The organism is Mycolicibacterium vulneris (genome assembly GCF_002104765.1).
GTDB lineage: Bacteria > Actinomycetota > Actinomycetes > Mycobacteriales > Mycobacteriaceae > Mycobacterium > Mycobacterium vulneris.
Genome location: NZ_NCXM01000011.1, coordinates 1 through 115,343, shown reverse-complemented (window position 1 = coordinate 115,343; position 115,343 = coordinate 1). Strand labels below are relative to the sequence as shown.

The following is a 115,343-nucleotide window of genomic DNA, read 5'->3' as shown; positions in this document are numbered from 1 at the left end:
CTCAACCGGCAACGCCTCGCGGTGTACTTCCGTCCGGTGCCGGCGAAATTGTGGGTCGATTGCGTCGAGACCGAGGCGGACGAAGGTGAGGCAGTGGAGGGCGACGGAATTCGGGCCGTCGGTGGCCGATGGCCCACCGATGGACATCCGTGGCGGCTGTCGCAGGACGATGCCGTGTTGTTCGTCGACTCCGGCGAATTGCAGCTTCTCGTCGATCCGGGCGGCGCGTCCGGCGCCGAGTTACCCGTCGACGTTGACGCCGGAGACGACGGACGACGCCTCCTGCGGGTGCCGAGCGATCCAGACCTACTGCGTCGACTTCCGCGATGCCGTCGAGAGTCGGACGTCGGCGCATGAACTAGCGGCGCCGCGCCGCTACGGATTTGGTCAGCAGAGGACGGCGGCCGAGAACCACCCACCGGCCACAAGCGCGATGAGCAGCGCGGCGGTGGTTTGTCCCATAGCCGCGGCCGCGATGGCGCCGACGATCGCGCAAACGAGCACTGTGACAGTGAGGAAGGCGACGAGCAGACGGTGCGAATTGACCGCCGCGCCGGCACGGGGCGCGATGACGGACTTCCGAGAGCGATCCACGCCAACCATGAAATCTCCTTAGGTGTGACGCCCGCAACATACCCGGGACATATGTGACCTACGCCACATCATAGTCCGGTAGGCGCTGCCTGTTGTCGCATTGCGGCGTCGTGGCGGTCTTTGGATGCGGTGACGTTTGCTAGATGTTCCGATGGCGGTCATCGGCTGCCTGAAAAGCGCGCGGCGGTTGGACGGTTTCGACGGGCCCCGCTGACGATTGACCCGGACGACCCAAACTCTTCGCACCACCGAATGGTGCGGGGCAACAAGGAAGTCGAGCCCTGCGGCGGGTAGCGAGACGCCATCCGCGGTGAGCGAAGGTTCGCCGTTATCCGGCTGAGACCGCCGATTAGGTTTTCGCCTCGATGCGGATTACTCTTGCCCGCGGTTCGTTCGCGACTCAGGAAAGCAGCCATGTCTGTTCAGCCCACTCTGCTGCGTCGTCAATCGTGGCGCAGCGCCCGCCGTCAGCGGGTCGCTCCCCGCGTGAAGTGTCCGATGGTCGGCCAGTGCTTCGATGTCGAAATCACTCGCGACGCGGACGGATGGATCATCCGGATCCCCGAGATCGGCAGGGCCACCCGCGCCGGCAGCCGGACCGCGGTGGAGTTGGCGGCACGCGAATGCATCGCGACGTGGACGGGCATCCCGATCGGGTACGTCGCGGTCTACGTCGCCAGCGAGACCAGCTAGTTACCTAGCCGCCCGGCGCGATCGCGATCGATTTCGTCTCGAGGTAGCCGTCGAGCCCATCGGGCCCGAGCTCTCGGCCGCCCTGAGCGACGAGGAGAAGGAGCGGTTCGGCACCCTGCGTGTGGTGCACTCGCTGGAAGCCTCCCAGCGCCGCGTCTACACCGACCCGTCGCCGGAACTGGTGCAGCGCTGGCGATCTCGCCGCACCCACGAGCATCCCCTGGTGTGGACACACCGCACCGGCCGCAAGTCGCTGGTGCTTGGCGCCTCCGCGGACTACGTCGTCGGCATGGATCTCGATGAGGGACGCGCCCTGCTGGACAGCCTTCTCGAGCGCGCCACGGTGCCCGCGAAGGTGTACAGCCACAGCTGGTCGATCGGCGACACCGTCATTTGGGACAACCGCGGGGTGCTGCACCGTGCGGCCCCGTACGACCCGGGGTCACAACGCGAAATGCTGCGCACCACCGTGCTCGGCGACGAACCGAATCCAGTGATGACGCCGGCCGACCAGCATCCGCTGCGCCTGACACCGTTGCCCGCCGACGAGTGGGACGAGAGCGCCCGTGCGGCGCTGGCGTCGCTGATCCCGGCCGAGCGGGCGAATCCCGTTGGTGCGGGCAATGTTTTGTCGACCATGGTCCGCCACCCCGATCTGACCGCGGCCTACCTACCGTTCAATGCCTACCTGCTCACCCGATCGACCCTGTCGCCCCGGGTGCGCGAAGTCGCGTTGCTGCGGGTGGTGCACCGCAGCAATTGCGGCTACCTGCGCCGACCGGACCGACCAGGCCGTTATCCGCGCGGTCGATGATCTCACCGGTGACAGCACGATCAGCCAATCTACCTGGTATTTACTGGGCGAGCTGTTCACGCAGCAGCAGTGCATGGATCTGACGTTCACCGTCGGCGGCTACCACTTGCTGGCCTTGGCCGTCAACACGTTCGGCGTCCAGGAAGAGCACGAGTAGGCCCGGCCTGCGCCCGTGCCGGGCCGCAATGCGCGCTAGTCCTCGCGAGACAGGGCAGTGCGCTCCTCTGTTCAATACCCGGAGTTTGTACAGTACTACTTGTGTAAAAGCTAGCCTAGTGCGGCCGGACGGGAAATGACGGGTGGCGACTTCTCAGTGACCTCTCAGTGGCGCAGTCTTACCCTGAGGTCCTGGGTCCGGGAGGTCGATGATGAAGATCGCATCCGTCATCGCGCGCCAGCTGCTGGACTGCAAAGCCCGGCCCCTGCTCGAGGTCGAAATCACCACCGACAGCGGCGTTGTCGGCCGCGGCGCGTCACCAACCGGCAGCTCGGTGGGTTCACACGAGGCGTTCGTGCTGCGGGACGGCGATCGAACCCACTACAACGGGCTGAGCGTGCACCACGCCATCGCCGCGGTGACCGATGTGATCGCCCCCGCCCTCATCGGCGCGGAGCTCGACGATCCGCGGTCACTGGACCGCGTCGTGATCGATCTCGACGGCACCCCGGACAAGCGCCGGCTCGGCGGCAACGCGATCTATTCGTCGTCGGTCGCGCTGCTGCGGGCGGCCGCCGCCGCGGCTGGCACACCCACGTACACCTATGTCGGCGCACTGCTCGGGCTCGAGCCACCGACCACCGTCCCGGTGCCCAGCTTCAACATGATCAACGGGGGCCGGTACGGCGATGTCTGCCAGACATTCAGTGAGTTCCTCGTCGTGCCCTATCGCGCGGACTCGATCGAATCCGCGGTCGAAAAGGGGGTGAGCCTGTTCGAGACGCTCGGCGAGGTGCTCACCGAGCGGCTCGGCCGCGCACCGATGCTGGCGTCGTCGTATGGATACGTCGCGCCGTCCGGCGACCCGCACGTCGTCCTGGAGGTGCTGACCGAGGCCGTCGAGCGCGCCGGCTGCGCCGACATCATGGCGTTCGGCCTGGACTGCGCGTCCAGTGAGGTGTACGACCGCGACACTGCGACATACGCATTCAACGGCGAACGGGTGACGGCGGAGGTATTGATCGACTATGCCCGGGGGCTGTCGCAGGAGTTCCCGATGCTGTTCATCGAAGACCTGCTGGACGGGGATGACTGGCCCGGATTCGCCAAAGCGGTGCAGGCGGTGCACCGTTCGATCATTCTCGGAGACGACCTGATCGTCACCAATCGCGCCCGCTTGCAGCGGGCCGTCGAGACGTCCGCCGTGGACGGCTTCATTCTGAAGCCCAACCAGGTCGGAACCATCGCCGAAGCCTTGGACTGCTTCGAATACGCCGCGCGGAACAGCATTTTGGCGATCCCGTCGGGCCGCTCGGGCGGTGTCATCGACGACGTGGTGATGGATCTGGCGGTGGGCCTGGGGGCACCGTTTCAGAAGAACGGCGCGCCGCGGTCGGGCGAGCGCATCGCGAAGCTCAACTTCCTGCTGCGCGCGGCCGAAGGCATCCCGGACTGCGGGCTGGCCGACGTCCCGGCATTGGCGCGGTTCTGAGCGCGTCTCGGGTCAGCGGGCGGCGTACAACGCGAGCTCGGCCGCCACAGCGGCCCCAGACACCGCCAGCACGATCGAAAGAGCCAGCCAGTCAGCCGGTTTCGGTCGCGACGGGGCCGCGGAGATCTGGCCGGTGCCGCCGCGGGCGGTGATGGCATCGCCCATCTCGTCGGCGCGGCGCAGTGTCACCGTGATGACCGCGACCACCACATCGATCACGTCCGCCGTCGGGCGGCGCAGCCTGGCCCAGCGGGTTTGCTGCGGCCGCTTGGGCCGTAACCGGCGGGCGGCGAAGAGCACCCGGAATTCGTCGATGAGCATCGGGAAGGTGCGCAGCGCGAGCGCCAATGCGACCGACCAGTCGTCGACGGGAATCCGCAGCGGCCGTAGGAAGCGGCCCAAAGTGGCGACCGCCGGGGCGATCTGGGCGACGTTGGTCGTCCACGACACCAGAGCGCCCAGGGCGAGCAACACCACCGACAGCGCGGTAAGGCGGAGAAAGTCCAGCAGGCCGCCGAAGCCCAGCGACATCGTGCCCAGGTGGACCCTCGGGCTCCCGCCGGCGAACGCCGCGTTGACGCCGACGAACACCAGCACGATCCACAGCCAGCGCGGCACCGACGGCAACACCCCCCGGGGAATGCGCGCGAGCCGTATTCCCGTCACCGCCAGCGCGCCCGTGAGCCCGATCGCCACCCAGCCCGGGAAGAACGTCAACAGCAACGAAATACCAAACACCACAAGCAGTTTGGTACCGGCCCACAGCTCGTGGATGGGCGAGCTGCCCGGCACCGGCCGCAGCAGCACGACCGGGCGCCGGCGGCTGGACGCCCGCTTGGCCGGAGCGGCGGTAACCACCGTATTGCTCCGGGCCGCAACCGGTGCCGGCTGCAGTGAACCGTCGTGCAGGTGCAGGGTGCGCGGACACAGCTCCTGGAGCCCGGCGAAGTCATGCGAAATGACCACCACGGTCAGGCCGGTATCGCGGCGCCGCTCGGCGAGCAACTGGACGAGCCCACGCTGACTGGCGGCATCCAGCCCGGCCAGCGGCTCGTCGAGGATCAACACCCGCGGCGATCGCGCCAGCAGCCCGGCCAGCGCCACGCGACGCATCTGGCCGCCGCTGAGCTGGTCGATGCGCCGCTTAGCCAGCCCGGCATCCAGGCCGACGGCGGCAAGCGCCGCGGTCACCCGGGCGTGATCGGCGGGTGAAAACCCGGCCGCCGAAGCCACTTCCAGATCTACCCGGCTGCGCATCAGCTGCAGCCGCGCCGCCTGGAACTGCAGCGCGACCGCGCCCACCTGGTCGGTGGTCGGGCTCCCGTCGAGCAGGCAGGCACCGGTGGCCGGCGCGGTCAATCCGGCCATGATCCACGCCAGTGTCGACTTGCCGGAACCATTTCCGCCGTGGATCAGCACCCCGTCACCCTGGTGCACCGCAAAGCTGACATCGCGCAGCGCGGTCTGAGCCCAGGGCGTGCCGCCGGCGTATTCGTGTCCGACGCCGACGAGTTCGAGCACCGGCGCGCCGGAGGCGAGATCGGTCGTCACCGTCGGCGCCGGGGCGGTGGCGCTCTGCACCAGATCGGTGTCGACCGACGCGTCACCGAGTTTGATTGCTCGGTCGGCGTATTCGGCCTCGTCGTTGTAATGGGTGATGTGTACCAGCGCGGTTTGGTGGCGTTCCGTCAGGCCGGACAGCACGGTGAGCAGTTTCTCCCGGCCCTGCCTATCGACCATGCTGGTGACCTCGTCGGCGATCAGCAACGCCGGCTCGCGCGCCAGCGCCGCGGCCACGGCGAGGCGTTGCAGCTCTCCGCCGGACAGGCTGCCGGTGTCGCGGTCCGCCAAATCGGCCAAACCGACCTCGTCGAGTAGCCGGGGGATGTCCGTGGTCTTGGCGGGTGGCAGTCCCCAGACCACGTCGTCGGCGACCCGCGTGCCCAGCACCTGGCTCTCCGGGTGCTGCATGATGACCGCGGTGCCGCCGAGTTCGCCGAGCCCGACCGCCCCGGGGCGGTCGACGGTGCCCGACGTCGGTTCGCGGCCGGCCAGGATCAGCATCAGTGTCGTCTTCCCGGAGCCGTTGGCGCCGGTGACCGCGATGTGCTCACCCGTGCGCACGTCCAGGTTGACCGCACGCAGCGCGTCATGGTCGGCGTGCGGGTAGCGCAGGCGCACCTGGTCCAGCCGTACCGGGACGGGCCGGACCGGTCCGTCGCCCACGGGGGTGTCCAGCTTGTGCACGTCGGGAATGCCGCGTAGTCGCTCCAGCACCCGCGACAACGCCCACCAGCCGACCAGCGAGGCGCCCACGATGGCGAAGACGGCGTACCCGAGGATCAGCCACTGCCAGTAATGCAACGCCTCGGCGAAGAACGCCTTGAATTGTTGCGCGGCCGGACGCAGCTGTGGCGCCCGTGACACGACCGTCGCGGCGCCGTCCACGGTGGCGCTGGCGGCGTGGAAGGCGAGTTGCCGGAACCGGGTCAGGACCGTCAGCGCGACGACCATCCCGGCGCCGACGACGAGGCCCGCGCCGCAGGACACCAGGATGACGGTGGGCGCGCCGCGGCGGTGCCGCTTGACGGTTCCGGCCAGCCCCCCGACATAGGCGCAGAGCCCGATCGCCCCCAAGCCGCTCAGTCCGACGACCAGGAAGCCGATCACGCCGGCGGCGACCGTCGCGGTGATCAGAACGCGGAGCCGGTAGCGATAGGCGAGCAGCCCGGTCGGCACGCTGCCGAGCAGGCCGAGCCCCCCGCCGTGCGGAAGAACGACCGCGATGATGGCGATCGCCGCGCACAGGGCGCCCATCACCGATGCTTGCGCCAGTTCGCCGGGTCGTAGCGATCCGGCACGCGCTTTCAGCGTTGCAGCGCCGGGTGCCTTCACGACACGATTATGCCGTCGTCGGCGGAGCGCCCGGTGGCTCTCTTATCAGATCTTCAGGTAGCCCTTGTCGGCGGGAATTTGTGCGGCCGTCACCAGTGAGGATGCGTCGCTGGCAAGCCACAAGACGATGTCGGAGACCAAGTTCGGGTCGGCGAGCGAGTCGGTGGGTAAAGCGCCGGGGGAGAAGCTGTGAATGTAGGTCTGGTTGTCGGCGAACAGCTGCCACATCGAGGGGTCGTTGCCCATCGGGGTGTCGGTGCCGTACGGATGCACCGAGTTCACCCGGATGCCGTATCCGCCGAGTTCGACCGCCAGCGAGTTCGTCAGCCCGACCACACCGAATTTGCTGGCGCAGTAATGACCGCAACCCGGGACGGCCTTCACCCCCGCGGCCGAGCTGATGGTGATGATCGAGCCGCCGTTGCCCGCCCGAATCATCGCGGGCACAGTGGCTTTGATGGTGTTCCAGACACCGGTCAGGTTGGTGTCGAGGACGTCCTGCCATTGCTGAGCCGAAATCTCCCAGAGGCGGCCCCAATTCAGCACGCCGGCGTTGGCGACGACGATGTCGAGACGGCCGAACTGGGTGATCGCCTCGTCGACGATGCGCTGCTGCCCGGCGGCGTCGCGGACGTCGACCTGCGCGGCCAGCATCTTGCGGCCTTCGCTCTCCACCAGGTTCGTCGTTTCGGCCAGGTCCTCCGGCGTCGACGCCGGGTAGCCGTTGTTCGCCGCCACCGGGCCGCAGGCGTCGATGGCGACGACGTCGGCCCCGGCCCGGGCCAGCCGCACGCAATGCGAACGGCCCTGTCCGCGTGCGGCACCGGTGACGAACGCGACCCGGCCGGTCAAGGGTTTGTCGTTGTCGCTCATCCGATCTGGGCCTTCTGTGTCGGGGCGGACAGCAACGACGGCGAGACGGTGCGGATCGTCCCACACTGCGTCGTCGTCGACATGTGAGCACATTAACGAGATGTGTTCAACCTGGTCAACGATTCGCCTAAGCGCCTCAGCGCTGTGGCAGCGGGCGGGGACGGACCAGCGTCGGCCACCAGAACCACGGCCCGAGGATCCGCAGGATGGACGGCACGACGAACGAACGCACGATCAGCGTGTCGAGCAGCAGGCCGATGCACACGGTCGATCCCACCTGACCGATCGTTCGCAGATCGCTGGTGAGCATTGCCAGCATGGTGAAGGCGAACACCAGACCCGCCGACGTCACTACACCGCCGGTGCTGCCGAGCGCCCGGATCAGGCCGGTGTGGATTCCGCCGTGCAGCTCCTCTTTGACCCGGTTGATCAACAGCAGGTTGTAGTCCGATCCCACAGCCACCAGGATGATGAATGTCAGCGGCAAGACCAGCCAGTGCAGGTGCAGCCCGACGAGGTGCTGCCAGAAAAGTATCGACAGGCCGAATGCGCCCGCGTAAGAGAACGCGACAGTTCCCGGAATCACCAAGGCCGCCACCAGACTTCGCGTGATGAACAGCATGATCAAGAAGATCAGCACGAAGGCCGCGATGGCCGCGATCAGCAGGTCCGACATCGCGTACTGCTTGATGTCCTTGTCGTTGGACCCCGAGCCGCCGATGTAGACCCGGGCGCCGGCCAGCGACGTCTCCTTCAGGATCGTCTTTATCGCGTCGGGGAACTGCTCGACATGTTCGACGCCTTCGGGGCCCATCGCGTCGCCCTCGTGGGTGACGATGAACCGGGCCGCCTTGCCGTCCGGCGACATCATCAACTTCATGCCCGCCTTGAGGTCCTCGTTGTCGAAGGCCTCGTGCGGGATGTAGAAGTAGTCGTCGCTGCGCGACTTGTCGAAGTCGTTGCCGACGTTGATCGAGTCATCGAACGTCTGCTCGGTCTGGAGGGACTGCAGATCCGCCGATCCGTAACTGTTGACCAACTTCGACTGCAGGGCCTCGGTGTCGTCGGCCGTGGCCTTCAGTTGGGCGATGATCTGCGGGAAAGCCTTGTCCACCTCCGCCAGCGAGATTCTGGCCTTGGTGATGTCTTCGGCCAGGTGGTCGATGTGGTCGATGGTGTCCCACAATGACCTGAACGCCCAGCAGATGGGGATGTCGAAACAGTGCTTCTCCCAATAGAAGTAACTCTTGATCGGGCGGAAGAAGTCGTCGAGGTTGGATACTTCCTCGTTCATCTCCTGGCTGACCCGTTCCAGGTCCTCGACGGTGAGCACGGTCTGGTGCAGTTCGTCGGACACCTTCTGGAAAAAGCCGATCTCCTTGCGCAAGACCGCGACCGAGTGCGCCTGGATTTCGGCCTGCGCATCGGTGTTGGAGTTCTGCTCCCTGTTGAACGGGAGTTGCTGACCGTTGCCGCTGCCTTGCGTGGTGAACAGGTACGGAATGCTGGCGTGCTCGAGGGCCCGGCCCAAGGGCCGGGTCATGCCTTGCACCATCGCCACACCGTGCAGGCGAATCAGCGCTCTGGCGACCCGGTCCAGCGAGATGAAGTCGGCCGAGTTGCGCATGTCGTGGTCCGTCTCGACCATCAGCATCTCGGAGAACAGCTTGCTCTTGGGGAAGTGCCGATCGGCCGCCTGGAAGCCGAGGTTGGCGGGCGCGTCGGCCGGCTGGTACTGCCTGTCGTCGTAATTCTGCCGGTAACTCGGCACGAAGATCGCGCCGAGCATGACGACGGCGGAACTGGCCACCAGGATCGGCACCGGCCAGCGCACCACGCTCGCGCCGATGCGCCGATACAGACGGCCGTGGACGGTGGTTCTCGGATCGAACATCCCGAAAAGGCTGCCGACGGTCAACACCGCCGGTCCCAGCGTCATCGCCGCCGCGATGGTGAACAACATGGTGATGGCGACGGCCGGCCCCATGGTGTGGAAGTAGTTCAGCCGCGCGAATGTCAAGCAGTAACACGCGCCGGCGATCGTCAGCCCGGAGCCGATGATGATTGGCGCGACACCCTTGTACGCGATGTAGAAACTGTCCTCCCGGCTTTCGCCCGCCTGCCGCGCCTCGTGATATCGGCCCATCAAGAAGATGCCGTAATCCGTTCCCGCGCCCAGGGTCAGCGCGATGACGATGTTCACCGCGAACGACGACAACTCGATGTACCCGTAATGCCCGAGGGTCGAGACAATCCCTTTGGCGACAAGCATTTCGATGAGCACGCCGAGCAACGGCACCAGCAGCGTCGACGGGGTGCGGTACACCAGCAGCAGCATCACGACGATCAGGATGATCGTGACGATCGTCACGTTGTTCAGGCTGGCATTGGCGATAGTGAGCGTGTCGGAGGCCAGCGGAGCTGCGCCGCTGACGAAGACCTTGAGGCCGGGTGGTGGCGTGTCCTTCTTGATGATGTCGCGAACGGCGTTCACGGACTGGTTGGCTTGAATCTGGCCGATGTCGCCGGCGAGACGAAGGAGCACATAGGTGCACTTGCCATCGACGCTTTGCGCCCCCGCCGCGGTGAACGGCTTGCCCCACAGATCCATCACGTATTGCACGTGCTTGGTGTCGTTCTGAAGGCGGCGCATCAAATCGTCGTAGTACCGGTGATCCTGGTCTCCCAGTTGCCGGTTCGCCTCGAACACCACCATGGTCAAGTTGGTCGAGTTGGATTCGTGAAACTTTTCGCCGATGTGCAGCAGCGCCCGCTGCGAGGGCGCGTAGTGCGGGACCATCGGCCCGGCGAGTTCTTCTGCGACCCGTTCCACTTGGGGCATAAAGGCATTCGTGGTGACGGCGAGAAGGCCCCAGAAGAAGATGATCGGAATCGCAAGGGCGCGGACCATCTTGGGGATGAGGGGACGCTTGACCCGGGGCTCGTCGACGCGATGCTCGGTCATGCCGACTTCACCCTGCACTGGACGTCGGCATCCTGATGGTCGCCGGTTTGTTGGTCGCGGATAACGCCGTCCACCAGCATCCGGCAACCCACCTGACCGCCATGCACGTGCACCGAGATGCTGCCGGACGCCACCGTGAGCGTGGTGGTCTCCGTGTGGGTCCACGGCAGCGTGGTGATGTCAACCTGGTGCGGATGGCCGTCGATGTCGACGTAGACGAGTTTCCCGCCTTGTCCGACGGAGCCGAACACCTCGTAGGTGATCCGTTTGAGGTTGAACTCCTCGGGTGCCTGCGGACCGTTGACGGTGATGACCGGTTCGGGTTCGGAGAACTGATGCACCTTGTACATGCACAGCAGACCCACACCGACCGCGACGACGGCGACCAGCGGCATCCAGATTCGAGCCAGGACACTCCGCCCGGTTGAACGAGGGCTCATTCGATCACCTCTCGCGACCCGGTCCGGACATCGTGTTCGTGCCCCCCGCCCTCGCCCTGGTGCCCGTCAAATAGTAGACGGTGATGTGCTCAATTGACACATCATTGTGCAAAGGCGAGGGACACCGCAACCCGAACGCGGCTGCGCGGGGCTGCCGGCCCATCCGGCTGCCCGAGGCCGCCCAGAATGCCGGTCCGGTCTTGCGCGTCAGGACACTTTCTTGAGCTGCCGTCTCAGCCGTGCGCTGCGGCGAATCTGAATGGCCAGGTTCGTCGAGGTGAACATGGGGATCACTCCGAGGAAGGTCCGCTCGGAAGGAGTCGCTCCGTGCAAGTGGTAGAGGCTGCCGAAGACGAAAAAACAGCCCAACATGAACAGAGCGCCGGGGATGCAGAGGGTCATCAACGAACCGCGATCCGCAACGACTTGCTTCGCGTAGGCCACCTCGTCCTGTGACATCGGTTCGCGCTTACGCACCTTGTGCAGAACGGCTTTGGCACTACCGATTTCTTCGCTGACCGGTGCAGTCGACCGGCGCTCCAAGCGATTCACGTACACGGCGGCGACGGCGGCCAACGTCAAGGCCAGGACAAGGCTAAGCAGGGTCAACAGACCATATAGAGACGTACTCATGTTCCAGTCCTCGCTCCGCCGTGGGACAACCGAAGGCTCGCGGAGAACGCTACCCCAACGATGCGGGCGTCAGCGCTTTCCGGAGTCCTGGTCCTTGATCACATCCCGAATGATCAATACGACCAGGATGATCAGGGCGAGCGGCACCAGCAGCTTGAAGACGATTGACGCGTGGCTGTACAGCAGGCCGTAAGCGACGGCTCCGATCACCACCATGACGAGCAGGATGGCGCGATTGATCTTGTCCGTACTCATTGAAGGAACCTAACTTCTCGACCCACCCGCACCATGTCAAAACCCGAAGTCGCCGCCACCGCCGGAATCGGATCCGCCGCCGAAGTCCGAACCGCCGCCGAAATCGGAGCCGCTGGAGTTCCATCCGCCACCAAAGCCCACGTCACCGCCGCCGGAGTATGCGGCGTCGCCGCCCGCGAATCCGATGCCGGCGCCGCCCGAATCTTGATAGCCGCCGGTGAATCCCACATCGGCCGGCGGGCTGTCGTAGCCAACGCCCTGTCCGCCGTCATAGCTGTAGCCGTTGGTATCGGCGAAGGCGGAGTCGCGGCCGGCCTCGAAGCCGCGCTCGTAGCTGCCGCCCCAATGGTCGTCGAGCAGCGCATCCATCAGCAGCACGTCGCCCAGCGCCCACGTCCAGCCCGGACCCCAGAACGCGTACGGGTAATAGCCGGGGTAGAAGAACATCCCGTTGTGGTAGCCACCGCCGTAGTAGTACGGGTAGCCGGGCTGCGCTGTGGTGCTGTAGTTGTTGTTGTTGATCGTCACCGATTCGCCGGTGTCGGGGTTCTTGGTGCGCACGGTGGCCTGCTTGCGATCGTCGGCCGGCACCGAAGTCACGGCGGCAACGTCGGGCCCGGGTTGCCGGGGGTCGAGCTTGCGGTTGGCCTTGGCGACCGTGGACTCCACCACCCGAAGATGAGCCCGCGCGGCACCGTAATCACCTTTGTCGTAAGCATTTCGGGCGTCGTACAGGCTGGCGTTGGCTTTCAACGACTCGGCGCTGACATCGGCGCCGCTCTCGTTCAGCACCGCGTTGTCGAGGTCGCTGACACTCGACGTGGCCGCGATCAGCTCCTGCTTGATCTCCTCACGCGCCTCGGAGTTCTTGCGGTGCTTGCGATTTCGGCCCGCGGCGAACCAGAGCAGGCCGGCCATGGCCAGCCCGATGCCGACGATGACCAGCGTCACCTTCAGCCAGGCCCAGTCGTCGTGCTTTTCGTGCGCGACGGGAGACGTGGTCACCGGACCGCGGGAGGCCGCGTTGACGCTCGCCAGCTTGCCGACGAAGGCGCTCGTCGCGCCGTACGGGTCGTTGCGATGATCCTTCGCCGACTGATTCATGAGTTGGTCGACGTTGTCGGCGATGGCCTTGGGCACGTTGTAGGCGCGCACGTGGTAGCCGCGAGAGTCGATCACCAGAATGACTCCGCTGAATCCCGCGTTGCGGGCCAGCATGGCGTCATGGACCGCGTCGGCCGTGGTCACGCCGCTCTGTGCGGGCGATACCGCAGCGACCCAGATCGGAGGTCCCGAACTCCACGTCCACGAGCTGGTGAGGATCTGCTGGTTCAGCTTGTCGGGGTTCTGCAGCGGCGGCCTGGCGCCCGGGTCGACCACCACGTGCGTCTGGGCGTCGAACCTGTTCACCAGCTGGTCTGTGTAGGTGTCGGCCGAGGCGGACGGAGCGAGCAGCAGTGCCAGCACCATGGTCAACGCAGCCAGCGCAAGGCTGCGGAAGCGTGAAGTCACATCTCTCCTGCCGTCGTTGCGTCGATCCTTGCGCGGGCCGCGGAAACGTCCACTTGCGACATCACCCTCAATGTCAGCACCGCCGATACCGCGAGGAATTCCTCAGCGTGAGCGCCCACCCTAGCCCGTTTCCGGCGGATCCGCCGCCGGCGCGGCCCGGCTGGTTACCGCGGCCGGCCAACCACGAGCGCAGCGCCGGAGTTGCCCGGTCACCGCTAGATCTTGACCATCAGTGGCCAGACCGTCCAGCTCTCGTCGCAATACTCCGTGATCGCACGATCCGACGGGAACTTGCCGCTGCGTGCGGTGTTGAGGATCGACATCTTGGTCAACGATTCCCGGTCCTGCCAGGCCGCGCTGACCCGCTCCTGGCAGCCCATATAGGACGCGTAGTCGGCCGCCACACCAGGAAGGGGTCGTCGTAGCGCGGGTTGTCCACAAGGGGCCGGAACACTTCGGTGTCCCCGCGCGAGATCGTCCCGCCGGCAATGAGATCCAGCACCGCGCGCAGCTCGTCGTCGCCGTCGATGTAATCGGCCGGACGATACCCGTTGGCCTTGACCGCCGCGACCTGCTCCTCCGTCAGGCCGAACAGGAAAAAGTTCTCCGGCCCGACCTCGTCGCGTATCTCGACGTTCGCCCCGGTGGCGGTCAGTGCGCGCCGGTCAGATTCAGCGTCACCACCCCGGCGATGATCAGCCCGACGCCGAGAACCTTCGTCACGGATATCGACGAGCCCAGGAACAGCACGGCGATCAGCACGATCAGGGCGGTACCGATCGCGGACCACAACGCGTAGGCGACGTCGGTCTGCATACCGCGCGAAATCGACACCGCCAGCAGCGCGAAGGATACGGCATAACCGATCAGGCACACCACGGTCGGCCACAGTCGGCTGAAGCCGTCGGTGCTCTTGAGCAGGCTGGTCGCTATCACCTCTGCGAATATGGCGCCGAGGAGAAAGAGATAGGTCAAAACGCCTCCTTGAATACCCGGGTACACGTACGTATTTACCTGACAGGGCGGCAACAGACGTCGTCTTCCGCTCGCCGACGAAGGGTTGCGCCGTATGACGCTTGCCGGGCATCCAGTGGAGCTCGATGTCAGCGAGGTTATCGGGGAACGCGCATCACTGGCCGCGACGTACTATCCCGCCCGCGGCGACGAGCGGGCCCCCGCGGTGCTGGTTTGCCTGCCGGGCGGCACCTACAGCCGCGAAATACTGGGACCTCGACATCCCCGGCCACCACGGGTACAGCTTCGCCGGCTTCGCCACCGAGAACGGCTACGCCGTCGTGACGATCGATCCTTTGGGTACCGGCGAAAGCTCGCAGCCCGCAAGCGATTTCGACTTCGGCGATATCGCCGCGACGCTGGCGTGCGCCGTTTCCGCCCTGCCGGACACGATCGGCTGCCACGCGCCGCCGGTCGCCGTGGCGCATTCACTGGGCGGGTATCTGGCCATCACTCAGCAAGCGCTGTTTTCCAGTTATGCCGGGCTGGCGGTGCTGGGTTGCACCAATCAGCACGTTGCGCCACTGAACCTGGATGCCGCGATCATCGCGCGCTGCGCCACCCCACGAGGCCGCACCGAGCTGGCCGCCGAAATCCTGTCCGCCCTTCCGCAGCCGTATTTCGAGGGGCCGCGCGAGCACCTGCAGAGCTGGTTCCACCTCGCCGACGTGCCCGCCGGCGTCGTCGCGGCCGACTCCGTCACCGCCAAGTCGGTCGTTCCCCGGGTGTTCGGCACGGCGATGATTCCCGGCGTCGTCGCCGAGCACGCGGCGCGGATCGACGTCCCGGTGCTCGTCGGTTACGGCGTGGTCGACGTCTCGCCGGATCCGCGCGCCGAGGCCGGCCTGTACCGGAGCAGCCCCGACATCACCACGATCGTGCTGGCCGACAGCGCCCACTGCCACAACATGGCGTCGAGCCGGCATCGGCTGTGGCGTCGCCTGCTCGCCTGGGCCGCCACCGTAACCTTGCCAGCGTGATGAATGGGCTCGACCAGAGACTGGCCCGCTACGCCCCTGCCGTGCTCAGCCTGTTTAGGTGCGTCTACGGTTTGCTCTTTGCCGCGTACGGCTCGAGGAGCCTCTTTGACTGGCCAGTCCGCTCGCCCGTTCATATCGGGTTCGGCGTCTGGCCAGAGTGGTACGCCGGGGTGATCGAAATCGTCGCGGGTTTGCTCATCGCAAGCGGGTTGTTCACCCGCGCCGTCGCGTTCGTCGCGTCGGGCGAGATGGCGGTCGCTTACTTCGCAATTCACCAACCCAAGGCGCTTTGGCCCGTCGCCGATCCGCCCGCCGGCAACGGTGGGGCCCTGGCAATCCTGTTCTGCTTCGCCTTCTTCCTGCTGGTCTTCTTCGGTGGCGGCGCCTACTCGCTCGATGCGCTACGCCGAAAGGCGTAGAGCTGAGGCTTTCCCTCGACCGGCGATAATGGCATTCTCTGATACGGAGAAGCTGTTTCCAGCGGCGGACGGGATCGGAGAGGTTGACGATGAGCGCACAACGCTGCGACGGGACGGTGGCTCTCGTCACCGGATGCAGCCGGGGCCTGGGCAAGGCGATCGCCGTGCGGCTGGCCGAACGCGGGGCCACGGTGGCGTTGACCGCCCGCACGATGGACCCCGATCCGAAGTACCAGGGGTCGCTAAGCCAGACGCGCGACGAGATCGTCGCCGCGGGTGGGAAAGCCATTGCGGTTCAGGCGGATCTGTCGCAATCCGACGACCGGGAGCGGCTCTTCGCCGAGGTGACCGGCGCCGTCGGCGCGCCCGACATCCTGGTCAACAACGCCGCGGTGACGTTCCTGCGGCCCCTCGACGGGTTTCCCGAGCGACGCGCCCGGCTGATGATGGAGATGCACGTGCTCGGGCCCCTGCATCTGTGTCAGCTGGCGATACCCGCGATGCGCGAGCGTGGACGCGGCTGGATCTTGAATCTGACCTCGGTTGGCGGCGACCTGCCGCCCGGGCCGCCGTTCTCGGAGTTCGACCGGACCGCCGGCTTCGGCATCTACGGCACGGCCAAGGCCGCGCTCAATCGGTTGACGAAAAGCCTTGCGGCCGAACTCTACGACGACGGCATCGCGGTGAACGCCGCCGCCCCGTCCAATCCGGTGGCCACGCCCGGCGCCGGCACCCTCGATCTGGCCAAGACCGACACCGAGGACATCGCGCTGATCACCGAGACGGCGTTCCGGCTGTGCACGGGTGATCCGAAGACGCTGACCGGGCGCGTCGCACACACCCAGCCTTTCCTCGCCGAGGTCGGCTGGACGAGGACCGGCCCGCTGACCGGATGAGCCGAGCCGAGCTCGACCCCACCGAGCTGCGCCGGCGACTCGCCCGCGCCGGCGTCACCGATGTCGTCCCGTTGGCCGGGGGAGCCTCCAGCCTGACCTTCGCGGGCACCGGGGACGGCCAACGCGTGGTGATCAAGGTCGCTCCGCCGGGCGTCGAACCGGTCGCGCATCGCGACGTACTGCGTCAGGCCCGCATCATCAAAGCGCTTGCCGCGACAAGTGTTCCGGTGCCGGAGGTGCTGTGGGAAGACGCGGGGGATCCGCCCGGCACACCACCGCTGTATGTGATGTCGTATATCGAAGGCGATTGTGTGGAGCCGTTATTCGACGATTGCCCACCCGTGTCCCAGCTAGGCGATCGGTACCGAAATGCGTGCCGCGCCATGGCCGCGCTGCACAGCCTCGCGCCGGCGGAGCTCGGGCTGGGCGAGGAGCCGATGGTCGACCCGGTCGCCGAAGTAAACCGGTGGTCCGACACGCTGCGGACCGTCGACCCGGCGCTGGTGCCCGACTGGCCGAGAGTGCGCGACGCGCTGTTGGATTGCACGCCGAGCGCGATGGCGCCCCGTGTGGTGCACGGTGACTTCCGGCTGGGCAACCTGCTCGCCGCCGGGTCACGCGTCAACGCCGTCATCGACTGGGAGATCTGGTCGATAGGTGACCCGCGCATCGATGCGGGCTGGTTTTTGATCAACTGCGACCCGGACACATACCGGCGGGTTACCGCACCCGACGGCACGGTGCCACCCATCGCCGAGCTCGCCGAGCTGTACGGGTCTGAGTTAGGTTGCCACGTCAGCGATTTAGGGTGGTTCAACGCGCTGGCGTGCTTCAAGTCGGCGGCGACGTGGTCACTGATCGTCAAACACAATCGCCGGCGGGCTGCACCGCGAGCCGAATTGGACGCCATGGCAGCGGTTTTGCCGAGACTGCTCGACCGAGCCCGGTCGGCGCTGGCTTAGCGTCGGGGATAGGCCTTACTGGCAGCTGACCAAGAGATTTTCACAGATCATTCCGACGTCACCCGTGTCGTTCACAGGCTGGCCCTCATTGGATGGGTTGGTCCAGGTGGTCGGAAACGGGCTCCACACGTCGTCGGACCCCGGCGGTTGAGGGCGCGGATCGACGTTCGGGTCCGCGCGCGCGATGCCGGCGCCGCTCGCCAAGGCGATGGCCGCCGTCGCGCAGACAAGCACTCCGCGAGCGCGCGTGCGAAGCGTCATCGCCGCCTCCTCGGTTTCTGCCGGGATTGTTGGCTTTTCGAAACCCAAAGTCTACCCGTGGCCCGTATCGCGTAACAGTTACAAACACACAACAACTTCGGCCAGCCGTCCAGCAAATTTCGCTACTCGAATTGCCGGATGCGTACGGTGTCGCCCGTGAGGCCAATAGCCGCGGTCGTTCGTCGCGCCCTGGTGGCCGCCGTGTGCCTGGCTGTTTCTTTGCCCACGGCGCCGACGACCGGCGCGGATCCCGATGCCGCCCCGCCCCCTCCGGAGGCGGCGCCGGTGGCCGACGGAGCGTTGCCCTCCAATCCTCCGGTAATCCTCAACACCCCCGACGGCTGGACCCTGGGCCTGGGCGCCAGAGACGAGGCGCAGGTTCCGGTGGCGCCGTTGACCACCGCGGTGTCCTCCCGCGAATACCTCGCCAGCGGGATATTCGTCGGCTCGCTGGTGGGGCCGGGACGGCCCCAGGGTGTGCTCGAGGTGGGTTACGAGATCGGCTGTGGAATCGACATGAGCACGTCCGACGGCGTCACGATCGGCGGCAGCGCGGGCATCACCCCGGGTGTGACGGGACCGGTGACCGGTGTGCCGGGAGACGTGCTTCCGTTGGTCGTTGCTCCGATCGCGGGCGTGCTCAACGTCGGGCTCAAGCCCGGCCTCGTGATCGTGGTGCCCGTGGTCAAGAAACAGTTCCGCGGCCCGAATCCCTGGGTCATGGTCAGCAACTTCCACGTCAAGATCGACGGCTGCGTGGGCCAGTCGTTCATCCGCTCCTATGCGGTGCTCAATCGGGTGACCGACGATTCCGACGTGGTCCTGTCCTACGTCGGCGTCACCAAGGCCGTCTGACCAGGTTCGCGCTCAGCCGCGGGGGATGCCCGCCAGCTTGTCGGTGAACTTAGCCTCGGCGGCCGCCCGCAACCGCGGCAGATGTTCGGAGGGAAACAGATCGGGCGCGGGTTCACGGTCTTTCAGCAACAGCCTGGCCAGCGTGACCTTGTGTACTTCGGTCGGACCATCGGCCAGCCCGAGCACGAACGACTCGACCAGGTATTGCACGAACGGCATCTCGTGGGTGGTGCCCAACGATCCGTGCACCTGAAGCGCCCGCGACGACACGTCGTGCAGGACCTTCTGCATCATCGCCTTCACCGCGGAGATGTCGGCCCGTACGGCCTTGTAATCGTTGAATTGGTCGATCTTCCAAGCCGTTTGAAGCGTCAGCAGCCGGAACGCCTCGATCTCCATCCACGAGTCGGCGACCATCTCCTGCACGAGCTGCTTGTTGGCCAGTGCCTCGCCCTGGGTGTAACGCGAGACCGCGCGCTCGCAGATCATGTCGTAGATCCGGCGGACCAGGCCCACGGTGCGCATCGCGTGGTGAATCCGCCCGCCGCCCAGGCGAGTCTGAGCGACGACGAACGCCCCGCCGCGCGGGCCCAACATGTGATCGGCCGGCACGCGGACGTTTTCGTAGCGGACATAACCCTCACGGCCACCGCCGGCCGGCTGGTAACCCAGCCCGACGTCGCGCAGCACGTTGATGCCGGGGGTGTCGCCGGGAACGACGAACATCGAATAGCGCTCATAGGGCGGCGCCTCCGGGTCGGTCATCGCCATCACGATGATGAACGACGCCATCGAGGCGAACGACGAAAACCACTTCTCCCCGTTGATGACCCAGTGATCGCCGTCCTGCATCGCGGTGGTGCGAAACACCTTCGGGTCGGCCCCGCCCTGCGGCTCGGTCATCGAGAAACACGAGATGATGCGGTTGTCCAGCAGGGGCTCTAGGTAGCGCTCCTTGAGCTCGGGTGTGCCGTAGTGCGCCAGGATCTCGCTGTTACCGGAATCGGGCGCCTGCGAGCCGAAGACGATCGGCGCGCACTCCGAGCGGCCCAGGATCTCGTTGAGCAGCGCCAACTTCACCTGGCCGTAGCCGGGGCCGCCCAGATGTGGTCCCAGGTGGGTGGCCCAGAGCCCGCGCTTTTTCACGACCTCCTGCAGCGGCGGGATGAGCGCCTGCCGCACCGGGTCGTTGAGGTCGTGAGATTCCTTGACAATCAGGTCGATCGGCTCGCACTCCTCGCGTACGAAGCCTTCGACCCACTGCAGTTGTTCTGCCCACTCCGGGTCGGTGGAGAAGTCCCACGACATCTGTTACCCCTTCTCGCTCTGCGCCACCACGCCGGCGTCTTCCAGCTCCCTGATGGCCTGTGTGTCCAATCCCAGTTCGCCCAGCAGCGCGCGCGTGTGATCGCCCGGCAACGACGGGGATGCCGGCGCAGCCGGACGGGTCCGGGAAAAGCGCGGCGCCGGTGCGGGTTGCGTGATGCCGTCGAGTTCGATGAACGTCTGCCGCGCGGCGTTGTGCGGGTGCTGCGGCGCCTCCGCCAGCGAAAGCACCGGTGTCGCGCAGCATCCCGGAGTATCGAGGAGGCGCCCCCACTCGTCGCGGGTCTTCTCGGCGAAGCGCGCGGCCAGCGCGGCCCGGTGGGCGGCCCACGCCGTCGGGTCGGCATCGTCGTGGGCCTCGAGGATCGCGCTGAGCAGCCCGACCGCCAACAGCATTCCGCCGCCGCCATAGTCGCCAACGAGATTCAGCGGCGGGACCGGTGATTCGGCGGTGCCGATGGCATGCAGGGCGCCCGTCAGCGCAAGGTAATTGATGTCGTGACCCGCGTGACCCGCCAGCGGCCCGTCCTGTCCGTAGCCGGTCATGCGGGCATAGACCAGGCGGGAATTGCGTTCCCGCAGCGCATCCGGACCGATGCCGAGGCGTTCGGCCACGCCGGGCCGGTACGACGAAGGCGTCGGCGCCGGCGGCCAGCCGATGGACGAGCTCCCGGCCGCGCGGATCCTTCACGTCGGCGGCCAGTGACCGCTGGCTGCGGCGGACGGTGTGGTCGACGGGCGCCGGGCCGTCAACACCGGCAAGGGCGTCGATGCGGATGACGTCGGCACCCAAGTCTCCCAACAGCATTCCGCAAAACGGTGCGGGCCCCAATCCGCCCATCATGACGATGCGCACGCCGCGTAGCGGACCGGTCATGAAGACCACCTCTTGCGGCGCTCGGCCGCCTCGTCGGTCGCGTGGGAAATCACCTGATTGCGGTTCTCCAGTTCCATGGCCGCCGCCAGGCTGGTGGCGTCGGTGTTGACCTGGAGAGCGCGCTTGGTCAGCTGGGCGCCGAGCGGGGCATGGCTCGCGATCAGCGACGCCAACTCCACCGCGCGGTGGGCCAGCCGGTCCGGCTCGACGATCTCACTGACCAGACCCCGTCGGTCGGCCTCGGAGGCTGTTACGGTGCGGCCGGTGAGCATCCAGTCGGCGGCCACGCTGGTGCCGACGATGCGCGGTAGGTGGTAGCTCATCCCCATCTCGGCGCCCGAGAGACCGAGCAGAATGGCGGCGTTGCCGAAAGACGCCGCGGCCGAACATATTCGGATGTCAGCGGCCAGGCAGAGCGCCAGCCCCGCTCCCACGCAGGGGCCGTTGACGGCGGCGATGACCGGTTGCGGCAACGCGTGCACCGCTTCGGCGAGCGCGGCCATCCGCTCCTGAAAACGCAGCCGGTCCAGCGCGGGCGCGCCGGCCTCGGGCATCGAGGGGCCGAAGTCGCGCATGTCGATGCCCGCGCAGAACCCGCGCCCGGCGCCGGTCAGCACGACGGCGCGCACCGAGCGGTCGATGGTCAGATCGCTCAAGGCCTGCCGCAGTTCGGTTTGCATCGCCTCGTCGATGGCGTTGAGCCGCTGCGGGCGATTGAGCCGCAGAATGACGACTCCATCCTCGGGCCGCTCGAACTCCACGGTGTCCGGCATGGTCACACCCGCTCGATGATCGTCGCCGTACCCATCCCGCCGCCGGTGCACATGGTCACCAGTCCCGTTGTCAGATCCCGGCGTTCGAGCTCATCCAGCACGGTGCCGATCAGCATCGCGCCGGTGGCGCCGATGGCGTGCCCGAGCGCGATCGCGCCGCCGTTGACGTTGACCACCTCGGGGTCGATGTCGAGATCGCGCATGGTCTTGAGCGGAACCGCGGCGAAGGCCTCGTTGATCTCCCAGAGATCGATGTCGCAGACCGTCATTCCGGCCCGCTCGAGGCATCGCTGAGCCGCCGGTCCGGGCGCGGTGAGCATGATGACCGGTTCGCTGCCGATCGCCGCGGTGGCCCGGATCTGCGCTCGCGGCGTCACCCGATGGGTGTGCATCCAATTCGAGGAGGCCAGCGCCACCGCGGCGGCTCCGTCGACCACCCCGGAGGAATTACCCGCATGATGCACGTGATCGATGCGGCAGATGCCCGGATAGCGCTGCAGGCAGATCTCGTCGAACGTGCGCTGCTCACCGTCGGCACAGGCGGCGCCCATCGCGGCGAAGGCCGGCTTGAGGCGGGCGAGCGACTCGGTGGTGGTGCCCGCACGGGGATGCTCGTCACGGTCGACGGAACCGTCCGGCGTCGACACGTCGACCAGCGAACGCGCGAAGCGCCCCTGCTCGATGGCCGCGGCGGCGCGGCTCTGGCTCTGCGCGGCGTAGGCGTCGACGGTCTCGCGGCTGAATCCCTCCAGGGTGGCGATCAGGTCAGCCGAAACACCCTGCGGGACAGTCGGATACAGCGCACGAAGGTCCGGGTTTTTCCCGTCGATGGTCGGGACGCCGGCCGTGACGTCCCAGCGCGACATCGACTCGACGCCGCCGGCGATCACCAGATCTTCGCTGCCCGCGGCGATGCCGGATGCCGCAACGGTCACCGCCTGCTGACCCGACCCGCAAAATCGGCTCAGCGTCATCCCGGGAACGCTCTCGGGCCAGCCGGCCAGCAGCACCGACAGGCGGGCGATGTCGTCGCTGTGGTCTCCGCTGAGGATGCCGTTGCCGGCGATCACGTCGTCGACGTCGGCCGGCTCGAAGCCGATCCGCTCCGCCAGGGCGGTGAGGCACCGGGCGAGCAGGGCTTGCGGGTGCACGCCGTGCAGTCCGCCGTCGGGGCGGCCACGCCCGCGGGGCGTGCGCACCGCGTCGACAATCCAGGCATCGATGATGGACTCCGATCGTCGTGGGCCGGTCGCTAGAGGGTGGGGCGGACGGGCACGGGTCACCCGCGATCGTAATCTGTCTCTCGACTTTGGAGAACAACCTTCTCCAAAATAGCGAAGCTGTTCTCGCTCGCGGTGGGGGCGGCGCCGGGTTGCGCCGCTCTGGTCACACGCGCCCCGTCAGTCCCCCGCTGAAGGGTGATTGGGTGTGTGCCGGGCACTCGGCACTGCGGTCCCGCGGCGTGGTTGGCGACTCGAGTAAGCCTCGAAAGCCATTACTACTCGTCCTCGCACATGCCGCCGAAGTGGAAAGCATTGGCTCGCAGACCGACTGGCGCCACAACGCGCCGGTGGCGGCGGACGTGCGTTCGCCCCTGGCCCCGCGTCCAGCGCGCAATGGGATCGCCGCGTCCGCACGGTGCATAACCGGGTGCTCAGCGGGTAGCCCGGCGCCATGACCAAGATCGGATACTTTCTCACCTGCGAGCAGTTCGGCCCCAAGGAACTCATCGACCAGGCCAAGCGCGCGGAGGACGCCGGATTCGAGGCGCTGTGGATCTCAGACCACTATCACCCCTGGAACGACGAGCAGGGTCAGAGCCCGTTTGTGTGGGGGGTAATCGGTGCGCTGTCGGAGGCGACGTCGCTGCCGGTCAGCACCGCCGTCACCTGCCCGACCGTCCGAATCCACCCGGCGATCATCGCGCAGGCGTCGGCCACCGCGGCCGTGCAACTCGACGGGCGCTTCGTGCTCGGGGTGGGCAGCGGCGAGGCCCTCAACGAACACATTCTGGGCGATCCCTGGCCGTCCGCCGGGGTGCGCCTCGAGATGCTGGAGGAGTCGATCGACGTCATTCGCAAGCTGCACAAGGGTGGTGAGGTGAGCCACCACGGCAAGCATTACGAGGTGCAGGAGGCGCAGGTCTACACCCGACCGGAGCAACCGGTGCCGATCTATGTGTCCGCGTTCGGCCCGCAGGCCGTTGAGCTGGCGGCCCGCATCGGCGACGGCTACAGCATCGCCATGCCCGATGGCGACCTGGTCAAGCAATTCCGGGAGGCCGGCGGGGGTGACAAACCGGTGCAGGGAGGTACGAAGGTCTGCTGGGACGAGGACGCCGACGCCGCCCTGAAGACCGCGCACCGGTTGTGGGCCAACGAGGGCCTGCCCGGCCAGACGTCGCAAATCCTGCCGCGGCCCAAGGATTTCGCGGCACTGCAGTCGCTGGTGCCGCTGGAGACGGTGGCCGACCGCGTCGCGTGCGGCCCGGATCCCGAAAAGCACATCGCGCAGGTTCGCGAGTACATCGACGCCGGCGTCGACGAGATCTACGTGCAGCAGATCGGCCCCGACATGGACGGGTTCTTCGCGGCGTGGGAGCAGGGCGTGCTGCCGGAACTGCGTGCCTAGGATTCAGCCCTCAAAATCGGTGCCGCCGGTGAGCTCTTCCCATTTTCGGATCTCGGCGGCGCGCGCATCCGCTGTGTAGCGGTAGGCGGCCAGCGCGTCGGGCCCGAGCAACAAAAATGCTGGCGGCTCAGGCGATTCAACGGCCGCGATGATGGCGTTGCCGGCCTTGGCGGGGTCGCCGGGCTGATTGCCATGCGTGGTGTCGTTTTCCTTGCGACGCTGTCCCGCGGTGGCAGCGTAGTCATCGATGACGGTGGCCGACTGGGCCAGCGAGCGGCCGGTGAAATCGGTGCGGAAAGCGCCCGGTTCGACGATGGTCACCGAAATGCCCAGCGGGACAAGCTCACCGCGAAGGGCTCCGCTGATGCCTTCGATCGCGGCCTTCGCCGCCGAGTAGTATCCGGACCCCACCGGCGTCAACTGGGCGCCGATCGAGGAGATGTTCACGATGGCGCCGCTGCGCCGGGCCCGCATGCCGGGCAGTACCGCCTTGATCATGGCAACGGTGCCGAAGAAATGCGTCTCGAACAGTGCGCGGACGTCGGCGTCGTCGCCTTCCTCGACCGCGGCGCGATACCCGTAGCCCGCGTTGTTGACCAGCACGTCGATCTGGCCGAACCGCTCGACCGCCTGCTGCACGGCCGAAGCGACCTGCGCGGGGTCGGTGACATCCAGGGCGGCGGTGAGCACCCGCTCGGGTGCGGTCTCGACCAGGTCGGCGACCGCGGAGGGGTCCCGCGCGGTGACGACGGCGTTGTGGCCGGCGCCGATGACGGCCTCGGCGAGCGCGCGACCGAGCCCGGTCGAGCACCCGGTGATGAGCCATGTGGACATGATCGTTTCCCTTCACCTCAGTCGGTCAGTGCCCGGCCCGCAATCAATGGGGCGGGTTCACCCACCACATCCTTTCCTTCGCCGCGGTGTACTCCTTCCACTTCTGCACCGAGGCCATGTCCATCGGCGAGAACTTCCACTGCCGCACCGGGTCGACCAACCGGATGGCAAACCGGGTGCGTTGCTCGGCGGGTGACACCGAAAACCAGACGAACAGCACCATCTCGCCGCTGGACGGCAGGTGGCTGATGTAGCGCTGGAAATAGTGCTTCTGCAATTTCAGCAGCTCAATTTGGAGCCGTCGCTTGAGTCGCTCGTATTCGTCGCGCGACATCCGATGGTCGTAGGGGTATCGCTCGCGCCACGTGTCGATGTGGTTGCCGTCCCGGTCCAGCAGGACCGGGTCGTCGTCATCGTCGTCCACGGTGTATCCGTGTTCGGGGGTCGGCAGAGCGTCCAGATCGATTTCGGTCATCGTTCGACGCTATCGGCCTTGTCGACCCCTTACCCGTCGAAGGCCGGACCGTCGAATCGATCTCGAGTGATGAACTCGGCGACCGGGCGGCGGCGCAATTTGGTCAGCTGCCGCACCGGCTTTCCGAGCGGCACGACGGCGGCCACCGCGTGCCGGTCGGGGATGCCCAGCAGTTCGCGGACGTGTTCTTCGGCCGCGATCGCCATCGTCGTGATGGTGCCGCCGTAGCCCTCGCTACGCGCGGCGAGCAAGATGTTCCAGATCAGCGGGTAGACCGAGGCTCCGCCGGCGATGCCGACGCGGTCCAGATTCTGGTCGATTGCGGCGACAACGGCCAGGTCCACCGAAACCACCAGGACGACAGGCGCTTTGGCGATCGGCGCCACGAAGGTGTCGGGGATCTCGGTCGCGTCGATGACGTCTTGCGGCACGCCGCTGGGATGAATTGAATTCCAAGGGTTTTCATCCGCCTGTAACTGGGCGAAGTAGCGGCGAGCGGCGGGCTTGCCGAGTTCGGCCAGCCGGTGGCGGACCGTTTCGTCGCGCACCACGGTGACGTGGGCGCCCTGCCTGTTGCCGCCGCTGGGAGCGAAACGGGCGTTGTCGAAGATGCGCCCCAGCACCTCGTCGGGCAACGGATCGTCGGTGAATTCCCGTGCCGCGAAAGTTGTTCGCATCACGTCGTATAGCTGCATGGCGGGATGGCTCATCAACTCGCGGACGCGCACCGCTCCAGGCGGAAGGTGCGTTCGAACCCGGCCGGCTTCGTCGTCAACGTCACCTCCACCGCACCGCTGGGGGCGATGACGTAGCGCTCCTCGACGTCGGGCCCGTCCGTCCAGCGACCCACCGGCTGACGCCCGAGGTCGTTGCGGTCGTAGAGGGCCGGGTCGAACGGGAACAGCACCGGGTCATAGGGCGTGACGTCGCCGTCGGGCCGCCCGTTGACCAGGCGGCTGCATTCCACGAACCGGAAGTGCCCGATGTTGTGTGCCGCTCGATATTTTCGCTTCACCACCAGCGGCGATTGCCCGTCGGCCGGAAGCGAAACGTCCTTGCACAAGATCGGGTCGAAGACGACACCGGCACCGGCCTCGGCCTCCCGAAATACCCCGAAGTTCCTCGAGAAGCGTTCGGACAGCGCGAAACCGGACTCCTTGTCCAGAAAGACGGCGAGACCGATGGCGGTGGCGGCGAAGGGGTGCGGCGAGCGTCTCACCCGCTTCTCGCCGAAGGTGCTGCGCAGCATCCGGGACACCAGCGGGAAGCCGCCGGCCCCGCCGACGACGTAGATGCCCGCCACCTCCGACCAGTCCACGTCCTTGCGGCCGCGCGCCGGATCGTGCAGGACCCGGTTGAGCAACTCCGTCGTCTGGTCGACCAGCGGCGCGCACACCGCGTAGACGTCGTCGATGGGGCAGGAGAACGGGGGCCGATCGACCGCAGACAGGTCCACCAGGAAGCGGCGTGTCTGCGGGCCGACGGCCTCTTTACGGGCGGCGCACTCCTCGGCCAGCAGATCGCGCTCGGCGGCGTCGAGGCCGGGCAGGTTGGCGCGGGCCAGCACCAGCTCCACGATCGCCTCGTCGAAGTCGTCACCGCCGAGGCGCTGAATGCCCTCGCTGATGACGACCTCGTTCGCGTGCCCGGTCATCTTCAGCAGCGACGCGTCGAATGTGCCGCCGCCCAGGTCGTAGATGAGGACGTATTCGCGCTTGGCGGTGATGGTGGATCGGTATCGGTGGGCGTATTCGAGGCTCGCGGCGGACGGCTCGTTGAGCAGCGCGACGACGTGAAAACCGGCGGCCACGTAGGCGTCCAGGGTCAGCAGGCGCTGGGCGCTCGAGGCGTTGGCCGGCACGCTGATCGCGGCCTCGATGCCTTCGCCCGGCGCCAGGGTGGCGTTCGAGTGCCGTTGCAGATCGGTTTTCAGCTGGGCCAGGAAGCCGGTGAGGAGGTCGGCCAGGCGATAGTCACGGCCCGCGAGGGTGACCTCGGTCTGGGGGCCGGCGTCGTTGAGCAGGCGTTTGAACGAGCGCAGCACCGACCATCCCGGTTCGTGGCGGACGGCCGCGGCGTCCGCGCCGAAGCGCAACTCCCCGGCGGCATTGGCGGCGATGAGCGATGGCCACGCATCCACGCCCTCGAAGGAGACGACGGGATAGTTGCCTCGGTCGACGGCCGCGACGACAGTGTGGGTGGTGCCAAAGTCGATACCGACTCTCATCGCGCAAGCTTAGGACCGCGACGCGGGCTTGGGCACGACCTTTCTCCGCGGCGTGCCGTACGAGTTCGGTCAGTCCTCGAAATGGCGCTCGTAGTCGTAGCGCTCGAGCCACCACTGCAGGCTGTGGGTCCCCATCGCGAGCAGCGCCATCAACCCAACGCAGACGACGCTGACGATCGCAGTCACAGCCTGTCCATTTCGCGCGCCATGCGGGCGTTCTCGATGTAGGTGTAATGCGTCGGGTAGTGGGGGTGCCGCGGCTGATTCGCGTCCGCGGCCATCCGCCGCAGCGCGCTGGCGATCCGGCCGGCGAGGGGGGCGCGGCGCGTCCCCTGGACTGCGGCGGTGCCGAAGAGCACCTGTTGGGTGCTGATCAGGACCTCTGCGGGTGCCCCTTCGGCCGACGGCGCCGCCGAGAGCGGTTGCGGAATGGGCTGGGTATCGGGTGCGGCCCGGAGTCCCGTTGGCGTGACCAGCATTTCGTCCACCTTCTTCGCGTAGGTCTGCCGGTGATGCAGTCAACGTAAGGTCGGCGATCGCCAGTAGGCACGCGTAGTCGACTACCTGTTTGTGCGCGGGTCGTTACGGCACCTCGGCAGTTACGGGTCAGCGGGCGGTCAACGCTCCTGAACGTCGACGATCCCGGGAGTCGACGTCGGCAGCCCGTCCCACCTGCGTTGCACCTCGCGTTCGGCGGCGGTGGGGATCAGGCCCGAGGGCGCGAACAGCCTCGAGGGCACCGGGTCGTCCTCGGTCAAAGGCCGGCTCAACTTGCTGCCCGGACCGCGAATTGCCCCGAGCGCAACCAGGACTCCGGCGATCAGCACGATGACGACGGCCATCGCGAACAGGATGGACAGGGTGCCCTGGATGGAGGTGTTGCGGATGACCTCGTCGAGCTGATGGGCGTTCTTGGCCGACCCGAACGACGTCTCACCGGCGCTCCTGGCGGCCAGGTACCGGAAGTGTTGCGTCCAGTAGCCGACGGCGGGGTCCGCGGAGAAGATCTTCTGCCATGACGCGCTCAGCGTCACCACCAGATCCCACAGCAGCGGCACCCCGGGAACCCACGCCCATTGCAGCAGGCCCTTCTTGATGACGATCACCGTGATGACGGTCAGCGCGATCGCCGCGAGCAGCTGGTTGGCAATGCCGAACAGCGGAAACAGCGTGTTGATGCCGCCCAACGGATCGGTCACACCCATCAGCAGGATGCCGCCCCACGCGGCGACCACCGCCAGGCTGCATCCCCAGACGCCCGGGCGCCAACTCGGGTTTTGCAGCTTGGCCAGCGGCCCGCCCAGGTTGGCCAGCGCATCGGAGAGCATGAACCGCGCGACCCGGGTGCCGGCGTCGACGGCGGTCAGGATGAACAGCGCCTCGAACATGATCGCGAAGTGGTACCAGAACGCCTTGAGACCGGCGCCGCCGAAGGCCCGATTCAGCACCTCGGACATGCCCACTGCCAGCGTCGGGGCGCCGCCGGTGCGTGACACGATCGATTTCTCGCCGACGCCGGCGGCGGCCTGGTTCAGCTGGTCCGCGGTCGCCGGCCCGCCCGACAACCCGAGGCCGTTGACGTAGTGCGCCGCGGTGGCCGCGGTCCCGCCGGTCTGCGCGGCCGCGGCGTTGAGCGCGAAGTACACGTGTTGGTCGAGGACGGCCGCGCTGATGAGCGCCATGACGGCGACGAACGACTCGGTCAGCATGCCGCCGTAGCCGATGAAGCGCATCTGGCTTTCCTTCTCCAGCAGCTTGGGCGTCGTCCCCGACGAGATCAGCGCGTGGAATCCGGACAGCGCGCCGCACGCGATGGTGATGAACAGGAACGGAAACAGCGAGCCGGCGAACACCGGCCCGTCGCCCCGGTGGGCGAACCGCGAGACCGCCGGCGCCTGGATGAGCGGATGCGCGAGGAAGATGCCGAGCGCCAGCAACGCGATGGCGCCGATCTTCATGAACGTCGACAGGTAGTCGCGCGGCGCCAGCAGCAGCCACACCGGCAGCGCCGACGCCACGAACCCGTAGCTGATGATCAGCCAGGAAACGGTGACCGCCGATAGGTTCAACCACGATGCGCCCCAAGGCGTTTCGCTGACCCAGTTGCCGGAGACCACGGCGAGCATCAGCAACGCGAAACCGATAAGGGAGACCTCGCCTACCCGCCCTGGCCGCAGGAACCGCAGGTAGCAGCCCATGAAGAGGGCGATGGGAATGGTCATGGCGATGGAGAACACGCCCCACGGGCTCTGGGCCAGTCCGCGCACCACCACCAGCGCGAGCACCGCGATGATCATCACCATGATGACGAGCACGCCCACCATCGCGGCGGCCCCGCCGGTGGCGCCCAGCTCGTCGCGCGCCATCTGGCCCAGCGAACGGCCCCGGCGCCGGGTGGAGATCCACAGCACCAGGTAGTCCTGCACCGCCCCGGCGAATACCGCGCCCAGGATGATCCAGATGGTGCACGGCAGATAGCCCATCTGCGTGGCCAGCACCGGGCCGACGAGCGGCCCGGCCCCGGCGATGGCGGCGAAGTGATGGCCGAAGAGCACCCGACGGTCGGTCGGAACGTAATCGCTGCCGTCGTCGAGGATCTCGGCGGGCGTGGCGTGGTCGTCGCGCGGCCGGACGATCTTCACTTCGATCAGCCGGGCGTAGAACCGGAATCCGATCAGGTAGGTGCAGATCGCCGCGACGACGATCCATACCGCGTTCACCGTCTCGCCGCGGGCGAACGCGATGATCGCCCAGGCGACGGCGCCGAGCACCGCAACGATCGCGAACACGATCTTGTGCCGCACGGTGATGGGGGAGCGGTCGACAACCGCGACGGGTGGCAGGTCATCGTCGGTGTGGACGTAGCTGACGTCTGCGCCGTGCTCCGAGACTGCCACGGCGGAAACCCTACGCGCGCTGAATCAATCACGCCTGTTCAGCGGAGCGGGCAAGGCCATGGCCATTACGGGACCACGGCATTACCGTGATTTGGTGCCGTTATGGCGAGTGCGTGACTACAACGACGACGACCTGGACCAGGCGATTCAGATTTGGGACCAAAGCCGCAATCCGGGTTCGGCGGAGCCGGTCTTCGCTGTCGCCGAAGTCATGGCGGCCGCCCGGTCCGGTCAACCGGCGGTAGTCGCCGAGGTGGGTGACGAAGTGGTCGGGATGGCCGTCGCGCGGACGGACGGTGAACGGGCGTGGGTGCTGCTGGTGGCGCTGGCGTCACGGTGGCGTCATCGCGGTATCGGCAGCGCGCTACTGGCCGACCTCGAACGACGACTGCGCTCGGTCGGGGTGCGCAAGATTTGCGCAATCGTTCCGGAGGGCGCGACCGGCTCAGCGGCGCTGGAGAATTCCGGCTACGCGCGCCGCGACGGGCTGGTGTACTACGAAATGGTCGAGCACCTGCGGCCCGATCAGGCCAACATGCTCGCACAGCTGGGCGGGCGGATGCTGCCGCCGGGGTTGTGGCAGGAACTGGCCGGGATGGAGCAGGAAAAGCTCATCATCGAACAGCGCATCATCGCCCCGCTGGCTCACCCCGACATCGCCGACCGCTATGGAGTGCGCCCTCCCAAGGCCGTCATCTTGTTCGGCCCGCCGGGAACTGGCAAAACGAGCTTCGCCAAAGGCATTTCGTCGCGGCTGGGCTGGCCCTTCGTGGAGCTCTTTCCGTCCCGACTGGCCGCGGCGGCCGAGGGCGGCCTGGCGGCTTCACTCCGGGAAGTCTTTGGAGAACTGGCCGAACTGGATGAGTTGGTGCTGTTCATCGACGAAGTCGAGGAGATCGCGGCCGCTCGTGCCGGCGCCAGTACCACTGAAACCGGCGTCACGAACGAGTTGCTGAAACTCATCCCGTCGTTTCGTGAGCACGACAGGCGCCTGCTGGTCTGCGCCACCAACTCGGTCCACACGCTCGACTCGGCGTTTTTGCGGCCCGGCCGCTTCGACTATGTCATTCCGATCGGTCCACCGGACCAGCCTGCTCGCATGTCTGTATGGAAACGCTATCTGGGCGAAGGTGATTCGGGTATCGATGTGGAACAGCTGGTCGCTGCGACCGAACTGTTCACCCCCGCTGACATCGAGTTCGCGGCCCGCAAGGGCGCGCAGGTGGCGTTTGACCGTGAGATGGAGCACGGGCGAGGAGAGCCCGCGACGACCGGAGATTATCTGATGGCCGTCGACGACGTGCGGCCGACGTTGACCGGCGTGCTCCTGGCCGAATTCACTGACGACAAAGCACGATTCGCGAGATTATAGTTCCCGCGTGCGGGCTTAATACAGCGCGCGCACGGCGTCGATGGTGTCGGCCTCGGCGGGGCTCTTGTCGTCGCGATAGCGCACCACGCGGGCGAACCGCAGCGCCAGCCCGCCGGGGTAGCGTGACGATTTCTGCACGCCGTCCAGCGCGATTTCGACCACCTGTTCGGGCCGCACGTGGACGACGTAACCGTCCGTCCCGTCGACCGCGAGTTCGCTGAACCGCGCGGTCTGCCACTCCAGCATGGCGTCGGTCATGCCCTTAAAAGTCTTTCCCACCATGATGAATTCGCCGCTGGCCGGATCACGCGCGCCCAGGTGGATGTTGGAGAGTTTGCCGCGGCGCCGCCCCGATCCCCACTCCACCGCGAGCACCACCAGATCCAGCGTGTGCACCGGCTTGACCTTCAGCCAGCCCGCTCCGCGGCGCCCCGCCGCATACGGTGCGTCGGGCGCCTTGGCCATCACACCCTCGTGGCCGGCGGCCAGCGTCGCGTCCAGGAAGGTGCCGGCCTCCGCGGGGTCGGCGGTGAGCAGCCGGTCGACGCGCTGCGCCGGCGGCACCAACGCGTCGAGGGCGGCCAGCCTCTCGGTGGTCGGGGCATCGATCAGGTCGACGCCGTCGCGATGCAGGATGTCGAAAAAGAACACCGAAAGCCGCTGCGCAGCAACGGCTGCGGCGATGTCGGCGGAGCGGCCGAACCGTGAGGCGGTGACCTGGAACCGGTGGGGACGGTTGTCGGGCCGCAGCGCGATGGCCTCGCCGTCGGCGATCAGGTTGTCGACCGGCAGCGCCAGCGTCGCCTCCACCACCTCGGGCAACCGGGCGGTGACATCGTCGAGGCTTCGGGTGTAGACGGTGACCTCGTCACCGGCGCGGTGAATCTGCACCCGCGCGCCGTCCAGCTTGGCTTCGAAAATCGTCGAGCCGCCGTGGCGTTCGATCGCATCGGCGACGCCCGCCGCGGTCTGCGCCAGCATCGGGCCGACCGGCCGGCCGACCCGCAGGGTGAACGCGTCCAGCGCCGAGGCCGCACCGGATAGGGCGGCCGCCGCCACCGCCGGCAGGTCCCCGCCCAGCATGGCGGCGCGCTGCACTGCTGCGGCCGGGATGCCGGCGGCCTTGGCCACGGCGTCGGCCATGATCCCGGCCAGCGCGCCTTGGCGCAGTTCGCCGCCGAGGAGGCGCAGCAGAAAGGTCTGCTCGGTGTCGGTGGCGGCGGCGAACAGGGCGTCCAGTAGCGCGGCGCGGCGCGCCTGCGCGCCCTTGCCCGACACGGCGCCGATCTCGGAGAAGGTGGCGTCGACGCCGGCGACGGTCAGTGAGGCGTGCGAGGCCGCCGGCGGGCGGGAGCGCAGCGCCGCCCAGCCCACGCCGATCTGGCGTTGCCGCAACTCACCGGAAAGCCACGACACGATGATCGCGATCACCGCGGCGTCGGGTGCGGCGCGGGTCAGCAGGCCGGCGATGTGGGTGACTTTGGTCAGCCGCGAGGACGTGCTCCCGACGTCGGTAGACGTCGTCGCCACGTCGAGGAGGAACACGGTTGCCAGCTTGGCATGGCTCGGTGACAAGGCTGCAGAGCGGACACGCTAGCGTGCCTACGTAACGTTACAGATCGCAGTGATTCTGACAACCACAAAGGAGACGTCCGGATGGAGATCAGTGGGAAGAAGGTCGTCGTCATCGGCGGCGCATCGGGAATGGGCCGTGCCAGCGCCGAGCTGCTGCACGAGCGCGGCGCGGATGTCGCCATTCTCGACCGCGAGGGTTCCGACGGTAAGACCGTCGCCGAGGGCGTGGGGGGCACCTTCTACCCGGTCGACGTCACCGACTTCACCGGCACCGAGGAGGCCCTGCAGGCCGCAGTCGACAAGCTCGGTGGCCTGCACGTCGTGATCACCACCGCGGGTGGCGGTATCGCCAAGCGGACGCTGACCAAGTCCGGTCCGCACGACCTCGAATCCTTCCAGTCGGTGATCGATCTCAACCTGATCGCCACCTTCAACATCAGCCGGCTGGCCGCCGCGCACATGGCCAAGAACGAGCCCGAAGACCCCGACACCGGGGAGCGCGGCGTCATCATCAACACCGCCTCCATCGCGGCCTTCGAGGGTCAGATCGGGCAGGTCGCCTACACCGCCGCCAAGGCGGGGATCGCCGGGATGTGCCTGACCATGGCCCGCGACCTGGGCTCGGTGGGCATCCGGGTGCTGGGTATCGCCCCGAGCCTGTTCGCCACGGGGCTGACCCAGGGCATTCCCGACGAGTTCGCGACGCAGCTGACGAAGGACGCGGCGTTCCCCAAGCGCCTCGGCCGTCCGGAGGAGTACGCGAAGCTGGCCGCCGCCATCGTGGACAACCCGATGCTCAACGGCCAGTGCCTGCGACTGGACGCCGGGCAGCGGTTCGCGCCCAAGTAGACGCCCGCCGTTGGGACCCTTCCCGCATTAAGTACACTCTTTAGGCAGCCGCCCCGCTTCCCCTCGAAGCGGGGCAGGCCACCCAGCTTCAGCTCCGACGACGCGGACCGCACGGCGGTCCGAGCGGGAGCGGGACAATCACACCCGGCTGGCATGCGGCGCGAGGAGGGCCCTCATGGGTATCGCAATAACCGACGACCATCGTGAACTCGCCGAGGTGGCTCGCGGGTTCTTGACCTCACAGAAGGCGCGGTGGGCGGGGCGATCGCTGCTCGACGCCACCGACGAGCCGCGCCCCGGGTTCTGGCAGAACCTGGTCGAGCTCGGCTGGCTCGGCCTGCACGTCGACGAGGAGTACGGCGGCTCAGGCTTCGGGCTGCCCGAACTCGTCGTGGTGATCGAAGAACTCGGTCGTGTGGTGGCGCCGGGACCCTTCGTGCCCACCGTCATCGCCTCTGCGGTGATCGCCAAAGACGGTACCGCCGAACAGAAGTCGCGGCTGCTGCCCGGCCTCATCGATGGAACCGTCACCGCGGGCATTGGGCTGGACGGCCAGGTGCGGGTCAACGACGGCGTGGCCGAGGGTGAGGCCGGAATCGTTTTGGGCGCCGGGCTGGCCGAGCTGCTGGTGATCGCCGCGGGCGACGACGTGCTGGTGCTCGAGCGCGGTCGCGACGGTGTCTCGGTCGAGGTGCCGGAGAACTTCGATCCGACGCGGCGGTCCGGACGCGTCCGCCTGCAGAATGTGCGCCTCTCCGACGATGACGTCCTGACGGGGACGAGGCAATCGGCGCTGGCCCGCGCCCGCACCCTGCTGGCCGCCGAGGCCGTGGGCGGGGCGTCGGACTGCGTCGACACCGCCGTCGACTACGCCAAGGTGCGCCAGCAATTCGGGCGCACCATCGCGACTTTCCAAGCGGTCAAGCATCACTGCGCGAACATGCTGGTGGGCGCGGAGTCCGGGATCGCGGCCGTCTGGGACGCCGCCCGCGCGGCGTCCGAGGACGAGGAGCAATTCCGGTTGATCGCCGCGGTGGCCGCGGCGCTGGCCTTCCCGGCCTACGTCCGCAACGCCGAACTGAACATTCAGGTACACGGCGGCATCGGCTTCACCTGGGAGCACGACGCGCACCTGCACTTGCGCCGGGCGGTGGTGAGCGCCGCGCTCTTCGGCGGTGACGCGCCGGCCGCCGACGTCTTCGAGCGCACCGCGGCCGGCGCCGTCCGCGAGAACAGCCTGGATCTGCCGCCGGAAGCCGAGGAACTGCGCACCAGCATCCGGGCCGACGCCACCGAGATCGCCGCCCTGGGCAAAGAGGCTCAGCGCGACAAGCTGATCGAGACCGGCTACGTCATGCCGCACTGGCCCAAGCCGTGGGGACGCGCGGCCGACGCCGTCGAGCAGCTGGTGATCGAGGAGGAGTTCCGCGCGGCCGGCATCAAGCGGCCGGACTACGGCATCACCGGCTGGGTGATCCTGACCCTGATCCAGCACGGAACGCCTTGGCAGATCGAACGATTCGTGGAGAAGGCGCTGCGCAAGGACGAGATCTGGTGCCAGCTGTTCTCCGAGCCGGACGCCGGCTCGGATGCCGCGTCCATCAAGACGCGCGCCACCCGGGTGGACGGCGGCTGGAAGATCAACGGCCAGAAAGTGTGGACCAGCGGGGCGCACTACTGCGCGCGCGGGCTGGCCACCGTGCGCACCGACCCCGACGCCCCGAAGCACGCCGGCATCACCACGGTGATCGTCGACATGAAGGCACCCGAGGTCGAGGTGCGCCCACTGCGGCAGATCACCGGCGGCTCGGACTTCAACGAGGTCTTCTTCAACGACCTGTTCGTCCCCGACGAAGACGTCGTCGGCACGCCCAACTCCGGGTGGACCGTCGCGCGCGCGACACTGGGCAACGAACGCGTCAGCATCGGCGGCAGCGGATCGTTCTACGAGGGACTGGCCGAACAACTGGTGCAGCTCACCGAGCAACGCGCGGATCGGTTGGCGGGCGGGCGAATTCGAGTCGGGTCGTACCTCGCCGAGGAAACCTCGCTGCGACTGCTGAACCTGCGCCGCGCCGCGCGCAGCGTCGAAGGCGCGGGACCCGGCCCGGAAGGCAACGTCACCAAGCTCAAGTTGGCCGAGCACATGGTGGAGGGCGCCGCGATCATGGCGGCGCTGCTGGGTCCCGAGGTCGCGCTGACCGACGGTGCCGGCGCCCTGGCCGGCCGGCTGATGATGGGGGCCCGCGGGATGGCGATCGCCGGGGGCACATCGGAAGTGGCGCGCAATCAGATCGCCGAGCGGATCCTCGGGATGCCCCGTGACCCGCTGATCAACTAGTAAGGGGCGGTCAGGCCGGCGCGAATTGCGCCGCGCCGCCGCTGCCGCGTTCCGGCCGCAGGGCGACGGGCATGCCGCAGCTCACCGAATCGGGTTCGCAGTCAACGATATTGGCGGCGACCCGTAGGCCGCTCTGTTCGGCGAGCTCGACGATCGCGATCACGTACGGGGTGGGGATCTCCGGGTTGTACGGGTGATGGTTGACCGTGTACGTGAACACGGTGCCCCGCCCGGAAACTTCTCGCGCCTCCAGCGTGCCCCCGCACTCGCGGCATTCGCCGCTGGCCGGGTGCACCCAGCGCGCGCAGCCGTCGCAGTACTCGATGAGCAGCGGCCCGTTCGACACGACGAATACAGTACACTCAATTGATTCGATGCGGTGGCGGGTGTGGTTCCGACGGGCGGTGTAGATGACGCATTTCGAAAAAGACGCGATCTTGTCCGGCATCGGGATCTCACGAATCGGCCGCCGCACCGGCATCCCGGGCCTGGAGCTGACCATGGAGGCGGTGCGCACCGCCATCGAGGACGCCGGGCTGGCCGCCGGCGACATCGACGGCGTCGCTACGCTGGGTGACACACCGGCGGCGGACGTCAACGCCCAGCTGCGTATCGATGCCGCGGACTGCGGGTCGGGCTTCGGCACCGGCGGCCTGCTTTCGCCGGTCATGTCGGCCTGCCGCGCGGTCGCCGAACGCCGCGCCCGCCACGTGGTGGTCTACCGGACGATCCAGATGCTCGGCGGCACGGTCCCGGTCAAGCAGGAAGAGAACGCACCGGCCCCGCCGCTGGCGCGCATGTTCGAGACACCCAAAGGCGAACCGAAGCCCGCCGTCGGGGCGATGGATGACGTCAACGATCTGGTTGCGGCGCACGCCTATTCGGCCGCCAACTGGCTGGCGCTCAACTGCCGCCGCCACATGGATCTGTACGGGACAACGAAAGAACAGCTGGGCTGGATAGCTCTCAACGGCAGGCGCAACGCGGCGTTGAATCCCCGTGCGGTCTACCGGGATCCGATGACTATGGCCGACTACCTGGGCGCCCGGCTGGTGTCCACCCCGTTGGGGCTGCTGGACTGTGACGTCCCGGTCGACGGCTCGATCGCGGTGGTGGTCTCGCATGCGGAGTACGCCGCCGACTGTCCCCACCGCGCGGTGAAGGTGGAGGCGATCGGCGGGTCTGACGGCGCCGGCGGCTGGTTTCACCGCGCGGACTACCCGAAGATGGCGATGTCGGATGCGACGGCCCAGATGTGGTCGCGCACCACGTTGAAGCCCACCGACCTCCAGGTCGCCCAGCTCTACGACGGATTCACCTATCTCACCCTGGCGTGGCTGGAAGCGCTGGGGGTCTGCGGCGACGGCGAGGGTGGCCCGTTCGTCGAGGGCGGGGAACGGATCGCCCGCGACGGGCAACTGCCGCTGAACACTTACGGTGGCCAACTCTCGGCGGGGCGCATGCACGGCTACTGGGCGCTGCACGAAGGGTGCCTGCAGCTGCGTGGCGACGCGGGGGAGCGGCAGGTGTCGCGTCGTCCCGAGGTGGGCGTCGTCTCCGTCGGCGGTGGCCCCGTCGCGGGGTGCATGCTGCTGACCTGTTGAGCGACAAGGCGATCAAGCCCGGATGACTGAGGAGCCAAGGACCGGCCAGGCCGACAAACTCGCTTCGATCCTCGCCCGCGACATCGAAGCCGATATCGTCCGGCGTGGTTGGGCGGTGGGCGAGTCGCTGGGCTCCGAACAGGCTCTGCAGCAGCGCTTCGGGGTGAGCCGGTCGGTGCTGCGGGAGGCGGTCCGCCTGGTCGAACACCATCAGGTCGCGCGGATGCGCCGCGGGCCCAACGGCGGGTTGTACATCTGCGAGCCCGATGCGGGGCCCGCCACCCGCGCGGTCGTCATCTATCTCGAATACCTGGGCACCACGCTGGGCGACTTGCTCAACGCCCGCCTGGTGCTCGAGCCGCTGGCGGCCTCGCTCGCCGCCGAGCGCATCGACGAGGCCGGCATCGCGCGGCTGCGGGCGGTGCTGCAGGCCGAGCAGCAGTGGAAGCCCGGGTTACCGGCGCCGCGCGACGAGTTCCACATGGCGCTGGCCGAGCAATCCAAAAACCCAGTGCTGCAACTGTTTATCAATGTCCTGATGCGGCTCACCACCCGCTACGCGTTGGCGTCGCGAACGGATTCGGCGACCGAGGCGATCGAGGCGGTCGACCATCTACACGCGCACCACTCCGCGATCGTCGCGGCCGTCACCGGCGGCGATTCGGCGCGCGCGAAGACGCTGTCCGAGCGGCACGTCGAGGCCGTCACGGGCTGGCTGGAGCAGCATCACGCGGGCGACGGGAGCCGGGGTCGCAAAAGGCGCCGGCGGCTCGATTCCGAGGCGCCCCGTGGCAAACTGGCCGAGATGCTCGCCGCCACCATCGGTGACGACATCGCCGCGAGCGGCTGGCACGTGGGTTCGGTGTTCGGCACCGAGACGGACCTGCTGGAGCGCTACCGGGTGAGCCGCGCGGTGCTCCGCGAGGCGGTCCGACTCCTCGAATACCACTCGATAGCTCACATGCGCCGCGGCCCGGGCGGTGGGCTCGTCATCGCCCAACCCGCGGCGCAGGCCAGCATCGACACGATCGCGCTGTACCTGCAGTACCGCGATCCCAGCCGCGAAGACCTGCGATGCGTCCGCGACGCCATCGAGATCGACAACGTCGCAAAGGTGGTCAAGCGGCTGGGCGAACCCGAGGTGGCGGCGTTCCTGGCCGGTCATCGGGCCGGGCTGCCGGAAGACTCGCGCCAGACGACCGACGACGTGCGGCAGGCGATCGCGGAGGAGTTCAACTTCCACGTCGGCCTGGCGCAGCTCGCCGGAAATGCGCTGCTGGACCTGTTCCTTCGGATCATCGTCGAGCTCTTCCGCCGGCACTGGTCGAGCACCGGGCAGGCGCTGCCGACATGGTCGGACGTGCTGGCCGTGCACCACGCCCACCTACGGATCGTCGAGGCCGTCGATGCGGCCGACGAGAGCGTCGCCGCTTATCGCCTCCGTCGGCATCTCGACGCGGCCGCCTCGTGGTGGCTCTAGAAACGCGATCACCGGCCGTCGAAGTGGCCTCTCACCCAAATGAGGCGAACCTAAATGTGACCTGTTGCGCGGTATAGCCAAGGCCCGTCTTGGGTACTGGAAGGGTGGGAAGGCGTCAGCCGACCCAGCAGGGGGTTGGCGTAGGTGATCGAAAGCGAGAGCGCTGAAGTGACGGCGGATAGCGAAACCAGACAATACGGTTTCGTCCACTCCGCATCGATATATCACTCGCAGCGGGAGTTTTTGGATTTGGTGGGTCGCTTCGTCGGCGACGGTTTGGCGGTGGACGAGGCGGTGCTGTTTGCCGCGCCCCCCGAGACGCTGGCGTTGCTGCGCGACGAGTTGTACGCCGGTGGCGACTTGCCCGCCGGCGTGCGCATGGTCGACATCACGGAGGTGGCCCGCAACCCGAGCCGGTTCATGGCCATGGAGGGCGCGTTCATCGACGAGCATCCGGATCAACGAGTCCGGATCGTCAGCCAGCTCGCGTGGCCTGGCCGCACCGACGAGGAGTTCGTCTCCTGCAGCGAGCACGAAGCGCTCGTCAACGAGGCGATGGACGGCTACCCGGCCACCAGCCTGTGCCTGTACGACGCGAGCCGGCTCGATGATGCCGTCCTGGCCGACGCCCGCGCCACACATCCGCTGCTGTGGGAAGGTGGTGCGCTGCAGCGCAGCCCGAATTTCGCGCCCAGAGACGTCCTGGAGCGCTGCAATCAACCGCTGGCCGTCGGCCCGGGGGCGGTCACCTACATGGTCCGCAAGTCGGCTGACCTCCGGCCGGCCCGGTCCTTTGCCGTGGACTACGCGGGCTGGATGGGGCTGTCGAAGGAGAGCACCGAGGATCTGCAGCTGGTTGCCACCGAGTTGGCCACCAACAGCCTGATGTACACCGGGGGCGCGTGCCGGTTGGCGTTCTGGCAGGACGACGGGCACCTGGTCTGCGAGGCACGCGACACCGGGCGGTTCGATGACCCGATGGTGGGCCGCCTGGACCCGGGCCCCTGTGGTCCCGCGAGTCGCGGCCTGTATCTGGTCAACGCCATCTCGGACCTGGTACGAACCCACACCACCAGGACCGGTACGACGATTCAGGCGTATCTGCGGTTCGAGCCCGCTCCCGGCCCGGCGGGCTAAAACGAGCGGTACAGGAAAATAGCGACCCGCCGAGACCACAGGTCCCCGCGGGTCGCTTGTCTTTTTCAGTCAGAGGCCGAGCGCCCCGGTGATCCCACCGACGATGCCACCGACCGTGCCGCCGACGGTGCCACCCACCGTGCCGCCGGTGGTGCCGCCCAGGGTGCCCCCGGTGGTGGTCCCAGCGGTGGTTCCACTTACCAAGCATCCGGTCGGCGCGAATAACACCACGACGAATCCCGCGGCGGCCGCGGTGGCTTTAAGGACCTTCTTTGTCCTCGTTGAATTCATAATCACATCCTTTCCTTTGGAGGGCAGAGCCTCGCGTGTAAACCGCCCGATTTAACGGATGTTATAACGGCTATCGGACAAAGGTAAAGACCTGGTTTGCATTTGGTGACGCGTCCGCTGACGGAGGGTATTGGCATGAATTAACGAGTGCAACAACATGATTCGAAGATCAGCACACGCAGCAAGGTATCGCGTGTGCGCTGACGATAAATGAGAACTGCGCGCCAAAGGCGCGTTGATTAAGCGCAATATGGCATCAATCGAGCGCCACAGACGAGGACAAATTCCGATGCTTAACCCCGACCAGACGGGGTGTGGCCTTCTTTGTCCCGCGTCACTTGCCGATAGGCGACGAGTGAGGAAATAGCGTCCCGCCGAGACCGAGGGTCCCCGCGGGACGCTTGTTCAATCGGCTAAAGAAGGCCGCCGATGATGCTGCCAATTCCCCCGCCAGTGCCGGCGCCGCCGCCGGTACCGCCGATGAGGCCTGAACCCCCGGCTCCGCCGACAGTCGCACAGCCGGGTAGTGCTAACACCGCGGCCACCCCTACGGCCGCTGCGGCAGCTTTGAGGGTTTTCTTGGTGCTCTTCGCCTTCATGATCGTGCCTTCCATCGAGGGGTAGTTGAACAGCCGTCTAATTGACTGCTGCTCGCCAACATACCCCCTGTTAAACACGCGTAAACCAAACTTTTAGGATTAATTTCTATATTCTTTTGTACGGTTCGTTTGTGGGTCCGTGCCAGTTGCAGCTGGGGCGGGCGGGGGTCTAGTGTCAACGCTCGTGCGTCTTTTCGAGCGTGGCGTAGTAGCTAGCACCCGCAGCGGGGTCTGATCCTGACCGACCCCCCGCTGTGGGTCGGAAGCTACTGCCGTCGGTCGCTCCTGCTGACCAGAGAAGACCGGCACCATGACTTTTCCCGAGCGCAATCAGCTCCAAAATTTCGAATCCGCCTGTGTGCGGTTTGGCGAACGCTTCGGCGTCGCGCTGCCCCGCGGGCTCCGCGAGCGGGCCGACACCATGTCCTGGGAGAGCTTCGTCGCGACCTATGGGCGCAACGCAGCGGGCCCGCTGCGACTGGGCGACTGGCAGTGCGCCGACGGTGGTCGTGCCGCGGCCCGACTGGGTCCGCAGCCCCGCAACTACCGGGCCGTGATCGCCGTGGGCGATCGGATCAGCACCGTCACCGCCGCCGCATCAGGACCGATCGCGGCCCTGACCGCGATGCTGCATGAGCGCGGGATCGCGCTCGAGGTCGTCAATTTCCATCAGATGCGATCGGCAACCGGCAGCGCGACTTTCATCCGCGGCAGCGACGGCGTCCGCGCCGAGTGGGCGATGGGCTGGGCGGACGATTCGACTCAGTCGGCGCTGCGCGCCGTGATCGCCTGCGCCAACCGGCTATTCGCCAGCCAGTAAGGCGGGGCGGTTCAAATCAATAGGTGAGTTTCATGTGCGCTAGCGCCAGTGATAGCGCACATGAAACTCGGCCCCTACCGCGACGGCGGCGACTGGGGCTGCCGTCGCGGACGTTCTACAGCGGGCGCAGCACGATCGGCATGCCGTCCATCGGAATCGGCATGCCGCCGTAGTCCCAGTGCGGTTGATAGCCCGGTCGGGCCAGCTCGACGCGGTAGCGGCGCAGCAGCCGGTGCACCACGGTCTTGACCTCCAGCTGGCCGAACACCATGCCGATGCACTTGTGCGCGCCACCGCCGAACGGCGCGAACGCGTAGCGGTGCTTCTTGTGTTCCGAGCGCGGCTCGGCGAACCGCTCCGGGTCGAATTTGTCTGGCTCCGTCCACAATTCGGACAGTCGGTGATTCATGCCGGGCCAGATGGTGATGTTCGTTCCGGCCGGGATGTAGTGGCCCAGCAGCTCGGTGTCGCGCACCGCCATCCGCATGTTGAACGGCAGCGGCGTCACCATGCGCAGCGACTCGTTCATGATGAGTTCGAGCGTTTCCAGCTTCTCCAGCGACTCGATGTCCAGCGGTGCGTCGCCGAGGCGGGCCGACTCCTCGCGCGCCCGCTCCTGCCACTCCGGGTTGGCGGCCATGTTGTAAACCATCGTGGTTGTCGTCGAGGTGGACGTGTCGTGCGCGGCCATCATCAGGAAGATCATGTGGTTGACGATGTCTTCGTCGGTGAAGCTGTTGCCGTCGTCATCCTCGGTGTGGCACAGCACGGTCAGCATGTCGTTGCCGGTGGCGTTCCGGCGGTCCTTGACGCGCTCGACGAAGTAGTCCTCGAGCAACTTGCGGGCCTTCAGGCCGCGCCACCACTTGAACGGCGGAATCGGCTGCCGGATGATCGCGCCGCCGGCGCGCGTCGTCGTGGTGAACGCCTGATTGACCTTGGTGACCAGGTCATGGTCGGACCCCGGCTCGTGCCCCATGAACACCAGCGAGGCGATGTCGAGGGTGAGTTCCTTCATCGCCGGGTGGAACAGGAACCGCGCGTCGTTGGTCGGCCAATTCGCGACGATGTCGGTGGCGACCCGGTCGATGTGCTCGACGTAGCCGGTCAGCCGGCTGCGGGTGAAGGCCTCCTGCATGATCCGGCGGTGGTACATGTGCTCGTCGAAGTCGAGCATCATCAGCCCGCGGTTGAAGAATGGCCCGATCACCGGGTGCCAGCCCTTCTGCGAGAAATCCTTGTTCCTGTTGGAGAACACGGCCTGGGTGGCATCGGGCCCCAGCGCGGTGACGGCCGGCATGATCGGCGAGTCCAGGTAGATCAGCGGGCCGTGGTTCCGATAGAGGTGCAACGCGTAGTCCGGGCCGCCGCGGAACAGCTCGATGATGTGGCCGAGGATCGGGAGCCCGGCGTCGCCCAGCACTGGCTTCAGGTCGCTGCCGGCCGGCGGTTCCGCCAGGACTTTGGTCTCCCACTCGTGGGCGAGCAGGCGCTTCTCGATCGCGCCCATCCCCGGGATGGTCTGCAGCGTCGGGGTGAACCGGCGCCGCGCCTGATCCAGCAGGTATTGCGGGGTGCTGATGGTGGCGGTCATGAACGCTCCTTTGCGTGCCCTCCGGGTGACGGCCGTCACTGATTCATTACCTTCGCTGAAAAACTTGACGGCTGTCAAGTTTGCTTTTTGCGCGGCGTGGTGCAAGGTCAGAGAGTGAGCAGGCACCCCGCCACTCCAGTGCCGGGCGCACGACGGCGTGGCGACAAGCAACGCCAGGCGATCGTGCAGGCGGTGCGCGAACTCCTGCAGGAAAAGCCGTTTGCCGAGTTGTCGGTGAGCACCATCAGCCTGCGGGCCGGAGTGGCGCGATCCGGCTTTTACTTCTACTTCGACTCCAAGTACGCGGTGCTGGCACAACTGATGGCCGAGGCCGCCGAGGAGCTCGAGGAACTCACCGGGTACTTCGCGCCCCGGCAGGCCGGCGAGTCACCCGAAGAGTTCGCCAAGCGGATGGTCGGCAGCGCCGCGGCCGTCTATGCGCACAACGACCCAGTCGTGACCGCCTGCAACGAGGCCCGCAACACCGACGGCGAGATTCGCGATCTGCTGGACCAGCAGTTCGAGGTGGTGCTGGGCCAGATCGTCGGGGTCGTCGAGGCCGAGATGAAGGCCGGGACGGCCAGGCCGATCAGTGACGACCTGCCGACGCTGATCCGCACCCTGGCCGGCACCACCGCGCTGGTGCTGACCGGCGACCCGATCCTGACCGGGCGCGACAGCGACCGTGACCGACGGGTGCGCGTCCTCGAGCAGTTGTGGCTGCACGCGTTGTGGGCGGGCCGTCCCTAGCGCGGTGGTACCGCCGGTATCGTCACGGCCATGGCGCAGAGGGGATCCGGGCGGTCTTTCGCGGGAAAGCGGTGCCTTGTCACCGGTGCGGCGAGCGGGATCGGCCGCGCCACGGCCTTGCGGCTGGCGGCGCAGGGCGCCGACCTCTATCTGACCGACCGCGACCGCGACGGACTCGAGCAGACCGTGGCCGACGCGCGCGCCCTGGGCGCGCAGGTCCCCGAGCATCGCGCGCTGGACATCGCCGACCACGACCAGGTGGCCGCCTTCGCCGCCGACGTCCACTCCGCACATCCGAGCATGGACGTTGTCCTCAACATCGCCGGCGTATCGGCGTGGGGCACCGTCGACCGGCTGACCCATGAGCAGTGGAGCAAGATGATCGCCATCAACCTGATGGGTCCGATCCACGTCATCGAGACCTTCGTCCCGCCGATGGTGGCGGCCAAGCGCGGCGGGCATCTGGTCAACGTGTCCTCGGCGGCCGGGCTGGTGGCCCTGCCGTGGCACGCCGCCTACAGCGCCAGCAAGTACGGATTGCGCGGCCTGTCGGAGGTGCTGCGCTTCGACCTGGCCCGCCACCGCATCGGCGTGTCGGTGGTGGTGCCCGGGGCGGTGAACACCCCGCTGGTCGGCACCGTCGAGATCGCCGGCGTGGACCGGGAAGACCCCGACGTCGCGCGATGGATCAGGCGATTCGCCGGCCATGCCGTGTCGCCGGAAAAGGCCGCCGACAAAATCCTGGCCGGAGTGGCCAAGAACCGGTACCTGATCTACACGTCGGCCGACATCTGGGCGCTGTACGCGTTCAAAAGGCTTGCGTGGTGGCCCTATAGCGTGGCCATGCGCCAGGTCAACGTCATCTTCACCCGCGCGCTGCGGCCCAGCCCGGCGCCGCTAGTCCGGCATGACCAATTCAAGGCGCACGCCGAGCAGGCGGACCGGCCGGTCGAGCTCGAATAGGTCGAGAACGCGAAGGGCCGCTGCCACGATGACGTCGTGATCGGTGCTCGGCGCATCGAGCTTGCGAATCTTGGTGCGCGTGTAGAAGGTCGCCGTTCGCACGGTGACCGCCACCCGGGTCACGACTCGGTCCTCCGCCAGCACATCCGTAAGTGCCCGCGCGGCCAAATCCGTTACAGCCGCGTCCATTTCGGGTCGATCGGTGAGATCGCGCGGAAAGGTGACCATGTGGCTGCGCGAGCGCGGCACCCAGGGCTCCGGGCTGACCCGGCTGTCACCGCCGCCCTTGGCCAACAGCAGCAGCCACAGCCCGGTGCGCGGGCCGAACGTGGATGTCAGTAGCTCCGCGTCGCAGTGGGCCAGCTGCCATACCGTCGTAATCTCAAGATCGGCAAGCTTTCTCGCCGTCTTGGGGCCCACGCTCCAGAGCGCGTCCACCGGACGGTCGGCCATCAGTGGCATCCAGTTCGCGTCGGTGAGCACAAAAATGCCGCCCGGTTTGGCGAAGCCGGTGGCGACCTTGGCGCGCTGCTTGTTGTCGCTGATGCCGACCGAGCAGGACAGCCCGGTTTCCGAGGAGATGACGCTGCGGATCCGCTGCGCCACCTCGCCCGGATCCTGCGCCGTCACTGCCACATAGGCCTCGTCCCAGCCCCAGACTTCGACCGGATGCCCCAGGTCGCGCAGCAGCCCCATCACCTGATCGGACGCCTCGTCGTAGGCGACGGGGTCCGAGGGAAGGAAGGTCGCCTCGGGGCAGCGACGGGCGGCGGCCCGCAGCGGCATGCCCGCACGCACGCCGAACTCGCGGGCCTCATAGGAGGCGCAGGTGACGACCTTGCGCGGTTCGTTCGGATCGCCGCTGCCGCCGACAATCACCGGCAGCCCGGCCAATTCGGGATGCCGGCGCAACTCGACCGACGCCAGGAACTGGTCGAGGTCCACATGCAGGACCCAATCCGGTGCCGCCGCGGGCACGGCGTTCATCGCCCACAGAGCTTGCGCGCCAGGCTTTCCCACGCGTCACCCAGCGTCGCCAGCGTGTGACCGCGCTCGGCCAGTTGGTGCTCGACGTAGTCCACGTCCAGCAACGCGAGCAACGCGTCGGTCTGGGCGTCGAGGTCACCGGTGGAGTCGGCGGCCTTGAGCAGCACCCGCACGTGCGTGCGCAGCACCATGGCCGGTGCGTTGTGCCGGTTCTGCGGGTCGCGGTTGGCCGCGGACAGCAGTTCGCAATGGTCGTGAGCGAATCGGATCCGCTCGCGCCCGAACGCGACCAGCCGGTCGGCCGGCGGCGCGCCGGGGCCCAGGGGTGGCGGACCGAACAGGAACGCCTGCTGAACGGCTTGTTCGTCCTCGTCCAGCAGCACCATCATCAGCCCGGCCCGGCTGCCGAAGCGGCGGAACAGCGTGCCTTTGCCGACCCCGGCGGCGGCGGCGATGTCATCGGTGGTGACGGCGTCGGCGCCGCGCTCGGCGACCAGGTTTCGGGCAGCCTGAAGGAGCAGGGCGCGGTTGCGCGCCGCGTCGCCCCGCTCGTGCTGCACCACCTGGGGGGCGAGCACGTGCAACTCACCCGACCGCTCGCTCACTCCTGCACTTTAACGCTGCCGGAATAAATCGGACTTTAGTCCGCTTAAACGTGCGAGGATGTACACATCGACCGAAGGGAAACTCCGACAGTGGCAACCAAAATCTTGGCGTTAGTGGGAAGCCTGCGGGCGGCGTCGATCAACCGCCAGATCGCCGAGTTGGCGGGGGCGGTCGCCGCGGACGACGTTGCCGTCACGATCTTCGAAGGGCTCGGCGAGCTGCCGTTCTATAACGAGGAGATCGACGAAGTGATGAACACCGATGCGCCACCGCTGGCCCCGGTGGCCGCGCTGCGCGCCGCGGCGGCCGACGCGGACGCCGCCCTGGTGGTGACTCCGGAATACAACGGCAGCTACCCGGCCGTCATCAAGAACGCGATCGACTGGCTGTCCCGGCCGTTCGGCGACGGCGCGCTGAAGGGCAAGCCGCTGGCGGTCATCGGCGGATCCTTCGGCCAGTACGGCGGGGTGTGGGCGCACGACGACACCCGCAAGTCCTTCGGCATCGCGGGCGCGCGGGTCGTGGAGGCGATCAAATTATCGGTGCCGTTCAAGACCCTGGGGGGCAAGGCGCCCGCAGACCACGCCGAGCTGTCCGCGAACGTGCGTGATGTGGTGGGCAAGCTGGCCGCCGAAGCCGGCTGATTGGCAGAAGTCGACAAGCCGCTCGCCGGGCGACCAGCGCGGTTGGCACAACCGAATAGCAGAAGCCGCCAGCTCCGCCTGGCGGCTTTGCTAGCTGTGGGCGGTTCCGTCGTCCTCGGCAGTGATGTCGGTGGTCGCTGTTATACCCCTACATAGAGGTGGCCACGCCTCGGCGTGTGATCTGCGACACGCCGAGCGGGTGGTCCGATTCTTTCGCGACAGGGCTCACGACCAGGGAATTTCAAAATTGTTATTCAGAACATCTTGTATCTCGACATCTTGTCAGCCACTAGGTGTAGTGTTTCGAGCACCGGCAGATCCCAAGGCCACCAAGCAAGCCAGACTCGGTGAACCCCCCGAAATCGGCACTCAAAGGTCGCTCGACCTCGACCGCCGCACGACGGGAATCAGGGGGCCTGACGGATCGCTGAACATAGCAAAGACGCAGTCCAAAAGTAGTTGCCAGCCCGTTGGGTCCCCCCTCTTCCGCAAAGGAGCGGCATTCTATGAGCATCACCGTGTACACCAAGCCGGCATGTGTGCAGTGCAGCGCCACCTACAAGGCGCTGGACAAGCAGGGCCTCGCGTACGAGAAGGTCGACATCTCGCTGGACACCGAGGCGCGCGACTACGTGATGGCCCTGGGATACCTGCAGGCTCCCGTGGTGGTGGCGGGCAACGACCACTGGTCCGGTTTCCGGCCCGACCGCATCAAGGCGCTCTCCGCGGCGGAACTCAGCGCGTAAGGCAAGACGTCAGGTAAGGAGGTTGCGGTGCAGTCGCGCAACCTGGTCTATTTCTCTTCGGTGTCGGAGAACACCCACCGCTTCGTCGAGAAGCTGGGGGTCCCCGCCACGCGGATCCCACTGCATGGCCGCATCGAGGTAGACCAGCCCTACGTCCTCGTCCTGCCGACCTACGGCGGCGGTCGGGCCACCCCCGACCTCAACGCCGGCGGCTACGTCCCCAAGCAGGTCATCGCCTTCTTGAACAATGAGCACAACCGGTCGTTGATCCGCGGCGTCATCGCCGCGGGCAACAACAACTTCGGCGCCGAATTCGCCTACGCGGGCAACGTGATCTCGCGCAAGTGCGGCGTTCCGTACCTCTACCGCTTCGAACTAATGGGAACCCAGGACGACGTGGATGCCGTCCGCGCGGGCTTAGCCAATTTTTGGAAGGAACAGACGTGTCACCAACCGTCGCTGCAGAGCCTGTAACCACCGGAGTCCACGCGTTGCCGGGGGAGACGGATTACCACGCGCTCAACGCGATGCTGAATCTGTACGACGCGGACGGCAAGATTCAGTTCGACAAGGACCGCGAGGCCGCGCATCAGTACTTCCTGCAGCACGTCAACCAGAACACGGTGTTCTTCCACAATCAGGACGAGAAGCTCGACTACCTGATCAAGGAGAACTATTACGAGCGTGAGGTGCTCGACCAGTACAGCCGCAACTTCGTCAAGACGCTGCTGGACCGCGCCTACGCCAAGAAGTTCCGGTTCCCGACGTTCCTGGGCGCGTTCAAGTACTACACCTCCTACACGCTGAAGACGTTCGACGGGAAGCGTTACCTGGAGCGCTTCGAGGACCGCGTCGTCATGGTCGCGCTGACGCTGGCCGCCGGGGACACCATCCTGGCCGAGAAGCTCGTCGACGAGATCATCGACGGCCGGTTCCAGCCGGCCACCCCGACATTCCTGAACTCGGGCAAGAAACAGCGCGGCGAACCGGTGAGCTGCTTTCTGCTGCGCATCGAGGACAACATGGAGTCGATCGGGCGATCGATCAACTCCGCGCTGCAGCTGTCCAAGCGCGGCGGGGGAGTCGCGTTGCTGCTCAGCAACATTCGCGAGCACGGCGCCCCGATCAAGAACATCGAGAACCAGAGCTCGGGCGTCATCCCGATCATGAAGCTGCTCGAGGACTCGTTCTCCTACGCCAACCAGCTCGGAGCCCGGCAGGGCGCGGGCGCGGTGTACCTGCACGCGCATCACCCGGACATCTACCGGTTCCTGGACACCAAGCGCGAGAACGCCGACGAGAAGATCCGCATCAAGACGCTGAGCCTTGGCGTGGTGATTCCCGACATCACCTTCGAGCTGGCCAAGAAGAACGAGGACATGTACCTGTTCTCGCCGTACGACGTCGAGCGGGTCTACGGACTGCCGTTCGCCGACATCTCGGTCACCGAGAAGTACTACGAGATGGTCGACGACGCCCGCATCCGTAAGACGAAGATCAAGGCGCGCGAGTTCTTCCAGACGCTGGCCGAGCTGCAGTTCGAATCCGGTTACCCCTACATCATGTTCGAGGACACGGTGAACCGGGCCAACCCGATCGACGGCAAGATCACCCACTCGAACCTGTGCTCGGAGATCCTGCAGGTGTCCACGCCGTCGGTGTTCAACGATGACTTGTCGTACGCCAAAGTGGGCAAGGACATTTCGTGCAACCTCGGCTCGCTGAACATCGCCAAGACGATGGACTCGCCCGACTTCGCGCAGACCATCGAGGTTGCGATCCGCGCGCTGACGGCGGTGAGCGACCAGACGCACATCTGGTCGGTGCCCTCAATCGAGCAGGGCAACAACGAGTCCCACGCGATCGGGCTCGGCCAGATGAACCTGCACGGGTACCTGGCCCGCGAGCGCATCCTCTACGGCTCCGAAGAAGGCGTCGACTTCACCAACATGTACTTCTACACCGTGCTCTACCACGCGCTGCGCGCGTCGAATCGCATTGCGATCGAACGGGGAACGAAGTTCGGCGGCTTCGAGAAGTCGAAGTACGCCTCGGGTGAATTCTTCGACAAGTACACCGAGCAGGTGTGGGAGCCGGCCACCCCGCGGGTGCGGGAGATCTTTGCCGAGGCGGGCATCCGCATTCCGACACAAGAGGATTGGCAGCGGCTCAAGGAGTCGGTGCAGCAGCACGGCATCTACAACCAGAACCTGCAGGCCGTCCCGCCGACCGGTTCGATCAGCTACATCAACCACTCGACCAGCTCGATCCACCCCGTGGCGAGCAAGATCGAGATCCGCAAGGAAGGCAAGATCGGCCGCGTCTACTACCCGGCGCCGTATCTGACCAACGACAACCTGGAGTACTACCAGGACGCCTACGAGATCGGCTACGAGAAGATCATCGACACCTACGCCGCGGCCACCCAGCACGTGGACCAGGGGCTGTCGCTGACCCTGTTCTTCAAGGACACGGCCACCACCCGCGAGGTGAACAAGGCGCAGATCTACGCCTGGCGCAAGGGGATCAAGACGCTGTATTACATCCGGTTGCGTCAGATGGCTTTGGAGGGAACAGAGGTCGAGGGCTGCGTGTCCTGCATGCTCTAAACCTCGCGCTGATCGGGCAGTCTGCCCAGGTCAGGAGCCGCTACGAGGTACAGTGCTTGACGTGGTGAGAATGCCTCGACCATCTAGGCCCCACCCAGCTGTAAAGCCTGGGGCCAAGGTCGACGCGCGCAGCGAACGCTGGCGCGAGCACCGCAAGAAAGTGCGCAGCGAAATCGTCGACGCGGCCTTCCGCGCCATCGACCGCCTCGGGCCCGAGCTGTCCGTGCGGGAGATCGCCGAGGAGGCCGGTACCGCCAAACCGAAGATCTACCGGCATTTTCACGACAAGTCCGACCTGTTCCAGGCGATCGGGGAGCGGCTGCGCGACATGCTGTGGGCGGCGATCTTCGCCTCCATCGACCTGAAGACCGACTCGGCCCGCGAGGTGATCCGGCGCAGCGTCGAGGAGTATGTGGTCCTGGTCGACAAGCACCCCAACGTGCTGCGCGTATTCATCCAGGGCCGCTCGCCCGCCAGCCCCCAGATCTGGGACGAGGGACGTGGCATCACCCTGGCCGTGGCCGACATGTTCGACAACGAGCTGCGCGAGATGGAACTCGACCACGCGGCGGTAGAGCTAGCCGGGCACGCGGCCTTCGGCTGTGCCGCGTCGGCTACCGAGTGGTGGCTGGGCCCCGAGCCGGAAAGCCCGCGCCTGATGTCGCGGGAGCAGTTCGTCGCGCACCTGACGACCATCATGATGGGGGTAATCGTCGGCACGGCCGAGGCGCTGGGTATCACGATGGACCCTGACCTGCCGATTCACGACATGGTGACCGTCAAGCCGGCCGCGGGCTGAGCGAGCCGCGTCGTTGACAATCGCGGCGGCCATCGATAACACTCGTCCAAACCGATACCCTGGGTACTGGGTATCTGCGTCAGCCGGGGCAGCGGCCGAAGACGCCGGCTAACGCCGACCCGAGACAGGCCTGGATAGAAGGACCGATCGACCGTGACCGACGTCGTGACACAAACCGAGACACTGCCGGGGGCCGGCGCCCACAAGCCGGTGCACACGCGCGCCGTCATCATCGGGACCGGATTCTCCGGCCTGGGCATGGCGATCGCGCTGCAGAAGCAGGGCATCGGCTTCGTCATCCTGGAAAAGGCCGCCGACATCGGCGGCACCTGGCGAGACAACAGCTACCCCGGGTGCGCCTGCGACATCCCGTCGCACCTGTACTCGTTCTCGTTCGAGCCCAAGCCCGACTGGAAGAACCCGTTCTCCTTCCAGCCCGAGATCTGGGACTACCTCAAAGGGGTCACCGAGAAATACGGGCTGCGCCGCTACATCGAGTTCAACTCCCTGGTCGACCGCGCCCACTGGGACGACGACGAGAACCGCTGGCACGTGTTCACCACCGACGGGCGCGAATACGTCGCGCAGTTCTTGATCTCGGGTGCCGGCGCCCTGCACATCCCGTCCATGCCCGACATCGAGGGCCGCGACGAATTCCGTGGCGCCGCTTTCCATTCCGCGGAGTGGGACCACAGCGTTGACCTGACCGGCAAGCGGGTGGCGGTGATCGGGACCGGTGCCAGCGCGATCCAGATCGTGCCGGAGATCGTCGGGCAGGTCGCCGAGCTTCAGCTCTACCAACGCACCCCGCCGTGGGTGGTCCCGCGCTCCAACCCTGAGATCCCGCCGGCGGTGCGCGGAGCCATGGAGAACGTGCCCGGCCTGCGTGCCCTGGTCCGTCTCGCGATCTACTGGGGGCAGGAAGCGCTGGCCTTCGGCATGACCAAGCGGCCGAACCTGCTCAAGTTCATCGAGGCATACTGCAAGTACAACATTCGCCGGTCGGTCAAGGACCGGGAGCTGCGGCGCAAGCTGATCCCGAACTACCGCATCGGGTGCAAGCGAATCCTGAACTCCTCCACCTACTATGGCGCGGTCGCCGACCCGAAGACCGAACTGGTCACCGAGCACATCGCGCGGATCACCTCCGACGGCATCGTCACCGCCGACGGCACCCACCGGCCGGCCGACGTGATCGTCTACGCCACCGGCTTCCACGTCACCGACTCCTACACCTACGTCCAGATCAAGGGGCTGCACGGCGAGGACCTGGTGGACCGGTGGAACCGCGAGGGCATCGGCGCGCACCGCGGGATCACCATCGCCGACGTGCCCAACCTGTTCTTCCTGCTGGGCCCCAACACCGGGCTGGGGCACAACTCCGTGGTGTTCATGATCGAATCCCAGATCCGTTACGTCGCCGACGCGATCGCGACCTGTGACAAGCTGGGCGCACAGGCGCTGGCCCCGACGCGCGCCGCCCAGGACAAGTTCAACGACGAACTGCAGCGCAGGCTGGGCCCGTCGGTGTGGAACAGCGGCGGCTGCAGCAGCTGGTATCTGGACGAACACGGCAAGAACACCGTGCTCTGGGGTGGCTACACCTGGGAGTACTGGCGGGCGACCCGCTCGGTCAAGCCGGACGAATACCAGTTCTATGGCGTGAACATGGGCAGGCAGTCGGCCGCCTCCTGACGGCGGCCGCCCGAATCACTTTCGCTCCCTGAGTAATTCGGCGAAGACCCGCGCGGCCGCGTCCACGCCGGTGTCGTCGTCGGTGGCCACCAGATCCAGCAGCAGCCCGCGCGTGACGGCCAGCCCCAGCCGCGCCAGGGCAGGGTCGACCGGCCCCGCGGCTACCGCCCCGACTTCGGCCAGCCAGCCGTCGACCACACCGGGAACCATTCGGGCAAAAGGCTTTTCGCCCTGGGCGGCGCGGGCATAGCACTCGAAGAACAGGCGCTCGGATTCGCGCAGCTCGGGTCGGCGCAGGTCGGCCCACATCGCGGCAAAGCTCTCGGCCGGATCGGTCGGCAATTCGGGCAGCAGCCGCATCTGGCGACGTTCGACCTCTTCGACGATCGCTAGCAGCAGGTCTTCTCGAGAGCCGAAGTGGTGCAACAGCATCCGGTGGCTGGTGCCGACCGCGGCGGCCACCTCGCGCAGCGACCGGTCGCCGATGCCGCCGGTGGCGAACTCGGCGACCAGCGAATCGAGGAGTTGCCGGCGCCGCTCGATGTCAGGAGTGCGCGCCATCGGCGCGGCTGAGCTGCTCGGATCGGGCCTTGAGGCCACGGCCCTCCAGGTCGAGGAAGCGCTTGGTCTTCTTGACCATCAGCCGTCCCACCAGCGCCCCCAGCACACCGCGCTGGTCGAGTTGCTGGCGCACCAGCGTGCTGCCGCCGGGCTGCGCGATGACGTCGTGACGGGCCGTCACCCGCACCCCCGGAGAGCTCTGCACCCAGGTCCACGACCTACCGGGGTCTAAGTCCGTGACCTTCCAGACCAGCTTCGACATGCCGGGCTGCTTGATCGCGAACCGCCTGCCGACGGCCAGGGTCGCGGCGTCCAATCCGACCAGCGACGTCACCGAGGCGGTCCAGTGCGGCCAGTGCTCCACGTCGGTAAAGACGTCCCAGACGAGTTGGGGCGATGCGTCGATCTCGACGCCGTCTTCGGTAAACATGTACCAAATGGTACGTGTTTAGAACCGCCGTGAACAGTGCCTGTTTCACACCCTCGTGCGAGGCCGGATGAGATTGATGCGAACTAGTTTTCGACGGGCAGTAGGCCGATCGCGGTTTCGATGAGCTGCTCGGGGTTTGTCTGCCACTTGTCCCAGATGAAATGGCCGCTGCCCTCGAAGCCCGCCGCCTCGTGGGCGGTGGTCAGCGGCAGCGCTCCGGAGTGGCGCGCCCGCCGCGGGCCGACGATGCGCGCGACGAGGTTCGGTGCGCGGGCGGGTCATCGGCTGGGGCCGAAACGATCGCGTGACGCTGCCGAGGCAGGCGGCCCGTGCCCTACAGCTTTTCCCCGGCGCGTCGCTGCACTGGTTCGCCGATTGTGGCCATTTTCCACATCGGGACCAACCGGGCCGCGCCGCCGAGCTCATACTGGAGGTGACCTGACACGGTGCACGACACGTAAACACAAGCTCTTGTGTTCCGCTGCGTTGTCGCACCCCAGGGGTAGTGTCTGGAGCCTGAGATCCCTCAGGCGAAAACGGTGTGTGAAGTGGGGTTCTGGTGAGCGAAAACATGAAGCTGATCGACCGCGTCTCGGCGATCAACTGGAACCGGCTGCAAGACGAAAAAGACGCCGAGGTGTGGGACCGGCTGACCGGCAACTTCTGGCTGCCCGAGAAGGTGCCGGTGTCCAACGACCTCCCGTCGTGGGCAACCCTGACGCCCGGGGAGAAGCAGTTGACCATGCGGGTGTTCACCGGCCTGACGCTGCTGGACACCATCCAGGGCACGGTCGGCGCGGTCAGCCTGATCCCCGACGCGCTGACCCCGCACGAGGAAGCGGTCTACACCAACATCGCCTTCATGGAGTCGGTGCACGCGCGCAGCTACAGCAACATCTTCTCCACGCTGTGCTCGACCGCGGAGATCGACGACGCCTTCCGCTGGTCGGAGGAGAACCCCAACCTGCAGCGCAAGGCCGAGATCGTCATGCAGTACTACAAGGGCGACGAGCCGCTGAAGCGCAAGGTCGCCTCCACGCTGCTGGAGAGCTTCCTGTTCTACTCCGGCTTCTACCTGCCGATGTACTGGTCGAGCCGCGCGAAGCTGACCAACACCGCCGACATGATCCGGCTGATCATCCGCGACGAGGCCGTGCACGGCTACTACATCGGCTACAAATACCAGCGCGGCCTGGCGCTGGTCGACGACGCGCGCAAGCAGGAGCTCAAGGACTACACCTACGAGCTGCTCTTCGAGCTCTACGACAACGAGGTGGAGTACACCCAGGACCTCTACGACGAGGTCGGGCTGACCGAGGACGTCAAGAAGTTCCTGCGCTACAACGCCAACAAGGCGCTGATGAACCTCGGCTACGAGGCGCTGTTCCCGCGCGACGAGACCGACGTGAACCCGGCCATCCTGTCCGCGCTGTCACCGAACGCCGACGAGAACCACGACTTCTTCTCCGGCTCGGGCTCGTCGTACGTGATCGGCAAGGCCGTCGTCACCGAGGACGAGGACTGGGACTTCTAGCAGCGCGCCAGATCTCTCAGAGATAGTCCGATTTATCGGACGGGGGTCATGGCGGATTAGCTGCGCCGCTGAAGATGAGCGTCTCACCGGGCTGCTTTATAAACCGAGCCTAAGTTTTTACACATCTATTTGTGACTAGGCGTGGAAGCGATTACGCTGCCATCGACGAATCGGGACACGTCACCAAACATCAGGGTCGCCAAACGGGGGAGATTTGGGAAGTATGTTGTTCCGTGCGGCTAGGCTCACCGCAAACGTGGTCACTACCGTCTCATGACCGCCGCGTTGCTGTCCCAGTATCTGTACGAGTTTGCCGTCGAATTGCGCCGGTTGGCCTATACGATGCCTGGCGGGCATGAAGACCCACTCATCCACCTCAGTGAGCGGATGGTCCACTGCGCCCAGCAACAGAGTTCGGAAGGCGTTAGCTAGCCCAGCCGATCAAGGTTGCCTATTTAGCAGCATCTGCGATTGTCCAGCAAACTTAATGTGTTTCCCGTCGGCTACGTTCCCCAGATTGTGGACGCCGCTCAATTATTGACTCGACCGATAATAAATCCGAGGCGGAATGCATTCGGGTATTGGAGCCGCAGATTCGTCTGGTTTCGGGCATATCTATGCATGGAAGCAGCAGCTAGCTACAGCAGCGCAGCACAACCTATGCCCGGACACACCGCGGTGAGCGGTCTGAAGTTTTAGAGCGGCTCGTCGTGCGTGATCGGCAAGGCCGTCGTCACCGAGGACGAGGACTGGGACTTCGAACGCCCGCCGTTTCCCACGCGGGTAACCCGGGTATCTGGCACGCGAACTCAGTACCTGGAGGGGAGAGCGCGTGACCACCGCCGAACAACCAGCGCCGGAAGGCGACGATCAGCCCCCACAAGCCACCGAGGACGAAGGCGGCTCCGACGCCGACTCCGCGGAGCCCACCCGATCCCCGGGAAGCGATGCCCCGCCTGCGGGTGAGTGAGTCGCCTGCAGCCGATTCAGCGGCGGGCTGACTATGCGTTCTGGCGTCGGTGCCGGGTTTGGTTCACGAGGTTTACGCAGACAGCTGCGCCGCCCAATATTGCTGCGGGAAGGGCAATTTCAAGCTGTCCGGTCGCCGCGGCGATGGTGGCACGCAGGCCGAGACCCCCGGCAACCATGTTGAGGTTTCCGGCGACCCTATTCGCTCGTTGGTGCTGATAGGCGCCGACCGCGATCTCACCGACCCCGAGGATGCCGTTCCATGACCGCCGTCAGATGTGGTGATCGATGGTGACCGCGCATGCCGCTATGGATCGACCCGTCACTCCTGTCACCGCGTTCTTTTCGGCGATCGACATGTTCGAGTCATGAACGGCGTATGAATTGTGCGGACGGCGCGACCGCCCGCTGGCGCGGGTGATACGGCTGCCCTGACACTGTTGGGGTGACGAATACCGCCGCCTCTGCCACCGCCAACTTCTGCCGTTCAGTGCTGCGCTGGCTGCGCGCCGGCTACCCCGAGGGCGTCCCCGGGCCCGACCGCGTGCCGCTGCTGGCGCTGCTGCGCAGCACGCCGTTGACCGAAGAGCAGATCGCCGAGGTGGTGCGCAACATCACCGCGGACGGATCCCCGGCAATCGCTGACGGTGTGATCGACCGTGACGAGATCGCCCACTTCATCTCCGACATGACGCACTACGACGCCGGGCCGGAGAACATCATCCGGGTGGCCGCCACCCTGGCCGCCGTCGGGTGGCCGCTGGCCGGCATCGACGTCAGCGAGGTCATCCCCGGCGACGAGTGGGGAGAGGCCGCGGAGATCGCCGCGCGCAGCGCGGTATCGAAAAGCGCTCGGGGCGCAGCGCTGTAGGGCGTCGGCGCCCTACAGCTTCGAGATGTCGATGACGAAGCGGTAGCGCACGTCGCTGGCCAGGACGCGCTCGTAGGCCTCGTTGATGTAGTCGGGCTCGATGAGCTCGATTTCAGGCGTCACGTTGTGCTCGGCGCAGAAGTCCAGCACCTCCTGGGTCTCGGCGATGCCGCCGATGTTTGACCCGGACAGGCTGCGGCGCGCCAGCGCCAGCGAGAACGCCCCCACCTCCATGGGGTGCTCAGGAATGCCCAACTCGACCAGCGTGCCGTCGACGTCGAGCAGGCTCAGATAGTCGTTGAGGTTCAGGTTCGCCGAGACGGTGTTGAGGATCAGGTCGAAGCTGTTGCGCAGCTTCTTGAAGGTCTCGCGCTCGGCGGTGGCGTAGTAGTGCTTGGCGCCCAGTCGCAGTCCGTCTTCCATCTTCTTCAGTGACTGCGACAGCACCGTCACCTCGGCGCCCATCGCCGCACCGAGCTTCACGCCCATGTGGCCCAAACCGCCCAAGCCGATGATCGCCAGGCGGGTGTCCTTGCCGGCCTTCCAGTGCCGCAGCGGCGAGAACAGGGTGATGCCCGCGCACAGCAGCGGCGCCGCCTTGTCCAGCGGCAGCGAGTCCGGGATGCGCAGGACGAAGTTCTCGTCGACGACGATCGCCTGGCTGTAGCCGCCCTGCGTCGTCGTGCCGTCCAGGTCGGTGGCGTTGTAGGTGAAGGTGGTGCCCCGGCTGCAGTACTGCTCGAGGCCGGCCTTACAGCTGTTGCACTGGCCGCAGGAGTTCACCATGCAACCGACGCCGACGTGGTCGCCCACCTTGTGCTTGGTGACCTCGGACCCGACGGCGGTCACGACGCCGGCGATCTCGTGGCCCACGACCAGCGGGTAATCCGGTGTGCCCCATTCGCCTTTGGCGGTGTGGATGTCGGAGTGGCAGATTCCGGCGAACTTGATGTCGATCGCCACGTCATGCGGACCCGGGTCGCGCCGCTCGATGGTGGTCTTGGTCAGCGGTGCCGTCGGCGAGGTGGCCGCGTACGCCGAAACTGTGCTCATGAGGATCCCTCTTCGATTCGATGCGTCGTCAAGAAGTTTAGCTAAGGTAAAAGTTCTTTCGCCATCGGACGGGGCGAACATCACGTTATGACGATGGATGCGTTTTTGCCGGACCGCCGTCAGTTGATCGGGGCGTTCACCAGGCGCAGGTCGTCGACGATGCCGCGGGCCGCGATGAGGCCCTCGCCGGTTTGCCAGATCTCGTCGTTGACGATGTAGACCCGGTTGTCCCGGTTGGCGGACAGCTTGCGCCACGGGTTGCTGTCCAGGATCGTGGCGGCCCGGTTGGCGGCGGCCGGGGAGGCGCAGGACACGTACACCACGTCGGCGTCGGCGATCGACAGGTCCGGATTCTTGGCCAGGTCCGCGTCGCTGCTGGCGATCTCGATGTAGGGCTTGTCGGTGAATCGCTGGGACGCCGGCCGGTCCACGCCGACCGCTCCCAGCACGCTGGCCGGGAAGTTGTTGGCGCCGAACACCCGGATGGTGCCGGTCGTCAGCTGCACGATCGACGCCTGATAGTGCGAGGCATCATGCCGCGCGCCGATGTCGGTCGTTCGCTGGGAAAAGCCGCTGATCAACCCGTCCACCGCGGCGGTGCGGCCGGTGGCCGCGCCCACGCCGCGCAGGTTGTCCTGCCACGCCGCGCCCGGTGCGGCCGTGAACACCGTCGGGGCGATCGCGGTCAGCTGCGGATACAGCGTCGGCGTCAACCCCTGCGACCCCAGGATCAGGTCGGGGTGGGCGTTCGCGATCGCCTTCAGGTCGGGGTGCGAGCGGGTGCCGACCCCGGGCAGGCCGTGCACCGCGCCACCCAGGTAGGCGGGCTGACTCGAGGACCCGTCCGGCAACGCCGCGCCGACCACCCGCGACTGCAGGCCCAGCGCGCACAGCGTGTCGAGCTGGTCGCCGGAGAGCACCACGATGCGCTGCGGGTCGGCGGGCACCTGCACGACGTCCGGGTTGACGCCCGCGGCGTTGTGGACTTGCCGTTTCGTCGAACCCGCATCGGCCTCGGCGGCGTCGCGTGCGCACGAGTCGTCGGGCCGGCGGTCGTTTCCGAGCACGCCGGCGCCGGCGATCTGGGTCGTCGGGGTGACCAGGGAACGGACCGGCGTCTGGCCGGCGGGCTCGTCGGATCCGCAGCCGCTGGACGCCACGACGAGCGTCGCCGTCACCGCGGTCGCCGCGGCCAGCCGGCCGGGCCTGATCACGCCGAACAACACGCGTCAGACGCTAACATCCGGCCAGCGTGGCGATCGCGAGCGCGGCGGAGCCGGGCGAAGCGGATCGCCACCATTCGGCCAGCGTGGCGCCGCCCCGCCGACGGACGCGCCGCACCGGTGAGCCATTTACGACAGTTTGTAGGACCAGCCCTGACGTCGCCATGAACGACGGCTAAGATTCGTCTCAATACCGAATTTGGGCCGGTGTCCGATCTGGATGTTTGGAGAAGCTGTTGACAGCCGAAGCGCCCCCCTTGGGAGAACTCGAGGCCGTTCGTCCGTACCCGGACCGCATGGGCCCCAAAGGGAACCTCGTCTACAAACTGATCACCACGACCGATCACAAGATGATCGGCATCATGTACACCGTCACCTGCTTCGTCTTCTTCTTCATGGGCGGGCTGATGGCGTTGCTGATGCGCACCGAGCTGGCCGCTCCTGGGCTGCAGTTCCTGTCGAACGAGCAGTTCAACCAGCTGTTCACCATGCACGGCACGATCATGCTGCTGCTGTACGCCACCCCGGTGGTGTTCGGTTTCGCCAACCTGGTGCTGCCGCTGCAGATCGGCGCCCCCGACGTCGCCTTCCCGCGGCTGAACGCCTTCTCGTTCTGGCTGTTCCTGTTCGGCGGCCTGATCGTTGCGTCCGGCTTCATCGTCCCGGGCGGGGCCGCCGACTTCGGCTGGACCGCTTACACGCCGCTCTCTGACGCCGTGCACTCACCCGGCGCCGGGGGAGACCTGTGGATCACCGGCCTGATCGTCGCCGGTCTGGGCACCATCCTGGGTGCGGTCAACATGATCACCACCGTGGTGTGCATGCGCGCGCCCGGCATGACCATGTTCCGGATGCCGATCTTCACCTGGAACATCCTGGTGACCTCGATCCTGATCCTGATCGCGTTCCCGATCCTGACCGCGGCGCTGTTCGGGCTGGCCGCCGACCGACATCTGGGCGCTCACGTCTACGACGCCGCCAACGGCGGAGTCTTGTTGTGGCAACACCTGTTCTGGTTCTTCGGCCATCCCGAGGTGTACATCATCGCGTTGCCGTTCTTCGGCATCATCACCGAGATCATCCCGGTGTTCTCGCGCAAGCCGGTCTTCGGTTACACCACGCTGGTTTACGCGACCCTGTCGATCGCGGCTCTGTCGGTCGCCGTGTGGGCGCACCACATGTTCGCCACCGGAGCCGTTCTGCTGCCGTTCTTTTCGTTCATGACGTACCTGATCGCGGTGCCCACCGGGATCAAATTCTTCAACTGGATCGGCACGATGTGGAAGGGGCAGATCACCTTTGAGACGCCGATGCTGTTCTGCGTCGGCTTCCTGATCACCTTCCTACTGGGTGGTCTGACCGGCGTGATGCTGGCCAGCCCGCCGCTGGACTTCCACGTCACCGACAGCTACTTCGTGGTCGCGCATTTCCACTACGTGCTGTTCGGCACCATCGTGTTCGCCACCTTCGGCGGTGTGTACTTCTGGTTCCCGAAGATGACCGGCCGGCTGCTCGACGAGCGGCTGGGCAAGCTGCACTTCTGGCTGACGTTCATCGGGTTCCACACCACCTTCCTGGTGCAGCACTGGCTGGGCGACCTGGGCATGCCGCGCCGCTACGCGGACTACCTGCCCAGCGACGGCTTCCAGCCCTACAACGTCGCCTCGACGGTGGGCGCCTTCATCCTGGGCGCGTCGATGTTCCCGTTCGTCTGGAACGTCTTCAAGAGCTGGCGGTACGGCGAGGTCGTCACGGTCGACGACCCGTGGGGCTACGGCAACTCCCTGGAATGGGCCACCAGCTGCCCGCCGCCGCGGCACAACTTCACCGAGCTGCCCCGAATCCGTTCGGAGCGCCCGGCATTCGAACTGCACTACCCGCACATGGTGGAGCGGCTCCGCGCCGAGGCGCATGTGGGCCGCCACGCCACGGCTCTCGAGTCGCCGAAGGGCTTCGGTCCGCGAACCGAACCCGATCGCTCGACTCCTGAGCAGTAACGACAGCTGGCGGGAGTGAGCTCACCACCGAAGGTGTCGGTGCTGATCACTGTCACCGGCGTGGATCAACCGGGCGTGACGGCGACCCTGTTCGAGGCGCTGTCACGGCACGGGGTCGAGCTGCTCAACGTCGAACAGGTGGTGATCAGGCACCGACTGACGCTGGGCGTGCTGGTGTGCTGCCCGGCCGAGGTCGCGGACAGCGCGCAGTTGCGCGACGACGTCGAATCGGCCATCCACAAGGTCGGTCTCGATGTCAGCATCGAGCGCAGCGACGACGTGCCGATCATGCGGGAGCCCTCGACCCACACCATTTTCGTGCTGGGCCGGCCCATCACCGCCGGCGCGTTCGGCGCGGTGGCCCGCGAGGTGGCGGGCCTGGGCGTCAACATCGACCTGATCCGCGGCGTCTCCGACTATCCGGTGATCGGCCTGGAGCTGCGCGTGTCGGTGCCGCCGGGCGCGGACGGCGCGCTGCGCACCGCCCTGAACCGGGTGTCCAGCGAAGAACAGGTAGACATCGCGGTCGAGGACTACAGCCTGGAACGACGTGCCAAGCGGCTCATCGTGTTCGACGTCGACTCGACGCTGGTGCAGGGCGAGGTCATCGAGATGCTGGCGGCCCGGGCCGGTGCCGAGGGCAAGGTCGCCGCGATCACCGACGCCGCGATGCGCGGCGAGCTGGACTTCGCGCAGTCGCTCGAGCAGCGGGTGGCGACGCTGGCGGGCCTGCCCGCCAGCGTGATCGACGAGGTCGCCGACCAGCTCGAACTGATGCCCGGCGCCCGCACCACGCTGCGGACCCTGCGGCGCCTGGGTTATGCCTGCGGCGTCGTGTCCGGCGGCTTCCGCCGGATAATCGAACCGTTGGCCGAGGAGCTGATGCTGGACTACGTCGCGGCCAACGAGCTGGAGATCGTCGACGGCACTCTCACCGGACGGGTCATCGGCCCCATCGTCGACCGGGCCGGAAAGGCCACGGCGCTAAGGGAATTCGCGAACCAGGTCGGGGTGCCGATGGCGCAGACCGTCGCCGTGGGCGACGGCGCCAACGACATCGACATGCTGGCCGCCGCCGGACTGGGGATCGCGTTCAACGCCAAGCCGGCGCTGCGCGAGGTCGCCGACGCGTCGCTGAGCCACCCCTACCTGGACACGGTGCTGTTTCTGCTGGGTGTGACCCGCGGCGAAATCGAGGCCGCCGATGCGGTCGACGGCGAGGTCCGCCGGGTCGAGATCCCGCCCAACCCGTAGCGCTCGCAAGCGCGGCGACCCGACAGGTATTCGAGCGCCGCGGTACGGCACGATGGTCGGGTGCCCGAAAACGGAAGCCGGAGGTGAAGCCCGAGGATTCGAGAGAATCCGAGGGTAGAACCGACCAGACTAGCGAGTCAGCCGACCCGGATCTGCTGCTCGACTTCAGGCAGGTGTCGCTGCGGCGCGGCGGCAACGTCTTGGTCGGGCCGCTGGATTGGGCGGTCGAACTCGACGAACGCTGGGTGATCGTTGGACCCAACGGTGCCGGCAAGACCTCGCTGTTGCGGATCGCCGCGGCGGCCGAACATCCCTCGTCCGGCATCGCTTTCGTGCTCGGCGAGCGGCTGGGCCGCGTCGATGTCACCGAGTTGCGGGCCCGGATCGGGCTCAGCTCCTCGGCTTTGGCCCAACGGATACCCACCGACGAGGTGGTGCGCGATCTCGTCGTCTCTGCCGGCTACGCGGTGCTGGGCCGGTGGCGGGAGCGCTACGAGGCCGTCGACTACCAACGGGCCATCGACATGCTGGAGAGCCTGGGCGCCGAGCACCTCGCGGAGCGCACCTACGGCACGCTGTCCGAGGGCGAGCGCAAGCGGGTGCTGATTGCCCGCGCGCTGATGACCGACCCCGAGCTGCTGCTGCTCGACGAGCCCGCCGCCGGACTGGATCTGGGCGGCCGGGAGGAACTGGTCGCCCGGCTGGCCGACCTGGCCGCCGACCCCGACGCGCCGGCCCTGGTGCTGGTCACCCACCACGTCGAGGAGATCCCGCCCGGCTTCAGCCACTGCATGCTGCTCTCGGAGGCCGAGGTGGTCGCCGCGGGATTGCTGACCGACGTGCTGACCGCTGAGAACCTGTCCACCGCGTTCGGCCAAGCGATCGCCCTCGACGTCGTCGACGGACGCTATTTCGCGCGGCGAGTCCGCACCCGCGCAGCCCACCGGAGGCCGTTATGACGTCAACCGACGAACCCCCGCTGGTCGCACGGCCGGCCGCCACCGTGATGCTGGTCCGCGACGACCCGGGCGGCATCGCGGTCTTCCTGATGCGCAGGCACGCCCAAATGGAGTTCGCCGCGGGCACTGTGGTGTTCCCCGGTGGCGGTGTCGACGACCGCGACCGCAACGCCGACATCGCGTGGGCCGGTCCGCCGCCGCAGTGGTGGGCGCAGCGGTTCGGCATCGATCCCGACCTGGCCGAGGCGCTGGTGTGCGCCGCTGCCCGCGAGACGTTCGAGGAGTCGGGGGTGCTGTTCGCCGGGCCGGCGGACGACCCGGACGGCATCGTCGGCGACGCCACGGTGTACGGCGAGGCCCGACGGGCGCTGGCCGAACGGTCGCTGTCCTTCGCCGACTTCCTGCGCCAGGAAAACCTGGTGCTGCGGTCCGACCTGCTGCGGCCGTGGGCCAACTGGGTCACCCCGGAGGCCGAGCGCACCCGCCGCTACGACACCTATTTCTTCGTGGGCGCGCTGCCGCAGGGGCAGCGCGCCGACGGCGAGAACACCGAATCCGACCTCGCCGGCTGGATGGCACCCCGGGCCGCGATCGACGAGTTCGAAGCCGGACGCTGCTTCCTGCTGCCGCCGACGTGGACGCAGCTGGACTCCCTGGCCGGGCGGACCGTGGCCGAGGTGCTGGCCGTCGAACGCCAGATCGTGCCGGTGCAACCGCACCTGGAGATCCGGGGCGACAACTGGGTGTTCGAGTTCTTCGATTCCGACCGCTACCACCAGGCGCGGGAAGCGGGCGGCCTGGGGTGGCCGCATTGAGCGAGTTCGTCAGCGTCGTGGTCAGCGACGGCTCGCAGGACGCCGGGCTGGCCATGTTGCTGCTGTCGCGCCCACCTACCAACGCGATGACTCGCCAGGTCTACCGGGAGGTCATCGCGGCGGCCGAGGAATTGGGCAGGCGCGACGACGTGGCCGTGGTGATCCTGTTCGGCGGCCACGAGATCTTCTCCGCGGGCGACGACATACCCGAGCTGCGGACGCTGCGGGGCTCCGAGGTCGAAAGCCTGGCGCGGGTGCGGCAGGAGGCCGTCGACGCCGTGGCCACGATCCCCAAGCCGACTGTCGCCGCGATCACCGGCTACGCGCTGGGCGCCGGGCTCACCCTGGCCCTGGCCGCCGACTGGCGGGTCAGCGGCGACAACGTGAAGTTCGGCGCGACCGAGATCCTGGCCGGCCTGGTGCCCGGCGGCGACGCGATGGCCCGCCTGACCCGGGTGGCCGGCGCGAGCAAGGCCAAGGAGCTGGTATTCAGCGGCCGCTTCTTCGACGCCGAGGAGGCCCTGGCGCTGGGTCTCATCGACGACATGGTGGCCCCCGACGACGTCTACGACGCCGCCGCCAGGTGGGCGCGCCGCTTCCTCGACGGGCCGCCGCTCGCGCTGGCCGCCGCCAAAGCCGGGATCAACGACGTGTTCGATCTGCAACTCCCCGAGCGGCTCGCCGCCGAACGCCGCCGCTACGTCGAGGTATTCACCGCTGGTCAGGGCGGTGGTGATATGGCGGATCCCGGCGGCCGTTAGGCTGCCCTGCATGACCAGTTCGACCGACGCCGTTCCGACGCCTCACGCCACCGCCGAGCAGGTGGAAGCCGCCCGGCACGACAGCAAGCTGGCCCAGGTGCTCTACCACGACTGGGAAGCCGAGACGTACGACGACAAGTGGTCGATCTCCTATGACCAGCGCTGCATCGACTACGCCCGCGGTCGCTTCGACGCCATCGTGCCCGACGAGGTGCTGCGCGAGCTGCCCTACGACCGGGCCCTCGAATTAGGCTGCGGCACAGGGTTTTTCCTGCTCAACCTGATCCAGTCCGGCGTCGCCCGGCGGGGATCGGTGACCGACCTGTCGCCGGGCATGGTCAAGGTCGCCACCCGCAACGGCCAGTCGCTGGGCCTCGACATCGACGGCCGCGTCGCCGACGCCGAGGGCATCCCGTACGAGGACAACACCTTCGACCTGGTCGTCGGGCACGCGGTGCTGCACCACATCCCCGATGTGGAGCTGTCGCTGCGCGAGGTGATCCGGGTGCTGCGCCCGGGTGGCCGGTTCGTCTTCGCCGGCGAGCCGACCAGCGCCGGCGACGTCTACGCCCGCGAGCTGTCGACCCTGACCTGGCGGATCGCCACCAACGTCACCAAGCTGCCCGGCCTGGGGAGCTGGCGGCGCCCGCAGGCCGAGCTGGACGAATCCTCCCGGGCCGCCGCGCTCGAGGCGATCGTCGACCTGCACACGTTCACCCCGGGTGACCTGGAGCGGATGGCCGCCAGCGCCGGCGCCACCGAGGTGCGGACCGTCAGCGAAGAGTTCACCGCCGCGATGTTCGGCTGGCCGGTGCGCACCTTCGAGGCGTCGGTGCCGCCGGGGCGGTTGGGCTGGGGCTGGGCGAAATTCGCCTTCACCGGCTGGAAGACGCTGAGCTGGGTGGACGCCAACGTGTGGCGTCGCGTGGTCCCGAAGGGCTGGTTCTACAACGTGATGGTGACCGGGGTCAAACCCTCCTGAGCGTTGGGCTGCGCTTCAGCCCGGCGACGATGCGGGACGCGCACGGCGTGAGGAGGAGCCGGCAATCAGGTTTAGCACGGACGACGTCGGCTATCTGCGGTCGCACGCGGGTGCCGCGGCGCTGGAGGCGGTCGCCGAACTCGAACTGACCGACGCCTCCCTGGTCGCCGATGTCGCCGCGGTGCGCGCCCAATTCGGTGACCGGGCCGCGGTGTTGGTGGAGACGGTGTTGTTGCGCCGCCGCGCCTTGGAAAAACTGGGCGAGCTCGGAGTGTCGGATTGGCTCTTCACCGACGAGGCGCTGCAGCAGGCCACCGCGGCGCCGGTGGCGTTGCACCGGGCCAGGCGGCTGGCCGGGGACGGCGGCGTCGTGGTGCACGACGCGACCTGTTCGATCGGCACCGAACTCGCCGCGCTGAGCGCCTGCGGGATCGCCGCGCTGGGCAGCGATATCGATCCGGTGCGGCTGGCGATGGCGCGCCACAACGTGCAGGAGTCGGCCTGGATCTGCCGCGCCGACGCGCTGCGCCCGGTCACCCGCGACGCCGTGCTCGTCGTCGACCCGGCGCGGCGCGTTGAGGGTCGGCGGCGATTGCGCATCGACGACTACCGGCCCGCCCTGGGCTCGCTGCTCGACGCCTACCACGACCGGGAATTCGTCGTAAAGTGCGCTCCCGGAATCGATTTCAATGAGGTGCGACGCCTGGGCTTCGACGGGGAGATCGAGGTGACGTCGTATCGCGGCTCCGTCCGGGAAGCCTGCCTGTGGTCGGCGGGACTGGCCCGGCCCGGCGTGGGCCGGCGGGCGAGCCTGCTGGATCGCGGTGAGCAGCTCACCGACGACGACCCCGACGACTGCCCGGTGCGGCCGGTCGGACGCTGGATCGTCGACCCGGACGGTGCGGTGGTGCGGGCAGGGCTGGTGCGCCAGTACGGCGCGCGGTACGGGCTGTGGCAGCTCGATCCCGACATCGCCTACCTCTCCGGCGATCGGCTGCCCGCGGCGGACCGCGGGTTCGAGGTGCTCGAGCAGCTGGTCTTCGACGAACGCCGGCTTCGCCAGGCCCTGTCGGCACTGGACTGCGGTTCGCTGGAGATCCTGGTCCGCGGGGTGCGGGTGGACCCGGACGCGCTGCGCAAACGGATGCGATTGCGCGGGAGCCGATCGCTGTCGGTAGTCATCGCCCGCATCGGTGCGGGCAGCGCCGGCCGGGCGATGGCGTTCGTTTGCCAACCCTCCCGATAGCGCCGGGTACGCTAGCGGCGTCACTTCTCCGGGTCACCGGCCCTGGCCAGTTTGCGAGGACAATCCCACGATGCGTTACCTGGTAGCCGCTGGGCTGTTCGCGGCGGCGGTCTTGGTGGGCTGGCCGGCGGCGGCCGACCCACCGTCGTGCGCCAGCCTGGGCGGCAGCGTCGAGGACGGCCAGATGTGCCGCCTGCACGCCACCGGCCCCAACTACACGCTCAACATGGCCTTTCCCGCCGACTATCCGGACGGGCAAGCGCTGGCCGACTACGTCACCCAGAACCGCGACGGCTTCGTCGCCGTCGCGCAGAGTTCCGGGGGGCGCGACCAGCCCTACCAGCTCGAGGCCACCACCGAGCAGCGCTTCGCCGGACAGCCACCACACAACACCCGCAGCGTCGTGCTCAAGTTCTTCCAGGATGTCGGGGGAGCGCACTCGTCGATCTGGTACAAGGCGTTCAACTACAACCTGGGCACCAAGCAGCCCATCACCTTCGACAACCTGTTTCCTCCGGGCGCCACGCCGCTGGACGCCATCTTCCCGATCGTGCAGCGCGACCTGGAACGCCAAACCCCTTTGGGCGCCGCGATTCTGCCGTCGACGGGACATGACCCGACGCACTATCAGAACTTCGCCATCACCGACGACCAGCTGATCTTCTACTTCGCCCCGGGCGAGATGCTGCCGGCGTTCGGCGGGCCGTTGCAGGCCCAGGTGCCGCGCAACGCCATCCCGCCGCTGGCGATCTAAGTGGTGATCGCAAGCGTGGCGTAGCCGGGCGCAGTGGGTCGCCACCATCGGACTGGACCCTCAGGCTGGGCCGGCCTGCAACTCCATCGCCACGGCGCCCAGCGCCAGCGCCACTTGCGCGATGCAACCGATGAGCGGGACGAAGAACGCCCGCCGCTGCCGCACCAGGAAATACACGGCGACGACGATGTCGACGACCAGGAGGGCGGCGCCGCCCCAGGTGCCCAGGTTCATGGCCCGGTCGATCCAGGCGGGATCGCCGCATTTTCGGGACCCGCAGGGATCGGTGGTCATCACCAGCAGGCCCAGCAGCACAAAGCTCGCTCCATAGAGGCCGCCGTGGATGACCAGCAGGACGGACGTCGCCACGATGTCGGCGGTGCTGCCGCGCGGGCTTGCGGTGGTCTTGTTGGTCGCGACGCCTGGCGCCGCGGATTCATCGATCGGCACTACACGAGTATGTCCGGGTCAGGCTGGGGCAAAACCGTAAACCTGGCCGTCGCTGGTGGCGGCCACCACCCGGCGATCGGTGCCGACCGATACCCCGACCGGATACCCGGTCGCCGCCGGCATCGGGTAGCTGCCCAGCGTGCGGCCGCTGCCCGGATCGAAGATCAGAAGCGACATGCCGGGTGCGCCGTTCGCCGGGGGGCCGCCGGCCACCGTGTAGCCGATGCCGCCGCCGGCCAGGCTCGACGTCGACAGGGGCAGGACGTCGTCGCGGCGCCACACCTGATCGGCGTGATCGCCGGCGTCCTTGAACGCCGCCAGCTTCGTGTCGGGCCCGCCGCCGGTGACGATCAGCCCCTGCGGGGTGACCGCGGGCGGCGTCTGCGCCAAGAAGCCCAGCGGCACCGACCATTTCACCTTTGCGTCGGCGGCGCGCAGCGCCCACAGTCGCTGGTCGCGACCGTTGACGTAGACGGTCGATCCGTCGGCCGACAGCACGGGGCTGGCGATGACACCGGCGCCCACGGCGTCGCTGGTCCATTCGCGGGTCAGCAGCGGCGTCTGCCCCGGGTGGTACTTGAGCCCGACCAGGCCCGCGGCGGGAGCGCCGGGCTGCCAGACACCGATCACCACCATCCCGTTGGCCGCCGAGAAGGCGGGCGCGGCCGCGACGGGGCAGCCCTGGCGGGCGGGTGCGCAGTCGGCCAGCCCGCGCGCGGCGTCGGTGGGGTCGACGCCGTCGACCAGGTCGAGCGGGCTCCCCGACACCTGGCCGCGATGGGAGTCGAAGACCAGCACCTGTCCCAGGTGCGTGGCCACCAGGAGCGCGCCTTGCCCGACGAATCGCGGCGTGGTGGGCATGCCGATCACCGGCTGGCGCCACCGCGTCCACTGGGTCACCGGGAAAGACAGGAGCGTTCCGGGCTGGCCGACGTAGAGGTTGTCGAATCCGTCGAGCAGCGGGCCGCCGAAGCCGCCGCCCTGGGCCAGACGCACGCACCAGCGCTGCCGCCCGTTGTTGTTGTTCTCCCATTCCATCAGCGAGCATCCCGCCGAGGTTTGGGCGTTGAGGGCCAGATAACCCCGCGCGCTCAGCGCCGGCCCGGCGGCCAGGCTTCCCTTGACCGACCGGGTCCACTGCAGTGAGAGCTTGGAGGCCCCGTCGGTGGCGGTGTAGCTGCTGTTGGCGGCATCGGCGTACTGCGCCGGCCAGCCCTGCGCGGCCGAGGCGTCGACCCAGGAATCGGTGTTGCCGCAGGCGCCCGCCCCGATGGCGATCACCGCCGCCAACGCGACGGATGACGAACGCCGGAGCCCACTGACGAGTTGTCGGGCAAGCACCTTCGGTTTTCCCAATCCTTTTCGCGTGGCGGGCCGCGCGCGGGCGGATCCGGCCGTGGGGCGGCAATCGAGTACAGGTGAGGGTAACCCGTGGCGGTTCGCGGGCTTACGATTGATCGAGTTAGGCTGTCCGGCCATGACGAGCATGTGGGGTGCACCGGTCCATCGCCGTTGGCGTGGATCGAACCTGCGGGACCCGCGCCAGGCCAAGTTCCTCACGCTGGCCTCGCTGAAATGGGTGCTGCGCAACCGCGCGTACACCCCGTGGTACCTGGTGCGTTATTGGCGGCTGCTGAAGTTCAAATTGGCCAACCCGCACATCATCACCCGCGGCATGGTGTTCCTCGGCAAGGACGTGGAGATCCACGCGACGCCGGAGCTGGCGCAGCTCGAGATCGGCCGGTGGGTGCACATCGGCGACAAGAACACCATCCGCGCGCATGAAGGCTCGCTGCGGTTCGGCGACAAGGTGGTGTTGGGTCGCGACAACGTCATCAACGCCTACCTCGACATCGAGCTCGGCGATTCGGTGTTGATGGCCGACTGGTGCTACGTCTGCGATTTCGACCACCGCATGGACAACATCGACATGCCGATCAAGGACCAGGGCATCGTCAAGTCCCCGGTGCGGATAGGGCCGGACACCTGGGTGGGCGTGAAGGTGTCGGTGCTGCGTGGCACGTCCGTCGGACGCGGTTGCGTGCTGGGGTCTCACGCGGTGGTCCGCGGGGTGATCCCGGACTTCTCGATCGCGGTCGGAGCACCGGCCAAGGTGGTCAAGAACCGCCAGCTCGCCTGGGAGAGCTCGGCAGCGCAGCGTGCCGAACTGGCGGCCGCGCTGGCCGACATCGAACGCAAGAAGGCCGCGCGCTAGCCTTCCGCTTGCGGCTGCTCGTCGCCCTCAGGGCGGCAGCGGCGCCGAAGTGGCGAACCGCGATCAGATGCTCTGGTAGCGCCGCAGCGCCTCGGTCCGCTCGGCGGCGTGGTCAACGATGGGCGCCGGGTAGCCGTCCGGCCGCTCACCCTTGCGCAGGTGCACGTCGTCGGCCGAGCGCAGTTCGGGTACCCAGCGCCGGACGTAAGTGCCGGACGGGTCGAACTTCTCGCCCTGGGTGATCGGGTTGAACACCCGGAAGTAGGGTGCGGCATCGGTACCGCAACCCGCACACCACTGCCAGCCGTGCTGGTTGTTCGCCATGTCGCCGTCCACCAGCTGGTCCAGGAACCATTCGGCACCCCACTGCCACGGCAGGTGCAGGTCCTTGACCAGGAACGACGCCACGATCATCCGCACCCGGTTGTGCATGAAGCCGGTCTGGCGCAGCTGGCGCATGCCGGCGTCGACGAAGGGAAATCCGGTCTCGCCGGCTTTCCACGCCTCGAAGCGGCGTTTGGCCTCGGCGCCGGTGTCGGTCTGGATGCCGTCGAAGTCGCTGTTCCAGTTGCGCCAGGCGCTGGCCGGCCAGTGGTGCAGCACGTCGGCGTAGAAGTCACGAAAAGCCAACTCCCGCAGGAAGGCTTGTGCCCCGCCGCTGCGCAGGTCCAGGTCGGCGACCAGGGTGCGGGGATGAATGGTGCCGAACTTCAGGTGCGCCGACATGCGGCTGGTCCCCGTCAGGTCCGGCCTGTTGCGGTCCTTGGCGTAGCTCTGTAATCCCTTGTCCACAAACGACTTCCACTGCTTGCGCGCCGCCACCTCGCCGGCTTCCACCTCGAGGGCCGGTCCGGGATCGGGGATCTCGCATTGCTCGATCCGCAGCTGCGCCGGATCCAGCCAGCGTGCGAACTCCGCGTCCGACTTCGCCGGTTCGCGCCAGCCGGTCTTTTGCCACTGACGCAGGAACGGGGTGAACACCTTGTAAGACGAGCCGTCCGGCTTGGTGACGCGGCCGGGCGAGACCAGATACGGCGACCCCGTCGCCACCAGCGGCACCGAATCCAGTGCTGCGCCGACCTTCTCGTCGCGGCGCTTACCGAACGGCGCGTAGTCCTCGGAGACGTGCACCGATGACGCATCGATTTCCTTGGCGATGCGCGGAATCTGCGTGTGGGGCTGCCCGCGGGTGACGAGGAGCCGGCCGTCGAGATCGTCGCGCAGCCGGCGCAGCGAGTCACCCAGGTACTGCAGCCGGCGTTGTCCCGACGACTTTTCCAGGCGTGGATCGAGCACGAAGCAGGCGAGCACCTCGTCGTTCTCGGCCGCGGCGATCAGCGCCGGATGGTCGCGCAACCGCAGATCGCGGCGAAACCACAGCAGTGCCGGCATGATCTATCGGTTCAGTCGCCAGATGTGGGTGGACAGGATGGTCGCGAAGCCACACCACAGCGGGTAGGGCAGCAACGCCAGCCCGCCGCGTGGCGTGGCTTGGGCCGTGCGCCTGACCAGATCTGCGCTGCTGGCCGTCAGCGCCGCGGCGCCGACCGCGCTCGCGCCGAGTTTGTGATACCCGAAGAACAGCCAACTCCATCCGGCATTCAGGAGCAGGTTGACCGCCAGCGCCACGGTGTAGGTGCGTGCCTTGTCGTGCTGCCCGGCCGCGCGAAACCGGTCGATGGCCACCGCTGCCGTACCCGCGATGTCAGCGTAGAGCGTCGTCCACACGGTGGGAAAGGCGGCGCGGGGCGGCTGGTAGGAGGGCTTGCGAAGCCGCGAGTACCACCTGGGAATGGCGTTGCTGCTGGCGATGCTTCCGGTGCCGGCGGCAGCGGCGACGGCCAGGCCGGTCGCGGCCAGTGTCGACCTGTTCACGGTGTGCTCCGTTCTGGTTGTTTCCGGTCCGCTTGTTGCTCAACGGCTTTGGTGGGGGCAGGGTTGGTCGGCCACCAGATCCGGTCGCCGATGAGGGCGAACAGGGCCGGGATGACGAGCGTGCGCACCACGAAGGTGTCGAGCAGGATGCCCAGGCCGACGATGATGCCCAGCTGGGTCAGGACGATCAGCGGCAACACCCCGAGCACGCAGAACACGGCGGCCAAAACGATTCCCGCGCTGGTGATCACGCCCCCGGTGGCCGACACCGCCCGCACCATTCCCCCGCGGGCACCGTGCTGCGCGGCTTCCTCGCGGGCCCGGGTGACCAAGAAGATCGTGTAGTCCACGCCGAGTGCCGCAAGGAACAGAAAGGCGAACAGCGGGGTGGTGTTGTCCAGCGCCGGGAACCCGAAGACGTGCAGGCTCGCCCAGCCGCCCATGCCCAGCGCGGCCAGCGCGCCCAGAATCGTCGCGGCCAGCAGCGTCGGTGGCGCGAGGGCCGACCGCAGCAGCACGTAGAGGACGATCAGGATGACGGCCAGGATGGCCGGGATCAGCAGCACCCGGTCATGCGTGGCCGCGTCGCGGATGTCCAGGGCCTGTGCGTCGGCGCCGCCCACCAGCGCGTGCGGATCGACGGCCCGCGTCGAATCCCGCAGTGCGGCAACGATGCCGAATGCCCGCTGTGACGACGGCGGCGCGTCGATCACCACCGACCACTTCGTCCGCCCCGATCCCGACCGGCCCGACTCGGTCGCCGAGACGACACCGGGGGTGGACGTGATCGCCCGCTGCACGAGTGCGGCGTGATCGGTCGGGGTGACGACCAGGGTGGGATTGGCTAAGCCGGCCGGAAAGTGTTCGGCCACAACGGTGTAACCGGCTACCGAATCCGCGCGGACCCGGAACTGCTCGGTCTGCGACAAACCGATCCGGGTCCCGAACAGGCCGGCGCCAAGGGCAGCCAGCACGGCGATGGCGACCGCCGCGACCAGTGCGGGGCGCCCGCCCACCCATTCGGCGACGCGATGCCAGCCGCCGGATTCCAGGGTTTCGTCGTCCCCGGCGTCCGGGATGAACGGCCAGAACAATCGCCGGCCGCACACGGCCAGCAGCGGGGGCAGAATCACCAGCACCGAAATCGCGGCAACCACAAGGCCGCACGCCGCCAGGGCGCCCAGGCTGCGGGTGCTCGGGGTGGACGCGAACAGCAGGGTGAGCAGCGCCAGCACCACGGTGGCGTTGCTGGCGACGATGGCCGGCGCCGCCCTGCGCATGGCATGACGCAGCGCGGCGCGGTGCGCGGACTGGCGCCGGAGCTCCTGGCGATACCGGGAGATCAGCAACAGTGCGTAGTTGGTACCGGCGCCGAAGACCAGCACGCTGGTGATCCCGGAGGTGGCACCGTCGAAGCTCAGCCCGGTCAGCGACGCCACCGACGTGCCGACCGCGGCGGCCACCCGATCGGCGAACCCGACCACGAGCAGCGGGACCAGCCACAGCACCGGGGAGCGGTAGGTGGCGATCAGCAGCAGCGCCACCACCGCAGTCGTCACGGCGAGCAGGGTGATGTTCGCGCCTGTGAAGGCGCTGGCAATGTCGGCGCCGAATGCCGGGCCGCCCGTCACGTGGACCTGCAGGTCCGAGGGCAAACCGCTGGCCGCGGCCGTGCGCAGCGTGGCGACGGCGTCGCCCAGGGCGAGCCCGGACAGGCTGGCGCTGATCGGCACGACGGCGAGGACGGCCTTGTAATCCTGCGAGGGAATCAGAGGAGCCGCCGCGATCGCTCCGGGCTGCGCTGCCGCCTGCACCCGATCGCGTGCTGATTGTGCTGCGGCGATATCGGCCGCGATGAGGACCCGGCCATCGCTGCGGCTGACCACCACGATCAGCGGGGCTTTGTCACCCCCGGGAAATTGCTTTGCCAGCGCTTCGACCTGCGCGGATTGGGCTGATACCGGAACCCACTGCGGGGATTGACCCGCGGCGGCGTTGCCGCCGACGAGAACCATGAATGCGACACCCAGCAGGGCCGTGACCAGCGCGAGCAGCCATGAACGCGGGCGCGTCACAGCGGCGGCCAGGTAATCCCACACCACGAATACAACCCTTTCAGTTTGTTAAACATTAATCAACTGAAATGACGCATCGCCACGCGGCAGCACCGGCGGTACGCAAGAGGGGGCAATATGGACATTATGAAACGCCGGGCGGGGGCAGTGTCGGACGCGAGGGGGTACCTGCCATGACCGCTGACAGGGGGGAGATGACCGCCCGCAAGCGGCGCCACATCAACGTCTGCCTGAACGAGCCGGTCGGCTACGACGGCGTCACCACCGGGCTGGACCGCTACGCATTGCCGTACAACGCGCTGACGCAGACGAACCTGGGCGACATCGACTTGTCCACCGGCTTTTTCGGTGCGAACCTGCGCTCGCCGATACTCATCGGCGCGATGACCGGGGGCGCCGAGCTGTCAAAGACGATCAATCGCAATCTGGCGGCCGCGGCCCAGCAGCTGGGCCTGGGCATGATGCTGGGCTCGCAGCGCATCATGCTGGACAGTGCGCTGGGGGAGCGCGCCGCGGACAGCTTCGCCGTGCGCGACGTCGCCCCGGATGTGTTGCTGTTCGGCAACATCGGCCTGGCGCAACTGACGAAGACCGCCGTGCCGGATCTGGCCAAGGCCCTTGACCGGGTGGGCGCCGACGCACTTGCCGTGCATACCAATCCGCTTCAGGAAGCCATGCAGCACAACGGTGACACCGATTTCTCCGGGTCTCTGAGCAGGCTGCGCGAGGCGGCCGACAGCATCGGCTATCCGGTATTGCTCAAGGAGGTGGGCCACGGGATCGGTCGCGCGGCAGCCACGGAACTCGTTGGGGGAGAAGGTGAATTGCCGGTCGCCGGAATCGACGTCGCGGGCGCCGGCGGCACGTCGTGGTCGCGGGTCGAGCAGTTCGTGCGCTACGGCGAACTGCGCTATCCACAGCTGGCCGATTGGGGCGTCCCCACCGCCCGCGCGATCGTCGAGGTGCGTGAGGTGCTGCCGGCGATCCCGTTGGTGGCATCCGGCGGCATCCGCACCGGCATGGATGCGGCCAAGGCGATCGCGCTGGGCGCCGATGTGGTGGCGGTGGCGCGGCCGCTGCTGCGCGCTGCGATCGAATCGACTGCGGCCGTGGTCGATTGGCTGCAGCCGTTCATCGACGAACTCAGGGTCTGCCTGCACGGCTGTGGCGCCGCAAAGCTGGCGGACCTGCGCGATGTCGACCTCATCGGCGTGGCCTAGGCCCGCGCGACGTGGCCGTCATCTTGGCGTACGGTTCGCCGGCCCTGGGACATCTGCTGCCGACCGGGGGCCTACTGGCCGAGCTGGCCCAGCGCGGCCATGGCGTCCACCTGCGCACCATGTCGGCCGGCGTCGCGGCGATGCGATCGGTCGGCGTCCACGCCGAGCCGGTCGACCCGGACATCGAGGCGATCGCCGGCAACGACTGGCAGGCACGAAACGCTCTGGGAGTGCTGCGGTTATCGATCGACGTGCTGTGCCGCCGGGCGGTGCTGGAGGTCGGCGACTTTCGGCGGGCGGTGGACGCGATCCGACCGGATGCGGTCATCGTGGATGCGAATTGCTGGGGCGCCTTGTCGGCCGCGGACGCCGGCGATATTCCGTGGCTGCTCTTCTCGCCGTTCACCCCGTACCTTCGCTCCCGCGGCGTGCCGCCGTTCGGTCCAGGAATGCGTCCACTGCCGGGCATCGCCGGTGACATCCGGGACGCCGGGGTGCGCCCCATCGTCAGGCACGTGTTCGACCGGCCAATGTTGCCCCGCGTCAACGTGATTCGCGCCGAGCTGGGCGTGCCTCCGGTGACATCGGTGGACGACTTCATGCGGCGCGCGCCGCTGGTGCTGGCCGTGGGTGGCGAGCCGTTCGAGTACCCGCATCCCGGATGGGCCGGTCTGGTGCACCACATCGGCGCGTGCGTGTTCGAGCCCACACCGACTGCCACACCGGAGTGGATCGACGCCATCGATCGTCCGATGGTGCTGGTGAACACCTCCTCGCTACGGCAGGCCGACGAGGCCTTGGGGCGAATCGCCTTGCGCGCGCTGGCCGACGAGGACGTTCATGTGGTGGCGACGTTTCCGGCCGGTGTACCCGCCGATCTGCCGCGGCCGGCGAACGCGACCGTATGCCGGTTCGTGCCGCACGCGGCCATCCTCGCCAAGGCCAGCTGCGCCATCACGCACGGCGGCATGGGCACGACGCTGAAGGCCCTCGATCGCGGCGTGCCGGTCTGCGTCGTGCCGTTCGCCCGCGACCAGGCCGAGGTGGCGCGGCGGGTCGAGGTTGCGCGCTGCGGCACCCGCCTGGCCGCGAAGAAGCTCACCGCGGCGCGGCTGAGGGCCAAGGTGCGCGAGGCGATGACGATGGCCGTCGGTGCGGCCCGGGTGGCGGCCGGATTCGCGGCGACGGGGGGCGTGGTCCGCGGTGCCGACCTGATCGAGCAGCGGCTACTGGGCTGCGCGGCCGAGTGGCCGGTTCACTAGACGCCGCGTTTCACCGGGCTGCGACGGCCTTTGGCCGTCGCGCGCTTCGGTTCGGGCGCGGGCGCTTTGGGACTCGGTGCGACGAGCCGGGATTCGAAGCTCACCATCGCCTCGATCATCGACGTGAACACCCGATGTGCGGCCGCCAGGTCGCGATCGGGTAGGTCGGCCAGCGCGGTATGTAGTTCGGCGCCAAGGGGAGTGAAAAACGACCGGGCCAGGGCCATCCCCGGCTTCTCGTAGCGGAGCAGGGTCTTGCGCCGGTCCTGCGGATCGGGTTCGCGCCGGACGTGGCCGGCGTCGATCATGCGATCGACGAGATAGGTGATCGCGGCCGGTGACACGTCCATGCGCCGTCGCAGCTGTGCCGCGGTCAACGGTTCTCCGGCGGTTTCGGCGACCATGATGTGCAGCAACGCGTGGAAGTCGGTGCCGCTGACGTCGTTCTGGCGGGCGAAGTGGCGGCCGATACGGTCGGACTGCGCAGTGATCGCGCGCATGTCGGCCGACATCAATTTCTCGAGTTCGGCCCGGTCTAATCGCCGGTCAGCGGCGGCGCGCTTGGTCACTTAACCGCATCCTTCTTGCAAGATACGCCGGCCAGCCTATCGGCGACCGCTGATCGCGGCCGGGCATGCACTGAGAGCAAACAGCCCCGCAGCGTCCCGGTGCGATCGGTGGCATCAGCCTACGGCACCCGCGGCGGCTCAGCCGCGGCCGGCGGGCGCAGCGATTCATCAACTGGGTAGGTTTTGGTGCGCCGCGAGGCGGTTTGAACGGATACGCCCCGGGTATCTGGTGTGACGATGACTGTCATCGAGACTTCCCGGCGCCTGGGGCGCGCGGAGCGCAAAGTGTTGCGCCTGCAACGACGTTTGTGGTTCGCGCAGCTGGCCGTGTGGCCCATCGTGATCGTCCTGGCGGTCCTGCTCGTAGGTGGTGTGCTGTGGGTGGTGCGGCGGAGGTCAACCGGTGGTCGGCATGCCGCGGCCCCCGCGACCAATGCCCCGGCGGGCGAATACACCCCATGAGACGGCGGCGGCGGTGAACGCCAGCGACTGCGCGGCGCCGACGCGCCCGGGCGGCACGAAATATCCGGTGACGTAACGGTCGATGAATCCGGACGTGGGCAGCGGATCCATCTTTGCGCGACGGCGCGCCCACGATTCCACCGACGTCAGCGGGCACCGCAGCCTGAGCACCACGACCGCGACGCCCCAGGCCACCGCCGGCACGTGCAGCACGATGGTCCTCGGCCAGCGCAACGCGAGGAAGCCCCCGCTCGGCACGTACAGCAGGTACGCCAGGTGAGCGCCGACGGCCACAGCGACGACAGCGACGTAGGGCTTGCGCACGGTTGAATTCTTCCACGCGGGGCGCCTGGCCCCGGCTACCCGAGTCCGGCGCGGACCTGGTACCGGCGTTCGGCGTAGGCGAGGTCGTCGCGCCAGAGCTTGGTGGCCGCGTAGCGCATTAAGGGTGTGATCAGCGGCGCCACCCGGGAGGCGTGCGCGAAGCCGGGCCGGTCCGAATGCGCGATGGTGGCTTCCAGTACCGCGGTGCGGGGCCGGCCGTCGGGGCCCGAACCCATTGGCGTCGCGTGGGTTTCGACGACGCTGCCGGTTCCCTCTCCGTCCACGATGCGCATGACGATGGTCCGTGCCTCTGGGCAGCTGAATTCCGCGACGACGGGCACTCCCAGGCGTCCCATCCGGAACGTCACCGCCACCAGGAATCGGTCGACCTGTTCGGTTGGCGTCGTGAGTACGTCGAGCCGGGTGAACGAGTAGGGGTGAAACCACGCGCCGTGCCAGGGATCGAGCCGGTTGGCGACGATGTCACTCGGCTCGCACACACCCTCCAGGCGGGCGACCGCGCTCAGGGTACCTCCGGTCGGGCGTTGCGGAAGCACCGGCCGGTCCAGTGGTTCTTCCTCGCCCACCGCGTCGAGCCGCACCCACGCGAGCACCCCGTCGTCGTGACTGGGCAGCGGGCTCCAGCCGAACTCGCGGGCGTGTCCGTCGAGCGTCAGCCCGTGCCAGCGGCAAATCAGCGTGCCCCGGTGCACGGTGCCGGTCGCGAGGTCGGCGCCCAAGTGGGGACAGCTGCGCGGCCCCACGCACAGCCGGCCCCGTTCGTCACGCCAGGCGACGACGTCGACGCCGGCGACCCGCGTGCCGACGGGCCGCCCGCCGGGCACCCGATCGCTGGCCGCGAACGCGTACCAGTTGCCGGTGGGTTTGCGCTGTGAGCGTCGCAGCGCGCCCTCGATGATGGCGGGCTGTGCGTCGCGATACGTCGGGCGCTGATCGGCCCATGACGCGCGCGGGATCACCTGCAGCGGCCAGCCTTTGGCCCGGGCCGCGGACAGACGTTGCTGAAGCTGTTCGCGAATCCTCATGATCGGGGGGCTCTTTCGCGGGCGGCAAGCCATCGCAGTAGTGGTGACCGGCCTTGGGTGGGTACCGTGGCCAACGGGTGTCCGGCTAGTCCCCATCGTTGCAGGAGTTGGTTGGCGGCGCACCAGCCGGTGGTGGCGGCCCGCTCCATGAGTGCCACCGGCAGGTCGATGCGGATGGCGTCGCCGGCTAACAGCAATCCCGGTGTGGGCGTGGTGATCGGAGGGCGTTGGGGATAGGAGCCGGGCGAGAACAGCGGGCAGTCATTGCGATGCAGCTGCTTCTCGTGGACGATCTGTGCCGCGGCGGTTTCGGGATACACCTTGTGCAGCTGTCGTAGCGCGGCGTCGCGCGACGGCGCTGAATCCAATGCGTACGAGTGCAATTCGACGACCGAACCGCGGTGCGCGGTGGCCCAGTTGCGCGCCTCGCATTCGTAGCGCTCCAGCACGCTGATGTTGTCGAGCGGTTCGTGGCCGGCCGTGCCCAGGAACGCCGGCCGATGCGCCGCGACCGGGCGGTCGAGCCACAAGCGGTGCACGGCGAACGGCGGCGCGGTGCGCAGCCGCGCTATCTGGGCGCGCCAGTCGTCGGTGCCCAGGTCGCTGGACGCCGCGACGATCCGCTGCAAACCCGCGATGTCGGTGGCCAATACGACGGCGTCGACGTCACAGTGGTCGTCGGAATCGGTGTGCACCCGGAAGGTCTTCGCCCGCTCCGCGTCGATGCGCAGGACCTTGGTGGCGAGCCGGAATCGTACGCCCCGCCCTTCGAGGTAGCCGCGCAACGGCTGCCACAGGGCGCTGTCGTAGTTCGCCGACGGCACGTCGAAGATCAGGCCTTCGGAGGACCCCAGGAAGTAGATGTGAAACATCGTCGCCAACTCGGCCGCGGAGAGGTTGGCGGGGTCGGCGAAGAAGCTGCGGGAGAACACCTCGAATGCGAGATGCCTTGCCGCCGCCGGGAATCGGATGTCCTCGAGGAACGTCGCGGCGTCGGTGTGATCCAGGAGCTGGTAGGTGCCGGGCACCGATACGGCAGCCAGTGGTGCGGCCGCGCGGGCGTCGATGCGGGTGAAGTCACGAAGCCGGAACGTGGGACTGCGCGCCGCGAAGACAACGGCGTTCCACGGTGGGGTGCGCGGCAGGCCGCGGAAGCTGTCGCGCCGGCCCGCCCCGTCGATCAGCGGGTAATCCTCGACGGGAGTGAGCATCCGCAATTGCGGGTCGATCCTGCCCAGCAGGGCGCGCAGGTTGTAGTACTGCCGGAAGAAGGCGTGGAAGCCGCGGTTCATCGCGAGCTCGACACCGCCGTCCCGCTCGGTCCACCCGCCCACCCGGCCGCCGAGGTAGTGCTCGCTTTCGATGACCTGGACGGCGACGCCGCGCTCGGCGAGCCCGGTGGCGGCGCTCAGCCCGGCGATCCCGCCGCCGACGACGGCCACTCGCGGGCACGACTCCAGCGCGTCCGCGTCCGGCAATCCCGTTGGTGCGGCGAATGTTCGGCGACGCCGGTCGGCGCTCATCGCGGCGCATCCGCCAGGAAGGTGTGCACGATGTTGGCTTCCCAGCCGGGCATTGTCTCGCTGTGCACCGCGGTGAAGCCGGCGTCGGCGAGCCGAGCCCGAAAGCGTGCGGCGCCGTCGAATGCGAGCACGCTGCGCCACAGGTAGCGGTACAGCCCGGTGTCGCGGGTACGCCACCACCCGAAGGGGATGATGATGCCCCAGCACACGGCGTGCCAGATGCGGGTGGCCGCGGGGGAGTCGCGCACCGAATATTCGTGCACCGCCAGCGTGCCGCCCGGGCACAACAACTCGCGGAACCTGCGCAGCTGCGCGTCACGGTCGGCGATGTTGCGGATCAGGTAGGCGGCCAGGATGCCGTCGAACGGTCCGGTGATCCCGTGCTCGGCGAGCTGTTCGACCGGGGTGTGGACGAAGTGCACCGAGGCGGGCCAGTCCTTGGCGCGCGCCGCGTCGAGCATGCCCCGCGACGCGTCGACGGCGACGATGTCGGCCTCGGGCGCGACGGCGAGCAGCGCGGCCGTCGACGCGCCTGTGCCGCATCCGGCGTCGAGCAACCGTAACCCCTTGCCGTGGTTCGGAATCCGCATCCGCCGGGCCGACAGGGAGAGCTGTGTGTGGTAGCCGGGGCTGGCGCCGACCAGGCGATCGTAGGCCGGCGCGCCCGCGTCGAACGCGGCCGCCAACCGGCCGGGCCCCGCATCATCGACGCGCACGTTGCCGCTCCCACAGCAGCAGCACCGCGGTGACCAACGCGAAGCCGAACAGAAAATCTTCGACCGGGATGTCGAACGGGAAACGCACGCCACTCAGCTGTTGATCGTCATAGCTGACGATGGGGGAGCTGAGTTTGGTCAGCCAGCCGTCCACCGGGATCTGGAACCCGAGCACGATCAGCATCGACAGCCAGTACGCCGGCCGCCGGAAGAGCCCGATCCGCAGCACCGCCAATTCCAGTGTGACGACCAGCAATACCGCCAGCACGGCCGGCAGGGTGTAGCCGATGCCCGTCATCGGCGATGCACCTTCTCCAGGATGGTGGTCACGGCGTTGTAGGTCAGCAACGCGCACACCGGGATGACGAGGAAGAACAGCACCTCTTCGACCGGCACACGGAACGGGATGCTCAGGCCACACAGATAGTTGCGGTCGTAGGTCCACACGTGCGCGGCCACCGCGATCTCATCCCAGACCAAAAAGACCGCGGCCACCGGCACGACCGCCTTGACGACCCGCCGCCACTGCCGGTAGACGCCGGGGCCGAAGATTTCCAGCGGTGCGGTGATCACCAGGCATGCGGCGAGCACCGCCAGGTATTGCCACCGATCGCTCATGCGGCCCCCGATTGACGAACGCCCCGCGCGCTGTTCCGCGCCCGCCATGACCGTATCAGCCCCGCGCCGGCGACCCGAAGCCGTCGCGCCGTGCCGACGGTGGCACGGTGATCGAACACCGCGAAGTCGCTTCTTTCGATGCAGTCCAAGATCTCTGAATACAGTGCAGCCGCGGTTGCCACGCACGGTCGCGATCGGGCGGCCAGCGTGGCGATCCCTGTGGAGGCGAATCGGTAGGTCTGCCGGGCGATTTCGTGCTGGGCGATCAGTGCCCGGCGCACCCGCGGATCGGTGCGGCGGTGCGCGTGGCACCACAGCAACATCTCTCGGTCGACGCCCTCGGCGGCCAGTTCGTCGGCAGGCAGATAGACCCGGCCGCGCTGCAGGTCCTCGTCGACATCACGCAGGAAATTGGTCAGCTGAAACGCCCTGCCCAGTGCCGCGGCGTACGGGGCGGCCTCCTGCATCGGCGTCACCGTGCCCAATATCGGAAGTACTTGCAGCCCAATGGCTTCCGCGGAACCCCGCATGTAGCGGTTGAGGGCGTTTCGGTCGGGATAGTCGGTGACGGTGAGGTCCATCCGCATCGAAGCCAGGAAATCCTCGAACAGATCCGCGCTGATCCGGTAGCGCCGCACGGTGTCGGTGACCGCGGCGACCAGCGGATCCTCCAGGTGGGCCCCGTCGGAGAAGAAGCGCTCCGAGAGCTGCTGCAGCCGCCGGCCGCGGGCGTCGGCGCCGACCTGCGGGTCTAGGTCGTCGAGGATGTCGTCGGCGTAGCGAGCGAAGCCGTACAGCGCGTGCACGGGCGGCCGCTGGTCGGGCGCGAGCAGCCGGGTGGCCAGGAAGAAGGTGCGGCCATGCGCGGCATTGAGTTCGCGGCATTGCCGGTATCCGTCGCGCAGCCGCGGGTCGTCGATTCCGGCCGCGGTCAGCTCGCCGCGCATCACGGCAGCCCCGCTTTCATGTCGATGTGCGCGGAAGATCGCGTGGCGATGCCGGTGATGCGGTCGGCGGCGAGCCGCCCGGAGATCAGCGTGGTGGGCACGCCGACGCCGGGGACGGTGGAGGACCCGGCGAGCACCGCGTTGTCGATGCCGCGCACCATGTTGCCCGGCCGGAACGGGCCCGTCTGACCGAACGTATGGGCGAGAGCGAACGGACTGCCCGCCGCCATGCCCTGCCGCGCCCAGTCAGCCGGTGTGACGACATCCAAAACCGTTGCCTCGTGCGGCAAACCGGGCAGCAACCTCTCGGCGACGTGCGAGATCATGTCCTCGACGTAGGCGCCCCCGGTACCGGCCCAATCGATGGTGCCGCGCTCCAGGTTCGGCGCCGGCGCGAGCACGTAGAGAAGGTCGCGCCCCTCGGGAGCCAGGGTCGCGTCACTGGCGGTCGGCCGGGTGACCAACAGAGACGGGTCCCGCATGAGCTGTCCGTCGTCGACGATGTCGGTGAAGGTCTGGTCCCAAGCCTCGCCGAACAGGATGGTGTGGTGGGCCGTCCCGGATGCGACGGCGGGACAACCCAAGTGCGCGACGACGGCCGAGGGTGAGGGCCGCAGCCGCACGGCACGACGTGGTGTGCGGCCCAGCAGGGCGTAGGTCTGCGGCAGCTCGGTGGTCAGCACCACCGCGTCGCAGGCGATGCGCCCGGCCTGCTCGGTCACCACCGCGCTGACCCGGCTGCCGGCGCGTTCGAGCGCGGTAACTGTTGAGCCGTAACAGAATCGGACGCCGGCGCCGGCGGCGGCCGCGGCTAGTGCGTCGGGTAGCGCGCGCACGCCTCCGCGCGGAAACACCACACCCGAGATGGTGTCCATGTAGGCGATCACCGCGTACACCGCCAGCGCGTCGCGCGGCGCCACGCCGGCATACAGCGACTGGAAGGTGAAGATCCGCCGCAGCCGTGGGTCGCTGATGTACCGCCTGACCATCCGGTCCCACTTGCGGAAACCGCCGATCGCGGTCAGCTGTGCTAACTGCGGGGTGAGCAGCGACAGCGGGGAATCGAAGTTCGCGGCGATGAAGCCGTCGAATTCGGTGCGGTACAACCGCGTCAACCACTTCCGGAGCCGCCGGTAGCCCGCTGCCTGCCCGAAGCCAGCGAACTCTGCGACGGCGTCGGCCATCCGGTCCTCGTCACTGTGCACGTCCAGCGCACTGCCGTCTGCGAACACGGCGCGGTAGGCCGGGTCGATCGTCAACAGCTCCATGCGGTCGCGCAGTCGCTCGCCCACGGCTGCGAACGTCTCGTTGATGATGTCCGGCATGGTGAGCACCGTCGGCCCGGTGTCGATCCGGTAGCCGTCGATGTCGAGACGACCGGCCCGCCCGCCCGGCCACGGCTCGCGCTCCACCACCGTCACCGCGCGCCCGCGTCCGGCCAGGTGCAGCGCCGCGGAAAGTCCGGCCAGCCCGGCGCCGACCACCACCACGTGATCTCCGCGCCCTTCGATGGTCCGCATGATCACCAGGCTCCCCGGTCGGTGCTACTCATTCGGCGCGATCCGTGCAAACGGCCGCCATTTCGGTCAGCGCGGTGCGAACGGGCTCGTCGATCGGCAGGTCGCTGAGGTGGTCGCGCGCGGAAGCGACGCGGTCGCCGATCATCTCCTCGATCAGCTGCACCGCTCCCGTCTCGACGATCAGCACTTTCCACCGGTCGATCGCGTTGTCGTCGAGGGTTTCACGATCCGCGAGCTCGATGAGTTCACGCCGGGTCGGCGCATCGGCCAGCTGGTGGGCGGCCACCACGACGCTGGTCGCCTTGCGCTCCAGCAGATCGCCGGCGCTGGGCTTGCCCGTCACCGCCGGCGAGCCGAAAACGCCGAGTACGTCGTCGCGAAGCTGGAATGCCTCACCGACGGCGGCGCCATAGCGGCCTAGTTGGGACAGCGTCCGATCGTCGCACTCGCCCATGACCGCGCCGATTTCCAGCGGTCGGCGCACCGTGTAGTTCCCCGATTTGCGCCGCGCCACGTCGAGCACGGCTTCCAGCCCGGGCATCTGGCGCGCATCGTTGGTCAGGTCGGCGAATTGCCCGACGGCAAGCTCGGTGCGCATGGCGTCATAGCGTGGCCAGGCGCGTTGCAGACGCCGGGGTTCGACGCCGCTGTCGCGCAGCATCTGTTCGGCCCAGATGAGGCAGAGGTCGCCCAGCAGAATGGCGGCGGATTCACCGAATCGCCGCGACGAGCCACACAATCCGCGCTCGCGATGCCATTGGCCGAATTGCCGATGCGCCGACGGGCGGCCGCGCCGCTGGTCGGAACCGTCCATGACGTCGTCCTGCAGCAATGCGAAGGCGTGCACCAACTCGAAACTCGCCGCGGCCCGCAGGGCCGCGTCGTCGGGCGGCGCGCCGCACAGCCAGCCCAGGTACACGAACGTCGACCGCAGGCATTTGCCGCCGGAGACGAACTGCACCAGGATGTCGCCGGCGGCATCGATGTGCGCGTCGTCCAGTTCGCCGACACGTCGCGCGACGATGAAATCGGCGACATCCCCCAGCACCATGCGCCGTACGTTCGATCGCCATGCTTCGAAATCGTCAGCGCTTAGCCAACCGATCCCCAGCGGCGGCGACGCCGTGGCCGGTGAAAACGACAAAGCTCCCATAGTGCCCAACCGCTCCCTCCCGGACGGCTTGGCATGCCCAGCCCCTTCCGGCCCAAACACCCGCGTCATACCCGCTGATGAGGCGGGCAAAACCACAGCGCTGACCGTCAGACGCACCCTTGCGTTGACCGCTACGACATACCACCTTGTTCAATAACTTAAACATTAACTTAATGAACTTCACCGGTGGGCGCCAGCTGAGGCGGGCCCTACGTTCGTGGTAGCTCTCCGGTGCCGGCGCGGCGCCTGCCGCCACCGTCCTGAAACATTAAGAAACTGAAATGTCACCCCGATCGGCGATATGCTCGCAGCGTTATGGACGCCGATGCGCAGCGCTGCGGCCGCGATGAGCTGGAGTCGCTGATCTCGGCCGATCTGCGGGAGCTGTCAACCGAGTCCGATCAGATCGGCCGATTGTTCGCGCTGATACATAGCTTGCGGCCCAACGATTTTCGTGCTCTCCTCTACATCATGGTGGCTGAAATCGGCGGCCGCCCCATGACGTCGAGCGACCTCAGCCAGCGGATGGGGCTGTCGGGTTCGGCGATCACCTACCTGGTGGACCGGTTGATCGACGCCGGCCAAATCCGCCGCGACAGCCACCCGGCCGACCGCCGAAAAGTCGTGTTGCGCAACGATGAATTCGGTCTGGCCACCGCACGGTCGTTCTTCAGTCCCCTGAATGCGCATACCCGCGTCGCACTCGCCGACCTACCCGATGCGGACCTGACAGCCGCGCACCGGGTCTTCGCCGCGCTGATCGACGCGCTGCGGTGCTTTCAGGACGAATTGGGCGAAGTGCCGAAATCCTGACCACCGCACAGGGTTAGCCGAATGTCACGACGCAGCGCTGTGCGTGGTTCGGGCCTGAGCCGGTCGTGGCCGGGCCAAATTGGAGAGGAACTGTCGTCGCGCTCGCAGAATGTCCTCCAGGTTCTGGAACGCCTCGGGCACCGAACCGGCAATCGACAGGCCGTTGTGATTCACGATCCGCAACAGGGGGCGAACCGCAGCGCCGCCGACTACGCTGCAGCACACGCGCGCCGTGCGGAGATCGTCGTTGAGGGACAGCAGCGCGCGGAATCCCTCCACGCTGAGCCCATGTAGCGGCATCGGGTGGGGCCATGTGGGTCCGCGGAATTTGCGGAGCGAATAGCGGCCATGAGAGCGCCTATCGGATGGTGGTGAGAAGGGAGTGAACGGTGTTCTGCACACCCGCTCCCGTCAAAGACGCAGCTGTGAACTCAACCTGTCGGCAGCCTACCGCCGAGGTGGGGTCCAGATACAGAAATGCCGAAACGCCCCAGGTCGCCGAGAACGCGGCGCGAGCGCGACCAGCGACTTCCGGCGCAGTTCGACGTGTGTAGACCCGCGAGGTCTTCGTTTCCCGGCCTTTTAGCAAGCAACGCCTGTTCGCTCGCCGGCCGGTCCGAGGGTTGTTTCGCCCCATCGGACACGGGTATAGCGTGTTCAACAACACAACGCGGTGAACCCCTGATGGACGTGAGGGGTGATGCGTCCCAATGGAAGAGCTCGGACGCCGGTGGTGCCGGCTGGCGATCGCATGCGCAGTCACGACGATGCTCTTTACCGCACCGGGCCAGGCCGTCGCCGACCCGGGCGCCACGGTGTTTCCCGGAATGGAAATCCGCCAAGGCAATACCGTCTGCATGGTGGGCCTGGTCGAGCCGCGGCTGCGCGTCGCGCTGACCAGCGGCCAATGCGATGGCGGCCAGTCGGTGGTGACCGACCGTGACCGCAAACCGATCGGCAACGTGGTCCTGGGCCGCCGCCAGGTCGACGCGGACTCCACCGCGGACACCTCGATGCTGCCGGTGGAATACGAGGTCATTGCGATCGCGCCAGAGGTGGCGCCCACCGATGTGCTGCCGACGGGGCGCCATCTGAGCTCCGCGCCCGCAACGCGCGCCCAGACCGGGATGCCCGTGTGCCAGCTGCGCAGCGCAACCGGCCAACGATGCGGCACGGTCAGCTCGGTAGGCAACGGCCGCTTCGCCATCACCGACATGGCCCCCGACAGCCGGGACTTCGGCGGTCCGGTGTACGCGCTGGCCGACGACAACAATGCCGTGATCGTCGGACTGGTCGAGGGCACGTGGCGATCCGCACCCCAGATCGAGTCGTGGCAGGCCGTCATGGCACAGGTCTACATCGACAGCCACACCTACAGCCCGCAGCAACCTCCGCCCGCTCTGCGAGTGATCGGCTGGCGCACAAGCGGTTCTGCGTCGCGGTAATTTCACGCAGCGCGGCACCGCGACGATGTCGCGCGCCCTGGTTTTGCCCGGCCCAGAATGGGAATCCGCCGCCGGTGAACGTTTTCGAACTTGTGGCATTGCCCTTTCGGTGGGGCTCCGCGATCCGGGGCAAACGGTTCTTCCATCCGACCGGGGTGCTGGCGGAGGGCCACATCGAACGCGTTGCCCCCGCCGGGCAGGGCTTGCCGATCGCATCCTCGGAAATTCTTGCGCGCGTGTCGAAGGCCACCGGTACGCCAGGGGCGCTGCCCGACTTCATCGGGTTGGCCTTCCGGCTGCCCACACCCCAGTCCGCGGACAAGCCGTGGGACATCCTGCTTGTCTCGTCCGGGTCGGGGGTGCTGTCCCGTGCGCTGGCGCTACGGCCGGCCACATCGTGGAACGGCCAGACCCTGACCACGCTGATGCCGTTGCACTATCAGGGAAACAATTGGTGGCTGCGGGCCCGGACCTCGAGCGAGACCGGCGGCCCGGGGTTGTCCCTGGACACTGTCCGGTCAAAGCTCGAGGGCAGCAACATCGAGGTGACACTCGACCAAGCCTGCGGCAGCGGCGATTTCATGCCCCTGGCCCGCATCACGCTGACCACCGCCCTGGATCCCGGACGCGACCACGACGTGTCGTTCGACCCGGTGCTCAACACGGCGCCCGGTCTGAGCTTGCATCCACGGTGGCTGGCCGATCTGCGCGCCCGGGCCTATCAGCACAGCCGCGACGGCCGAGATGCCGAAGAGTAGCCGCTCGTTCTAAGGAGGTAGCCGGTGCCCAAACGGATCGTCATCACCGGTCGTTCGTCGAGGCGGTCACCCGGGATGTCACCGTCGGGCCGCTCACCGTTCGGCGGGTGCCCTGACATCCGTCAGCCGGTGCGCCCCAACAGGTGGCGCAGCGCCGCGTCGAGGTCCGGCTGACGGAACCGGTGTCCGGCGGCGGCGAGCGCGGCGGGGGCCACGCGCTGGCTCGCGCACGCCAGTTCGCGGGCGCCCTGGTCGCCCAGCAGTAGCCGCGGGCCCAGCGCCGGCACCGGCAGCACGGCCGGCCGGTGCAACACCCGCGCCAGGGCGGCGGTGTACTCGCTGTTGCGAACCGGTTGCGGTGCAACGGCATTCACCGGTCCGGAGAGTGTGGCGTCCCACAGTGCGCGGTGATAGATGTCCACCAGATCGTCGATCCCGATCCAGGACAGCCATTGTCGCCCGTCGCCGAGCCGACCGCCGAGGCCGGCGCTGAACAGCGGGCGCATCAGCTTCAGCGTGCCGCCGGCCGGCGATTGCACGATGCCGGTGCGCACCTGCACCACGCGCACCCCGGCCTGCTGGGCGGGCGTGGTCGACTGCTCCCAGTCGGTCACCACGTCGGCCAGGAATCCGTCGCCGCGATCGCTGTCCTCCGTCAGGGTGTCGTCGCCGCGGTTGTATCCGTAGTAGCCGATCGCCGACGCCGAGATCAGCACCGCCGGCCGGGGGTCGCCGCGGCCCAGCAGTTCGGCCAGCCGGGCAGTGGGCCCGATTCTGCTGTCCCGGATGGCCTGCCTGTGTTCATCGGTGAACCGGCCGGCGATCGATGCTCCCGCCAGATGGATCACCGCGTCGACCCCGTCGAACAGCCGCGGGTCGGGATCGGCTGTGTTCCACCTTCGCTCGTCGTCACCGCGTGGTGCGTGCCGGACCAGCTGGATCACCCGATGGCCACCGGCGCGCAGGAAGGCGGTCAAGGCCGAACCGACCAGACCCGAGGATCCGGTGATCGCGATCGTCAAGGGCCGCAGCCCGTTCTCGGCGGCCAGCCGGTGTGCGGCCAGATCGTCGGCCAGCTGCCGGTGCCGGTAGTCGAACATCGGCCGCAACAGCGCCCCGGGCACCGGGGTGTCGACTCGGTCGAGCACCCTGGTGCGGTTGCCGCCGAGGTCCTCGAATTCGTGGGTGTGCTTCCACCGCACGGCAATTCGGGTCGGCAGCGTGGCCAGGCCGTCGCCGCCGATGGCGTCGACGAAACGCCGCGGCGGGTCGTAGCCGTCGGGCTGATGGACAGCGACCCAGCGCAGGCCCCCGGGCAGCGCCAGCGTGGCCCGCCCGTCCTTCAGCGAGGCGGCCTCCGTGACCAGCCGCATCGGCTGCCACGGCGGCGAGAGCCGGGCGAACGCGCCCGGCCGGGCATGCCAATCGAAAACGTCGGTGATGGGAGCGTCCACGACGCTCGAATAGTCCAGCCCCATCCCTCGACGTTAGGGAGGGTGCTACCGATCCGGCAAGGCGTGTTCGACGATGGGCAGCCGGGCCTGCGGCTGCCGCACGCCGCGCTTGGCCGACAGGTACACCTGCGCGGTCTTGTCCGCCACAGTGTGCCAATCGAAATCGGAGGTGAGTCGCTCGCGGGCGGCGTGGGCGCGCTGCTGCGCGGCCTGCGGGTCGTCGAGCACGGTGCGCACCGCCGCGGCCAGCCGGACCACGTCGCGCGGCGGGCACGACACCCCGGTCTGGCCGTTGATCACCGCCTCGCCCAGGCCGCCGATGTCCGACGTCACCAGGGGAGTGCCGGCCGCGGCCGCCTCCAGCGCGACGATCCCGAACGGCTCGTAGTGGCTGGGCAGCACCGCGGCGTCGGCGCGATGCAGGACGGCCAGCAGCTCGGCGTGGTCGAGGTGTCCGACGAACCGGATTGCCTTGAGCACCCGGTGTTTACGGGCCTGCTCGATGAGCCAGCTCTGCTGGGTGCCCTCGCCGGCGATGGTCAGTGTGGTGCCGGGGTGGCTGCGCCTGATCCGCGGCAGCGCGGCGATGATGTCGTGCACACCCTTCTCGTATTCCAGCCGGCCCAGGTAGAGCAGTTCGGCCGGACCGGTGCGCGGCCGGCGCGCCGCGAACGGCCAGCGCGCCGTCTCGATGCCGTTGCAGATCACCGTGATCTCGGCCAGGCCGGGACCGAACAGTTCGGTGATCTCGTCGGCCATCGACGCCGAACACGTGATCAGCGAGTCGGATTCGCGCACCAGCCAGGATTCGACCGCGTGTACCTGGCGGCTGATCGCGCCGCTGACCCAGCCGGAGTGCCGGCCGGCTTCGGTGGCGTGGATCGTGGAAACCATTGGCGCATCGTAGAATTGGGCGAGGGCGATCGCCGGGTGGGCCACCAGCCAGTCATGGGCGTGCACAACGTCGGGCCGCCACGCGCGGTTGGTGCCCGGCTCGGTCAGGGGCAGCCCGGCGCGAATCATGGAGTGGCCCATCGCGAGCGTCCACGCCATCATGTCTGTGCCGAAGGTGAATTCGTGCGGATCCTGGGCGGCCGCGATCACCCGGACGCCCTCGCTGATGTGGTCGGACGAAGGGTGGCTGCGGGGATCGGTTCCGGTGGGACGGCGCGATAACACGACGACGTCGTGACCGGCGGCGGCCAGCGCGGTCGACAGATGATGCACGTGCCGGCCGAGCCCGCCGATCACCACCGGCGGGTATTCCCACGACACCATCAGGATTTTCACGCCGCGGCCCGCCTCATCGGGGCAACCTGCGGGCATCGAGGGCGCCGAACAGTCCGTCGGCGCGGTTCCATCCGTCCGCCAGCCGCTGCGCGGTGTCGCGCCGGCCAGACGCCAGCGCGTCGGCGATCTCGCGGGTGGCGTGCGCATGCAGGTGGGCGCGGTAGCGGGCGTAGTCGGTGGCCGAATCCTTACTCACCATGAACGGCCAGTCGCTGGACACGGTGAGCAGCGTTTCGCGCAGGATCTGATCGGCGACGTGGTCGCGGGGGATCGGCCCGTCCAGCGACGCGGTCTGGGACAGCGCCTTGTCGACGGTGCTCAGCGCCATGTCGACGACTTCGCTGTTCAGCGCGACCAGATCGGCGACCTGGTCGCCGGCCCACACCTGCCAGTCCTTGCCCGAGCCCCACGAGCTGGGCGGCAGGGCTACCGGGTTGCCGACGAAGCCGTCGGCGAGGGCGTCGTTCAGCGTGCCCACCCGCACTCCGGCCTCGGGCAGGGCGCGCAGCACCCGCTCCAGCCACGTCGGCCCCTCGTACCACCAGTGGCCGAAGAGCTCGGTGTCGAAGGCGGCGACCACGTGGGCGGGTCGCCCGATGCGCTCCGACTCCGCGAGCAGGCGGTTACGGACCACGTCGACGAAGTCGGCGACGTGCATGTCGACCGCGTGATCGGCGCGCTCGGGGTCGTAGGGCGCCTTTTTCTCCGAGGACACGTTGCGGCCCGTCACCCGGGCCGGCTTGAGCCCGGTGAGGTGGTCATAAGTGTGGAAGTCGCGATACGCGGCGTGCCCGGGATAGCCGGATTTCGGCGACCACACCCGGTAGCTGACCTGCAGATCGCGCCCGAACGCCACCACATCGGTGTCACCGACCGGCCGGCCCAGCGCGGTGTCGCCGTGCAGCGACGGGCCGTCGACCATGAAATGGGTGACGCCGGCGGCCGAATAGTCGTGTTCCATGCCGGGCGCGTAGGCGCATTCGGGCGCCCAGATACCACCCGGGCGGTGCGCTAGGCGGTGCGCGGCGTCGGCCAGGCCCTCGCGCAGCGCGAACTCGCGCAGCCGCGGCGCCAGCAGCGGTTGGAACGGGTGGGCCAGCGGGCCGCCGAGCAGTTCCACCGTGCCGGCGTCCAGCAGGCTGCGCAGCAGCGGACTGCCGCCGTGCCGCCACAGGGTGGCGAAGTCGTCCAGCGCCCGCTGCGCCTCGGCGGACTCACGAATCCCCAAGGCGCGCAACGCTTCCGGCGTGCATGACGGGTAGCCGGCCGACTTCGACCGCGGCGCCGACCGCACGCTGGTGGCCTCCAGGCCGCGCAGCCGCCAGTTGGCCAGCCAGTGATGCATGCCGTCCAGGCAGTACGGGTCGTCGAGTTGGGCGTTGACCACCGGCGTGACGCCTAGCGTGATCACACCGCGGCGGTCCTCGCCGGCCAGCGTGTGCAGGACGCGCATCAGCGGCAGGTACGCCGCCGCCCAGGATTGATACAGCCATTCCTCGCCGACCGGCCAGCGGCCGTGGTGGGCCAGCCAGGGCAGGTGGGTGTGCAAAACCAGGGTGAAGAGGCCGGGAACCCGGTTCGGCGACGTGCTCACGGCGCTACCGCGATCGCGATCAGGTCGAGGCTGTCGTCGATGTGCCGGCCGGTGCCCGCGCCCACGCCGGCCTCGACCAGGTCGAAGTCCCCGGTGGTGACCGCGGCGACGTCGGCGGCCAGCTCGGGCGTCCACGGAGCGTCGGCCACCGCCCGCGCGATCTGCGCGTCGATGATCGAGCCGCCGTGCCGGGCATCCATTTCGCGAAGCCTCGGGCCGTGGAACAGGCCGCTGACCGAAACATCGGTGAAACCGCCGTCGATGAGCAGCTGGGTGAGCTCGGCGGCGTTGAGTTCCCGGGTGTGGAAGGGGTTTATCGGGGTGTCGCGGCCCGGCGAGAAGGTGATCCGATTGGGCGTCGACATCAGCAAAAGCCCCGACGGACGCAGCACCCGGGCGCACTCGACGACGAACTGTGTTTGGTCCCACAGGTGTTCGATCACCTGGAAGTTGACCACAACGTCCACCGACGCATCGGGCAGCGGCAGCTGCGCGAGGTTGGCCTGCATGACGTCGACCCGCGGATAGCGGCTGCGGACATGGGCCACCGCGGCCTCGTCGTAATCCACCGCGATGACGCGCCGGGCGACACCGGCGATCAGGTCCGCGCCGTAGCCCTCGCCGCAGCCGGCCTCGAGCACGTCGGCATCCACGCAGCGCTCGGCAAGCCGCTGGTAGACGACCTCGTGGCGGCGGAACCAGTAGTTCTCGATGTCCAGGCCCGGGATGGTGCGCTCGCCCGTCAACATCATCACCGCGTCACCCGCCGACTCGGTGTCGCCGGGGGCGTGCTGCGGGACGTCAGGGACCAGTGCGCTCATTGCATAGGCAGGCTAACGCGAAGTGTCGGATTCGCGAACCGGGGAAGCGGGGGCCCGCTCCTCATGCGGCGGACGGGCTGCAAGAACGTGCACTACGACCAGCTATGGTGTGAAGGCATACCGCACAAAGTTACCGGGTAGTAACACGGCTGTGCGTTGCGAAAAACGCGTACCGAGGTCTCGCAGTCGATCGCTGCGGACCCCTTCGAGGAGGACGAACCACACTCATGACGAACATCGTGGTCCTGATAAAGCAGGTCCCAGACACCTGGTCGGAGCGCAAGCTGTCTGACGGCGACTGGACGCTCGACCGCGAGGCTGCCGACGCGGTGCTGGACGAGATCAACGAGCGCGCTGTCGAAGAGGCCTTGCAGATCCGCGAGCGGGAGGGCGGCGAAGGCTCGGTGACGGTGCTGACCGCGGGCCCCGAGCGCGCCACCGAGGCTATCCGCAAGGCCCTGTCGATGGGCGCCGACAAGGCCGTCCACCTCAAGGACGACGGCCTGCACGGCTCCGATGTGGTCCAGACCGGCTGGGCGCTGGCGCGTGCGCTGGGCACCATCGAGGGCACCGAGCTGGTCATCGCCGGCAACGAGGCCACCGACGGGACCGGCGGCGCGGTGCCGGCCATCATCGCCGAGTACCTGGGCCTTCCGCAGCTCACCCACCTGCGCAAGCTCTCGATCGAAGACGGCAAGGTCACCGGCGAGCGCGAGACCGACGACGGCGTCTTCAACCTGGAGGCGAGCCTGCCCGCGGTGGTCAGCGTCACCGAGAAGATCAACGAGCCGCGCTTCCCGTCCTTCAAGGGCATCATGGCCGCCAAGAAGAAAGAGGTCACGGTGCTGACCCTGGCGGAGATCGGCGTGGAGAGCGACGAGGTCGGCCTGGCCAACGCCGGGTCGTCCGTGTTGTCGTCGACGCCGAAGCCGCCGAAGACCGCGGGTGAGAAGGTCACCGACGAGGGCGAGGGCGGTAACGACGTCGCCAAGTACCTGGTTGCCCAGAAGATCATCTGACCCGATTCCCAAGACGAGAAGAGCGAGATAACCCATGGCTGAAGTTTTGGTGCTCGTTGAGCACGCCGAAGGAGCGGTGAAGAAGGTCGCCGCCGAATTGATCACCGCCGCCCGCGCTTTGGGCGAGCCGTCCGCCGTCGTCGTCGGCGCCCCGGGCACGGCCGCCCCGCTGATCGACGGGCTGAAGGAGGCCGGCGCCGCCAAGATCTACGTCGCCGAGTCCGACGATGTCGACAAGTACCTGATCACCCCGGTGGTCGACGTCCTGGCCGCGCTGGCCGAGTCCAACGCCCCGGCGGCGGTGCTGCTGGCCGCCAACGCCGACGGCAAGGAAATCGCCGGCCGGCTCGCGGCCCGGATCGGATCCGGTCTGCTGGTCGACGTGGTCGAGGTCAAGGAAGGCCCCAAGGCCATCCACTCCATCTTCGGTGGTGCGTTCACCGTCGAGGCGCAGGCCAACGGCGACACCCCGGTGATCACGCTGCGCGCCGGCGCCGTCGACGCGGAGCCGCAGGCCGGCGCCGGTGAAGAGGTCAAGGTCGAGGTCCCGGCCCCCGCCGAGAACGCCACCAAGATCACCGCCCGCGAGCCTGCGGTCGCCGGTGACCGTCCGGAACTGACAGAGGCCACCATCGTCGTCTCCGGTGGTCGCGGCGTGGGCAGCGCGGAGAACTTCAGCGTCGTCGAGGAGCTGGCCGACTCGCTGGGTGCGGCCGTCGGTGCGTCGCGCGCCGCCGTCGACTCCGGCTACTACCCGGGCCAGTTCCAGGTGGGCCAGACCGGTAAGACGGTCTCGCCGCAGCTCTACATCGCGCTGGGCATCTCCGGTGCCATCCAGCACCGCGCGGGCATGCAGACGTCCAAGACGATCATCGCGGTCAACAAGGACGAAGAGGCGCCCATCTTCGAGATCGCCGACTACGGCGTGGTGGGCGACCTGTTCAAGGTCGCTCCGCAGCTGACCGAGGCGATCAAGACGCGCAAGGGCTGAGTCTCTCGGCCTCAAGCCCCCGGCGCCGCGGTGCCGGGGGCTTTTGCGTTCGGTCGTGGCGGCCGGTCGGACCGCCCACTTTTTCGCGACGATTCGTCATCTCACGTGCACCGACACGTCACAGCGTCGATGCCGACTAGCACATCGACTACGCCACGTTGGGGTTCATGAGCATTGCTTCAGTCCTCATACCCAGCGATAAGCCGACCAATACAGCCACCAGCTCGTCGGCCGCACCCCGCTACTCCCTGTTGCTGTCCACCGACCCCGCCATGATCGAGGCGGCGCAGCGGCTCCGGTACGACGTGTTCACCAGCACGCCCGGCTTCGCACTGCCGGCCGCCGACCAGCAAGGACGGGACGTCGACAGGTTCGACGAGTTCTGCGACCACCTGCTGGTGCGCGACGACGACACCGGTGAACTGGTCGGCTGCTACCGCATGCTGGCGCCGGCGGGGGCCATCGCGGCCGGCGGGCTCTACACCGCCACCGAATTCGACATCCGCGCGCTCGACCCGCTGCGGCCCTCGCTGGTGGAGATGGGACGCGCCGTGGTGCGCGACGGGCATCGCAACGGCGGCGTCGTCCTGTTGATGTGGGCGGGCATCCTGGCCTACCTGGACCGCTACGGCTACGACTACGTGACCGGGTGCGTGTCGGTGCCCATCGGCGGCGAATCCGACGTTCCGGGCAGCCAGCTGCGCGGCGTCCGCGACTTCATCCTGAGCCGGCACGGGGCCCCGCCGGAATACCGCGTCCACCCGCACCGGCCGGTGGTGGTGGACGGGACGGCGATCGACGACATCGCGCCGCCCGCGCGGCCCTCGGTTCCGGCGCTGCTGCGCGGTTACCTGCGACTGGGCGCACAGGTGTGCGGCGAGCCCGCGCACGACCCGGACTTCGGCGTCGGTGATTTCTGCGTCCTGCTGGACAAGGCGCACGCCGACACCCGATATCTCACGCGACTCCGATCGGTCTCCGCGGCGTCGGAAATGGCGGGCGGCGAGCGATGAACGCCCCCGCGGGCACCGGGCACTCCTGGCTACCGCGCGCCTCGTGCGACGCCGGTTGTGTGAGTGCGGGCGACGTGGTGGCGCCGCAACCGCTGCGCAGGGCGCTGCGGGTGACGCTTCGCCTCATGCTGGCGCTGCTGCTCGCGCCGGGGCTGCCGCTGCTGGCGGTGCCGCTGCCCGGCCGCACCCGCGTCCAGCGCATCTACTGCCGCTTGGTGCTGCGCTGCCTCGGTGTCCGAATCGCCGTGACGGGCAACCCGATTCGCAACCTGAGCGGGGTGCTGGTGGTGAGCCCGCACATGTCTTGGCTCGACGTCTTCGCCATCGGTTCGGTGCTGCCCGGGTCGTTCGTCGCGCGTGCCGACATGTTCACCGGCGCGGTGACCGGAATCGTGGCCCGCATCCTGAAGATCATCCCGATCGAGCGGTCCAGTCTGCGGCGCCTGCCCGGCGTGGTGGACGCCGTCGCCCGCCGGTTGCGCGCCGGTCAGACGGTCGTCGCCTTTCCGGAAGGCACCACCTGGTGCGGCCGGGACCGCGGCGCCTTCTACCCGGCGATGTTCCAGGCCGCGATCGACGCCGCCCGGCCGGTGCAGCCGCTGCGATTGACCTACCACCACGTCGACGGGAGCCCTTCGACGGTGCCGGCCTTCGTCGGCGACGAGACCCTGCTGAGCTCGATCCGCCGGCTGCTCGTCGTGCCGCGCACGCTGGCCAGGGTGCACGTCGAGTCTCTGCAGCTCCCCGGGACCGACCGGCGCGCCCTGGCCGGCCGGTGCCAGTCCGCGGTGAGTGCCGGAACCGCCCGGCGCGCTGGTCACGGGCACGTGCTGGTGGCCTGAGCAAACGGGCGGGCCGGTATCGTGGGCTGCGTCATGGTCTACCTGGATCACGCCGCCACCACCCCGATGCACCCCGCCGCCGTCGAGGCGATGACGGCTGTGCTGGGCACGGTCGGCAATGCGTCCTCACTACACACCAGCGGCCGCGCGGCGCGGCGCCGCATCGAGGAATCCCGCGAGCTGATCGCCGACCGGCTGGGCGCACGGCCCTCGGAGGTCATCTTCACCGCCGGCGGCACCGAGAGCGACAACCTGGCGGTCAAGGGCATCTACTGGGCCCGCCGCGACGCCGAGCCGCGACACCGGCGCATCGTCACCAGTGAGGTGGAACACCACGCCGTGCTGGACTCGGTGAACTGGCTCGTCGAACACGAGGGCGCCGAGGTCACCTGGCTTCCGACCGCCGCCGACGGGTCGGTGTCGGCGGCGGCGCTGCGCGAGGTGCTCACACGCCACGACGACGTCGCGCTGATTTCGGTGATGTGGGCCAACAACGAGGTCGGCACCGTGATGCCGGCCGCCGAACTCGCCGCCGTCGCGGCCGAATTCGGCGTCCCGATGCACAGCGACGCCGTTCAGGCGGTGGGGCAGCTGCCGGTCGACTTCGCCGCCAGCGGTCTGTCGGCGATGAGCGTGACCGCGCACAAGTTCGGCGGCCCGCCCGCGGTGGGCGCGCTGCTGCTGCGCCGCGACGTCGCCTGCGTGCCGCTGGCGCACGGAGGCGGGCAGGAGCGCGACATCCGTTCGGGCACCGCCGATGTCGCCGGCGCGGTCGGAATGGCGGCGGCGGCCCGCATCTCGGTCGACGGGCTCGAAGTCAACAGCACCCGGCTGCGGGCGTTGCGTGACCGGCTGGTCGACGGGGTGCTGGGCGGCATCGAGGACGTCACACTCAACGGCGCATGCGATCCGCTGCGCCTGCCCGGCAACGCGCACTTCACCTTCCGCGGCTGCGAAGGCGATGCCCTGCTGATGCTGTTGGACGCCAACGGAATCGAGTGCTCGACGGGGTCGGCGTGCACCGCCGGCGTCGCGCAGCCCTCGCACGTGCTGATCGCGATGGGCGCCGACGCGACCAGCGCCCGCGGATCTTTGCGACTCTCGTTGGGGCACACCAGTGTCGACGCCGACGTCGACGCGGTGCTGCGGGTACTGCCCGGTGCGGTGGACCGCGCCCGTCGCGCCGCACTGGCCGCCGCGGGGGCGTCCTAAGTGAAAGTGCTTGCTGCGATGAGCGGTGGCGTCGACTCGTCGGTCGCCGCCGCCCGGATGGTCGACGCCGGACACGACGTCGTCGGCGTGCACCTGGCGCTGTCCACCGCGCCCGGCACGCTGCGCACCGGCTCGCGCGGGTGCTGCTCGAAGGAAGACGCCTCCGACGCGCGCCGCGTCGCGGATGTGCTCGGAATCCCTTTCTACGTCTGGGATTTCGCGGAGAGGTTCAAGTCGGACGTCATCGACGAATTCGTGTCGTCCTACGCGCGCGGCGAAACTCCCAACCCGTGTGTGGTGTGCAATCAGAAGATCAAGTTCTCGGCGCTGTCCGCGAAAGCCGTTGCGCTCGGGTTCGACACGGTGGCCACCGGCCACTACGCCCGTCTTTCGAATGGCCGGCTGCGCCGCGCCGTCGATCACGACAAGGACCAGTCCTACGTGCTGGCCGTCCTGAGCGCCGGGCAGTTGCGCCACGCGGCGTTCCCGATCGGGGACACCCCCAAGCCGCAGATCCGGGCCGAGGCCGCCCGGCGCGGCCTGACCGTCGCGGAAAAGCCGGACAGCCATGACATCTGCTTCATCCCGTCGGGCAACACCCGCGCCTTTCTGGGCGAGCGCATCGGGGTGCGCCGCGGAGCCGTGGTCAATGCCGACGGCACCGTGCTCGCCGAGCACGACGGCGTGCACGGTTTCACCGTCGGGCAGCGCAAGGGGCTCGGCATCGCCGGGCCGGGACCCGACGGCCGCCCGCGCTACGTGACCGCGATTGACGCGGAGACTTCGACCGTGCACGTGGGCGAGGCGGCCGACCTCGAGATACGCGAAATGGTCGGCCGGGCACCGATTTTCACCTCGGGTGTCATCCCTACCGGCCCGCTGGAGTGCGCGGTTCAGGTGCGCGCGCACGGCGAAACAGCCGACGCGATTGCCGAGCTGGTCAACGACGAGCTCGTCGTGCGGCTGCGCGCGCCGATGCGCGGGGTGGCCCGCGGCCAGACGCTGGTGCTATACCGGCCCGATCCCGACGGTGACGAGGTGCTCGGCAGCGCCACCATCGCCGGCACCACCCGCTGAATCCGGGCTACCGCGGCATGTTCGCGGAGATATTCGTCATCACGATGTCGGACACCGATTGCGCGAACCCGCAGAAGGTGACCTCCAGCATGGCCACCGACAGGATCCGATAGTCGCGGCCGCACCCGCCGGGCCGCAGGTGCAGCGAGGTGGCGTCGGCGTTCCAGTCGCCGACGTAGAGTTGGCCGCTCGAGCCGTTCGCGCAGTCGCCGACGGTGCCGACCAGGGCGCCGAAGGCGCGCCGGGCGGTGTCGGCGTCGCGGTAGGCCGCGGCGCCTTCGGAGATCAGCGCGCCGTCGGGTGGGTCCTGAAACGTCGTCTTGTGGAACGCCTCGAGGTCGCGCCCGAAGGTCGCGGTCTCGGCGTAGATGAACCGGCACTCGCGCGGCGCGGTATCGGCCAGCGCGTCGATGTCCACCGGGCTGGTGCCGTCCATCGACGGGATGATGGTCAGATGATCACCGGCGCCGGTGATCGCGCGCATCCGCGACTGATCCAGCAGGATCGTGTCGACGTCGACGCCCTGTACCACCCTGCGGTTGGCGCCCGATCCCGCCACGGCCGCCCCGTCCACCACCCGGGTGCACGCCGCCACCAGCGCCACCACCGCGCACAACACCGGTGGCCACGCCGATTTCGCCTTCTGCGACACGATTTCGCACCCCTTTGGCGTTGAACCTACCCGCGCCGACCCGCGGCACACAGACCCCTGCCGACCGGCGGGTGGTACGACGTCGAATACGGTTGTCCGGTGAGTGTTTTCACCCATCCCTTTGCCAATGCCAGCGGTGTCGGATCGTGGCCCGGCATCGCCGCGCGCCAGGCCGCCGAAGTCGTCGTAGGTGAACTCGCGGGCGCGCTGGCGCACATCGTCGAGCTGCCGGCGCGCGGAGTGGGTGCCGACATGCTCGGCCGGGCCGGCGCGCTGCTGGTCGACGTGGCCATCGACACGGTGCCGCGCGGCTACCGGCTCGCCGCCAGGCCCGGTGCGGTCACCCGCCGCGCCGTCAGCCTGCTCGACGAGGACATGGACGCGCTGGAGGAGGCCTGGGAGGCCGCCGGCCTGCGCAACGAGGGCCGGGTGGTCAAGGTGCAGGCGCCGGGTCCGATCACGCTGGCCGCCGAGATCGAGCTGTCCAACGGCCACCGGGCGATCACCGACCCCGGGGCGCTGCGCGACCTGACGGCGTCGCTGGCCGAGGGCGTCTCCGCGCATCGCGCGGGACTGGCGCGCCGGCTCGAGGCGGACGTGGTGGTGCAATTCGACGAGCCGTCGCTGCCCAAGGCCCTGGGCGGCGGGCTGAGCGGGGTGACCGCGCTGAGCCCGGTGGCGCCGATCGACGAGGAGGTGGCCGCGGGCCTGCTCGACGCCTGCGCCCGAACGGTGGGCGGTGAGGTGCTGCTGCACTGCTGTGGCCCCGGCCTGCCATGGGACCTGTTGCAGCGCAGCGCCTTTCGAGCTGTGGCGGTCGATGCGGGCGCGCTGGGCGCGGCCGATCTGGACGGTGTCGCCGAGTTCGTGGAGTCCGGCCGCACCGTCGCGCTGGGGGTGGTCGCCGGCAACGCCCCGCCGCGCCGCCCGTCGGCGGAGGAGGTGGCCGCCGCGGTGGTCGCGGTGACCGATCGCCTCGGCTTCGCCCGTTCGGCGCTGCGCGACCGCATCGGCGTCACGCCCGCCTGTGGTCTGGCCGGTGCGACGCCGGAGTGGGCGCGGACCGCGATCGAGCTGGCCCGCAAGGCGGCCGAGATGTTCGCCGAGGATCCCGAAGCCATCGGATAGGCAACCGGAAGGTTGCGCTTCGCCGGGCCCTTCGTCGCCGGGACGTCGGTGACCGCGGCGATCAGCCCGACCGTCGTCGACGGTGAGGTCGCCAAGCGTCAGGAGGCGCACGCCGCGGTGCGCAGCACCTGGCAGATGGTCGCCCTCGAGCCGCGGCGCCGGTTCGACCCAGTTCGACATCGCAGGTCACCAGCGTCATCCCGGTCACTCGGCAGGCGGCCAGCAAGCACCTGCAGCTGCTGGAGTCCGTCGGGCTGGTGACCAGCAGCCGGCGGGGCCGCGAGCGGATCTGGACGGTGCAGACCCAGCCGCTTGCGTCGGCCAGCGACTACCTGAGTCAGCTGTCCCGGCGGTGGGATGCCGCGGTGGATCGGTTGCGGGCCTACGTCGAGGACTGAGTCGAGGACTGAGCGCGCCCGGTTTCACGTCGGTGTCCTCGGATAGCCTGCCAAGGTGAGCGCAGCAGAAGCTGATTCGGTATCGCCCGAGGTTCGCCGGCAGTGGCAGGACCTCGCCGAAGAGGTCCGTGAACACCAATTCCGCTACTACATCAAGGACGCCCCAATCATCTCGGACGCGGACTTCGATGCGATGTTCAACGAGCTTCTCGCGCTCGAGGAGCGCCACCCCGAGCTGCGGGTTGCCGATTCCCCGACCCAGTTGGTCGGCGGGGCGGGTTTTGCCACCGAGTTCGGCGAGGCGCAGCACCTGGAACGGATGCTGAGCCTCGACGATGTCTTCGATCGCGACGAGCTGGTGGCCTGGAGCAACCGCGTCGAGAACGAGGTCGGCAAGGAGCCGTACTACCTGTGCGAACTCAAGATCGACGGGGTCGCCCTGGCGCTGGTGTACCGCGACGGCCGGCTGGAACGCGCCGCGACCCGGGGCGACGGCCGGGTCGGCGAGGACGTGACGCTCAACGCGCGCACCATCGACGACGTCCCCGAGCGGCTTTCCGCCAGCAAGGACTTCCCGATTCCCGCCTTGCTCGAGGTGCGCGGCGAGGCGTTCTTTCTGCTCTCCGATTTCGAGGCGCTCAACGCCAGCCTCGTCGAAGACGGCAAGGCGCCGTTCGCCAACCCGCGCAACAGTGCCGCGGGGTCGCTGCGTCAGAAGAACCCGGCCGTCACCGCCCGGCGCAAGCTGCGGATGATCTGCCACGGCATCGGCCGCACCGAGGGGTTCGCACCAAAGACTCAGCACGAGGCCTACACCGCGCTGAACGCCTGGGGGCTGCCCGTGGCCGAACAGACCGCGCGGGTGCGCGGCCTCGCCGCTGTGGAGGAACGGATCGGCTACTGGGGTGAGCACCGCTACGATCTCGAGCACGAAATCGACGGGGTGGTAGTCAAAGTCGACGACGTCGCGCTGCAACGCCGGCTCGGGACCACCTCCCGCGCGCCGCGCTGGGCCGTCGCCTACAAGTACCCGCCGCAGGAGGCGCAGACCAAGCTGCTCGACATCCGCGTCAACGTCGGGCGCACCGGACGCGTCACCCCGTTCGCCTTCATGACGCCGGTGAAGGTGGCCGGCTCGACGGTGGGGCTGGCCACCCTGCACAACGCCGCCGAGGTGAAACGCAAGGGCGTGCTGATCGGCGACACCGTGATGATCCGCAAGGCCGGCGACGTGATCCCTGAGGTGCTCGGCCCCGTCGTCGACCTGCGCGACGGCTCCGAACGCGAATTCGTCATGCCCACCGCGTGTCCCGAGTGCGGCACCACGCTGGCGCCGGCCAAGGAGGGTGACGCCGACATCCGCTGCCCTAATGCCCGATCGTGTCCGGCGCAGTTGCGGGAGCGGGTGTTTCACGTTGCCGGGCGCGGTGCGTTCGACATCGAGGGGCTCGGTTACGAAGCGGCCACCGCGCTGCTCAAGGCCGAGGTGATCGCCGACGAGGGCGACCTGTTCACGCTCACCGAGGACGACCTGTTGCGGACCGAGCTGTTCCGGACCAAGGCCGGCGCCCTGTCCGCCAACGGCAAACGGCTGCTGGACAACCTGGACAAGGCCAAGACGGTGGCTCTGTGGCGGGTCCTGGTCGCGCTGTCGATCCGGCACGTCGGGCCGACGGCCGCGCGCGCCCTGGCGACCGAGTTCGGCGATCTGGACTCGATCATGTCGGCGTCGACCGAGCGGCTGGCCGCGGTGGAAGGCGTGGGGCCGACGATCGCGGCGGCGCTCACCGAATGGTTCACCGTCGACTGGCATTGCGCCATCGTCGAGAAGTGGCGCGCGGCCGGCGTGCGGATGGCCGACGAGCGCGACACCAGTGTGCAGCGCACGCTGGAGGGGCTGACGGTGGTGGTCACCGGGTCGCTCGCCGGCTTTTCCCGCGACGACGCCAAGGAGGCGATCCTGACGCGCGGGGGAAAGGCCGCCGGCTCGGTGTCGAAGAAGACCGACTACGTGGTGGCCGGCGATTCGCCGGGGTCCAAGTACGACAAGGCGATCGAGCTGGGGGTGCCCGTTCTCGACGAGGACGGCTTCCGAAAACTGCTGGCCGAGGGCCCACCCGAATCTCCGGCGGACTGAACCGATGAGCAGCCGGTACGGTGATTCCACTCGCAGCCTCAATGCCATTGATAATCAGGCTATTTCGGGACAGCCGGTGGCACCGCAGGCGGTGCTCGCAGCCACCTATCATCTGTCCGGCGACGAGAGCGGTGCGCTGGACAGCTACGGCCGCAGCTCCAACCCGACCTGGCGGCAACTGGAGTCCGCACTCGCCGAGCTGGAAGGAGCCGCCGGCGCGCGGGTGTTCGGGTCGGGCATGGCGGCCATCAGCGCGGTGCTGCGCGCGCTGGTGACGTCCGGATCGACGGTGGTGGTGCCGGCCGACGGCTACTACCAGGTGCGCCGCTATGCCCGCGAAGACCTGGCGCCCGGGGGTGTGACGGTCGTCGAGGCGTCGAGTGCGCGGATCTATGACGCCGCCGCGCACGCCGACGTGGTGCTGGCCGAAACGCCAACCAACCCCGCGCTGGACGTGATCGATCTACACAAGTTGGCCACCATCTGCCGGGACCGCAACGCGCGCTTGATTGTCGACAACACCGCCGCGACGCCCCTGGGTCAGCAGCCGCTGTCGTTGGGCGCCGATGCGGTGGTGGCCAGTGCGACCAAGGCCCTGTCGGGTCACGGTGACCTGCTGGCCGGCTACGTCGCCAGCAACCAGCCTGAGTTGCTCGCCGTGGTGGAGCGACACCGGCTGCTCGCGGGTGCGATCCTGGGTGGGTTCGAGGCGTGGCTTCTGTTGCGCAGCATGGCAACTGCGGGATTGCGCTTCGAACGTCAATGCCAGAATGCCCGGGCGGTGGCGAGCATGCTGGCCCGCCACCCGGCGGTGCGGTCGGTGCGCTATCCGGGGTTGGCCGAGGACCCGGCGCACCCGGTGGCCATGGCGCAGATGCGCCGATTCGGAGCGTTGGTTTCGGTCGAATTGTCCGACGCGGCCGCGGTGCAGGCGCTGGTGGAGCGCAGCGAACTGCTGATCGCCTCCACCAGTTTCGGGGGCCTGCACACCTCGGTGGACCGTCGCGCGCGCTGGGGAGATCCGGTCGCCGACGGATTCGCGCGCGTCTCACTGGGTATCGAGGACACTGACGACCTGCTCGCCGACATCGAACGCGCGCTGATGCCCTCCCGCTGACGCGACATTCGTCGGGCTCGACCGCACGGAAATTGGTCCGCATCGGCCGAGCGGCTCTATCGTTGGCTCTATGACCCAGACGGCCGACCGGCGCGAGCACGCGTCGCCGTGGTCGCCGCGCGAGGCCGAAATCTTGGCCGTGACCCTGGGGCTGCTGCAGGAACACGGCTATGACCAGCTGACGGTGGACGCGGTGGCCAACGCCGCCCGCGCCAGCAAGGCCACGGTGTACCGGCGCTGGCCCTCCAAAGCCGAACTGGTGCTGGCCGCCTTCATCGAAGGCGTCCGCCACGTGGCCGTCCCGCCGAACACCGGCACGTTGCGCGGCGACCTGCTGAGCCTGGGGGAGACGATCTGCCAGGAGGGCGGACGGCACGCCAGCACCATCCGCGCGGTGATGGTGGAGGTGTCGCGCCACCCCGCACTGAACGAGGCCATGCAGCACCAGTTCCTGGACCGGCGCAAGGCCATGATCCAGCACGTGCTGCATCAGGCCGTCGATCGGGGCGAGATCAGCGAAGGCGCCCTCACCGATGAGCTTTGGGATCTGTTGCCCGGCTACCTCATCTTCCGGTGCATCGTCCCCGACCGGCCGCCCACCCGTCGCACCGTGCAAGCGCTTGTCGATGGGTTCATCATTCCGGGCCTGACCAAGAACACCGGATGACGGCGCAGTCATGTCCGCGCTGGGCCTCGAAGGCAACCCAGGCGCCCGCGTACCTCTGGTACAGTACGGTCCCGTACCGTACTGTAGTGGCTGTCGATCATGCTTATGTGTTTTGGCGGTCGCGCTCGCCCCGAACGTGACCCTGTCGCCTGATCTTCGAAAGGCTAACGGGTGAAAGGCTTTTCGATAACCTCCCTGATCAGGCGGTGGTGGACGGTGCTGGTGGTCATCGTGGTGGCGGCTGTCGCGGGGTTCTGCGTGTATCGACTGCACGGGATTTTCGGCTCTCACAACAACACGTCGGCCGCCGGCGGCATCTCGGAGCAGACCGAACCGTTCAATCCCAAGCACATCACCCTGGAGGTCTTCGGCGACCCGGGAGCGGTGGCGACCATCAATTATGTGGACATCAATGTGCAGCCGCGGCAAGTGTTGGACGCTTCCCTGCCGTGGTCGTTGACCATGGTGACGACACAGCCCGGAGCGTTCAGCAATCTTGTGGCGCAGGGCAATAGCGATTCCCTTGGCTGTCGCATCACGGTGGATGGTGAGGTCAAGGATGAAAGGATCGTCAACCAAGTGAGCGCCTACACCTTTTGCCTGGTGAAGTCGGCATGAGCCAGGATCACGCGCCGAGGTCCGCTGTGGCGCACAACATCCGCCGTTTTTCGGTGCCGATCCTGCTGTTGTGGATAGCTCTGGCCGCCATCTCGAACATCGCCCTACCGAATTTGGAGGACGTGGCCAAAGCGCACAACGTATCCCTGAATACCCCTGACGCACCGTCTTTTCAGGCGATGCGGCACATCGGAAAGGTATTTCACGAATTCGATTCCGACAGTGCGGCCATGATCGTCTTGGAAGGTGATAAGCCGCTGGGTGATGATGCCCACCGGTTTTACGACGATTTGGTTCGTAAGCTCGAGCGCGACCACAAGCATGTGGAGCATGTCCAGGATTTCTGGGGGGATCCGCTGACCGCGGCGGGGTCACAGAGCAAGGATGGCAAGGCCGCCTACGTTCAGGTGTATCTCGTCGGCAATCAGGGCGACGCGATGGCGAACGAGTCCGTCGACGCAGTCCGCCAGATCGTGGCCCATACGCCCGCACCGCCAGGGGTGAAGGCGTATGTGACCGGCGCGGCGCCGCTGGTCACGGATCAGTTCGAGGTGGGCAGCAAAGGCATCTTCAAGGTCACCGTGATCACGGTGCTGGTGATCTTGGGGATGCTGTTGTGGGTGTACCGTTCCGTCACGGCGGTCTTTGTGCTGGTCACGGTGATCGTTGAAATGGCCGCGGCGAGGGGTGTCGTCGCGTTTCTGGGAAACGCCGGCTTGATCGGGCTGTCGACGTACGCGACGAATCTGCTCACGCTGCTGGTCATCGCCGCCGGCACCGATTACGCGATCTTTTTCGTCGGCCGCTACCACGAGGCGCGGCTCGACGGGCAGGACCGCGAAACCGCCTTCCACACCATGTATCGCAGTACCACCCATGTGGTCTTGGGTTCAGGGTTGACCGTGGCCGGCGCGGTACTCTGCCTGCGCTTCACCAGGCTGAATTATTTCCAAAGTCTGGGCATTCCCGCCGCAATAGGCATCGGGGTCGCATTACTGGCTGCGCTCACCCTGGCCCCCGCCCTGATTACTGTCGGCAGTCTTTTCGGGCTGTTCGACCCCAAGCGCCAGCTGGCGACTCGGGGTTGGCGCCGCATCGGCACCGCGATCGTGCGCTGGCCCGGGCCCGTGCTGGTGGTGGCCACCGGGGTCGCCCTCATCGGCCTGCTCGCCTTGCCCGGATACAAGACGAGTTATGACGCTCGCACTTACATGCCGGCCAGCGCCCCGGCCAATACCGGGTATGCCGCCGCGGAACGGCATTTCTCGCAGGCCCGCCTCAATCCCGAACTGCTGATGATCGAAACCGATCACGACATGCGCAACCCGGCCGACATGATCAACTTGGAAAGGGTGGCAAAAGCTATCGCACACCTGCCCGGCATCGCCCAGGTCCAATCGATGACCAGGCCATTGGGAACCCCGATCGAGCACACCTCATTGGCTTTTCAGATCAGCGCGGGCAGCATCGGCAACATCGAGAACCTGCACTATCAGAAAGAGCGGGCGCAGGATTTGCTGAAGCAGGCCGACAATCTGAAAGATACGATCGGCATTCTGAACCAGCAATACGGCCTGCAGAAGCAGCTCGCCGCCTCCACCCACGACGAGACCCAAAGCTTTCACGACACGATCGCGATCATCAACGATCTGCGGGACAAGATCGCCAATTTCGACGATTTCTTCAGGCCCGTTCGCAGTTATTTCTATTGGGAGAAGCACTGTTTCGACATTCCGGCCTGCTTTGCGTTCCGATCCGTCTTCGACGCGCTCGACGGCATCGACGAACTCAGCGCGCAGTTTGAGAAGCTCACCGCGAGCTTGGACAAGCTGGATGCCGGCCAGCAGAAGCTGGTGACCCTGCTGCCACCCCAGATCGCCGATCAGGAGAAAAATCTGGGCCTCACGCTGTCCAACTACGCCACAAACTTCGGGATCAATGCTCAGACGCGGGCTAATACCGACACCGCGACGGCCCTTGGACAGGCTTATGACGCCGCCAAGAATGACGACTCCTTCTACCTGCCGCCCGAGGCTTTCAACAACCCCGAATTCAAAAGGGGACTGAAGATGTTCCTCTCGCCGGACGGCAAGGCGGCACGCATGATCATCTCCCATGAGGGTGATCCCGCCACCCCCGAAGGTATCGCGCACATCGAGCCGATCAGAGAAGCGGCCAAACAAGCCGTGAAGAATACACCCCTCGGCGATTCCAACATTTATCTCGCCGGCACCGCCGCGACGTATAAGGACATAGCAGACGGCGCCAAATACGATCTCATGATCGCCGGAATTGCCGCCCTGAGCCTGATTCTGCTCATCATGGTGATCATCACCCGAAGCCTGGTCGCCGCGATCGTCATCGTGGGCACCGTCGCGCTTTCGCTGGGCGCCTCTTTTGGGCTTTCCGTGCTGGTCTGGCAATACATTCTGGGCATCAAGCTGTACTGGATTTGCTTGGCGCTGTCCGTCATCATCCTTTTGGCGGTGGGATCCGACTACAACTTGTTGCTGATCTCCCGGTTCAAGGAAGAAATTCACGCCGGGTTGAATACGGGCATCATTCGCGCCATGGCCGGCAGCGGGGCGGTGGTGACCTCCGCCGGCCTGGTGTTCGCATTCACCATGGCGTCCTTCGGGTTCGCCTCGTTGCTGGTGCTGGGTCAAATCGGGACCACGATCGCCCTGGGGCTGCTGTTCGACACGCTGATCGTGCGTTCCTTCATGACGCCGTCCGTCGCCGCGCTACTCGGGCGGTGGTTCTGGTGGCCACAACGCGTGCGCCCCCGCCCGGCCAGCACCATGCTTCGCCCGTACGGGCCGCGCCCCGCGGTCCGCCAACTGCTGCTATGGGAAGACGGAGACCCGGCGGTAATGCCCGGATCACCGTCACGCGATCACACCCGTGTGTGACGGGAAGCCGGGCAGGCGAACGTTGCCGGACAAACGCCGCCGTCGCCGCGTGCCACTCACTGGCGGTGCTCCGGTGCCACGCGGTGTTGTCCCACAAAGGAGTGAATGAAGTTGGGGCTGTTTGGTTATCTGGCGGTGCTCGCCGGGGTGGCCGAATTGGTGTTCGCCACCTTTGTCTTCATTTATGTAACACGGCTCCTGAAGCGACCGCGCACCCCGGTAAGCGAAGAAGTCGGGAGTGCAAAGAAGGTTTTGGATAAAGTGCGCAAAGGAGAGCCGATGTCGGAGGAGGAATTGGATTTCGCGGCGCAGATCATCGCTGATCGTAGATCCTTGATGGCTTACTCGATCCCGGCCGCCGTTTTCACCATCGGATGCTTTTATTTCTTCAGCATTCTTGAACTGCATGGGACCACCTCCCTTCGAATGTATATCGGGTTGGGCCCTATGTTGGGATCCATAAACCTCACCCTTCAGCTGCTCAGAATTGCTGCCTTGAAAGGGCGTCTGCCAAGCACCGCATGACACGGTTGGCGCGGCCGCGGCCCGGGGGTTTCCAGCTGCGGGGTTTACAGCCGTTGGATGGTTGTGGCCGGCTCAGGCAAGCTGGAAGGTGATACCCCGACAAAGGCAACGAGACAGCGGATGGCCCCTGAAGACGACGGCGACAATGCGGACGAAACCAGTGCCGAAATCACGGCAGCGTTGTCGGACCGCGCCGTTGATGAGCTGGACGAGCTAACTCGGACCAGCGCTCCAGACGTGGACTTGGGGGTCGAAGGAGCGCCCCGCGGCTCGGCCCTGTTGATCGTCAAGCGCGGCCCCAGCGCTGGGGCTCGGTTCCTGCTGGATCGCGACTTCACGTCCGCCGGCCGCCATCCCGACAGCGATATCTTCCTCGACGACATCACGGTCAGTCGACGCCACGCCGAGTTTCGGCGTGAGCACGGCGAATTCCGCGTAGACGATGCCGGCAGTCTCAATGGCACCTACGTCAACCGGCAAGTTGTGGATTCGGCCGTGCTGGCTAACCACGACGAGATCCAGATCGGCAGATTTCGTCTGGTGTTCTTAACCCCACCCATAACGGACTGACAGCGCCGACCCCAACCAAAGCTATTGCGCCCGAGCATGTCTCGAGCGAGTCACCGCTGGATCAGCGCAGCATGGTGGCGACGATCCCGGCGAGGTACCCCAGCCGTGCGACCTCCGAGGGCCGGAATTCGGGGCCGGGACGGCCGAGCACCACCGCGGTGTGCGGGTCGCCCAAAGGCGCCGCGACCATTGTCACGTCCATATCGCGCCACGCCTTGGGCACCCACTCGGCGCTGCTGTCCAACGTCACGGCCCGCTCGATCGGCAGCCAGGGGGCCGAGTCGGCTTTGGTCTCCGGGGCGCCCGGACTGCCGGCCAGGCGCTGTAGCTCGCCGCCCGCGCTGCGCAGCACCGTGCACCAACTGACGCGCAGCACCTTGGGCGCCCCGTTGGCGAGAACCTGCAGTCGCGCCGCCTTGCCGTCGGCCGCGGCGACGTGGTCGAGGAGCTCGAGCTCGCGGTGTGCCTCCAGGAGACCGGTGTGCGGGCGCACGCTGTCCACCCGGACACCGGACAGGGACTCGGCGGCGGTGATCAGCGTGTCCGGCATGGCCCCGGGTGGCAGTTCGATCACCAGGTCGTCGGTCGCGTAACCCGCGCTGCGGTCCACGACGTCGAGCGACAAGATGTCGGCTCCCACCGAACCGAGCGCGACGGCCAGCGACCCCAGGCTGCCTGGCCGGTCGACCAGCTCGATGCGCAACAGATAGGAGGGCACGGCCAACACTGTCGCACAGGGATCTGTCGACGGCATTTCGGATCGACCCGGCGGCGCGACGGCCAACGGCGTGTAGCGGCCCGCACCTTCGCGGCTAGGCTTTCCAGTCGTGTCCCAGATCTCCCGCGACGAGGTAGCGCACCTGGCCCGGCTGTCCCGGCTGGCGCTGACCGACAGCGAACTCGACAGCTTCGCCGGCCAACTCGGCGCCATCCTGACCCACGTCAGCCAGGTGCAGGCGGTCGATGTCACCGGCGTCGAAGCGACCGACAACCCGCTCAAGGACGTCAACGTCACCCGGCCGGACGAGTCGACACCGTGCCTGACCCAGGCCGAGGCGCTGGCCGAGGCGCCCGCCGCCGTCGATGGCCGCTTCGCGGTCCCGCAGATCCTGGGGGACGGCGAGTGAACGAGATCATCCGGTCCGACGCCGCCACGCTGGCCGCCCGGATCGCCGCCAAAGAGCTGTCGTCGGTCGAGGTCACCCAGGCGTGCCTGGACCAGATCCAGGCGACCGACGACCGCTACCACGCCTTCCTGCACGTGGCGGCCGACGAGGCGCTTGCGGCGGCAGCCGCCGTGGACAAGCAGATCGACGACGCGGTGGCCGCCGGGGAGCGGCTGCCGTCGCCGCTGGCGGGGGTCCCGTTGGCGCTCAAGGACGTCTTCACCACGGTCGACATGCCCACCACCTGCGGGTCCAAGATCCTGGAGGGCTGGCGTTCCCCGTACGACGCCACCGTCACCTCGCGGCTGCGCGCCGCCGGAATCCCGATCCTGGGCAAGACCAACATGGACGAGTTCGCGATGGGCAGCTCGACCGAGAACTCGGCCTACGGCCCCACCCGCAACCCGTGGGACGTCGACCGGGTGCCCGGCGGCTCCGGGGGCGGCAGCGCGGCGGCGCTGGCCGCGTTCCAGGCGCCGCTGGCGATCGGGTCCGACACCGGTGGCTCCATCCGCCAGCCCGCCGCACTCACCTCGACCGTTGGCGTCAAACCCACCTACGGCACGGTGTCGCGCTACGGCCTGGTGGCGTGCGCGTCGTCGCTGGATCAGGGCGGCCCGTGCGCGCGCACGGTGCTGGACACCGCGCTGTTGCATCACGTGATCGCCGGGCACGACACCCTGGACTCCACGTCGGTGAAGGCAGCGGTGCCCGACGTCGTCGCCGCCGCGAAGGCCGGGGCGACCGGTGACCTCAAGGGTGTGCGCGTCGGAGTGGTCAAGCAGCTGCGCGGCGAGGGCTACCAGCCCGGGGTGCTGAGCGCGTTCGAGGCCGCCGTCGAGCAACTGACCGCCCTGGGCGCCGAGGTGAGCGAGGTCGACTGCCCGCACTTCGAGTACGCGCTGGCCGCCTACTACCTGATCCTGCCGTCGGAGGTGTCGAGCAACCTGGCCCGCTTCGACGCGATGCGCTACGGGCTGCGGGTCGGCGACGACGGCAGCCACAGCGCAGAGGAAGTGATGGCGATGACGCGCGCCGCCGGCTTCGGGCCGGAGGTCAAGCGGCGCATCATGATCGGCACCTACGCGCTGTCGGCCGGTTATTACGACGCGTATTACAACCAGGCCCAGAAGGTGCGCACCCTGATCGCCCGCGACCTGGACGAGGCCTATCGCTCGGTGGACGTGGTGGTGTCGCCCGCGACCCCGACCACGGCGTTCCGGCTGGGCGAGAAGGTCGACGATCCGCTGGCGATGTATCTGTTCGACCTGTGCACGCTGCCGCTGAATCTGGCCGGGCACTGCGGCATGTCGGTGCCGGCCGGTCTGTCGCCGGACGACGACCTGCCGGTCGGGCTGCAGATCATGGCGCCCGCACTGGCCGATGACCGGCTGTATCGGGTCGGCGCCGCCTACGAGGCGGCCCGCGGATCCCTGCCGTCGGCGATCTAGGTGTACTGCCCAGGCAGGTTGATCAATCGCGTGATGGGTGGGACCTTGCCTATCGCTGAGTGTTGCCGGTGGTGATTG

The 115,343-nt window shown here is 67.8% G+C and carries 105 protein-coding genes and 9 pseudogenes (1 of these 114 running past the window's edge); 61 read left to right on the top strand and 53 right to left on the bottom strand.

Annotated features, from left to right (window positions below; all coding sequences use genetic code 11):
- A protein-coding gene (locus tag B8W69_RS12680) for a hypothetical protein (RefSeq protein WP_085290150.1) crosses the window boundary here: on the top strand, positions 1-357 show its final stretch. It extends 1,779 nt beyond the left edge of the window; only the last 357 of its 2,136 coding nucleotides appear in the window; its start codon lies off the left edge, out of view; the stop codon is at positions 355-357.
- A gap of 30 nt (positions 358-387) precedes the next feature.
- Here B8W69_RS12680 and B8W69_RS12675 read toward each other — a convergent pair whose 3' ends face one another.
- Complete coding sequence (locus B8W69_RS12675; protein ID WP_085290149.1) at positions 388-603, bottom strand: hypothetical protein; 216 nt, start codon at positions 601-603, stop codon at positions 388-390.
- A gap of 489 nt (positions 604-1,092) precedes the next feature.
- Between B8W69_RS12675 and B8W69_RS12670 the strand changes: the two genes are divergently transcribed.
- The 4 genes and pseudogenes from B8W69_RS12670 to eno all read left to right on the top strand — a co-directional run bounded on the left by B8W69_RS12670 (position 1,093) and on the right by eno (position 3,750).
- Positions 1,093-1,287: a long chain fatty acid-CoA synthetase Faa4p gene (locus B8W69_RS12670; protein ID WP_085290219.1), complete on the top strand. Its 195-nt coding sequence runs from the start codon at positions 1,093-1,095 to the stop codon at positions 1,285-1,287.
- Positions 1,288-1,366: 79 nt separating this feature from the next.
- A pseudogene (locus B8W69_RS12665) lies at positions 1,367-1,774 on the top strand (TauD/TfdA dioxygenase family protein); the annotation flags it as partial.
- A 9-nt stretch (positions 1,775-1,783) separates the two neighbouring features.
- Positions 1,784-2,258, top strand: a pseudogene (locus B8W69_RS12660) (carboxymuconolactone decarboxylase family protein).
- A gap of 208 nt (positions 2,259-2,466) precedes the next feature.
- Complete coding sequence (eno, locus tag B8W69_RS12655; protein ID WP_085290148.1) at positions 2,467-3,750, top strand: phosphopyruvate hydratase; 1,284 nt, start codon at positions 2,467-2,469, stop codon at positions 3,748-3,750.
- A 12-nt stretch (positions 3,751-3,762) separates the two neighbouring features.
- On the opposite strand, the gene B8W69_RS31985 is transcribed toward eno, so the two are convergent.
- From B8W69_RS31985 to B8W69_RS12610, 9 genes and pseudogenes are all read right to left on the bottom strand, one after another.
- The gene (locus tag B8W69_RS31985; protein WP_085290147.1) at positions 3,763-6,645 is read right to left on the bottom strand and encodes an ATP-binding cassette domain-containing protein; all 2,883 of its coding nucleotides are present in this window, start codon (positions 6,643-6,645) and stop codon (positions 3,763-3,765) included.
- A gap of 45 nt (positions 6,646-6,690) precedes the next feature.
- On the bottom strand, positions 6,691-7,518 hold the full coding sequence (locus B8W69_RS12645; RefSeq protein ID WP_085290146.1) for a mycofactocin-coupled SDR family oxidoreductase: 828 nt from the start codon (positions 7,516-7,518) through the stop codon (positions 6,691-6,693).
- Between the two features lie 136 nt (positions 7,519-7,654).
- On the bottom strand, positions 7,655-10,483 hold the full coding sequence (locus B8W69_RS12640) for an MMPL/RND family transporter (RefSeq protein ID WP_085290145.1): 2,829 nt from the start codon (positions 10,481-10,483) through the stop codon (positions 7,655-7,657).
- Positions 10,480-10,923, bottom strand: a complete 444-nt coding sequence (locus B8W69_RS12635; RefSeq protein ID WP_181447384.1) for an MmpS family transport accessory protein — start codon at positions 10,921-10,923, stop codon at positions 10,480-10,482. The genes B8W69_RS12640 and B8W69_RS12635 overlap by 4 nt, the downstream gene beginning before the upstream one ends.
- A gap of 207 nt (positions 10,924-11,130) precedes the next feature.
- A complete protein-coding gene (locus tag B8W69_RS12630; RefSeq protein ID WP_085290143.1) occupies positions 11,131-11,556 on the bottom strand; it encodes a hypothetical protein in 426 nt (141 codons plus the stop codon).
- A gap of 69 nt (positions 11,557-11,625) precedes the next feature.
- Positions 11,626-11,811 carry a hypothetical protein gene (locus tag B8W69_RS12625; protein WP_085290142.1) on the bottom strand — a complete coding sequence of 62 codons (186 nt, stop codon included), beginning with the start codon at positions 11,809-11,811 and terminating at the stop codon, positions 11,626-11,628.
- A 36-nt stretch (positions 11,812-11,847) separates the two neighbouring features.
- On the bottom strand, positions 11,848-13,323 hold the full coding sequence (locus B8W69_RS12620) for a tetratricopeptide repeat protein (RefSeq protein WP_085290141.1): 1,476 nt from the start codon (positions 13,321-13,323) through the stop codon (positions 11,848-11,850).
- A 215-nt stretch (positions 13,324-13,538) separates the two neighbouring features.
- Positions 13,539-13,975 (bottom strand): annotated as a pseudogene (locus tag B8W69_RS12615) (glycogen/starch/alpha-glucan phosphorylase); the annotation flags it as partial.
- The gene (locus B8W69_RS12610) at positions 13,975-14,298 is read right to left on the bottom strand and encodes a DMT family transporter (RefSeq protein ID WP_076051517.1); all 324 of its coding nucleotides are present in this window, start codon (positions 14,296-14,298) and stop codon (positions 13,975-13,977) included. The gene B8W69_RS12610 and the pseudogene B8W69_RS12615, both read right to left, overlap by 1 nt.
- 94 nt (positions 14,299-14,392) lie before the next feature.
- Between B8W69_RS12610 and B8W69_RS12605 the strand changes: the two are divergent.
- The 4 genes and pseudogenes from B8W69_RS12605 (at position 14,393) to B8W69_RS12590 (ending at position 17,594) form a co-directional block, all read left to right on the top strand.
- Positions 14,393-15,317: pseudogene (locus B8W69_RS12605) on the top strand (alpha/beta hydrolase).
- Positions 15,317-15,736: a DoxX family protein gene (locus tag B8W69_RS12600; protein ID WP_085290218.1), complete on the top strand. Its 420-nt coding sequence runs from the start codon at positions 15,317-15,319 to the stop codon at positions 15,734-15,736. The pseudogene B8W69_RS12605 and the gene B8W69_RS12600 overlap by 1 nt, the downstream one beginning before the upstream one ends.
- Before the next feature lie 89 nt (positions 15,737-15,825).
- Positions 15,826-16,632, top strand: a complete 807-nt coding sequence (locus B8W69_RS12595) for an SDR family NAD(P)-dependent oxidoreductase (protein ID WP_085290140.1) — start codon at positions 15,826-15,828, stop codon at positions 16,630-16,632.
- Positions 16,629-17,594 carry a phosphotransferase family protein gene (locus tag B8W69_RS12590; RefSeq protein WP_085290139.1) on the top strand — a complete coding sequence of 322 codons (966 nt, stop codon included), beginning with the start codon at positions 16,629-16,631 and terminating at the stop codon, positions 17,592-17,594. The genes B8W69_RS12595 and B8W69_RS12590 overlap by 4 nt, the downstream gene beginning before the upstream one ends.
- Positions 17,595-17,609: 15 nt before the next feature.
- On the opposite strand, the gene B8W69_RS12585 is transcribed toward B8W69_RS12590, so the two are convergent.
- On the bottom strand, positions 17,610-17,903 hold the full coding sequence (locus B8W69_RS12585) for a hypothetical protein (protein WP_245843227.1): 294 nt from the start codon (positions 17,901-17,903) through the stop codon (positions 17,610-17,612).
- A gap of 90 nt (positions 17,904-17,993) precedes the next feature.
- Between B8W69_RS12585 and B8W69_RS12580 the strand changes: the two genes are divergently transcribed.
- On the top strand, positions 17,994-18,710 hold the full coding sequence (locus B8W69_RS12580) for an MspA family porin (protein WP_085290138.1): 717 nt from the start codon (positions 17,994-17,996) through the stop codon (positions 18,708-18,710).
- A 12-nt stretch (positions 18,711-18,722) separates the two neighbouring features.
- On the opposite strand, the gene B8W69_RS12575 is transcribed toward B8W69_RS12580, so the two are convergent.
- The 4 genes and pseudogenes from B8W69_RS12575 to B8W69_RS12560 form a co-directional block, all read right to left on the bottom strand.
- On the bottom strand, positions 18,723-20,018 hold the full coding sequence (locus B8W69_RS12575) for an acyl-CoA dehydrogenase family protein (protein ID WP_085290137.1): 1,296 nt from the start codon (positions 20,016-20,018) through the stop codon (positions 18,723-18,725).
- A gap of 3 nt (positions 20,019-20,021) precedes the next feature.
- Positions 20,022-20,913 (bottom strand): annotated as a pseudogene (locus B8W69_RS12570) (CaiB/BaiF CoA transferase family protein).
- Positions 20,910-21,686: an enoyl-CoA hydratase/isomerase family protein gene (locus B8W69_RS12565; RefSeq protein WP_085290136.1), complete on the bottom strand. Its 777-nt coding sequence runs from the start codon at positions 21,684-21,686 to the stop codon at positions 20,910-20,912. The pseudogene B8W69_RS12570 and the gene B8W69_RS12565 overlap by 4 nt, the downstream one beginning before the upstream one ends.
- A 2-nt stretch (positions 21,687-21,688) precedes the next feature.
- Positions 21,689-22,897, bottom strand: coding sequence for an acetyl-CoA C-acetyltransferase (locus B8W69_RS12560; RefSeq protein WP_085290216.1), 1,209 nt, complete (start codon positions 22,895-22,897; stop codon positions 21,689-21,691).
- 463 nt (positions 22,898-23,360) lie between these two features.
- Here B8W69_RS12560 and B8W69_RS12555 point away from each other — a divergent pair, with 463 nt between their 5' ends.
- A complete protein-coding gene (locus B8W69_RS12555) occupies positions 23,361-24,317 on the top strand; it encodes an LLM class F420-dependent oxidoreductase (RefSeq protein WP_085290135.1) in 957 nt (318 codons plus the stop codon).
- Between the two features lie 3 nt (positions 24,318-24,320).
- Here B8W69_RS12555 and B8W69_RS12550 read toward each other — a convergent pair whose 3' ends face one another.
- From B8W69_RS12550 to B8W69_RS12525, 6 genes and pseudogenes are all read right to left on the bottom strand, one after another.
- The gene (locus tag B8W69_RS12550; protein WP_085290134.1) at positions 24,321-25,151 is read right to left on the bottom strand and encodes an oxidoreductase; all 831 of its coding nucleotides are present in this window, start codon (positions 25,149-25,151) and stop codon (positions 24,321-24,323) included.
- Between the two features lie 64 nt (positions 25,152-25,215).
- Positions 25,216-25,626, bottom strand: a pseudogene (locus B8W69_RS12545) (polyphosphate kinase 2 family protein); the annotation flags it as partial.
- A 29-nt stretch (positions 25,627-25,655) separates the two neighbouring features.
- The gene (locus tag B8W69_RS12540) at positions 25,656-26,321 is read right to left on the bottom strand and encodes a nitroreductase family protein (RefSeq protein WP_181447382.1); all 666 of its coding nucleotides are present in this window, start codon (positions 26,319-26,321) and stop codon (positions 25,656-25,658) included.
- Between the two features lie 14 nt (positions 26,322-26,335).
- Complete coding sequence (locus B8W69_RS12535; RefSeq protein WP_085290131.1) at positions 26,336-27,853, bottom strand: Hsp70 family protein; 1,518 nt, start codon at positions 27,851-27,853, stop codon at positions 26,336-26,338.
- A 182-nt stretch (positions 27,854-28,035) separates the two neighbouring features.
- Positions 28,036-28,332 carry a hypothetical protein gene (locus tag B8W69_RS12530; RefSeq protein WP_133057995.1) on the bottom strand — a complete coding sequence of 99 codons (297 nt, stop codon included), beginning with the start codon at positions 28,330-28,332 and terminating at the stop codon, positions 28,036-28,038.
- A 138-nt stretch (positions 28,333-28,470) separates the two neighbouring features.
- Positions 28,471-30,750 carry a carbon starvation CstA family protein gene (locus B8W69_RS12525; protein ID WP_085290129.1) on the bottom strand — a complete coding sequence of 760 codons (2,280 nt, stop codon included), beginning with the start codon at positions 30,748-30,750 and terminating at the stop codon, positions 28,471-28,473.
- 94 nt (positions 30,751-30,844) lie between these two features.
- On the opposite strand from B8W69_RS12525, the gene B8W69_RS12520 reads away from it, so the two are divergent.
- Positions 30,845-32,122: an ATP-binding protein gene (locus B8W69_RS12520; RefSeq protein WP_085290215.1), complete on the top strand. Its 1,278-nt coding sequence runs from the start codon at positions 30,845-30,847 to the stop codon at positions 32,120-32,122.
- Positions 32,123-32,137: 15 nt separating this feature from the next.
- Here the strand turns inward: B8W69_RS12520 and B8W69_RS12515 are convergent, their stop codons facing one another.
- The gene (locus tag B8W69_RS12515) at positions 32,138-33,667 is read right to left on the bottom strand and encodes an ATP-dependent DNA ligase (RefSeq protein ID WP_085290214.1); all 1,530 of its coding nucleotides are present in this window, start codon (positions 33,665-33,667) and stop codon (positions 32,138-32,140) included.
- A gap of 111 nt (positions 33,668-33,778) precedes the next feature.
- On the opposite strand from B8W69_RS12515, the gene B8W69_RS12510 reads away from it, so the two are divergent.
- On the top strand, positions 33,779-34,546 hold the full coding sequence (locus B8W69_RS12510) for an SDR family NAD(P)-dependent oxidoreductase (protein WP_085290128.1): 768 nt from the start codon (positions 33,779-33,781) through the stop codon (positions 34,544-34,546).
- 175 nt (positions 34,547-34,721) lie between these two features.
- Positions 34,722-36,887, top strand: a complete 2,166-nt coding sequence (locus tag B8W69_RS12505; RefSeq protein ID WP_085290127.1) for an acyl-CoA dehydrogenase family protein — start codon at positions 34,722-34,724, stop codon at positions 36,885-36,887.
- Between the two features lie 10 nt (positions 36,888-36,897).
- Here B8W69_RS12505 and B8W69_RS12500 read toward each other — a convergent pair whose 3' ends face one another.
- The gene (locus B8W69_RS12500; protein ID WP_085290126.1) at positions 36,898-37,233 is read right to left on the bottom strand and encodes a Zn-ribbon domain-containing OB-fold protein; all 336 of its coding nucleotides are present in this window, start codon (positions 37,231-37,233) and stop codon (positions 36,898-36,900) included.
- 64 nt (positions 37,234-37,297) lie between these two features.
- On the opposite strand from B8W69_RS12500, the gene B8W69_RS12495 reads away from it, so the two are divergent.
- The 3 genes from B8W69_RS12495 to B8W69_RS12485 all read left to right on the top strand — a co-directional run bounded on the left by B8W69_RS12495 (position 37,298) and on the right by B8W69_RS12485 (position 41,108).
- Complete coding sequence (locus tag B8W69_RS12495; RefSeq protein WP_085290125.1) at positions 37,298-38,491, top strand: thiolase family protein; 1,194 nt, start codon at positions 37,298-37,300, stop codon at positions 38,489-38,491.
- A gap of 22 nt (positions 38,492-38,513) precedes the next feature.
- Positions 38,514-39,971, top strand: a complete 1,458-nt coding sequence (locus tag B8W69_RS12490) for a FadR/GntR family transcriptional regulator (protein WP_085290124.1) — start codon at positions 38,514-38,516, stop codon at positions 39,969-39,971.
- 144 nt (positions 39,972-40,115) lie between these two features.
- Complete coding sequence (locus B8W69_RS12485) at positions 40,116-41,108, top strand: anti-sigma factor RsbA family regulatory protein (RefSeq protein ID WP_085290123.1); 993 nt, start codon at positions 40,116-40,118, stop codon at positions 41,106-41,108.
- 69 nt (positions 41,109-41,177) lie between these two features.
- Here the strand turns inward: B8W69_RS12485 and B8W69_RS30300 are convergent, their stop codons facing one another.
- The gene (locus tag B8W69_RS30300; RefSeq protein ID WP_133057994.1) at positions 41,178-41,399 is read right to left on the bottom strand and encodes a hypothetical protein; all 222 of its coding nucleotides are present in this window, start codon (positions 41,397-41,399) and stop codon (positions 41,178-41,180) included.
- Between the two features lie 909 nt (positions 41,400-42,308).
- On the opposite strand from B8W69_RS30300, the gene B8W69_RS12475 reads away from it, so the two are divergent.
- Entirely contained in the window at positions 42,309-42,818 is a 510-nt protein-coding gene (locus tag B8W69_RS12475; protein WP_085290122.1) for a 2-isopropylmalate synthase, read from the top strand.
- A gap of 115 nt (positions 42,819-42,933) precedes the next feature.
- Here the strand turns inward: B8W69_RS12475 and B8W69_RS12470 are convergent, their stop codons facing one another.
- Positions 42,934-44,412, bottom strand: a complete 1,479-nt coding sequence (locus tag B8W69_RS12470) for a cytochrome P450 (protein WP_085290121.1) — start codon at positions 44,410-44,412, stop codon at positions 42,934-42,936.
- Between the two features lie 114 nt (positions 44,413-44,526).
- Between B8W69_RS12470 and B8W69_RS12465 the strand changes: the two genes are divergently transcribed.
- Positions 44,527-45,162 (top strand): TetR/AcrR family transcriptional regulator, encoded by a 636-nt coding sequence (locus B8W69_RS12465; protein ID WP_085290120.1) that lies wholly within the window; start codon positions 44,527-44,529, stop codon positions 45,160-45,162.
- 30 nt (positions 45,163-45,192) lie between these two features.
- Positions 45,193-46,125 carry an SDR family oxidoreductase gene (locus B8W69_RS12460; RefSeq protein ID WP_085290119.1) on the top strand — a complete coding sequence of 311 codons (933 nt, stop codon included), beginning with the start codon at positions 45,193-45,195 and terminating at the stop codon, positions 46,123-46,125.
- On the opposite strand, the gene B8W69_RS12455 is transcribed toward B8W69_RS12460, so the two are convergent.
- Together B8W69_RS12455 and B8W69_RS12450 are read right to left on the bottom strand one after the other, a co-directional pair.
- Positions 46,060-47,112, bottom strand: coding sequence for a DNA polymerase IV (locus B8W69_RS12455; protein WP_085290118.1), 1,053 nt, complete (start codon positions 47,110-47,112; stop codon positions 46,060-46,062). The two genes, B8W69_RS12460 and B8W69_RS12455, sit on opposite strands and share 66 nt — an antisense overlap.
- Entirely contained in the window at positions 47,109-47,717 is a 609-nt protein-coding gene (locus tag B8W69_RS12450; RefSeq protein WP_085290117.1) for a TetR/AcrR family transcriptional regulator, read from the bottom strand. Before B8W69_RS12450 ends, B8W69_RS12455 begins: the two co-directional genes overlap by 4 nt.
- Positions 47,718-47,807: 90 nt before the next feature.
- Between B8W69_RS12450 and B8W69_RS12445 the strand changes: the two genes are divergently transcribed.
- From B8W69_RS12445 to B8W69_RS12415, 6 genes are all read left to right on the top strand, one after another.
- Positions 47,808-48,362 carry an NAD(P)H-dependent oxidoreductase gene (locus tag B8W69_RS12445; protein WP_085290116.1) on the top strand — a complete coding sequence of 185 codons (555 nt, stop codon included), beginning with the start codon at positions 47,808-47,810 and terminating at the stop codon, positions 48,360-48,362.
- A 506-nt stretch (positions 48,363-48,868) separates the two neighbouring features.
- A complete protein-coding gene (locus tag B8W69_RS12435) occupies positions 48,869-49,108 on the top strand; it encodes a redoxin NrdH (RefSeq protein WP_085290115.1) in 240 nt (79 codons plus the stop codon).
- A gap of 27 nt (positions 49,109-49,135) precedes the next feature.
- Positions 49,136-49,582 carry a class Ib ribonucleoside-diphosphate reductase assembly flavoprotein NrdI gene (gene nrdI / locus B8W69_RS12430; RefSeq protein ID WP_085290114.1) on the top strand — a complete coding sequence of 149 codons (447 nt, stop codon included), beginning with the start codon at positions 49,136-49,138 and terminating at the stop codon, positions 49,580-49,582.
- Complete coding sequence (gene nrdE, locus B8W69_RS12425; RefSeq protein WP_085290113.1) at positions 49,552-51,717, top strand: class 1b ribonucleoside-diphosphate reductase subunit alpha; 2,166 nt, start codon at positions 49,552-49,554, stop codon at positions 51,715-51,717. The genes nrdI and nrdE overlap by 31 nt, the downstream gene beginning before the upstream one ends.
- Positions 51,718-51,787: 70 nt before the next feature.
- A complete protein-coding gene (locus tag B8W69_RS12420; protein WP_439330606.1) occupies positions 51,788-52,516 on the top strand; it encodes a TetR/AcrR family transcriptional regulator in 729 nt (242 codons plus the stop codon).
- A gap of 153 nt (positions 52,517-52,669) precedes the next feature.
- Positions 52,670-54,211 carry a flavin-containing monooxygenase gene (locus B8W69_RS12415; protein WP_085290111.1) on the top strand — a complete coding sequence of 514 codons (1,542 nt, stop codon included), beginning with the start codon at positions 52,670-52,672 and terminating at the stop codon, positions 54,209-54,211.
- Between the two features lie 15 nt (positions 54,212-54,226).
- Here the strand turns inward: B8W69_RS12415 and B8W69_RS12410 are convergent, their stop codons facing one another.
- Together B8W69_RS12410 and B8W69_RS12405 are read right to left on the bottom strand one after the other, a co-directional pair.
- A complete protein-coding gene (locus B8W69_RS12410) occupies positions 54,227-54,772 on the bottom strand; it encodes a TetR/AcrR family transcriptional regulator (RefSeq protein WP_085290110.1) in 546 nt (181 codons plus the stop codon).
- Positions 54,756-55,202, bottom strand: coding sequence for an SRPBCC family protein (locus tag B8W69_RS12405; protein ID WP_085290109.1), 447 nt, complete (start codon positions 55,200-55,202; stop codon positions 54,756-54,758). The genes B8W69_RS12410 and B8W69_RS12405 overlap by 17 nt, the downstream gene beginning before the upstream one ends.
- A 217-nt stretch (positions 55,203-55,419) precedes the next feature.
- Between B8W69_RS12405 and B8W69_RS31980 the strand changes: the two are divergent.
- From B8W69_RS31980 to B8W69_RS12390, 4 genes and pseudogenes are all read left to right on the top strand, one after another.
- Positions 55,420-55,644: pseudogene (locus B8W69_RS31980) on the top strand (alpha/beta fold hydrolase); the annotation flags it as partial.
- Between the two features lie 117 nt (positions 55,645-55,761).
- Positions 55,762-56,736: a class 1b ribonucleoside-diphosphate reductase subunit beta gene (gene nrdF / locus B8W69_RS12400; RefSeq protein WP_181447380.1), complete on the top strand. Its 975-nt coding sequence runs from the start codon at positions 55,762-55,764 to the stop codon at positions 56,734-56,736.
- An 832-nt stretch (positions 56,737-57,568) separates the two neighbouring features.
- Positions 57,569-57,706, top strand: a complete 138-nt coding sequence (locus B8W69_RS30585) for a hypothetical protein (RefSeq protein WP_165762600.1) — start codon at positions 57,569-57,571, stop codon at positions 57,704-57,706.
- A 444-nt stretch (positions 57,707-58,150) separates the two neighbouring features.
- Positions 58,151-58,576, top strand: a complete 426-nt coding sequence (locus B8W69_RS12390; protein WP_085290107.1) for a DUF3349 domain-containing protein — start codon at positions 58,151-58,153, stop codon at positions 58,574-58,576.
- Positions 58,577-58,588: 12 nt separating this feature from the next.
- Here B8W69_RS12390 and B8W69_RS12385 read toward each other — a convergent pair whose 3' ends face one another.
- Positions 58,589-59,629, bottom strand: a complete 1,041-nt coding sequence (locus B8W69_RS12385; protein ID WP_085290106.1) for an NAD(P)-dependent alcohol dehydrogenase — start codon at positions 59,627-59,629, stop codon at positions 58,589-58,591.
- 119 nt (positions 59,630-59,748) lie between these two features.
- The gene (locus tag B8W69_RS12380; protein WP_085290105.1) at positions 59,749-60,855 is read right to left on the bottom strand and encodes an iron-siderophore ABC transporter substrate-binding protein; all 1,107 of its coding nucleotides are present in this window, start codon (positions 60,853-60,855) and stop codon (positions 59,749-59,751) included.
- Positions 60,856-61,088: 233 nt separating this feature from the next.
- On the opposite strand from B8W69_RS12380, the gene ctaD reads away from it, so the two are divergent.
- The 8 genes from ctaD (at position 61,089) to B8W69_RS12335 (ending at position 69,620) form a co-directional block, all read left to right on the top strand.
- Complete coding sequence (ctaD, locus tag B8W69_RS12370) at positions 61,089-62,849, top strand: aa3-type cytochrome oxidase subunit I (RefSeq protein ID WP_110881918.1); 1,761 nt, start codon at positions 61,089-61,091, stop codon at positions 62,847-62,849.
- Between the two features lie 15 nt (positions 62,850-62,864).
- Entirely contained in the window at positions 62,865-64,103 is a 1,239-nt protein-coding gene (gene serB / locus B8W69_RS12365; RefSeq protein WP_085290103.1) for a phosphoserine phosphatase SerB, read from the top strand.
- An 83-nt stretch (positions 64,104-64,186) separates the two neighbouring features.
- Entirely contained in the window at positions 64,187-65,062 is an 876-nt protein-coding gene (locus B8W69_RS12360) for an ABC transporter ATP-binding protein (protein ID WP_085290102.1), read from the top strand.
- A complete protein-coding gene (locus B8W69_RS12355; protein WP_085290101.1) occupies positions 65,059-65,877 on the top strand; it encodes an NUDIX hydrolase in 819 nt (272 codons plus the stop codon). Before B8W69_RS12360 ends, B8W69_RS12355 begins: the two co-directional genes overlap by 4 nt.
- Positions 65,874-66,638, top strand: a complete 765-nt coding sequence (locus B8W69_RS12350) for an enoyl-CoA hydratase (protein WP_110881917.1) — start codon at positions 65,874-65,876, stop codon at positions 66,636-66,638. The genes B8W69_RS12355 and B8W69_RS12350 overlap by 4 nt, the downstream gene beginning before the upstream one ends.
- A 10-nt stretch (positions 66,639-66,648) precedes the next feature.
- Positions 66,649-67,620, top strand: coding sequence for a class I SAM-dependent methyltransferase (locus B8W69_RS12345; RefSeq protein WP_085290099.1), 972 nt, complete (start codon positions 66,649-66,651; stop codon positions 67,618-67,620).
- Positions 67,621-67,684: 64 nt separating this feature from the next.
- Entirely contained in the window at positions 67,685-68,866 is a 1,182-nt protein-coding gene (locus B8W69_RS12340) for a THUMP-like domain-containing protein (RefSeq protein WP_181447389.1), read from the top strand.
- Positions 68,867-68,936: 70 nt separating this feature from the next.
- On the top strand, positions 68,937-69,620 hold the full coding sequence (locus B8W69_RS12335) for an esterase (protein WP_085290098.1): 684 nt from the start codon (positions 68,937-68,939) through the stop codon (positions 69,618-69,620).
- Positions 69,621-69,680: 60 nt separating this feature from the next.
- On the opposite strand, the gene B8W69_RS12330 is transcribed toward B8W69_RS12335, so the two are convergent.
- Entirely contained in the window at positions 69,681-70,070 is a 390-nt protein-coding gene (locus B8W69_RS12330; RefSeq protein ID WP_085290097.1) for a hypothetical protein, read from the bottom strand.
- 18 nt (positions 70,071-70,088) lie between these two features.
- On the bottom strand, positions 70,089-71,411 hold the full coding sequence (locus B8W69_RS12325; protein ID WP_085290096.1) for a BamB-related PQQ repeat family beta-propellar protein: 1,323 nt from the start codon (positions 71,409-71,411) through the stop codon (positions 70,089-70,091).
- 136 nt (positions 71,412-71,547) lie between these two features.
- Here B8W69_RS12325 and B8W69_RS12320 point away from each other — a divergent pair, with 136 nt between their 5' ends.
- Positions 71,548-72,285 (top strand): acyltransferase, encoded by a 738-nt coding sequence (locus tag B8W69_RS12320; RefSeq protein WP_085290095.1) that lies wholly within the window; start codon positions 71,548-71,550, stop codon positions 72,283-72,285.
- A 63-nt stretch (positions 72,286-72,348) separates the two neighbouring features.
- Here B8W69_RS12320 and B8W69_RS12315 read toward each other — a convergent pair whose 3' ends face one another.
- Genes B8W69_RS12315 through B8W69_RS12305 form a run of 3 tightly spaced genes read right to left on the bottom strand, consistent with a single transcriptional unit; the run spans position 72,349 to position 76,262 of the window.
- Positions 72,349-73,677, bottom strand: coding sequence for a cryptochrome/photolyase family protein (locus tag B8W69_RS12315; protein WP_085290094.1), 1,329 nt, complete (start codon positions 73,675-73,677; stop codon positions 72,349-72,351).
- Between the two features lie 3 nt (positions 73,678-73,680).
- Complete coding sequence (locus B8W69_RS12310; protein WP_085290093.1) at positions 73,681-74,160, bottom strand: TspO/MBR family protein; 480 nt, start codon at positions 74,158-74,160, stop codon at positions 73,681-73,683.
- Positions 74,157-76,262, bottom strand: a complete 2,106-nt coding sequence (locus B8W69_RS12305) for an MMPL family transporter (protein ID WP_085290092.1) — start codon at positions 76,260-76,262, stop codon at positions 74,157-74,159. Before B8W69_RS12305 ends, B8W69_RS12310 begins: the two co-directional genes overlap by 4 nt.
- 146 nt (positions 76,263-76,408) lie before the next feature.
- On the opposite strand from B8W69_RS12305, the gene fni reads away from it, so the two are divergent.
- Both fni and B8W69_RS12295 read left to right on the top strand, forming a co-directional pair.
- Entirely contained in the window at positions 76,409-77,455 is a 1,047-nt protein-coding gene (gene fni / locus B8W69_RS12300) for a type 2 isopentenyl-diphosphate Delta-isomerase (RefSeq protein WP_085290091.1), read from the top strand.
- Between the two features lie 11 nt (positions 77,456-77,466).
- Positions 77,467-78,717, top strand: coding sequence for a glycosyltransferase (locus B8W69_RS12295; RefSeq protein WP_085290090.1), 1,251 nt, complete (start codon positions 77,467-77,469; stop codon positions 78,715-78,717).
- Here the strand turns inward: B8W69_RS12295 and B8W69_RS12290 are convergent.
- From B8W69_RS12290 to B8W69_RS12240, 10 genes are all read right to left on the bottom strand, one after another.
- Positions 78,714-79,286: a MarR family winged helix-turn-helix transcriptional regulator gene (locus B8W69_RS12290; protein ID WP_085290089.1), complete on the bottom strand. Its 573-nt coding sequence runs from the start codon at positions 79,284-79,286 to the stop codon at positions 78,714-78,716. The two genes, B8W69_RS12295 and B8W69_RS12290, sit on opposite strands and share 4 nt — an antisense overlap.
- Before the next feature lie 396 nt (positions 79,287-79,682).
- On the bottom strand, positions 79,683-80,072 hold the full coding sequence (locus B8W69_RS12280; protein ID WP_165762599.1) for a DUF2784 domain-containing protein: 390 nt from the start codon (positions 80,070-80,072) through the stop codon (positions 79,683-79,685).
- Between the two features lie 35 nt (positions 80,073-80,107).
- Positions 80,108-81,118 carry a DUF5914 domain-containing protein gene (locus tag B8W69_RS12275; protein WP_085290087.1) on the bottom strand — a complete coding sequence of 337 codons (1,011 nt, stop codon included), beginning with the start codon at positions 81,116-81,118 and terminating at the stop codon, positions 80,108-80,110.
- Complete coding sequence (locus B8W69_RS12270) at positions 81,115-82,641, bottom strand: hydroxysqualene dehydroxylase (RefSeq protein ID WP_085290086.1); 1,527 nt, start codon at positions 82,639-82,641, stop codon at positions 81,115-81,117. The genes B8W69_RS12275 and B8W69_RS12270 overlap by 4 nt, the downstream gene beginning before the upstream one ends.
- Positions 82,638-83,357 carry a class I SAM-dependent methyltransferase gene (locus tag B8W69_RS12265; RefSeq protein ID WP_085290085.1) on the bottom strand — a complete coding sequence of 240 codons (720 nt, stop codon included), beginning with the start codon at positions 83,355-83,357 and terminating at the stop codon, positions 82,638-82,640. Before B8W69_RS12265 ends, B8W69_RS12270 begins: the two co-directional genes overlap by 4 nt.
- Positions 83,344-83,655: a lycopene cyclase domain-containing protein gene (locus tag B8W69_RS12260; protein WP_085290084.1), complete on the bottom strand. Its 312-nt coding sequence runs from the start codon at positions 83,653-83,655 to the stop codon at positions 83,344-83,346. Before B8W69_RS12260 ends, B8W69_RS12265 begins: the two co-directional genes overlap by 14 nt.
- Entirely contained in the window at positions 83,652-83,975 is a 324-nt protein-coding gene (locus tag B8W69_RS12255) for a lycopene cyclase domain-containing protein (RefSeq protein WP_085290083.1), read from the bottom strand. Before B8W69_RS12255 ends, B8W69_RS12260 begins: the two co-directional genes overlap by 4 nt.
- Positions 83,972-84,925 carry a phytoene/squalene synthase family protein gene (locus tag B8W69_RS12250; RefSeq protein ID WP_085290082.1) on the bottom strand — a complete coding sequence of 318 codons (954 nt, stop codon included), beginning with the start codon at positions 84,923-84,925 and terminating at the stop codon, positions 83,972-83,974. Before B8W69_RS12250 ends, B8W69_RS12255 begins: the two co-directional genes overlap by 4 nt.
- The gene (crtI, locus tag B8W69_RS12245; RefSeq protein WP_085290210.1) at positions 84,922-86,442 is read right to left on the bottom strand and encodes a phytoene desaturase family protein; all 1,521 of its coding nucleotides are present in this window, start codon (positions 86,440-86,442) and stop codon (positions 84,922-84,924) included. The genes B8W69_RS12250 and crtI overlap by 4 nt, the downstream gene beginning before the upstream one ends.
- A gap of 28 nt (positions 86,443-86,470) precedes the next feature.
- The gene (locus B8W69_RS12240; protein ID WP_085290209.1) at positions 86,471-87,655 is read right to left on the bottom strand and encodes a polyprenyl synthetase family protein; all 1,185 of its coding nucleotides are present in this window, start codon (positions 87,653-87,655) and stop codon (positions 86,471-86,473) included.
- Positions 87,656-87,910: 255 nt separating this feature from the next.
- On the opposite strand from B8W69_RS12240, the gene B8W69_RS12235 reads away from it, so the two are divergent.
- Positions 87,911-88,408 carry a MarR family winged helix-turn-helix transcriptional regulator gene (locus tag B8W69_RS12235; protein WP_085290081.1) on the top strand — a complete coding sequence of 166 codons (498 nt, stop codon included), beginning with the start codon at positions 87,911-87,913 and terminating at the stop codon, positions 88,406-88,408.
- Between the two features lie 24 nt (positions 88,409-88,432).
- Here the strand turns inward: B8W69_RS12235 and B8W69_RS31975 are convergent.
- A pseudogene (locus tag B8W69_RS31975) lies at positions 88,433-88,702 on the bottom strand (STAS domain-containing protein); the annotation flags it as partial.
- A 416-nt stretch (positions 88,703-89,118) separates the two neighbouring features.
- Here B8W69_RS31975 and B8W69_RS12225 point away from each other — a divergent pair.
- Both B8W69_RS12225 and B8W69_RS12220 read left to right on the top strand, forming a co-directional pair.
- Positions 89,119-89,853 (top strand): Rv1815 family serine proteinase, encoded by a 735-nt coding sequence (locus tag B8W69_RS12225; RefSeq protein ID WP_085290080.1) that lies wholly within the window; start codon positions 89,119-89,121, stop codon positions 89,851-89,853.
- Positions 89,854-89,927: 74 nt separating this feature from the next.
- The gene (locus tag B8W69_RS12220; protein ID WP_085290079.1) at positions 89,928-90,611 is read left to right on the top strand and encodes a phosphodiesterase; all 684 of its coding nucleotides are present in this window, start codon (positions 89,928-89,930) and stop codon (positions 90,609-90,611) included.
- A 122-nt stretch (positions 90,612-90,733) separates the two neighbouring features.
- Here the strand turns inward: B8W69_RS12220 and B8W69_RS12215 are convergent, their stop codons facing one another.
- From B8W69_RS12215 to B8W69_RS12200, 4 genes are read right to left on the bottom strand one after another with little or no spacing between them, the layout of a single operon-like run.
- On the bottom strand, positions 90,734-92,089 hold the full coding sequence (locus B8W69_RS12215; protein WP_085290078.1) for a TIGR01777 family oxidoreductase: 1,356 nt from the start codon (positions 92,087-92,089) through the stop codon (positions 90,734-90,736).
- Between the two features lie 21 nt (positions 92,090-92,110).
- Positions 92,111-93,355, bottom strand: a complete 1,245-nt coding sequence (locus tag B8W69_RS12210; RefSeq protein WP_085290208.1) for a glycosyltransferase family 4 protein — start codon at positions 93,353-93,355, stop codon at positions 92,111-92,113.
- Positions 93,356-93,368: 13 nt separating this feature from the next.
- Complete coding sequence (locus tag B8W69_RS12205) at positions 93,369-94,949, bottom strand: 1,4-alpha-glucan branching protein domain-containing protein (RefSeq protein WP_085290077.1); 1,581 nt, start codon at positions 94,947-94,949, stop codon at positions 93,369-93,371.
- Positions 94,946-95,770 carry a class I SAM-dependent methyltransferase gene (locus B8W69_RS12200; RefSeq protein ID WP_085290076.1) on the bottom strand — a complete coding sequence of 275 codons (825 nt, stop codon included), beginning with the start codon at positions 95,768-95,770 and terminating at the stop codon, positions 94,946-94,948. The genes B8W69_RS12205 and B8W69_RS12200 overlap by 4 nt, the downstream gene beginning before the upstream one ends.
- A 227-nt stretch (positions 95,771-95,997) precedes the next feature.
- Between B8W69_RS12200 and B8W69_RS12195 the strand changes: the two genes are divergently transcribed.
- The 6 genes from B8W69_RS12195 to mnmA all read left to right on the top strand — a co-directional run bounded on the left by B8W69_RS12195 (position 95,998) and on the right by mnmA (position 101,924).
- Positions 95,998-96,789, top strand: coding sequence for an electron transfer flavoprotein subunit beta/FixA family protein (locus tag B8W69_RS12195; RefSeq protein ID WP_085290075.1), 792 nt, complete (start codon positions 95,998-96,000; stop codon positions 96,787-96,789).
- Between the two features lie 34 nt (positions 96,790-96,823).
- Positions 96,824-97,780, top strand: a complete 957-nt coding sequence (locus B8W69_RS12190) for an electron transfer flavoprotein subunit alpha/FixB family protein (RefSeq protein ID WP_085290074.1) — start codon at positions 96,824-96,826, stop codon at positions 97,778-97,780.
- 167 nt (positions 97,781-97,947) lie between these two features.
- Positions 97,948-98,793 carry a GNAT family N-acetyltransferase gene (locus B8W69_RS12185; RefSeq protein WP_085290073.1) on the top strand — a complete coding sequence of 282 codons (846 nt, stop codon included), beginning with the start codon at positions 97,948-97,950 and terminating at the stop codon, positions 98,791-98,793.
- Positions 98,790-99,635 carry a lysophospholipid acyltransferase family protein gene (locus tag B8W69_RS12180; protein ID WP_085290072.1) on the top strand — a complete coding sequence of 282 codons (846 nt, stop codon included), beginning with the start codon at positions 98,790-98,792 and terminating at the stop codon, positions 99,633-99,635. Before B8W69_RS12185 ends, B8W69_RS12180 begins: the two co-directional genes overlap by 4 nt.
- A 33-nt stretch (positions 99,636-99,668) precedes the next feature.
- On the top strand, positions 99,669-100,847 hold the full coding sequence (locus B8W69_RS12175) for a cysteine desulfurase family protein (protein ID WP_085290071.1): 1,179 nt from the start codon (positions 99,669-99,671) through the stop codon (positions 100,845-100,847).
- Positions 100,848-101,924 (top strand): tRNA 2-thiouridine(34) synthase MnmA, encoded by a 1,077-nt coding sequence (gene mnmA / locus B8W69_RS12170; protein WP_085290070.1) that lies wholly within the window; start codon positions 100,848-100,850, stop codon positions 101,922-101,924.
- A 7-nt stretch (positions 101,925-101,931) separates the two neighbouring features.
- On the opposite strand, the gene B8W69_RS12165 is transcribed toward mnmA, so the two are convergent.
- Positions 101,932-102,576 carry a sensor domain-containing protein gene (locus B8W69_RS12165; protein WP_181447379.1) on the bottom strand — a complete coding sequence of 215 codons (645 nt, stop codon included), beginning with the start codon at positions 102,574-102,576 and terminating at the stop codon, positions 101,932-101,934.
- Positions 102,577-102,675: 99 nt separating this feature from the next.
- On the opposite strand from B8W69_RS12165, the gene B8W69_RS12160 reads away from it, so the two are divergent.
- The 9 genes and pseudogenes from B8W69_RS12160 to B8W69_RS12115 all read left to right on the top strand — a co-directional run bounded on the left by B8W69_RS12160 (position 102,676) and on the right by B8W69_RS12115 (position 112,648).
- Entirely contained in the window at positions 102,676-103,704 is a 1,029-nt protein-coding gene (locus tag B8W69_RS12160) for a uroporphyrinogen decarboxylase/cobalamine-independent methonine synthase family protein (protein ID WP_085290069.1), read from the top strand.
- A gap of 167 nt (positions 103,705-103,871) precedes the next feature.
- Positions 103,872-104,102, top strand: a pseudogene (locus B8W69_RS12150) (ArsR/SmtB family transcription factor); the annotation flags it as partial.
- Between the two features lie 55 nt (positions 104,103-104,157).
- Positions 104,158-106,239 (top strand): NAD-dependent DNA ligase LigA, encoded by a 2,082-nt coding sequence (gene ligA, locus B8W69_RS12145; RefSeq protein WP_085290067.1) that lies wholly within the window; start codon positions 104,158-104,160, stop codon positions 106,237-106,239.
- A gap of 4 nt (positions 106,240-106,243) precedes the next feature.
- Positions 106,244-107,356 (top strand): cystathionine gamma-lyase, encoded by a 1,113-nt coding sequence (locus B8W69_RS12140; protein ID WP_085290066.1) that lies wholly within the window; start codon positions 106,244-106,246, stop codon positions 107,354-107,356.
- A gap of 58 nt (positions 107,357-107,414) precedes the next feature.
- Positions 107,415-108,023, top strand: a complete 609-nt coding sequence (locus B8W69_RS12135; RefSeq protein WP_110881910.1) for a TetR/AcrR family transcriptional regulator — start codon at positions 107,415-107,417, stop codon at positions 108,021-108,023.
- 171 nt (positions 108,024-108,194) lie between these two features.
- Complete coding sequence (locus B8W69_RS12130; RefSeq protein WP_085290064.1) at positions 108,195-108,641, top strand: MmpS family transport accessory protein; 447 nt, start codon at positions 108,195-108,197, stop codon at positions 108,639-108,641.
- Positions 108,638-111,553, top strand: a complete 2,916-nt coding sequence (locus B8W69_RS12125; protein ID WP_085290063.1) for an MMPL/RND family transporter — start codon at positions 108,638-108,640, stop codon at positions 111,551-111,553. The genes B8W69_RS12130 and B8W69_RS12125 overlap by 4 nt, the downstream gene beginning before the upstream one ends.
- A gap of 111 nt (positions 111,554-111,664) precedes the next feature.
- Positions 111,665-112,078, top strand: a complete 414-nt coding sequence (locus tag B8W69_RS12120) for a hypothetical protein (RefSeq protein ID WP_085290206.1) — start codon at positions 111,665-111,667, stop codon at positions 112,076-112,078.
- Between the two features lie 120 nt (positions 112,079-112,198).
- Positions 112,199-112,648, top strand: coding sequence for an FHA domain-containing protein (locus tag B8W69_RS12115; RefSeq protein WP_085290062.1), 450 nt, complete (start codon positions 112,199-112,201; stop codon positions 112,646-112,648).
- Positions 112,649-112,709: 61 nt separating this feature from the next.
- Here B8W69_RS12115 and B8W69_RS12110 read toward each other — a convergent pair whose 3' ends face one another.
- The gene (locus tag B8W69_RS12110; protein ID WP_110881915.1) at positions 112,710-113,366 is read right to left on the bottom strand and encodes an ACT domain-containing protein; all 657 of its coding nucleotides are present in this window, start codon (positions 113,364-113,366) and stop codon (positions 112,710-112,712) included.
- A gap of 109 nt (positions 113,367-113,475) precedes the next feature.
- Here B8W69_RS12110 and gatC point away from each other — a divergent pair, with 109 nt between their 5' ends.
- Together gatC and gatA are read left to right on the top strand one after the other, a co-directional pair.
- Entirely contained in the window at positions 113,476-113,775 is a 300-nt protein-coding gene (gene gatC, locus B8W69_RS12105; RefSeq protein WP_085290060.1) for an Asp-tRNA(Asn)/Glu-tRNA(Gln) amidotransferase subunit GatC, read from the top strand.
- On the top strand, positions 113,772-115,265 hold the full coding sequence (gene gatA / locus B8W69_RS12100) for an Asp-tRNA(Asn)/Glu-tRNA(Gln) amidotransferase subunit GatA (protein ID WP_085290059.1): 1,494 nt from the start codon (positions 113,772-113,774) through the stop codon (positions 115,263-115,265). Before gatC ends, gatA begins: the two co-directional genes overlap by 4 nt.
- Positions 115,266-115,343: the final 78 nt, after the last annotated feature.

Excerpts from the sequence above, each read along its gene's own strand:
- B8W69_RS12675 (WP_085290149.1), bottom strand. The coding sequence starts at position 603 with ATGGTTGGCGTGGATCGCTCTCGGAAGTCCGTCATCGCGCCCCGTGCC.
- B8W69_RS12670 (WP_085290219.1), top strand. The coding sequence starts at position 1,093 with ATGGTCGGCCAGTGCTTCGATGTCGAAATCACTCGCGACGCGGACGGA.
- eno (WP_085290148.1), top strand. The coding sequence starts at position 2,467 with ATGATGAAGATCGCATCCGTCATCGCGCGCCAGCTGCTGGACTGCAAA.
- B8W69_RS12645 (WP_085290146.1), bottom strand. The coding sequence starts at position 7,518 with ATGAGCGACAACGACAAACCCTTGACCGGCCGGGTCGCGTTCGTCACC.
- B8W69_RS12640 (WP_085290145.1), bottom strand. The coding sequence starts at position 10,483 with ATGACCGAGCATCGCGTCGACGAGCCCCGGGTCAAGCGTCCCCTCATC.
- B8W69_RS12635 (WP_181447384.1), bottom strand. The coding sequence starts at position 10,923 with ATGAGCCCTCGTTCAACCGGGCGGAGTGTCCTGGCTCGAATCTGGATG.
- B8W69_RS12630 (WP_085290143.1), bottom strand. The coding sequence starts at position 11,556 with ATGAGTACGTCTCTATATGGTCTGTTGACCCTGCTTAGCCTTGTCCTG.
- B8W69_RS12625 (WP_085290142.1), bottom strand. The coding sequence starts at position 11,811 with ATGAGTACGGACAAGATCAATCGCGCCATCCTGCTCGTCATGGTGGTG.
- B8W69_RS12600 (WP_085290218.1), top strand. The coding sequence starts at position 15,317 with ATGAATGGGCTCGACCAGAGACTGGCCCGCTACGCCCCTGCCGTGCTC.
- B8W69_RS12595 (WP_085290140.1), top strand. The coding sequence starts at position 15,826 with ATGAGCGCACAACGCTGCGACGGGACGGTGGCTCTCGTCACCGGATGC.
- B8W69_RS12590 (WP_085290139.1), top strand. The coding sequence starts at position 16,629 with ATGAGCCGAGCCGAGCTCGACCCCACCGAGCTGCGCCGGCGACTCGCC.
- B8W69_RS12580 (WP_085290138.1), top strand. The coding sequence starts at position 17,994 with ATGCGTACGGTGTCGCCCGTGAGGCCAATAGCCGCGGTCGTTCGTCGC.
- B8W69_RS12575 (WP_085290137.1), bottom strand. The coding sequence starts at position 20,018 with ATGTCGTGGGACTTCTCCACCGACCCGGAGTGGGCAGAACAACTGCAG.
- B8W69_RS12565 (WP_085290136.1), bottom strand. The coding sequence starts at position 21,686 with ATGCCGGACACCGTGGAGTTCGAGCGGCCCGAGGATGGAGTCGTCATT.
- B8W69_RS12555 (WP_085290135.1), top strand. The coding sequence starts at position 23,361 with ATGACCAAGATCGGATACTTTCTCACCTGCGAGCAGTTCGGCCCCAAG.
- B8W69_RS12550 (WP_085290134.1), bottom strand. The coding sequence starts at position 25,151 with ATGTCCACATGGCTCATCACCGGGTGCTCGACCGGGCTCGGTCGCGCG.
- B8W69_RS12540 (WP_181447382.1), bottom strand. The coding sequence starts at position 26,321 with ATGCAGCTATACGACGTGATGCGAACAACTTTCGCGGCACGGGAATTC.
- B8W69_RS12535 (WP_085290131.1), bottom strand. The coding sequence starts at position 27,853 with ATGAGAGTCGGTATCGACTTTGGCACCACCCACACTGTCGTCGCGGCC.
- B8W69_RS12530 (WP_133057995.1), bottom strand. The coding sequence starts at position 28,332 with ATGCTGGTCACGCCAACGGGACTCCGGGCCGCACCCGATACCCAGCCC.
- B8W69_RS12510 (WP_085290128.1), top strand. The coding sequence starts at position 33,779 with ATGGAGATCAGTGGGAAGAAGGTCGTCGTCATCGGCGGCGCATCGGGA.
- B8W69_RS12505 (WP_085290127.1), top strand. The coding sequence starts at position 34,722 with ATGGGTATCGCAATAACCGACGACCATCGTGAACTCGCCGAGGTGGCT.
- B8W69_RS12495 (WP_085290125.1), top strand. The coding sequence starts at position 37,298 with ATGACGCATTTCGAAAAAGACGCGATCTTGTCCGGCATCGGGATCTCA.
- B8W69_RS12490 (WP_085290124.1), top strand. The coding sequence starts at position 38,514 with ATGACTGAGGAGCCAAGGACCGGCCAGGCCGACAAACTCGCTTCGATC.
- B8W69_RS30300 (WP_133057994.1), bottom strand. The coding sequence starts at position 41,399 with ATGAATTCAACGAGGACAAAGAAGGTCCTTAAAGCCACCGCGGCCGCC.
- B8W69_RS12475 (WP_085290122.1), top strand. The coding sequence starts at position 42,309 with ATGACTTTTCCCGAGCGCAATCAGCTCCAAAATTTCGAATCCGCCTGT.
- B8W69_RS12470 (WP_085290121.1), bottom strand. The coding sequence starts at position 44,412 with ATGACCGCCACCATCAGCACCCCGCAATACCTGCTGGATCAGGCGCGG.
- B8W69_RS12460 (WP_085290119.1), top strand. The coding sequence starts at position 45,193 with ATGGCGCAGAGGGGATCCGGGCGGTCTTTCGCGGGAAAGCGGTGCCTT.
- B8W69_RS12455 (WP_085290118.1), bottom strand. The coding sequence starts at position 47,112 with ATGAACGCCGTGCCCGCGGCGGCACCGGATTGGGTCCTGCATGTGGAC.
- B8W69_RS12435 (WP_085290115.1), top strand. The coding sequence starts at position 48,869 with ATGAGCATCACCGTGTACACCAAGCCGGCATGTGTGCAGTGCAGCGCC.
- B8W69_RS12420 (WP_439330606.1), top strand. The coding sequence starts at position 51,788 with ATGCCTCGACCATCTAGGCCCCACCCAGCTGTAAAGCCTGGGGCCAAG.
- B8W69_RS12410 (WP_085290110.1), bottom strand. The coding sequence starts at position 54,772 with ATGGCGCGCACTCCTGACATCGAGCGGCGCCGGCAACTCCTCGATTCG.
- B8W69_RS12405 (WP_085290109.1), bottom strand. The coding sequence starts at position 55,202 with ATGTTTACCGAAGACGGCGTCGAGATCGACGCATCGCCCCAACTCGTC.
- B8W69_RS12385 (WP_085290106.1), bottom strand. The coding sequence starts at position 59,629 with ATGAGCACAGTTTCGGCGTACGCGGCCACCTCGCCGACGGCACCGCTG.
- B8W69_RS12355 (WP_085290101.1), top strand. The coding sequence starts at position 65,059 with ATGACGTCAACCGACGAACCCCCGCTGGTCGCACGGCCGGCCGCCACC.
- B8W69_RS12345 (WP_085290099.1), top strand. The coding sequence starts at position 66,649 with ATGACCAGTTCGACCGACGCCGTTCCGACGCCTCACGCCACCGCCGAG.
- B8W69_RS12335 (WP_085290098.1), top strand. The coding sequence starts at position 68,937 with ATGCGTTACCTGGTAGCCGCTGGGCTGTTCGCGGCGGCGGTCTTGGTG.
- B8W69_RS12320 (WP_085290095.1), top strand. The coding sequence starts at position 71,548 with ATGACGAGCATGTGGGGTGCACCGGTCCATCGCCGTTGGCGTGGATCG.
- B8W69_RS12315 (WP_085290094.1), bottom strand. The coding sequence starts at position 73,677 with ATGCCGGCACTGCTGTGGTTTCGCCGCGATCTGCGGTTGCGCGACCAT.
- fni (WP_085290091.1), top strand. The coding sequence starts at position 76,409 with ATGACCGCTGACAGGGGGGAGATGACCGCCCGCAAGCGGCGCCACATC.
- B8W69_RS12275 (WP_085290087.1), bottom strand. The coding sequence starts at position 81,118 with ATGAGGATTCGCGAACAGCTTCAGCAACGTCTGTCCGCGGCCCGGGCC.
- B8W69_RS12270 (WP_085290086.1), bottom strand. The coding sequence starts at position 82,641 with ATGAGCGCCGACCGGCGTCGCCGAACATTCGCCGCACCAACGGGATTG.
- B8W69_RS12260 (WP_085290084.1), bottom strand. The coding sequence starts at position 83,655 with ATGACGGGCATCGGCTACACCCTGCCGGCCGTGCTGGCGGTATTGCTG.
- B8W69_RS12255 (WP_085290083.1), bottom strand. The coding sequence starts at position 83,975 with ATGAGCGATCGGTGGCAATACCTGGCGGTGCTCGCCGCATGCCTGGTG.
- crtI (WP_085290210.1), bottom strand. The coding sequence starts at position 86,442 with ATGCGGACCATCGAAGGGCGCGGAGATCACGTGGTGGTGGTCGGCGCC.
- B8W69_RS12235 (WP_085290081.1), top strand. The coding sequence starts at position 87,911 with ATGGACGCCGATGCGCAGCGCTGCGGCCGCGATGAGCTGGAGTCGCTG.
- B8W69_RS12225 (WP_085290080.1), top strand. The coding sequence starts at position 89,119 with ATGGAAGAGCTCGGACGCCGGTGGTGCCGGCTGGCGATCGCATGCGCA.
- B8W69_RS12215 (WP_085290078.1), bottom strand. The coding sequence starts at position 92,089 with ATGGGGCTGGACTATTCGAGCGTCGTGGACGCTCCCATCACCGACGTT.
- B8W69_RS12200 (WP_085290076.1), bottom strand. The coding sequence starts at position 95,770 with ATGAGCGCACTGGTCCCTGACGTCCCGCAGCACGCCCCCGGCGACACC.
- B8W69_RS12195 (WP_085290075.1), top strand. The coding sequence starts at position 95,998 with ATGACGAACATCGTGGTCCTGATAAAGCAGGTCCCAGACACCTGGTCG.
- B8W69_RS12190 (WP_085290074.1), top strand. The coding sequence starts at position 96,824 with ATGGCTGAAGTTTTGGTGCTCGTTGAGCACGCCGAAGGAGCGGTGAAG.
- B8W69_RS12185 (WP_085290073.1), top strand. The coding sequence starts at position 97,948 with ATGAGCATTGCTTCAGTCCTCATACCCAGCGATAAGCCGACCAATACA.
- B8W69_RS12180 (WP_085290072.1), top strand. The coding sequence starts at position 98,790 with ATGAACGCCCCCGCGGGCACCGGGCACTCCTGGCTACCGCGCGCCTCG.
- B8W69_RS12175 (WP_085290071.1), top strand. The coding sequence starts at position 99,669 with ATGGTCTACCTGGATCACGCCGCCACCACCCCGATGCACCCCGCCGCC.
- B8W69_RS12140 (WP_085290066.1), top strand. The coding sequence starts at position 106,244 with ATGAGCAGCCGGTACGGTGATTCCACTCGCAGCCTCAATGCCATTGAT.
- B8W69_RS12125 (WP_085290063.1), top strand. The coding sequence starts at position 108,638 with ATGAGCCAGGATCACGCGCCGAGGTCCGCTGTGGCGCACAACATCCGC.
- B8W69_RS12115 (WP_085290062.1), top strand. The coding sequence starts at position 112,199 with ATGGCCCCTGAAGACGACGGCGACAATGCGGACGAAACCAGTGCCGAA.